Genomic DNA, 115,343 nt, shown 5'->3' with positions numbered 1-115,343 from the left:
CGGACCGGCTTCGGAGCGGGACGCTAGTCGGCCGGTGGGGCCCGCCGGGCCGAGAGTCACGGCGCTGAGCGGACTTCTGCGGAAGTGACCGTTCCGCTGAGAACTCCTGATCAGAACGCTGTCGAACTGGTCGCGAACCGGTCGGGCCCCGGAGCGGTGGGATCGCACCCGGGGTTGTCGGCGCCGGGTCATAGACTCGAAGGGCCATGACTAGCCTCTTTGACGACCTCCCGCTCCCCGGTTTCGAGGCCCCTGCCGCCGGGTCGAAGCCGACCGCCGCCGAGCCGCCGCACGGCACCGATGAGCCGTACGAGCCCTACGAGCCGTACGACGAGGCGCCGTACGAGGGCGCCTCGTACGACGAGGCCCCGTACGAGGAGGCGCTCCCCGACGGGCTGTTCCAGACCGACTACGCAGCCGCCACCGAGCGTGACGCCTGGCACCGCAACGGCGCCGCCCGGACCGTGGTCGACCCGGCGCAGCTGCTGGAGGGGATGAACGACCCGCAGCGCGAGGCCGTGCTGCACGCGGGCTCCCCGCTGCTGATCGTGGCCGGCGCCGGCTCCGGCAAGACCCGGGTGCTGACCCACCGGATCGCCCACCTGCTGGGTGCGCGCGGGGTGCAGCCGGGCGAGATCCTGGCGATCACCTTCACCAACAAGGCGGCCGGCGAGATGCGCGAGCGCGTCGAGCAGCTGGTCGGCCCGCGCGCCCGCGCGATGTGGGTCTCCACCTTCCACAGTGCCTGTGTGCGGATCCTGCGCCGGGAGTCCAAGCTGCTGGGGTTCACCTCCAGCTTCTCCATCTACGACTCGGCCGACTCACAGCGGCTGATGTCCCTGGTCTGCCGCGACCTGGACCTGGACCCGAAGCAGTTCCCGCCGAAGTCCTTCACCTCGAAGATCAGCAACCTGAAGAACGAGCTGATCGACGAGGAGACCTACGCCGGCCAGGCCGCCAACCCGACGGAGCGGAAGCTGGCCGAGGCGTACACGCTCTACCAGCGGCGCCTGCGCGAGGCCAACGCGCTGGACTTCGACGACATCATCATGACCACGGTGAACCTGCTGCAGGCGTTCCCCGACGTCGCCGAGCACTACCGGCGCCGGTTCCGGCACATCCTGGTCGACGAGTACCAGGACACCAACCACGCCCAGTACATGCTGGTCCGCGAGCTCAGCGGCGGCGCGGTGGCCACCGCCCCCAAGCGGACCGTGGACGGCGACTGGGTCAACGAGGCCGCCGGGCGCCTGGCCCAGGTGCCGCCCGCCGAGCTCTGCGTGGTCGGTGACGCCGACCAGTCGATCTACGCCTTCCGCGGCGCCACGATCCGCAACATCCTCCAGTTCGAGGAGGACTACCCGAACGCCACCACCATCCTGCTGGAGCAGAACTACCGTTCCACGCAGACCATCCTCACCGCGGCCAACGCCGTCATCGAGCGCAACACCAACCGCCGCAAGAAGAACCTGTGGACGGCCGGCGAGGACGGCGAGAAGGTCGTCGGCTACGTCGCCGACGACGAGCACGGCGAGGCCCAGTTCATCGCCGACGAGATCGACCGGCTGACGGATGCGGACCACGCCCGCCCGGGCGATGTGGCGATCTTCTACCGCACCAACGCCCAGTCCCGCGTTTTCGAAGAGGTGTTCATCCGGGTCGGCCTGCCCTACAAGGTCGTCGGCGGAGTGCGCTTCTACGAGCGCAAGGAGGTCCGGGACGTCCTCGCCTACCTGCGGGTGCTGGCCAACCCCGAGGACACCGTGCCGCTGCGCCGGATCCTCAACGTGCCCAAGCGCGGCATCGGCGACCGCGCCGAGGCCATGATCGACGCACTGGCCGCACGCGAGCGGATCAGCTTCGCCCAGGCGCTGGTGCGGGTCGACGAGGCGTACGGGATGGCCGCGCGCTCGGCCAACGCGGTGAAGAAGTTCAACACGCTGATGGCCGGGCTGCGCCAGGTCGTCGAGTCAGGCGCCGGCCCGGCCGCCGTGCTGGAGGCGGTCCTGGAGGAGACCGGCTACCTGGCCGAGCTCCAGGCGTCCACCGACCCGCAGGACGAGACCCGGGTGGAGAACCTGCAGGAGCTGGCCTCCGTCGCCCTCGAGTACGAGCAGGACCCGGGCGAGCGGCCGGACGCCGACGACGAGGGCGCACCGCCGGTCGGCTCGCTCGCCGACTTCCTGGAGCGGGTCGCCCTGGTCGCCGACTCCGACCAGATCCCGGACGACGAGGACGGCGCGGGCGTCATCACGATGATGACCCTGCACACCGCCAAGGGCCTGGAGTTCCCGGTCGTCTTCCTGACCGGCATGGAGGACGGGATCTTCCCGCACATGCGCGCGCTCAACCAGGTCAAGGAGCTGGAGGAGGAGCGCCGGCTGGCGTACGTCGGACTGACCCGCGCCCGCCGACGCCTCTACCTCACCCGCTCGGTGCTGCGCAGCGCCTGGGGCCAGCCCTCGTACAACCCGGCCTCCCGCTTCCTGGAGGAGATCCCGGAGACGCTGGTGGAGTGGAAGCGGACGGGGGCGGCGTCGGCGCCGTCCTCGCGCGGCTTCTCGTCCTCCTCCCGGCCGTCGTCGTCCTCCTCGTCCTCGCGGTCGTCGTACGGTTCGTCGTCCTACGGTTCGTCGTCCTCGTCCTCGTCCTCGCGGACGGCCGCTGGTCCGAAGGCCGGTTGGGGGCAGTCGGCACGGCGGGTGGTCGAGCGCGAGGTGGTCGCGCTGGCGGTCGGTGACCGGGTCACCCACGACAGCTTCGGCCTCGGCACGGTGGTGGCCACCACGGGGCTGGGCGACAAGGCGCAGGCGACGATCGACTTCGGCGGTGCCGGACGCAAGCAACTGCTGCTGCGGTACGCGCCGGTGGAGAAGCTCTGACACCCTGATCCACCCCGGGGGCCGGCTCGCCCGGCCCCCGGCCTGTGGGGCCTCCGCGGCCTCTGCGGCCTGTGCGGTGAGGGCCGGCGCGGTGACGGTCCGGGTGGCGGCCCGCTCGCGGATGCGTGCCCGGGCACGGGCGGCGGCCCGGGAACCGGAACGGGGACCATCGGCTGTCATGGCTGCCGTGTGCCGTGGCTGCCTCGAAAGGTCGGAGGCCGGGTCGGAGGCCGGTGGATCGGAGACCGGTGGAACTGGGACCTGTGGATCTGGGGCCGGGGGAGAGCAGCCGAGACGGTAGTGCCTGCTGCACAGTGCGGACAGAACGCGCATCTCAGGAGGCGTGACGCCGGGTCGGGGGCTCCTCGGCTCCGGTGCCGCCCCGTTCCCCCGCCTCCAGCGCGAGCCGTACGGACTCGACCGCGCGCGGGTGCGAGGGCAGGCCGATGTGCCCGGTGCCCGCGATCAGCCGGTTGTCGGCGGCCAGGTCCGGGTGGCGCAGCCAGGCGTGCGGGCCGGGCAGGATCAGCTCGTCCAACTCGCCCCGGATGGCGGTGAATCGGGTGCGGCAGTCCGGGGCGGGCAGCCGCAGCTCGGACATCAGCGCACTGTTGGGCCGCAGTTGACGGGTGATCGGGAACGGGGTCGGGAGCAGGGCGGCGGTCGTCCCCTCGTGCGGGGTCGCCAGAGTGACCAGGGTGTCCACCAGGTCGTCCCCGCCGAGGCGTTGGACGTAGTACCTCGCGATCAGTCCGCCGAGGCTGTGACCGACCAGCGCGACCGGAGCGCCGCCGTGGGCCTGCCTGGCCCATTCGACGTGCCGGGCCAGCAGGACGGCGGCGGCGCGTACGTCCCTGGTCAGCGGGCTGTGGTTGAGGGCGTGCAGATGCGTCCAGCCGTGGCTGCCCAGGGCGCGGCGGAGCGGGGCGAAGACCGCGCGGTTGTCGATGAAACCGTGCAGCAGCAGGACCGGTCCGTGGTGCGCGGGCGCCGCCGCGTAGCGGCCGGGGCAGGGGCGTGGCCGCCGCTCCGGCGGAACGCCGGTCGGATAGCGGAGCAGGTGGCCGGCGAGGGCGGCGGCCTCCACGCCCGCACCACGGACGGTGTCGGCGGCCCGCTGGAACGGGATGGTCATTCGGCTCTCCCCGGCAGGGCTGCGCGGGTGCCCACGGGCCGGTCGGCGCCGGGGCGGGCGGTGCTCACACGGGCGGGTGCGACAGCGCCTGCCCGGGAGTCTGCAGTGCCCGGACGGCCGTGGGCAGTGCACATACGGGCGCGCGCAGTGCACACGGCGGCGCATGCGGTGCCGACCCGGGCGTGGACGGAGCACAACAGTGGGTACGCACCGCACGGAAGCGGGTATGTACGGGGGGACGGGTGGGTGGTGCTGTGATTTTCCCCTCCTCTTGACGGGCGAAACAGCCAACCGGCCCCGGTGGCGCTAACCTCCCCTCAGGTTCGTTATCGGTGGTTAACCGCGCGCGTCCGACCGTGTCGGCCGGTGTGGTGGACGACGTGGTCCAGGAGGCAGTGATGGGTGTGTCAGGGCCGATCCGTGTGGTGGTCGCCAAGCCGGGGCTGGACGGTCACGACCGCGGTGCCAAGGTCATCGCCCGGGCGCTGCGCGACGCCGGTATGGAGGTCATCTACACCGGCCTGCACCAGACACCGGAACAGGTCGTGGACACCGCGATCCAGGAGGACGCGGACGGCATCGGGCTGTCGATCCTCTCGGGCGCGCACATGACCCTGTGCGCGCGGGTCATCGAACTGCTCAAGGAGCGGGACGCCGCCGACATCAAGGTCTTCTGCGGCGGGATCATCCCGGACGACGACATCGCCGAGCTCAAGCGGATCGGCGTCGCCGACATCTTCACCCCGGGCACCCCGACCCGGGACGTGGTGGCCTGGGTCGAGGCCAACCTGCGCGCCGCCGGCTGAGGCGGACCGCAGCCATCGGGCACCGGGTGTTGTGGTGCCCGGTGCCCGGTGCCCGGTGCGTGGTGTGGTGGTGCGTGGTGCGTGGTGCGTGGTCGGGTGTCTCCGGGGCCGCCGCGGGTCGTGAGCCGGGCTGGTCCGGACCGCGGTTCGGACGTCATACGGTGAGTTCGGCCAGCATCGCCTCCCGGAAACGCAGTGTCGCGGCCAGCCGGTTGAAGGTGTCGGCCCAGGTGCTGTCCGGGGCGGTGCCGGACGCCAACGCCTCGACGGCCGGGGCGGTTTCGGGAGCGAGCGCGCGCTCGGTCATGCCCAGTACCCCGCTGTGGCTCCACGGGTAGGCCCCGGATCGGGCGGCGTGCTCAAGTGCCGCCACCACGGCGGTGCTCAGCGGCGGCGTCCACGGGGTGGCACAGGCGCCCAACAGCTGGAACGCCTCGCCGAGACCGTGGCTCTCGATGAACGCGGCCGTCCAGGCGGCCCGTTCGGCGGTCGGCAGGACGGCGAGCAGCTTGGCCGGTGCACCCGCCGCGCCACCCGCCCGGCCTGGCTGTGGAACTGGTCCGAGCAGGGCCCGCGCCCAGTCGGCGTGGTGCTGGCGGACGGCGGCCCGTGCCCACCCCTCGCGGAGGTCCTCGGCCCAACTGCCGACCTGAGTCGGGTAGTTGCTGCTTCCATCGGCGACGTTGGCGCCAGTTCCGGTGTCCGCTGCGCCGCCCGCTTCGGTGCCCGGCTCGGTGCCGCCCGGGGCGGCGTCGACGACGGGCAGCCGGAGCAGCTCCTCGGGGGTGAGGCCGGCGTCGGAGGTCCACAGGTCGAGCGGGGCCGCCGCGATGATCTCGCCGAACCACCAGGCCCGTTGGCCCCGCCCGGTGGGCGACTTGGGAGGTATGCCGTCCCGCTGCATCGCCGCGTCGCACTCGGCCGGGGGGCTGATGGCGAGCCGGAGGCAGTCGGTGCCGGCCGCCGGGCGGACCAGGCGCACGGCGACGCGGGCGCGCTCCGCCATCCGGGCGGCGAGTGCCGACCGGGGCAGGGTGGAGAGCAGTTCGGCGGCCGTGGCCCGGACGTTCTTGCTGCGGTCCGAGAGCGCGGCCTCCAGGAACGGTTCGTCGTGTGGCGAGAGGCCCTCCTGCAGGGCGTCCAGGAACAGCAGGCGGTCCTCGGCGCGCTCGGTGGACCAGGTGGAGCGCAGCAGGTCGAGGGCGGCGGCCGGGTCGCTGCGGCGGAGCCTGGTGAGGTGGGTGACCCGCTCGGCGAACAGGCCCTCCTGCCACAGCCGTTCCCCCGGATCGTCGGTGCTGCCCCGGCCGGTGGTGTTGCCCGGGTCGGTGGTGTGGCCTGAGCCGGCGGTGTTGCCCGGGTCGGTGGTGTGGCCTGAGCCGGCGGTGTTGCCCGAGCCGGTCGGGCCTGCGCAGTTTCCGTTGCCCGGCTCCACCGCGGTGCGGGTGACGAACCGCCAGTCCGGGTTCCGCCCGGCGAGCCAGCGGCCGAGCGGGCCGGCCAGCGCGACCGCATCGGGCCGCAGCTCGCTGCGGGCCCGGGCCACGTCCAGCAGCGCGGGGACGAGGGCGGCGGGTGCCCGGTAGCCGTGCTCCCGGGCGGTGGCGAGCCACTGCGGCAGCAGCTCGCCGAGGTTGGCGACCATGCCCGCGCTGCTCCGGCCGCCGACCAGGACGGCGAGGCGCCGGGCCGCTGCCTCGGGCAGCTCGCGGCGCGGGTCGGACACGGCCGGTTCGGGCAGCGGGTCGGCCTCGGTGGCCACCGCCCCTGCCCTGCGCCGGACGGTCTCCAGTGCGGCCAGCTCCAGCAGTGCGGTGGCGGCGTCGGTGCGGTCCACGGAGCGTGCGGCCCCGGTGAGCGCGGGCGATCCGGTCAGCTCGGGCAGCGGGCGGCGGTCGGTGCCGAGCATGGCGGTGGTCCGGAGTTCTTCCCAGCTGTCGCTGGCGGTCGTGAGAGCGGTCACTGGTCTGCTCCTCTGCTCGGGCGGGCGGGTCGGTCCGCGGCTGTGCGTGTGCTGCCGGCCGGATCGGGGACGTGGCGCGGGCCCCGCACGCTCCTCGGGCCGGACGGGATCGGGCCGGGCGGGATCGGGCCGGGCGGGATCGGGCCGGGCGGGATCGGGACGTGGGCCGCGCGGGGTGGGCGAACTCGGGCGGGCGGTTCGGTTGGCCCGGCCGGCTCCTTCGCGCCGCGTACGGCGGAGCGCGCCGACAGCGGGCGCCGCATGGCCCGGTGGAGTCCGTCGAGCCCGTCGGGTCGGGGGCGCCCGCCGGGTCGGGGCAGCCGTTCGAGCCTGACCGGCCTTTCGGGCTCGCCGGGCAGGCCGTCGAGGTCGGCCCGGACTGCGCTGTTCCGGTGGGCAGTTGGCGACGGCGGGCGGAAGGTCACTGGGCCACCCCCGTCGGCCGGTGGTCGTGGCCCCAGGCGGTGACCGGGGCGAAGCCCGCGTGCCCGTACTCGCCGAAGAGGGTGATCGGGTGGCCTGCCGAGACCGCGGCCAGCCGCCAGAGTGCGGACTCCGGGACACTGCCGCGACGGACCGGGACGCTGTGCCGGCCGTCCGTCAGCTGCCAGCCGTCGGAGCCGAGGACGGGCACGATGCCGCTCAGGGTGGTCGGCCAGGACTCCAGCCACGGATCGTCCGCGACCGCCGCGCCGTACTCGGTGACCGCCTCGGTCACCGAGAGTCCGGCCGGCGCCTCGGCCGGGCCCGCCTCGGGCGCGCCGTACCGGGTGCCGAGCACGGCTCGCAGTGGTCGGACGCCAGGGTGGAAGGCCAGCTCGGCCTCCAGCAGCCGGCCGGTGGGAAGGGCCAGGTCGGGCGCCTGCCCGGGGCGGCCGAAGGCGAGCAGCAGGGCCGGGCGGCCGGTCTTGGCGCCGCGCAGCCAGAGCCGGCGGGTGGTCAGCCGCTCGTCCGAGGTGTCCCGGGCGCCGAGCACCAGCCAGCGGTCCCGCGTGGTCGGCCCGGCGAGCAGCTCGGCGGTCTCGGTGGTGAAGCCGACCCGTGCCCGGACGGTCGCGGCGAGCGGGTCGGGCAGCTGCCCGACCCGGCCGTACGCGCCGGCCAGCAGGTGCAGCAGCGCGTACTCGGCGAGCAGGCCCTGCTGCGGGGTGTCGTCCAACTCCCTGACACGGGAGGCCAGACCAGGGGCCTGGGCGTCGACCATCCGGGCCGCGACCTCGCCCCAGCCGCCGGTGGCGGCGGTGTGGTCGGCGAGCCCGTGCCGTACCCGGTCGGCCAGTCTCAGCCGCAGCTCCTGCGCGCCGGCCGCGACTCGGGCGGCCCGCCGGTCGGCCCGGCGCCGGGCCGCTGCCGGGTCGGCCGCCTCCGCCTCCGCCTTGGCCGTCCGCCGCTGGACCGCCTGTTCGCTGCGCTGCTGACGGCCGTTCAGCCACTCGGCGGCCCACTCGGGCGGCTCGGCGCCCTCGGCGACCGCCTCCGGGCTGCCGCTCCAGAGCAGCAGCAGCCCCAGCGCGTGCTTGCACGGGAACTTCCGGCTGGGGCAGGTGCACTTGTACGCGGGTGTGGCCAGCTCGACCACCGTCCGGTACGGCGTACTGCCGCTGCCCTTGCACTGCCCCCACAGTGCGCCCTGCCCCCAGCCGGTCTGCGACCAGGGGGCGGGCGCCGACAGCTTTCCGGCCGCCTTGCACGACGCCTGGTCGGGCGCGAGGGACAGGACGTGTTCGGTGCTCCAGCGTTCCTCCATGCCGACGACGCTAGGACGGGCCACTGACAGACGGGCCCGGCGAACTGACGTCCGGTCATCGGCTCGGCGTCCGTTGTCAGTGGGTGGGTGCATGGTTGTTCCCGTGAGCCGGGAACGTACGTACGACCCACCCGTTCTCGCACGTCAGAAGACATCTGCGCCGATGCTCCCCACTGATCCAAAACCGTCCGGGCGCCCTTGCGAAGGGGTTCGGCGGCCGACTCCGAGGAGCTTTTGATGACCACCCTTACGAGTGAATCCACCGCCCCGGCCGAGGTCCTGCGCCAGCACGCCGAGGACGCCTTCGCCGCCGAGCTGGCCGCCCTCGCCGAGCAGGACGACCGGCCGCGCCCGGAGCGCTGGCGGCTCTCGCCGTGGGCCGTCGCCACGTACCTGCTGGGCGGCGAGCTGCCCGACGGCACCGTGATCACCCCCAAGTACATCGGCCCGCGCCGGGTCGTCGAGGTCGCCGTCACGACACTGGCCACCGACCGTGCGCTGCTGCTGCTCGGTGTCCCGGGCACCGCGAAGACCTGGGTCTCCGAGCACCTCGCCGCGGCGATCAGCGGCGACTCCACGCTGCTCGTCCAGGGCACCGCGGGCACCCCGGAGGAGGCCGTCCGCTACGGGTGGAACTACGCCCAGCTGCTGGCCCAGGGGCCGAGCCGCGAGGCCCTGGTGCCCTCGCCGGTGATGCGGGCGATGGCGGACGGCATGATCGCCCGGGTCGAGGAGCTGACCCGTATCCCGGCGGACGTCCAGGACGGCCTGATCACCATCCTGTCCGAGAAGACGCTGCCGGTACCCGAGCTCGGCACCGAGGTCCAGGCCGTCCGCGGCTTCAACCTGATCGCCACCGCCAACGACCGCGACCGCGGCGTCAACGACCTCTCCAGCGCGCTCCGCCGCCGGTTCAACACCGTGGTGCTCCCGCTGCCCGGCACGCTGGAGGAGGAGGTCGACATCGTCACCCGCAGGGTCAACCAGCTCGGCCGCTCGCTCGACCTGCCCGAGCTGCCCGGCGGTGCCGAGGAGATCCGACGGGTCGTCACCGTCTTCCGTGAGCTGCGCGACGGCATCACCGCCGATGGCCGCACCAAGGTCAAGATACCCAGCGGCACCCTCTCCACGGCCGAGGCGATCTCGGTCGTCACCAACGGCCTCGCCCTGGCCGCCCACTTCGGCGACGGCGTGCTGCGCGCGGCCGACGTCACCACCGGCATCGCCGGGGCCGTGGTCCGCGACCCGGTCGCCGACCAGGCGGTCTGGCGCGAGTACGTCGAGGGCGTGATCCGCGAGCGCGACGGCTGGAAGGACTTCTACCGCGCCGCCCGCGAGAACTCCCGCTGATCCACCGGACTTGTTGAGAGGGGAGGACACCATGAGCACCGACGTCACCCTGCTGGGCGTACGGCACCACGGGCCCGGCTCGGCCCGCGCGGTGGCCGCCGCGCTGGAGCAGCTGCGGCCGGACGCCGTCCTGATCGAGGGCCCGCCCGAGGCCGATCAGATCATCACGCTGGCGGGTGAGAAGGACATGGTGCCGCCCGTCGCCCTGCTCGCCCACGCCGTCGACGACCCGGCCAAGGCCGCGTTCTGGCCCTTCGCGGCCTTCTCGCCCGAATGGGTCGCCATCCGGCACGCGATCGAGCACGAGATCCCGGTCAGGTTCATCGATCTGCCCGCCGCCCAGACCTTCGCCCTGGCGGAGGGCACCGGGGGAGTGCCGGGGGGCACTTCCCCGGCACCGACGGCGACCGATCCGGAGGACGGGCGGGCAGCCGAGGCGAAGCCCGGATCCGAGGCCGGGCCGGCGGCAGGCACGGAGGGCGGTGCGGAGGCCGGTTCCGAGGCCGGCCCGGTGGGCGAGCAGCCGGTCGCATGCGACCCGATCGGCGCCCTCGCAGAGGCCGCCGGGCACGACGACCCCGAGCGCTGGTGGGAGGACGTGATCGAGCACCGCGTACCCGGCGCCGACGCCCTCGCCCCCTTCGCCGCCGTCGCCGAGGCGATGACCGCCCTGCGCGAGCCGCGCCCCGCCGCCGACCCGGACGACGGTGCCGCCGCCGGCCCGGGTCCCGCCACGGCCGTGGCCGTCGGCCGTCGGGACGAGCTGCGCGAGGCCCACATGCGCCAGCAGATCCGTGCCGCCCGCCGCGCCGGGCACACCCGGATCGCCGTGGTCTGCGGCGCCTGGCACGTCCCCGCCCTGCAGACCATGCCGACCGTCGCCCACGACCGGGCCCTGCTCTCCGGCCTGCCCAAGAAGGTGAAGACCGACATCACCTGGGTGCCCTGGACCCACCGCAGGCTCTCCCAGCACACCGGCTACGGTGCCGGGATCGACTCGCCCGGTTGGTACCAGCACCTCTTCACCGCCGGGTCCGAGCCGGTGGTCCGCTGGATGACCAAGGTCGCCGAGCTGCTCAGGGCGGAGGACCACCCGGTCTCCTCGGCCCACGTCATCGAGGCCGTCCGCCTCGCCGACACGCTCGCCGTGATGCGCGGCCGTCCGCTCGCGGGGCTCACCGAGACGCTCGACGCCGTACGGTCCGTCATGTGCGACGGCTCCGACGTCGCGCTCGCTCTGGTGCACGACCGGCTGGTGGTCGGCGACGCCCTCGGTGAGGTCCCCGACGCGGCGCCCGCCGTCCCGCTCCAGCGTGACCTCGCCCGGCTCCAGCGCAGCCTCCGGCTCAAGCCGGAGCCCGGGGAGCGTCTGCTCGACCTCGACCTGCGCAAGGAGCTGGACGCCGCTCGCTCCCAACTCCTCCACCGCCTGCGGCTGCTCGGCCTCGACTGGGGCACTCCCAGCCGATCCGCCGTCAACTCCACCGGCACCTTCCGGGAGAGCTGGCGACTGCGCTGGGAGCCGGAGTTCGCGGTACGCGTCGTCGAAGCCGCCCAGTGGGGCACGACGGTCGAGGACGCCGCGACCGGAAAGGCCGTCGAGAGTGCCGTCGGCACGACCGAACTCGCCGGACTCACCGGCCTCGCCGAGCACTGCCTGCTCGCCGGGCTGCCCGCCGCACTGCCCGCCGTGATGCGGATCCTCGCCGACCGGGCCGCACTGGACACCGATGTCGCGCACCTCGCCGACGCCCTCCCCGCACTGGTCCGGGCGCTGCGCTACGGCGACGTCCGGGGCACCGACGGCAGCGCCCTGAACGGCGTCGCCCGTGGTCTCGCCGACCGGATCTGCATCGGTCTCCCGGCAGCCTGCACCGGCCTCGACGCGGACGGCGCGACCGCCATGCGCAGCCGCCTCGACGCCGTGCACACGGCCGTCGGCCTCCTGGCACCGGCGGCGCCTGCGCCGCAGTCGGCGCGGCCCGGCGCGGTGGCGGGCAGTACTCCGGGCCGGTCGGGGGCGACGCCGGAGGGCGAATCCGAGAGCGGTGCGGAGCCCGAGGCGTCGGCCGTCGCGCCGGGAACCGGACACCAGGGCTCGCACGGCGCCCCTTCAGCCGCGCCTGCCGTGCTCACCGAGTCCACCTCGCCCACCGAGTCCGACTCGCCTGCCGAGCGGTGGGCCGGGACGCTGCGCTCGCTCGCCCGCCGGGAGCCCTCGGCGGGCCCGGCCACCGGAGTGCCCGGCCTGCTGCGGGGTCGGGCCGTCCGGTTGCTGCTGGACGACGGACGGCTCGACTCGGCGGAGGCCGGACGCCGGATGGGCCTGGTCCTCTCGATGGCCAACGCCCCTGCGGACGCGGCCGGTTGGGTCGAGGGATTCCTCTCCGGGGGCGGGGCGCTGCTGCTGCACGACACCCGGCTGCTCGGGCTGCTCGACGAGTGGCTGAGCGGCGTACCCGGCGAGGTCTTCATCGACGTACTGCCGCTGCTCAGGCGGACGTTCTCCGAACTGGAGAGCGGTGTCCGGCGGACGGTCGGCGAGCGCGTCGCCGCCGGTCCGCTCGGTGCCCGCACGCCCGCGACGACCGCTCCCACCGTCCTGATCGACCGGACCAGGGCCGACGCCGTACTTCCCACCCTCGCCCTGCTGCTCGGCCTCCCGGTCCCCGGCCAGGAGTCGGGCGAGCCCCGGATCCCCCGTCAGACCGACCGCCGCGCGTCCTGACCGGAAGTCACCGCACCAGCCCGCCGAGGCCGAGACCCCGAGCCCTGGTTGTGCACGCGTGCCCGGTCGGCCGTGCAAGGCCTCACGGGCGCGGAGGAACCGTACGACGACGAGCCGGACAGCGCCCGCAGCCTGCGGGAGCTGCCCGTCCGCCGTCCGCCGTCCGCCGTCCGCAGGGAGCCGTCGGCGAGCCGCACCTGTCAGTCCCGTCGGGGAAGCTGATGCTGCACCGGCCGAATCCTGCGGGCTCGGTGAATCCCAACAGGTGAGGCCACGACAGAACCCGGGCGCAGGGCCCGCCCCCAGCGCCGCGACAGAGCGCCGTCCCGCAGTCACCGTCCAGAGCGCCGGCCCACAGAGCGGTACTCACAGCTCGCCAGCCCACAGAGCACCACCCACAGAGCACCACCCGTAGAGCCCCCGCGCCCGTACCCGAGAGCTCCCCAGACGAGGAGATCGAGATGCCCACCGCCACCGACCCCGCCCCCTCCGGCACCACTCTCCCGGATCCGGCCGCAGAGCGGCTGCGCCGCTGGCGGCTCGTCCTCGGCGGCGAGTCGGACGGCACGGGCTGCCGGCTCACCGGCCGGGACACCGCGATCGACGGTGCGCTCGCCGCGCTCTACCGGGGACCGGCCGACCCGGCCGGCGCCGGCCGGCGGCAGGGTTCCCGCAGCGCGGGTCTCGGCGGGTCGGCACCGCAGGTGGCGCGCTGGCTGGGGGACATCCGGGAGTACTTCCCGACCTCGGTGGTCCGGCTGATGCAGCAGGACGCCATCACCCGGCTCGGCCTCGACCGGCTGCTGCTGGAGCCGGAGATGCTGGAGGCGGTCGAGCCGGACGTGCACCTGGTCGGCACGCTGCTCTCGTTGAAGCACGCCCTGCCCGCCACCACCCGGGAGACGGCGCGGATGGTGGTCGGCAAGGTGGTGGCCGAGCTGGAGCGCCGCCTCGCGGACCGGACGAGGGCGACGCTCGGCGGCGCCCTGGACCGCAGTGCCCGGGTCAACCGCCCGCGCCACCGCGACATCGACTGGGACCGCACCATCCGCGCCAACCTCAAGAACTACCTGCCCGAGGCCGGTCCGGGCGGCCGGGGCACGGTGGTCCCCGAGCGCCTGATCGGGTACGCCAGGGCCCAGCGGGCGGTGAAGAAGGACGTCATCCTCTGCATCGACCAGTCGGGGTCGATGGCCGCGTCGGTGGTGCACTCGGCGGTGTTCGGTGCGGTGCTCGCCTCGATGAAGAGCCTGGACACCAGGCTGGTCGTCTTCGACACCTCGGTGGTCGACCTGACGGAGCAGCTGACCGACCCGGTGGACGTGCTGTTCGCCACCCAGCTCGGCGGCGGTACGGACATCAACCGCGCCCTCGCCTACTGCCAGTCGAAGATCACCCGTCCGTCCGAGACCATCGTGGTCCTGATCAGCGATCTGTACGAGGGCGGCATCCGCAACGAGATGCTCAAGCGGGTGGCCGCGATGAAGGCGGCGGGAGTCCAGTTCATCGCCCTGCTCGCGCTCTCGGACGAGGGCGCCCCGGCGTACGACCACGCGCACGCCGCCGCGCTGGCCGAGCTCGGCGCCCCGGCCTTCGCCTGCACGCCGGACGTCTTCCCGGAGATCATGGCCGCCGCGATCGAGAAGCGGCCCCTGCCGATCCCCAGGAAGGAGTGAGCCGGGGCAGCGGCGGCAGCGAAGGCCGTTCGGCCGAACGGTCGAACGCCGACCGCCGAGGGACCGGCCGCCGGGGCCGCTCGGCGAGGAGCCGGGGCCGGAGGCCGGAGGACCGCGGGCCGGTGGAGCGAGAAGCCGCGGAACGGACCGTTGTAGTGACGGAATCAGTGCCGGTTTTCACTCGCAGGTGCGACCTCCGAAGGGGGCGTCACCCGGTCGGCGCACCCGGTGTGAGCTGGGCGCACGACACGCTCGGATACGTCCGTTGTGACGGTTCTCACCAAACCGGAGCGGGCCCGGGGCGAAACACGACCGTCGTACGGGGATAACCTGCCAGACGGACGTGACGCGCGTGTTGATTGACGGTGCGCCCGAGGCTCCGCAGGCCGCAAGGCCGTACATCTGTGTACCTGCCCAGCCCCGACGACCCGCAGCGAAGATCCTGCCGTGGCACGCTCGTAGAGACACAATCCGCGACCACGAACAAGGACGAACACACGTGGACCTGTTCGAGTACCAGGCGAGGGACCTCTTCGCCAAGCACGGTGTACCCGTGCTTGACGGCGATGTCATCGAGACCCCCGAAGCTGCCCGCGCGATCGCGGAGCGCTTCGGCGGCCGCGCCGTCGTCAAGGCTCAGGTGAAGGTCGGTGGCCGAGGCAAGGCCGGTGGCGTCAAGCTCGCCTCCGACCCGGCGGACGCCGTCGCCAAGGCCGAGGCGATCCTCGGTATGGACATCAAGGGCCACACCGTTCACAAGGTGATGCTGGCCCAGACCGCGGACATCAAGGACGAGTACTACGTCTCGTTCCTGCTGGACCGCACCAACCGCACCTTCCTGGCCATGGCCAGCGTCGAGGGCGGCGTGGAGATCGAGGTCGTCGCCGAGGAGAACCCGGACGCGCTCGCCAAGATCCCGGTCGACGCCAACGAGGGCTGCACCCCGGAGAAGGCCGCCGAGATCGTCGCCGCCGCGAAGTTCCCGGCCGAGGTCGCCGACCAGGTCGCCGACGTCCTGCAGAAGCTGTGGAAGGTCTTCATCGCCGAGGACGCCCTCCTCGTCGAGGTCAACCCGCTGATCAAGTCCGGCGACGGCAAGATCATCGCGCTTGACGGCAAGGTCTCCCTGGACGAGAACGCCGAGTTCCGTCAGCCGGAGCACGAGGCGCTCGAGGACAAGGCCGCCGCCAACCCGCTGGAGGCCGCTGCCAAGGCCAAGGGCCTCAACTACGTCAAGCTCGACGGTGAGGTCGGCATCATCGGCAACGGCGCGGGTCTCGTCATGAGCACCCTGGACGTCGTCGCCTACGCCGGTGAGAAGCACGGCAACGTCAAGCCCGCCAACTTCCTCGACATCGGTGGCGGCGCCTCCGCCGAGGTCATGGCGAACGGCCTGGAGATCATCCTGGGCGACGCCGACGTCAAGTCGGTCTTCGTCAACGTCTTCGGTGGCATCACCGCCTGTGACGCGGTCGCCAACGGCATCGTGCAGGCCCTGGCCCTCCTCGAGGAGAAGGGCGAGGCCGTCACCAAGCCGCTCGTCGTCCGCCTGGACGGCAACAACGCCGAGCTGGGTCGCAAGATCCTGACCGACGCCAACCACCCGCTGGTCGAGCAGGTGGACACCATGGACGGTGCGGCCGACCGCGCCGCCGAGCTCGCGAACGCCAAGTAAGGAAGGGGACAGAAACCATGGCTATCTTCCTTACCAAGGACAGCAAGGTCATCGTCCAGGGCATGACCGGCTCCGAGGGTATGAAGCACACCCGCCGCATGCTCGCCTCGGGCACCCAGATCGTCGGTGGCGTGAACCCGCGCAAGGCCGGCACCACGGTTGACGTCGACGGCACCGAGGTGCCCGTCTTCGGCTCCGTCGCCGAGGCCATCGAGAAGACCGGTGCCGACGTCACCGTCATCTTCGTGCCGCCGAAGTTCACCAAGGACGCCGTCGTCGAGGCGATCGACGCCGAGATCGGCCTCGCGGTCGTCATCACCGAGGGTGTGCCGGTCCACGACTCGGCCGCCTTCTGGGCGTACGCCGGTGCCAAGGGCAACAAGACCCAGATCATCGGCCCGAACTGCCCCGGCCTGATCTCCCCCGGACAGTCCAACGCGGGCATCATCCCGGCGGACATCACCAAGGCCGGCAAGATCGGCCTGGTCTCCAAGTCCGGCACGCTGACCTACCAGCTCATGTACGAGCTGCGGGACATCGGCTTCTCCTCCGCTGTGGGCATCGGCGGTGACCCGGTCATCGGCACCACCCACATCGACGCCCTCAAGGCGTTCCAGGAGGACCCGGAGACCGAGCTCATCGTCATGATCGGTGAGATCGGTGGCGACGCCGAGGAGCGTGCCGCGGCCTACATCGCCGAGCACGTCACCAAGCCGGTCGTCGGCTACGTCGCGGGCTTCACCGCCCCCGAGGGCAAGACCATGGGCCACGCCGGCGCCATCGTCTCCGGCTCCTCCGGCACCGCCCAGGCCAAGAAGGAGGCCCTCGAGGCCGCCGGTGTCAAGGTCGGCAAGACGCCGTCCGAGACCGCCCGCCTGGCTCGCGAGCTCTTCGCCGCCAAGTGAGCCGCGCGACTCGGCGGTGACCGCTGAGTCGTAGCCGAGCACGCACAGAGGCGCCCCCGCCCACCGGGCAGGGGCGCCTCTGGCGTTCCCGCAGTCTTCTCCCGCTGTCCTTACCCCGCGGTCCTTTCCTGCGGTCCGTTCCGGCTCCCGGAACCAGCTGCCGGATCCGGTCGCCGGTTCCGACGGCCGGCTCCGGGGGTCACTGCTCCCAGGCGGTGGGCCAGATCGGCAGGGGAAGGTTGGAGGGAACGGACGACGGGCAGAGTCGCAGTTGCCCGCACTGCCTGGCCGGCACGCGGACCGGAAGTGCGGACTGCGGGTGCTGCACCTGCTCGGCGCTCGACGGGTTCTGCTTGCCCGCTGTTCCTCCCGAGCCTCCCGCCGCTCCCGCCGTGGTGCGTGAGGGGCGGCCCGGCGGTTGCAGCCCCACGGGCGGGACCTTGGGCGGCCGTACCCGCAGCGGGGGCGGCGCGACCAGCGGCACCGGGTGGCCCGGCGTCGGGCCGCACCACACGGTGCGCAGACCGGGCTCGCCGCCCGGGAGGAGCGGTCCCGCGCTGCCGCTGCCGGGCCCCGTGCACAGCGGCGGTGGCACCGGAGCGGGCGGCTGCATCAGCCGCGACGGGCTGTAGCCGCTCCCCACCAGCACGATCGCCGTGCCCACGACCGAGACCACCAGCCCGGCGGAGGCCGCCTGGAGACCGTTGCGCAGCCTGCCCTGCACCTTCAGCCGCAGCGGCGAGGGGTGACGCGGCGCCGGGCAGCCGTGCACCGCCGCCTGGTGCAGCAGGGTGGCCAACTGTTCGCCGAACCCCGGTGCGGACGCGTCCCTCCCCACCAGGGCGGGCACGGACCGGATCAGCGCCGCCCGGGCCGCGCGTACCCGGGCCTCGGCCGCCGCCGTACTCGACTCCACCTCCACCGCGACCTCGGGAGCGGGCAGCCCGAGCGAGTCGTGCAGCACCAGCGCTCGGCGCTGCGGGCGGGAGAGCCGCCGGAGCGCCTTGAGCAGCGCCCGGTCACGGGCCGTCAGCCGGTCCTGGTCGGGGTGCGGCGACTGGTCCTCGCGGGCCGGACGGACCTTGATCCGAGGACGCGGCAGCTGCCAGAGGCGCCGGGTGCGCCGGGGGCCACCCCGACGCCAGGGGGAGAGCGCGGTCTCGAAGGCGTACGTGCGCACCCAGCGCTCCGGATCCGGCAGCTGTGACACCTCGCGCCACCGGCGTCCCGCGACGCCGAGCGCCAGGTGCACGACGTGTACGGCGCGGTGGCGGCAGCCGGTGAGCAGGAAGGTCTGCTGGACCAGCCGGGTGTGCGCGACGGTGCACAGCGCGTCGAAGTCGGCGAAGACGAGGCGCGGGCGGGCCTGCAGGCCGTCGATCGGGTCGAACAGGATGCCGTTCGCGTCCTTCAGTGCTTCGGCGGCTCCGGCGGTTGCGGTGGGCTCGGCGGCCGAAGGACCCTCCGGTGCCCGCGGACCGTCCTTCGGGCCGTCCCCTGCCTCCGGACCTTCTCCTTCGGCGCCTTCCCCCTCCGGGGCGTCGGCCTCCCGGCCCTCCTCCTCCGGCCCGTACGCAGGGCCCGTCGCGGCGGCAGCCGAGCCGGACGCCACCGGTTCGGGCTGCACCGGCCCGGCCGTCGCCGCATCGGGTGCCACGGCTTCGGGAGCCGCCGCACCGGGTGCCACGGTTTCGGCTGTCGTCGCGCCGGCTGTCGTCGCGCCTGGGGACGGCGGGACCGGAGACACGGGGACGGGGGAAGCGAGCACGGCGGCCAGCGCGAGGGCCTCCTCCCTGGTGCGCAGGCCCAGCTTCCGCATCGCCCGGTTCAGGTGGCTGCGCGCCGTGGTGGGGGCGATGCCGAGTTCCCCGGCGATCGCCTGGAGGTCCGTGCCGGTGGCGAGCATGGTCAGGACCTGGGCCTCACGCGGCGACAGCACCCGGAGGAGCGTGGCTGCCTCCGGGTGCTCGCGTGCCGTTGTGGGTGTCGTCGTCAACCGCATCACCTGGCGCCGGCATGCGTGATGAATTGGCACATAACAGAATAATCCGGGACACGGCGAGATTTTGCCGCTTGACGGGGCGCAAAGGGGTCGAGTTGGGACCATGAGGCCCATGACGCAGCTGATGGGCCGTCCGATTCTGGACGTGCCGGGTGAATTGGGTGCCCATCCGGTCCTCGCCGACCTGCTCGCCGGTGTGCGGGCGGGACTGCTCACCCTGGCCGCGATCGGTGTCCCCGTGCTCGGGCTGTGGGTCTTCACCCCGTACGCGGACGACACGGCCTCCGGCGCGGGGCGGCTGGTCTGTGCGCTCTGGCTGCTCGGCCACGGCGGGCCGCTGACCGGCAGCGACCGGACCACGCCGGTGACGCTCACTCCGCTGCTGCCGACCCTGTTCACCGTGGTGCTGCTCTACCGGACCGGAGTGGGCGTCGGACGGCGCGAGCCGGTCCGGTGGCGCGCACCGCTGGTGGTGTGCGCCGGGTACCTGGGGGTCGCGGCGGCCGTGGTGGCCGGGTGCGCGGGCGAAGGGCCGTTCCGGGCCCGCCCGCTGCTCGACCTGGTCGCGGTCGCCGGAGTGGCCGCCGCCGCGCTGCTGGGTGGAACGGCCGCCGAAGCGGCGCACCCCGAGCGGCGGTGGTGGCCGCGGTGGCTGGTGCGCTGCGGCGTACGCCTGCGGACCTGGTTGCCGGACTGGGCCGTCCCGGCCGGCGGCGGACCCGGGGTCCGGAGGGCCGCCGCAGCCGGTGGCTTCGGCCTCGTGGCGGCGGGCGGACTGGTCCTGGTCGCCGCGCTGCTGGTCGGCCTCGGCGCGACCGGACGGTCCGCCCGGACCGTCGACGGGAGCGTGGCCGGGTACGTGGGCCTGCTCGTCGCCTGTCTGCTGCTGCTTCCCAACGCGGTGCTGTGGGCCGCCTCGTACGCCCTCGGACCAGGCTTCGCGGTGGGCGCCGACACGATCGTCGCGCCGACCGGCACCCGGCTCGGGCCGCTGCCGGACTTCCCGCTCCTCGCCCTGCTGCCGGACGGCGGTGGGCCGGGGTGGCGGCTGGCCGCGTGCGCGCTGCCGCTGCTCGCGGGGGTGGTGCCGGCGGTGCTGATCGGCCGTGCGGCAGCCGAGAACCGGGACTGGACTCCGAAGGCGGGCGGGACGGCCAGGGAGGAGGGAGACGAGCTCGACGACGAGCCGGTGGCGGAGCCGGCCGGCGGCCGGCCCTGGCACCCGGTGGCCACCGTGTTCGCCGCGCTCGGTGGTGCCCTGCTGGCCGGGGGTGGAGCCGCGCTCTGTGCCTGGTTCGCGGGTGGTGCGCTCGCGGGCGGGCGGATGTCCGAACTCGGACCGGTCCCGTGGTTGGCCGGACCGGCCGCCGCAGGCTGGCTGGCCGCGGTCATGCTCCCCGGCGCGCTGGTCACCCGCTGGTGGCTCACCCGTGGCTCCGGGCCGAGCCGGTGGGAGCGGTGCACCACCCTGGCCTACCGCCGCGCCGCCCTGACCCGCGTGGCCCTCCACGGCGCGCTGACCCGGGTCGCGGACCTGCTGCCGCCCCGGCGCTGACCGGGCGCGGACCTGGGGCGCTGACCTGCTGCCACCTCGGCGCCGGCCGGAGGGCCGGGGTGCTGCTCCGTCAGTTGCCCGTGCGGACGACCCCGCAGCACCGTGGTGCTCCGCAGACCTGCGGCCCGATCGACCACGCACGGCCCCGGGTGCGAGCGACCGGGCGCCGCCCCAGGGCACGTTCGGGCGGCTCCCAGTGCCTTCCTGGCACCCTCGTCGCCCTCGCGCCGCCCGGCCGCCGACAGGGCCGGTCACCCCCGCTACTGGTTGGCGCTGTCGTAGAGGTCGACCAGGATCTTCGGGCCGAGGGGGCTGCAGCCCTGCTGGGCCTCCGCCGTGAGGGAGTCGCTCACACAGGTCACGTAGTCGTGGTAGTACAGGTTGACGCCGAGGAAGCCGAGCACGAAGAGCACCGCGACACCCCCCGTCACCAGGCCGCCCACCGCCGCCGGGGTCTGCGGTCGGACCGGCTGCGGGCCGATCGGCGGCACACCACCGATACCAGCCGCACCACCGGTACCAGCTGCACCATTGGCACCGGCAGCCCCCTCGGCCGCGGCCGCAGCGGCCTGCCGGGGGGCCCGCAGTGCGCTGACGCCCCAGTACAGGGCGAGCGCACCGAGCAGCAGGGCCACGTAGGCGATGCCGGTGACCACGCAGAACAGCGCCCCCATGCCCGCACTGAGGGCGTACCTGGAGCGGCGCTGGAGCGGGTCGTTCGGGTCGAACTTCGGCGCCTGCGGCGGCTGAGGGGCGGACCAGCGGCCCTGGTAGTGCGGGCTCCACGGGTGCGGCGGCGGTACGGCGGGGCGCTCGTCCTCGTCCTCGGGTGCGGCCGGGGGCTGCTGCGGGGTGCGCGGCTGCCACGGCTGATCGGGGGTACCCGCCGGCGGGGGCGCGAAGGGGTTGCGCTCGCCGGTGTCGTCGCCGCTGCTCATCGGGTCAGCCATTCCTTCTCGTCGGTTCGATCGGTTCGATCGGTGCGGTTGTCGGTACCCGATCGGTGCGGGCCGAAGCGCCGTCGGGCACGGGTCGGTGCGGGGCCGCGCAACCAATGATCCCGCAGCCCGCCGCGGGCCGTACGCCGCCCTGCCGACCTGCGTCCCCGGGCGGCCGCGCGGTCGACCGCCTCCGCTCCTCCGGGTACCCGTCGGACGGGTGCCGCGAGATCCCCGTCTCAACTACGCGCGTAGCGCCGCCGAATGCGTACGGAGGGCCTGCGACCAGCCGTTATCGTGGTGACGGTCAGCAGCTCGGAAGGGTTCCCGGGGTCCCGCAGCGCAGCGCATCTCCCGGCGCCCGGAGAACCGCCTTTGACATGTTCGCCGCCAGTAGTGGCCCCACCGTCGGTGGATGTACCAGCTGGGGGCACCTCCCGGCCGAGGGCTGGGGGCGTAACGACGTACGGAGAATTGCGCAGTGGCCGCTGTTTCCGCCCAAGTCTTTCCGCCGCGTACGCCGGGACCGGCCCGTCTGGTGGTCCTGGTCTCCGGGTCCGGCACCAATCTGCAGGCGCTGATCGACGCCGCGGCCGACCCCGCGTTCGGAGCCGAGATCGTCGCCGTCGGCGCGGACCGGACCGGCATCGCGGGGCTCAAGCGCGCCGAGCAGGCGGGCATCCCCACCTTCGTGCACCGGCTGGGCGACCACCCCGAGCGCGCCGACTGGGACCGTGCGCTGACCGCCTCGGTCGCCGGGTACGAACCGGACCTGGTGGTCTCGGCCGGATTCATGAAGATCCTCGGCGCCGGGTTCCTCGCGGCCTTCGCCGGACGGATCGTCAACACCCACCCCGCCCTGCTGCCCTCCTTCCCCGGCGCCCACGGCGTCACCGACGCGCTCGCGTACGGGGTGAAGGTCACCGGCTGCACCGTCCACCTGGTCGACGCCGGGGTGGACACCGGGCCGATCATCGCGCAGGGCGTCGTCGAGATCGAGGACGCCGACCACGCCGATGGCGGCGAAGCGCTGCACGAACGCATCAAGACCGTCGAGCGCACCCTGCTCGTCGACATCGTGGGCCGCCTGGCCCGCGAGGGTCACCGCATCGAGGACCGAAAGGTATGGATCCCGGCATGAGTGCCAGCTCCACCACGCCCCCCGTCTCCGAGAACGTCCGGCCGATCCGTCGCGCGCTGATCAGCGTGTACGACAAGACCGGTCTGGAGGAGCTGGCCCAGGGCCTGCACGCCGCCGGGGTCACCATCGTCTCCACCGGCTCCACCGCCGGGCGGATCGCCGCCGCCGGTGTCCCGGTGACCGAGGTCTCCGAGCTGACCGGCTTCCCGGAGTGCCTGGACGGGCGGGTGAAGACGCTGCACCCGCGCGTGCACGCCGGCGTGCTCGCCGACCTGCGCCTGGAGTCGCACCGGGCCCAGCTCGCCGAGCTGGAGGTCGAGCCCTTCGACCTGGTCGTGGTGAACCTGTACCCGTTCAAGGCCACCGTCGCCTCCGGCGCCACTCCGGACGAGTGCGTCGAGCAGATCGACATCGGCGGCCCGTCGATGGTCCGCGCCGCCGCCAAGAACCACCCCTCGGTCGCCGTGGTCGTCGACCCGGCCCGCTACGGCGACGTGCTGAAGGCGGCCGGCGAGGGCGGCTTCGACCTGCTGACCCGCAAGCGCCTGGCGGCCGCCGCCTTCGCGCACACCGCCGCGTACGACGTGGCCGTGGCCAACTGGTTCGAGACCTCGGGCTACACCGAGACCGAGGACGCCTTCCCGGCCTTCCTCGGCGCGAGCTACGAGCGCCAGAACGTGCTCCGCTACGGCGAGAACCCGCACCAGGGCGCCGCGCTGTACAGCGACGGCACCGGCGGGCTGGCCGGCGCCGAGCAGCTGCACGGCAAGGAGATGTCCTACAACAACTACGTGGACACCGACGCCGCCCGCCGGGCCGCGTACGACCACGCCGGGCCGGCCGTCGCGATCATCAAGCACGCCAACCCGTGCGGCATCGCCACCGGCCGGGACGTCGTGGAGGCGCACGCCAAGGCGCACGCCTGCGACCCGCTCTCCGCGTTCGGCGGCGTGATCGCGGTCAACCGTCCGGTCACCGTCGAGCTGGCCGAGCAGATCGCCCCGATCTTCACCGAGGTCGTCGTCGCCCCGGCGTACGAGGACGGCGCGGTCGAGGTGCTGGCCCGCAAGAAGAACATCCGGGTGCTGCGCGCCCCCGAGGCCCCCGGCAGCCGCGAGGAGGCCCGTCCGATCTCCGGCGGCGTGCTGCTGCAGGAGACCGACCGGATCCACGCCGAGGGCGACGACCCGGCGAACTGGACGCTGGCCACCGGTGACGCCCTCTCCGAGGCCGAGCTGGCCGAACTGGCCTTCGCCTGGCGGGCCTGCCGGGCCGTCAAGTCCAACGCCATCCTGCTGGCCAAGGACGGCGCCTCGGTCGGCGTCGGCATGGGCCAGGTCAACCGGGTGGACTCCGCCAAGCTGGCGGTCAACCGCGCCGGTGAGCGTGCGCAGGGCTCGTACGCCGCCTCCGACGCGTTCTTCCCGTTCCCGGACGGCCTGCAGGTGCTGGTCGACGGCGGCGTCAAGGCCGTGGTGCAGCCGGGTGGTTCGGTCCGCGACGACGAGGTGATCGCGGCCGCCGCGGCCGCCGGGGTGACGATGTACCTGACCGGAACCCGGCACTTCTTCCACTGATCCGGTGACCCGGTGACCCACTGATCCACTGATCCGGTGACCCGGTGACCCGACGCCGAGGGCCCGTACTTCCGCAGGGAAGTACGGGCCCTCGGGCGTGGTGCGTCCGACTGCGGCTTACTGCGCCTTGACGACCACGGTGCTCATGATCTTGTCGGAGAAGGTCTGCTTCTTCGCGTCCCACAGCGGCCACAGGTAGCCGACGCAGCAGCTGAACGTGTCGAGCAGGTGCAGCGCCTCACGGGCGAAGGCCGCGCCGAAGCTCAGCGGCTGGCCGGTCGCCTCGTTCACCATGCGGATGTTGACGGCCTTCTGGCCCAGCGACTGGCCCATCGAGCTCTTCATGAGGGCGAGGACCGCCCAGATGATGATGCTCACGGCACCCGACAGCACGTTGTAGAGGGCCGGGCTGACGCCGCCGGTGGTGGAGGTCACGCAGTGGCCGCCCTGCCCGATCGCCGAGCAGTCCACGGTGGTCTTGCCCCGGATCATGAACAGGATGATGCCGGGGATGATGCCGATCACGACCATGTCGATGATGCGGGCGACCACGCGGCTGCCCCAGCCCGCGTAGAAGTTCTGCACCATGCCGGCGCCGCCGTACGGGCCCTGCTGCTGCGGGATGCCGTAACCGGGCTGCGGGGCACCGTAACCCGGCTGCGGGGCGCCGTAGCCGGGGGCCGGGGGCTGCTGCGGGTAGCCGTAGCCCGGAGCGGGCGGCGGGGCCTGCTGCGGGTAGCCGTAGCCGGGGGCCGGGGGCTGCTGGCCGTACGGGTTGTTCGGGTCGGGCGGGTAGCTCATTGATGCCTCCGAGCGGGATGGGACATGGGACGGGTGGACAGGGAAGACCCTCGGACGGACGGGCAGTTGAGCGTTCCGACCGGGTGGGACACTAGCGGAACCGCCTGACAGCGAGACAGGGGTTTCCGGCGGCGGGGATCCGTGGGGTTCAGGGGTGGATGATGCCGAACCGGCACAACTCCCAGACCCAGGCGACCGTCAGGGCGGTGCCGATCAGGAGGTTGCGCTTCCGGTCGGGCAGCTGCCACCACCAGCGCCCCGGTCCGAGCGGTGCGACCAGGAGACCGAGGGCGACCACCACGGTGACCGGGTTCGCGGCCAGTGCGGCCGACCAGTGCCCGTGACCGGCCTCGATGAAGACCGTGGTGCTGCCGCAGCCGGGGCACGGGATCCCGGTGAACCGGCGCAGCATGCAGAGCGAACCGGGGTCGTGCACGTCGTGCAGCCGGGCCACCACCAGCGCCGCCGCGCCGCCGCCGCCGAGGCGCAGCGCGACCCGCAGCAGGCCGCCCGAGAGCCGGTCGGCCGACCGGCGCCAGCGGTCGGTGAGACCGCTCACGAGGTTCGTCGTGCTCATACCTGGCGCGGCCACGGCTATTTGGCGAGGACCAGGTAGAAGACGACCAGTGCCACGGAGATCAGCACCGCCAGGGTGTTGAGCACGATCCCGCCGATCGCCGGGGTCCGGCCGACTCCGGTGGTGTTGGAGCGGTTCAGCCCGGCGATGCCGACACCCAGGCCGATCAGGCCCAGGAAGCCGCCGTAGACACAGGAGGCCAGCACGGCGATGAAGCCGAGCGCGATCGAGGCGGTGGCCATCGAGTTGGGCTGCGGCGCGGCGGGCGGTGCCGCGAACTGCTGCGGCTGCGGCTGGGGTTGCTGCGGGTAGCCGTAACCGGCCTGCGGCGGCTGCTGGTACTGCGGTGCGCCGTAAGACTGTTGCGGCTGCGGTGGCCCGTAGCCGCCGTACGGATCGGGCGGCGGTGTCTGGTACGGATTGCTCACTTGTGCTTCTCTTCCCCCGGGATCTCCCCGTCGTCTCCTACGGCCCGTCAACGGGCGTAGCGGGCGACGGCTGAGATGACAAGGCCCCTATCGTCAACCGGTCCGCGCGGCGGTGTCCAGCCGAGGCCCGGCCGAGCACCCAACTGTGGCGCAACCGCAACCCGAAGCCCACGCTCCGTCCTTCGGATCGGCACTTTCTGCACGGCCGGGGTGGTGACGCGGGCATCCCGGCCGATCCAGGAGAATGGGGCCATGACTGCCCAGATTCTCGATGGCAAGGCCACCGCCGCCGCGATCAAGTCCGAACTGGCCGTGCGCGTCGCGGCCCTCAAGGAGCGGGGCATCGTCCCCGGTCTCGGTACCGTCCTGGTCGGCGACGACCCGGGCAGCCGCTGGTACGTGAACGGCAAGCACAAGGACTGCGCGGAGGTCGGCATCGCCTCCATCCAGCGCGAGCTGCCCGCGACCGCCACCCAGGAGGACGTGGAGAACGTCGTCCGCGAGCTCAACGCCGACCCGGCGTGCACCGGCTACATCGTCCAGCTCCCGCTGCCCAGGGGCCTGGACCAGAACCCGGTCCTGGAGCTGATGGACCCGGACAAGGACGCCGACGGCCTGCACCCCACCTCGCTGGGCCGGCTGGCGCTCGGCATCGAGGGCCCGCTGCCGTGCACCCCGCTCGGCATCGTGGAGCTGCTGCGCCGCCACAAGGTCGAGATCAACGGCGCCGAGGTGGTCGTGCTCGGCCGCGGTGTCACCGTCGGCCGCTCGATCGGCCTGCTGCTCACCCGCAAGAGCGAGAACGCGACCGTCACGCTCTGCCACACCGGCACCCGTGACCTGGCCTACCACCTGCGCAAGGCCGACATCATCGTGGCCGCCGCCGGTGTCCCGCACCTGGTCAAGCCCGAGGACGTCAAGCCGGGCGCGGCGGTGCTGGACGTGGGCGTCAGCCGCAACGGCGAGGGCAAGATCGTCGGCGACGTGGACCCGGGCGTGGCCGAGGTGGCCGCCTGGATCTCCCCGAACCCCGGCGGGGTCGGTCCGATGACCCGCGCGATGCTGCTGAACAACATCGTCGAGGCGGCCGAGCGCCGCGCCGGTCGCTGAGTCGGATGGACCTCAAGGTGAGCCGGTCGCGCCGTCGGCCGGTGAAGACCACGGGCACGCTGCCCCCGGAGGGCTCGGGAACGGCGCTGCACCACAGCCACCCGCTGCCGGTCCGGCAGTGGCCGATAACCCTGGTCCTGGCGGTGGCCTGCGTCGGGCTCGCCATCGCCTGGTTCGGCGACTCCCGGGCCGGGCTGCTGACGAAGGTCGGACTGCTGACGGTCGGCGGTTCGCTGCTGCTGGCGGCCGTGCTGCGGCTGGTGCTGCCGGAGGTCGGCATGCTGGCGGTCCGCAGCCGGTTCACCGACGTCACCGTGCTGAGCTTCCTCGGCGCGGTGATCATGCTGCTGACCCTGGTCACGCAGCCGGACCCGTGGCTCCATCTGTCGGTGCTGGACAACATCGGCCAGCTGATCGGCCGCCAGCGGCACTGAGGCCGGCGTCCCCGGCACACCGGCGGCGGGCACGTCCCCGCCGCCGGTGGCGCCCGGCCGCCACCGCCGTCGACGACGGCCCCGCGAGCGGCCCGCCACGGGCTCCGGGAGGCGTCGGGCCCCGTCCGCCGCCGCGGACGGGGCCCTGTGCGTTTGTGACGTAATAACCAGGCCCTTGAACGCTCCGGGAGGTCGCCTTGCGATAACCTGGCGGCGGTTCTCTCGATGTCGAGAGATCATCCTCGGCTCCAGCGCGCCGACGTGCCTGGGGCACTGGCGATTTGCTGGAGAAGGTAGAAATGACTCGCACCCCCGTCAACGTCACCGTCACCGGAGCGGCCGGCCAGATCGGCTACGCGCTGCTCTTCCGCATCGCCTCGGGCCACCTGCTCGGCGCTGACGTGCCGGTGAACCTCCGTCTGCTGGAGATCCCGCAGGGCGTCAAGGCCGCCGAGGGCACCGCGATGGAGCTGGACGACTGCGCGTTCCCGCTGCTGCGCGACATCACCATCACCGACAACGCCAACGTCGCCTTCGACGGTGCCAACGTCGCGCTGCTGGTCGGTGCCCGCCCGCGGACCGCCGGCATGGAGCGCGGCGACCTGCTGCAGGCCAACGGTGGCATCTTCGGCCCGCAGGGCAAGGCCATCAACGACAACGCCGCGGACGACATCAAGGTCCTGGTGGTCGGCAACCCGGCCAACACCAACGCCCTGATCGCCCAGCGCAACGCCCCGGACGTCCCGGCCGACCGCTTCACCGCGATGACCCGCCTGGACCACAACCGCGCGGTCGCCCAGCTCGCCAAGAAGCTCGGCGTCACCGTCAACGAGGTCAAGCGCCTGACCATCTGGGGCAACCACTCGGCCACCCAGTACCCGGACATCTTCCACGCCGAGGTCGCGGGCAAGAACGCCGCCGAGGCCGTCAACGACGAGAAGTGGCTGGCCGAGGACTTCATCCCGACCGTCGCCAAGCGCGGCGCCGCCATCATCGAGGCCCGTGGCGCGTCCTCCGCCGCCTCGGCCGCCAACGCCGCCATCGACCACGTCCACACCTGGGTCAACGGCACCGCCGAGGGCGACTGGACCTCGATGGGCATCGTCTCCGACGGCTCCTACGGCGTGGAGGCGGGCATCATCTCCTCCTTCCCGGTCACCTGCAAGGACGGCAAGTACGAGATCGTCCAGGGTCTGGAGATCAACGAGTTCTCCCGCAAGCGCATCGACGCCTCGGTCGCCGAGCTGGTCGAGGAGCGCGACGCGGTCAAGGCCCTCAACCTGATCTGAGCCTGATCCGGCTCCGGGCGGAGCCGAACGCGAACCGAGCCGCGGCCGGATGTCTCCAGGGGCGTCCGGCCGCAGCCGTACACTGACCCACCGTGAGTGAAACCCTGCAGGACGCCGCCCTCGTCCTGGTCTTCATCATGCTGGGCGGCCTGTTCAACGTCGCCGAGATCTCGCTGATCTCGCTGCGCGAGGGCCAGATCAGGGAGCTGGAGGCCAGGGGCACCCGGGGCGCCGTCCGGGCCGCGCACCTCGCCGCCGACCCCAACCGGTTCCTGGCCGCCGTCCAGGTCGGGGTCACCTGCATGGGTTTCCTGTCCGCCGCCTTCGGCGCGGACACGCTGGCCGGGAAGGCCGCCCCCTACGTCGCCCGGCTGGGCCTGTCCGGCGGGGTCTCGGACGCCGTCGCGCTGGTCGGGCTGACCCTGGTGATCAGCTACGCCTCGCTGGTGCTCGGCGAGTTGACCCCCAAGCGGATCGGACTGCAGCGGGCCGACTCGATCGCGGTGCTCGCCGCGCCCGTGGTCGACGTGATGTCCGTGGTGCTGCGGCCGGTGATCTGGCTGCTCGGGGTCTCCACCAACGTGATGGTCCGGCTGTTCGGCGGCGACCCCAAGGCCGGGCGCGGCAGCATGAGTTCGGAGGAACTGCGCGGCCTGGTCGCGGCCAACACCGAACTCGGCAGCGACGAGCGGGCGTTGATCGCCGACGTGTTCGCCGCCGGCGAGCGCCAGCTGCGCGAGGTGATGGTGCCGCGCACCGAGGTCACCTTCCTGGACGCCGACCGGGTCCTCGCCGAGGTCCGCGAGGAGACCAACTCCTCCCCGCACTCCCGCTACCCCGTGGTCGAGGGCTCGTACGACGCGGTGGTCGGCTTCGTGCACGTCCGCGACCTGTACGGGGCCAAGGGCGGGCGTGCGGTGCGGATCCGCGACATCGCCCGTCCGGTCAAGCTGCTGCCCGCCACCAAACGGGTGCTCGAGGCGATGAGCGAGATGCGCCGCGAGGGCCACCACCTGGCCATCGTGGTGGACGAGTACGGCGGCACGGCCGGGATCGTCACCCTGGAGGACCTGGTCGAGGAGGTGATCGGCGAGATCCGCGACGAGTACGACGCCCAGGACACCACGGCCACCCGCCGGCTGGCCGGCGGCGGCATGGAGCTGGACGGCCTGCTCAACCTCGCCGACTTCGCCGAGGAGACCGGCGTCACCCTCCCCGAGGGCCCGTACGAGACCGTGGCCGGATACCTGGTGAGCGCGTTGGGACGGCTGCCGAGGGCGGGTGACCAGACGGTCACCGAGGACGGCGTCCGGCTCACCGTGGCCAAGCTCGACGGCCGCCGGATCGAGCGCATCAAGGTGAGTGCCGTCACACTGTCGGATGCTCCGAGCGCAGACGTTTCCTGACTGGTCGGTGGAGCTGGAACAATGGCGCTCATGGTCAACGCAGCGGTCACTGGTCCGGTGAAGGACCGTCCCCGGGTTCTCTCCGGCATCCAGCCCACCTCGGGCTCCTTCCACCTGGGCAACTACCTCGGCGCGGTGCGCCAGTGGGTCTCCCTCCAGGAGGAGAACGACGCCTTCTACATGGTGGTCGACCTGCACGCGATCACCGTCGAGCAGGATCCGGCGACCCTGCGGGAGAACACCCGGATCTCCGCCGCCCAGCTGCTCGGCGCCGGGCTCGACCCCGAGCGCTGCACCCTCTTCGTGCAGTCGCACGTCCCCGAGCACGCACAGCTCGGCTGGGTGATGAACTGCCTCACCGGCTTCGGCGAGGCGTCCCGGATGACCCAGTTCAAGGACAAGTCCGCCAAGCAGGGCAGCGACCGCACCTCGGTCGGCCTGTTCACCTACCCGATCCTGCAGATCGCCGACATCCTGCTCTACCAGGCCGACGCCGTCCCGGTCGGCGAGGACCAGCGCCAGCACCTGGAGCTCACCCGCGACCTCGCGGAGCGCTTCAACACCCGCTACGCGCCGACCTTCACCATCCCGAAGGCGTACATCCTCAAGGAGACGGCCAAGATCCTGGACCTCCAGGACCCGACCGCCAAGATGAGCAAGTCGGCCGCCTCGCCCAAGGGCCTGGTCAACCTGCTGGACGAGGCCAAGGTCAGCGCGAAGAAGTTCAAGAGCGCCGTCACCGACACCGGCACCGTGGTCTCCTACGACGAGGAGAACAAGGCCGGCGTCTCCAACCTGCTGCGGATCCACTCCGCGCTCAGCGGCCAGTCGATCGAGCAGCTGGTCGAGCACTTCGAGGGCAGGATGTACGGCGCCCTGAAGACCGAGCTGGCCGAGCTGTTCACCGAGTGGGTCACCCCGTTCCAGGCCCGCACCAAGAGCTACCTGGACGACCCGGCCGAGCTGGACCGGGTGCTCGGCCTCGGTGCCGAGAAGGCCCGCGAGGTCGCCGCCGAGACCCTGGCCACGGTCTACGACCGCATCGGCTTCCTGGCGCCGAAGCGCTGACGCGCTGATGCCCTCGCGCTCACTCCCCGATGGCGGCGACCTCCCGGAGGTCGTCACCATCGGGGTGTCCATAACCGTCCCGGAACCGTACGGCAGTGCCATCCAGGACGCCCGCGACGGCCACGGCGACCCGCTCGCCCGTTCGATACCCACCCACGTCACCCTGCTGCCGCCGACCGAGGTCCCCCGCGACCGGCTGCCCGACATCGAGAAGCACCTGAGCACGGTCGCCGCCGGGCACGCGGCCTTCCGGATGCTGCTCCAGGGCAGCGGCACCTTCCGGCCGGTCTCTCCGGTGGTCTTCGTCCGGGTCGAGGAGGGCGCCCAGGAGTGCCGGGTGCTGGAGGCCGCCGTGCGCTCCGGGCCGCTCGCCCGCGAACTCGCCTTCCCCTACCACCCGCACGTCACGGTCGCCCACGGCCTCGCCGACGAGGTCCTCGACCTGGCGTACGAGAAGGCCCGCGCCTTCCACGCCGCCTTCGCGGTACCGGGCTTCTGCCTCTCCCGCTTCGACGCGGACGGGGTCTGGCGGCCCTGGCACGGCTACACCTTCGGCCGCGGCTGAGCCACCCCGCCCGTTCGCGGTCCGGAACGGGTGGTGGAACTTCCCCGGCGTCGCCGGGACCGCGGACAGCCGTCCGTCTGCCGTCGGCCCGGGCGCTCCCGCGCCGACGCCGGTCAGCCGCCGCACCGCCCGGAGCCGCCACGTCCGCTGCCCGCCGGGTTCTTCGGGGTCTCGTCCGCTGCCCGCCGGGTCGTCGCGGCGGCCGGGCCCGCCCCGCACCGCGACCCCCGCCCCGCACCGCGACCGGTGCCACCGCTGCCCGACCTGCGTGCGGCGTACCACGCCCACGAGGAACGGCCGGCCGGTCTGCCGCCCGAGCTGGCCCGCCGTCGAGGACGGCTCGCGGAGGTCCGCGACGACCTGGCCGAGCGCTCCTCGGACACCTTCTGCCTGAACGACGGCCGGCAGGACGCGGTCCTCGCGGTGGAACAGGACCGCCGGGTGGTCGGCTTCCTCCGGGCGTACTTCCCCGTCCCCGGCCCGCTCCGGAGCAGCCGGGGGCGGACGGAGGCGCTACCGGCGCTCCAGTAGCGCGTCCACCACCCGGGACGCGGCCCGGCCGTCGTCCAGGTGGCAGTAGCGCTCGCGGAACGCCGCGTACCGGTCGGCGTGTTCGGCGGCCACCGCCTCCACCCGGCCGAGTGCCGAGACGAGCTGGGCCGAGGTTTCCAGCAGCGGCCCCGGGGCCTCGGCCTCGAAGTCGACGTAGAAGCCACGCAGGTCGTCCCGGTAGTGCGCGAGGTCGTGGGTGAAGAAGAGCATCGGGCGGCCGGTGACGGCGAAGTCGAACATCACCGAGGAGTAGTCGGTGACCAGCACGTCGGTGATCAGCAGCAGTTCGGCCGTGTCGGGGTAGTCGCCGACGTCGTACAGGAAGCCGTCGCCGCAGCCGGGCGGACGTTGGAGCACGTGCGCGTGCGGGCGCACCAGCAGCACGTGGTCACCGCCCAGCGCGGCCCGCGCGGCGCCGGTGTCGAGCCGCAGGTCGAGCCGGTAGCCGTCGCCGCGGCGGGCGTCCTCGCGCCAGGTGGGCGCATAGAGGACGACCCGCTTGCCGTCGGGGATGCCGAGGCGGCGCCGGACGGCCGCGGCCGCCCCGGCGCCGGGGCGGGCGAGCAGGTCGTTGCGCGGGTAGCCGCTCTCCAGGATCTCGCCCCGGTAGCGGAAGGCCCGGCGCAGGATCGGGGTGCTGAAGGAGTTGGGGGACAGCAGCAGGCTCCACTGCGGCACCTCGCGCGCGAGGCGCTCCAGGTAGCCGTCGTCGTCGAGCCAGCCGGTGTCGACGTCGTGGGCGATCCGCTTCAGCGGGGTGCCGTGCCAGGTCTGGAGGACGACCTGCCCGTCCCGGCGCTCGACGAACTCCGGGAAGTGGGTGTTGCCGACCAGGTAGCGGCTGGTGGCGAGGGCGTCGTACCACTCGGGGCTCCAGACGGTCACCGGCTCGACGCCCTCGGGCAGTTCGGCCTGGGCGTCCTCCACGGTCCACAGGTGGCGCAACCCGGGCGCGCGCCGGGTCAGTTCGGCGTGGATCGCGCGCGGGGAGTCGGCGTACCCGCGACCGCCGAAGACGTCGTACAGCACGGCCTCGTGCAGCGGGCGGCGCCGGGCGGCCGGGTAGCGCCGGGCGCGCAGCTGGAGTTGGCGGTGGGCGCTGCGTTCGGCGGCGGGCAGGACGGGGGTGGAGTCCAGGATCAGGGTGTCGTGCCAGCGCCGTTGCAGCAGGATGCGCTTGCCGTGGGTCTCGGCCGGGAGCGGCAGGACGCGCAGGACGTCCGGGGCGAGGACCACCTGCTGTTCGTTCCCGGGATCGCCCGCAGGCCGGATCAGCACGTCCCAGACGCCCTTGCGCAGCGGCAGCCGCCCGCCGTACGAGGTGGGGACGGTGAGCGGCACCCGTACGTGGAACCGGTCGTCGGGCAGCGGTTCGAGTGCGAGGTGCTGCTCCCCGCAGCCGCCGCCGTGCCGCAGTACCAGTTCGTGCGCGGCGGCCCCGGGCCGCGGGAAGTGGCCGGTGAGCAGGAATCCGCCGGCGGTCGAGGCGAGGGTGTCCACCACCGGGACGCAGTCCTGTTCGCACAGTTGCAGGCGGCTGTCGGCGAGGTGCTTGAGGCGGAGCGTCCGGCCGGGGGCCGGGAGCGCGAACTGGGCGGGCAGGGCGCCGGGGCGGTGGTCGAGGACGAGGGGCTCGGCCCGCCCGTCCGGGTAGTGCAGCACCGGGTCCCAGTGGGCGGTACCGGCCGGGTCGGGCGCGGGCCGGCCGCTGCGCTCGAAGGCGCCGAGCGGGATCCGGACGGTGAGGCTGCCTCCCGGCCCCGGCAGGACGGGCAGCGCGATGACGGCCGGGGACTGGCGGTGGCTGAGCCGGACCGTCGCGCCCTCGGCCCGCCGGCTGCTCAGACAGGCCAGCTCGACGCTGTCGCCGACGGTACGGGAGGCGCTGACCCGGGCGCGGGCGGTCTCGACCCGCAGGTACAGCTGGTCGCCCCGGAAGTACGGGATGGCCTGCACGCCCTCGGCCACCCAGGCGGCGGGCGGGTACTCGCCGGAGCCGCACCAGTGGGCGGTGAAGCCGCCCGGCCGGGGCCGCAGGCCGTTCAGCAGCAGGCCGCCGATCCGCCAGACGCCGTCCTCCCAGTGCCCGCCGCGCCGCAGCACCGCCGGGTCGATGCGGACCGCGAACCCGGCCCAGTCGAGGTTGAGTCCGGGTTCGGCGAGGTCGTCGGTGACCTCGGGGAGGTAGCGGGGGGTGGTGCGCAGCACGGTGAGGCGGCGCTGGCCGGGGCGGTGCAGGGTGATCAGGGTGCGGACGGCGCCGAGGTGGTCGGCGCTGCGGCCCGGGGTGTGGGCGTGGCCGACGAGTTCGAGCAGTCCGCCGACCCAGGCGGCGGAGCGGATCCCTATCCGGGGGGCCCGGTCGGGCGGGGCCGCGGGTGCCGTCCGGCGGGGGAGCGGGACGGAGAATCCGAGGGATCTGGCAAAGGAAGGTCGAGGCACCGGAATGCCCTCCGCGCTGCGGGAGTCGAGAACCCTGCTGGGTTTTCGCTATTGGACACCACAGCCGTCCGGCGGGTCAATTTCCGAATCAGGGCGACGATATGACGGCCGGTAATTCACAAGAATTCCCGACCGTCATGTCGTCAGTTCTTCAACAGTGCATCCACCACCCGGGACGCGGCCTGGCCGTCGTCCAGATCGCAGTAGCGCTCGCGGAACGCCGCGTACCGGTCGGCGTGTTCGGCGGCCACCGCCTCCACCCGGCCGAGTGCCGAGACGAGCTGGGCCGAGGTTTCCAGCAGCGGGCCCGGGGCCTCGGCCTCGAAGTCGAAGGTGAAGCCGCGCAGGTTGTCGCGGTAGTGGGCGAGGTCGTGGGTGAAGAAGAGCATCGGGCGGCCGGTGACGGCGAAGTCGAACATCACCGAGGAGTAGTCGGTGACCAGCACGTCGGCGACCAGCAGCAGTTCGGCCATGTCCGGGTAGGTGCCGACGTCCCAGAGGTAGCCGTTCCCGGCGCCCGGGATCTGGCCGCACATCAGCTCGTGGCTGCGGATCAGCAGCACCTGGTCCTCGCCCAGCGCGGCCTGCGCGGCGGCCAGGTCGAGTCGCAGGTCCAGCTGGTAGCCGTCCTGCGGACGCCGCCGGTCCTCGCGGAAGGTCGGTGCGTACAGCACCACCTTCCTGCCCTCGGGCAGGCCGAGCCGCTCGCGGACCCGCTCGGCGGTCTTCTCCCGGTCGCTCGCGAAGAGCAGGTCGTTGCGCGGGTAGCCGCTCTCCAGGATCTCGCCCCGGTAGCGCAGGGCCCGCCGCAGCACCGGCGTCGACCAGCGGTTGGCGGCGGCCAGCAGGCTCCACTGCGGCACCTCGTGGTCCAGGTGCCTGAGGTACTGGGCGTCGGTGAACCAGACCTTCTCGAAGTCGTGCCCGATCCGCTTCAGCGGGGTGCCGTGCCAGGTCTGCAGGACCACCTGGCCGGGGCGGCGCTCGAAGAAGTCGGGCAGATGGGTGCTGGTGACCACGTACCTGGCGGTGGCCAGCGCCTCGAACCACTCGGTGGACCACTGCCGGATCGGCTCGGCGGTCTGCGGCAGGTCGGCCTGCCGGTCGTCGGTGGTCCACAGGTGGCGCACCGGCGTGTCGCGGCGCACCAGTTCCTCGTGCACGGCGCGCGGAGAGCCGGCGTACTGGCCGCCGGAGGCGACGGCGTAGAGCACGGTGTCGGTCAGCGGACGGCGCTGCAGGGCGGGGAACTCGGCGCGCAGCTGCCGCTGCCGGTAGCCGCTGCGCTCCTCCGGCAGCAGGTCGGAGTGCGACTCCAGCGAGAGGGCGTCGTAGCGGCGGCGCTCCAGGGTGATCCGCTTGCCCCGGGCCTCGACCTCCAGCGGCAGCGAGCCGTGGCAGGACGGCGCCAGCAGGACCTGCGGCCAGGTGCTGTCGGCGGCGGCGCCGACGGGCCGGAAGAAGACCTCCCAGGTGCCCCGGCGCAGCGGCACCTGCCCGGCGAAGGAGGCCGTGGGCACGGCGGGCAGCGCGGCCCGGAACCGGCCCCCGGTGATCTCCACCGGGTAACTGTGCTCCTCCTCCAGCCAGTTGTGCCGGATCACCAGCTCGTACCGGTGCGTGCCCGGCAGCGGGAAGCTGCCGCTGAGCAGGAAGCCGTCGGCGTCCCTGGCGGCCGTGATCTCCTCGACCACCGGCTGCAGGACCTGGTCGCCGAACTGGAGGTACCCGCTGGGGGAGGGCTTGGAGTAGAGCGCCCGCGGCCCGCCGCGCGCGGTGCCGGGCGCGCCCTCGCCCGGCAGGCCCTCGATCGGCACGTCCAGCTGGGCCGGTGCCCGGCGGTCGTCTATCACCACGGGCACGGTGGAGCCGTCGGTCAGCTGGAGCTCGGTGTCCCAGCGGTCGCGCAGCCGGTCGGCGGAGGACGGGTCGAGCGCGTCCCAGGTCGCCCGGACGGCGGACAGTTCGGCGATCGGGAAGCTCGCGGTGAACGGCACGTGCGGCCCGGCGGGGGTGCCGAGCTCCAGCGGGAAGAGCAGGTCGCGGTCGGACTCGACGTGCTTGAGCCGCAGCCTGGCCCCCGCCAGGTCGGCGCCGGACCGCACCGACCCGGTCACCCGTACCTCGCCGGCCGCCGAATCCACCTGCACCGCACGGGCCCTGACCAGCTCGACCCGCAGGTAGACGTGGTTGTCCCGGAGCCAGGGCACGATCCGCACGTCGTCCTCGACCCAGTGCACCGGCGGGTACTCCGCGGTGTCGCTCCAGCCGCCGGAGATCCGGCCCTTGTAGACGCCGCCCTTGCCGACCCCGGCGATCAGCACCCGCCAGGAGCCGTCGCGCCAACGGCCGCGGTGCTTCAGGCGCTTGGGGTCGATGACGGCGCTGAACCCGGCCCAGTCGCAGCTGTACAGGTCGTGCGGGGAGCTGGCGGTGGCCTCCGGGCTGTACATCGTCCTGGTCTGCACGGCCAGCACCCGGTGGCCCTTGGCCTCGCGCAGCACCAGCACCTTGACCATGTCGTGCTTGTGCTCGGCCCCCAGGTGCTCGGGGAAGGCGTGCCCGGTGATCCGCAGCCGGCCGTCCTCCCAGCCGGACTCGTACAGCCGGCTGCGCATCACCAGCGCGTTGTCCAGCCGCAGCACGTCGGCGGGCACGCTCCTGCGGCCGCCGCGCAGGAACGGGTAGTCGGCGTACGGACGGAGCAGGCCGCGTGCCGGGGCGGCGCCGTTGCTGTCCTTCTCGAAGCGCATCTGCTCGACGAGCTCGTCCATCCGCCCCTGCAGGGTCAGGTGGTACTTGAGCCGCAACGGTGCGCGCAGCCGGCGGACCTGCTCGGGGCCGATCGCGCGGAGCAGCCGGCTGACGTTCTCCCGGTAGGCGTCTCGGTAGTCCTGGTCGCCCTCCAGCACCGACCAGAAGAACATCGGGATCTCCTCGACGAGGTTGTTCTCGTCGTAGGAGCGCAGATGGCGGCGGAACCCGGGTCCTGGCTGCTCCAGCAGCCAGGACCGGACCAGCTCCATCGACTTCACCCGGTCGATCAGGCCCTTGGGGTTGGTCCGCATCTGAGTGATCGACATCTCGCCGACCTCGCGCTCGCGCCAGTGGTAGATCGGCTCGGAGAGCACGTCCACGCTGCGGGCCAGGTAGTGGTGCGGCACGCTGACCGGCGCGTCCTCGTACAGGATGCCCTCGGGGTAGAGCACCCCCGCGGCGTCGAAGAACGCGCGGCGGTACACCTTGTTCCACGCGGTGCGGTCGGTGACCAGCGAGGGGATCTCGGTGATGTGGGTCCGCAGCCTGGTCTCCTTGAACGGCTTGCGGTGCCCGCCGGACTGGTAGTACCCGACGGCGCGGAAGCGCAGCACGTTGCCGGTGGCGAAGTCCGACCCGGTCTCGTCCAGGGTGCCGATCATCAGCTCGTACGCGCTGGGCGGCAGCGTGTCGTCGCTGTCCACGAAGGCCAGGAACTCGGTGCCCTCGCCGATGTGCCGGTAGCCGGTGTTGCGGGCGGCGCCGAGGCCCTTGTTCTCCTGGCGCACCAGCCGGAACCGCGCGTCCCTGGCGGCGTACGCCTCGGCGATGGCCGCACTGCCGTCCAGGGAGCCGTCGTCCACCATGACGCACTCGAAATCGGCGAAGGTCTGAGCCGCGATCGAGTCCAGACACTCTTCCAGGTAGCGCTCGACGTTGTAGATCGGGACGACGACGGAGAGGCGGGGTGCCATCGGCTGCGCGGGCCTTTCATCGGGGGCTTGGCGACCGGTCCGGAGCCGACCGGGGAAGGTCCGGGGTCGGCACACGGGCGGATAGTACCGCCCGAAAGTGACCGATTCGGGGAGACCGGGCGAGGCCGCCGGTCACGGGAGGCGGGCCACCAGGACGTACTCGTTGTACTTGAACACCCGCCCCGCGGCCTCGGGGAACGGGAAGGAGTAACTGCGCAGCACCGTCAGCCCGGCGTTCTCGGCGTGCTCCCGGAGGCCGTCGAAGTCCACCAGGCGGACGTGCGTCGGATCCGAGCGGTACCCGGCGGGCTGGGGGGTGATCAGGACCACCCGGCCCCCCCGGCGCACGCTCGGCAGGTAGCCCTTCAGCAACTGCGCCCCCGTCGCCGCGTCCAGGTGCTCCAGCACGTGCGCGACCAGCATGCTGTCGAAGGCGCCCGGTCGGCCGAGCTCGGGGTCGCTCTCGAACTCGGCCGCGGTGCAGGCCCGCAGGCCGCGGGCCCGCGCGGTGGCCACCGAGGTCTCGTTGTGGTCCACGCCGACGCTGCCCGGCGCGCAGTGCTGCAGGTTCCGGCCGACCCCGCAGCCGACGTCCAGCACCCGGCCGAGCCGCAGCCGGCGCAGGTTCCAGCGGTACGGAGCCTGGGTCGGCAGCAGCCGCTTGATCCCCGACTGCTCCAGGGTGACCAGCCGCTCGGTGTACGAGGCGCCGGCGGTGGCCTCCCCCGCGACGGAACCGGGGGCGGGGGAGCCGGGCTGCTGCGGCTCGTGGACTTCGGACATGGCGGTGGCCTCCCGGGGCTGCCGGCACGCTCTTTCTCAGGCGCGACGGGTTGATACGAGATCGAGCTGTGACGGAGAGTAGAGGCGCGGCGAAGCCGCCGCCCGCGCGATTCACTCGAAGGTACGACGCCGGTAACCGAGATTCCGCCAACTCGTTACGCGCTTGGTGGGAGAGTCGGTCGAGGCCGCTCGGGGGTGCGGACCAGGCCCTGACCGGGCCGTTCCGTGACCGGTCTCCCCAGGCCGCAATCCGGCCTGCGTCCGTCGGCGGACCGGTGATCTCCGGCGGCCCTCGTGTCCCCGTGGGAAAGAGTCCAATGCCCCGTTTCAGCGTGATCGTCCCGGTGTACCAGGTTGAGGAATACCTGACCGAATGCCTCGACTCGGTCCTCACCCAGTCCTGCGCGGACTTCGAGCTGATCGCGGTCGACGACCGCTCACCGGACGGCAGCGGCGCCGTCCTGGACCGGGCCGCCGAAGGGGACGAGCGGGTCCGGGTCCTGCACCTCGCGGAGAACGTCGGACTCGGCCGCGCCCGCAACGCCGGGCTCGGCATCGCCACCGGCGACTACGTGATCTTCCTCGACAGCGACGACACCCTCACCCCCGGACTGCTCCAGGCGGTCGAGGAACGGCTGAAGTCCTGCGACGACCCGGAGATCCTGGTCTACGACTACGCCCGCTCCTACTGGGACGGCCGGGTCGTCCGCAGCAGCTCCGCCCCCGTCTTCGCCCGCTCGGGACCCGAGGTCTTCACCCTCGACGACCGGCCCGACCTGCTCGAACTGCTGATGGTGGTCTGGAACAAGGCGTACCGCCGCAGCTACGTCGAGGAGCAGGGCCTGACCTTCCCGGCCGGCTACTACGAGGACACCCCCTGGACCTTCCCCGCGCTCCTCGCCGCCCGCCGGATCACCATGCTCGACCGGGTCGGCGTCCACTACCGCCAGCGCGAGGGCGGCGGGAACATACTCGCCACCGCGACCCGCAGGCACTTCGACGTCTTCGACCAGTACGACCGGGTGTTCGCCTTCCTCGACGGCCGGCCGGACCTCGCCCGCTGGCGCGCCGTGGTCTACGGCCGGATGCTGCACCACCTCAACACCGTGGTCAGCAAGCCCGGCCGGATCCCGACGGGTGACCGCCGGGAGTACTTCCGCCGGGCCGCCCGCCACTGCGCCCGGCTGCGCCCCGCCGACTACCGGCCCGCCCCGGACGGCGGGCGCGTCCGCATCGAACTCCTCAGCCGGGGGCGTTACTTGACCTACCAGGCGATCCGCGCCCTGGCCCGCAGTCGGCACGCGGCGACCCGCGCCGCGCGGCGCATCCTCTAGCGGATCCCCCGGGGAAGGCGGGCGTACCCGCCGTCCGGGAACCGCACGCATGGAGGGGTGCCGCCGCCCGTCTGCCCCTGTCTGCCGCAGTCGGCCCCGACCTCCCCGGCTGCCCGGTCCACACAGCTGCTCGACGCGGCTGCGCCGCGCCCCCGGGCGGTGCACCGCGGGTCGCCGGGTGGTGATCTCGCCCATGCGGGTGGTCGTCGCGCGCAGGGCGCGGACGGTGGTGGAGGGGAGGTCCCGACTGTGCCAACCTCGGTGCCCAGGGGCCTTTCCGCAGGTGGAGCGCCGGTCCGCGCGCCACCGCTGCCGCCCCGCCCCCGACGACCCGACGGAAGCGGATCACCATGCCCGACGCGGCGACCCAGGCGCCCGAGGACTCCGAGGGGGCAGGGCTCCGCCCGGCGGCCCGTCCCGGTCGGCTGGCCCCGTCCGCACTGCTCCCGTCCGCCGTCCTGCTCCTCGCACCCCCGCTGCTCCACCTGCTCCGCGCCGATCTGCTGACCCTCGTCCTGCTCTGGGTCGCCACCGCGGCCCGGTTCCGCTCCCGGCTCAGCGCCCTCGACCGGCTGGTCCTGGCCGCCGGACTGCTGACCGGCTGGTGCTGCCTGCTCGGCGTCCTCGCCTCGCTCTGGCCCTGGGGCCTGCACCCGGTCGCCCTCGCCGAGGCCACCGCCCTGCCGCTGGCCGTCGCCGTGCCGGCCCGGCCGGCACGCCTCTTCCGCCGGAGCTTTCGGGTCCCGCTCGCCGACCGCCTGCTGCTGCTCGCGATGGCGGCCGTCGGCTGGTGCTACCTCCGCCCGCTGCTGGCCGAGGACGCCACCGGACGGCTGGCCGCCCTGTTCCACGGAGAGGACCTGGCCCGGCACTTCGCGCTGTACGACGCCGTGCTGAGGCTCGGCGGCTATCTCGTCTTCCACCCCGAGCAGGCCGCCGTCGCACTCCAGGAGGGTTTCCAGAGCTACCCGCAGGGCAGCCACCTGGTCCTGGCCGTGCTCACCGGCTTCGTCCGCAGCGGCACCGGGGCGCCGGAGTCCCTGGCCTCCCTCGGCGCCTTCACCCTGCTCGCCGGAGCCGTCCTCACCGCCTGCGTGGCGGCCGTCCTCTGGGCGGCCTGCCGGGTGGCCGGGCCGGCGCTCGGCGGCTGGGCGGTGCTACCGCTGTGCGCGCTGACCGGCGGCTACCTGGTGCTGGCCGAGGCGACGCCGCTGCTGCTCGCGGGCTTCGAGAGCGAGCTCTTCGGCCTGGGACTGTTCGCCCTGCTCACCGCGCTGGCGCTGCGCCCGGTCGGCAGGCCGGGCGAACAGCTGCTGCTGCTCGGCTCGTTGACCGTCTCACTGGCCTTCGCCTACTACCTGCTGCTGGTCCCCGCGGTGCCGGTGCTGCTGATCTGGGCGGTGGTGCACCGGCGGCGCCTGCGGCCGGTGCGGCGGACGGCTTCGGCCGCCGCCGTCCTCACCGGCGCGGCGGCCGCCCTGCCCGTCCTGGCCAACTGGAGCCAGGCCGACTCGCCCGCCGTGCTGGCCATGCCCGGCGCCGTCCAGCCGGTGGTGCGGCACCTGCTGCTGCCGCTGCTCGCCCTGACCGTGCTCGGCCTGCTCACCCGGGCGGCCCGGCGCAACGCCGTCCGGCGGGCCGCGCTCGGTGCCGTCCTGGCGGTGGCCGGGATCGTGCTCGTCCTGCGGCAGTACCAGCTCGCCAGTACCGGGCACACCGAGTACTACTACGAGAAGCTGCTGCACCAGCTGGTCGTGGTCGGCATGGCCGCGCTCGGCGCCGCCGTCGTCCCGCTGTTCGGACCGCCCGGGCGGCGCGGCCGCGCGGAGACCGGTGCCGACCGCCGTACGGCTCCGCTCGCCCGGGCCGCCTGGTCCGGGGCCGCCGCCCTCGCGGTGCTGGCCGCGCTGGTCCTCAACTCCCAGCCGGACGAGCGGATCACCCGCAGCGGCTGGCAGGACAGCCGGGCCGCCGGCTACCTGCACGGCGCCGACGCGGCCCCGTTCAGTGCCGCCCTGGTCACTGCGGCGCACGCCTCCCGGCCGGTGCCCGATCCCAGGATCGGCGTCCTGCTCACCGAGCCGAGGCAGGGTGAGGACCCGCGGTTCTACGAGGGCAATCTCTGGCTCGGCGTGCTCGCCCGCGACAACGGCCGCTCCTGGCGGGCCTGGATCTGGGGCCGCTGGCGCCACACCCCGCAGGAGATCGTCGACTTCGCCGACGGCTCCCCGGTCCCGATGCGGGTCTACCTCGACGATCCGGTGCTCGCGGCCGACACCGAGCGGCTGGCCGGCCCCGGGCGCCGGGACCGCCTTGAGGTCGCGCTGGTCAGCTACGCCGAGAACGGCCGGCCGATCGTCCCCCGGGCTTACTGATGAAGCATCAGCCGCCCCTCCCGTGTGCCCCGTTCGGGCTCATGCGACCCCGCATCGATGCCCCGCCCGGGTCGCGCCTCGTTGCGCCCGGGGCAGTGCCGGAGGACTGCCCGGCGCCGCCCGACGGTGCGACCGGGCCACCCGCACTCCTCGCCCCCTCCCCGACGGAAGCGAAGCAGCATGCCCGATGTGGCCATTGAGGTACCCGACGACCCGCAGCTCGCCCCGCCCGACCCGCAGGCGTCCGCCGCCACGCCCGGGAGGCACCCCCGGGCCCGTCGGCTGCCCGCCGCCACGGCCGAGGCGGCCCTCGCCCTCGCGCTCGCCGTCGGCTTCATGGTCTGGGCCCGCAACATCCATGTGAACCCGCTGATCAGGGTCGGGCAGGTCAGCGGGCTGGCCAGACTCCAGTTCCGCGCCGCCCTGCTGGCGATCCCGCTGCTGGCCGCCGTCCTGTGGGCCGCCCACCGTGCCGGGGGCCCCCGCTGGCACCTGGCGCTCCGACTCGGGTGCGCCGCCGTCGCCGGGCTCGGCACCGGGATCGTCGCGGGCGGCATCGCCGTCGCCCTGCGCGGCACCCCCTGGGGCCTCGGCGGCCAGGACGGCGACCCGGGCACCCTCCAGGGCTACGCCGCCTCCTTCCTGCGCGGCGAGGGACTGCCCGACGTCTACCCGCCCGGCTTCATCGTGCTGCTCGCCGAATGGGCCAGGTACCTGCGCGGCGGTCACGTCGGCTACGCCCTGAAGGACCTCCAGCTCCTGCTCAGCGCGGTCTTCGGTCCGCTCTGCTACCTCGCCTGGCGCACCCTGCTCCGCCCCGCCTGGGCGCTGGCCGTCGCCCTGCCCGCCGCCATCCTCTTCCTCGACCCGATCCGGCCGTACAGCCATCTGGTGATGGTGGTGCTGCTTCCGCTGATCGGCCGCCTGCTCACCGAACTCACCCGCGTCGCCGAGCTGTCCGCCCGCGCCGCCCTGCTGCGCGGTGCGCTGCTCGGCGCCGTGTTCGGGCTGCTCTTCCTGGTGTACTCGGGCTGGTTCGTCTGGTCCGCGCCCGGCGTCCTGGTGGCCGTCCTGCTGCTCGTACCGTGGCGCCGGGGCAGGGCCGCCCTGACCCGGGCGGCCGGACTGCTCGGCGCCACCGCGGTCACCGCCGCCGCCGTCGGCTCGCCGCTGCTGCTCAGACTCGCCGCGCACGGCGCCGGGACGGTCGACCGCTACGCCTACTTCGACGTCTACATCGACCCGGCCTACGTCCTCGGCTGGCGCTCCGACCGCTCCGGCTGGCCCGCCGCCTGGGCCTGGCCGCCGCCCGGGGAGCTGGCCGGGCAGACCACCTTCTCGCTGCTGGTCCTGGCCGGCCTCGGCCTCGCCCTGGCCCTCGGCCTGCGCCGGCCCCCGGTGATCGCCGCGCTGAGCTGCCTGGCCAGTGCCTGGGTCCTGCGCTTCTGGTTCGCCGGCCACATGCAGCGCGACCAGGCCGTCATGCTCTACCCGCGCACCACCTGGCTGATCCTGTACGCGCTGATCGCCCTCACCGTGCTCGCCGCCCTGCTGCTCTCCGGCGGCGTCCGCGCGGCGTGGCTGCGCCTGACCGCCGGACGGCAGGTGCGGCTGCCGCGCTTCCTCGGCCGCAGGCTGGCAGCGGGCTCGCTCTGCGGGCTGGCGGTGTTCGGAGCGATGGCCGCGTCCTGGTCCGCCAACCGGTACATGCCGCAGGACCCGCAGAGCGGCACCATGGGCATCGACGCCTACCGCTCGCACACGCTCCAACGGGCGGACGGCAGCTGCCCGTTGTACGCTCCCGGGCACACCTGTGCGGCACCGCGCGAGGACTGGCGGCCGCAGGACAGCAAGGACACCAGGCTCTGGTGCGGCAACGTCTCCCCCGAGAACTGGCCCTTCTACTGCGGCGGTCGGGCGCCGTCGCCGGACCGGTCCGGGTGAGCCTCCGACGCTGACCCGCCCCCGGAGTGCCGCCCCCGTCCCGCCGGTCTGTCGGGATATACAGGGTTTTGCTCGGATTCACCCTTTCTGTCCCCTCTCAACTGCCCCGGCGGGGCGGGAGTGTGCCGATGGACTTCCTGACCCGACTGCCGGTGATCGGCCCGCTGGCCGCCCGAGTGCTGCGCAGCCGCCCCTACCTGGCCCTCGAACACTTCAACGACCTCAAGGGGCACCGCCTTGCCGGGGCCGTCACCTTCTTCGGCTTCCTCGCGCTGTTCCCGCTGCTCACCGTGGCGCTGGCGATCGCCGCCGCGACGCTCTCGCACGCGCGCGTGCAGCAGCTCCAGAACGACATCGGCAAGCAGATCCCCGGCCTCTCCAACGCGATCGACCTGAACGAGGTGGTCGCCAACGCCGGGACGATCGGCGTGATCAGCGGCGTGGTGCTGCTGCTCTCCGGCCTCGGCTGGGTGAACACCATGCGCGGCTCGATCCGCGAGATCTGGCAACTCCCTGAGGAGGGCGGCAACTTCGTCCTGCGCAAGAGCTGGGACTGCGTGGTCCTGCTCGGCCTCGGCCTGGTCACCGCCGTCTCCCTGGGGGCCTCCGCCCTCGGCAGCACGCTGGCCCAGCACGTCGCCCACGCGATCGGCCTGGCCGGCGACGGCCCCGGCCGCTACCTGCTGGCCGTCGTCGGCTTCGTGATCGCGGTCGCCTGCGACGTGCTCCTGTTCGCCTACCTGCTCAGCTTCTTCCCCCGGATCGGCGGGCAGCGCCGCCGTACCGTGCTGATCGGCGCGCTGATCGGCGCGGTCGGCTTCGAGGTGCTCAAGGTGCTGCTCGCCTCCTACCTCAGCAAGGTGGCCGGGCGCAGCATCTACGGCGCCTTCGGCGTCCCGATCGCCCTGCTGCTCTGGATCAACTTCGTCTCCCGGCTGCTCATGTACTGCGTCTCCTGGACCGCCCTGGACGACCCCGAGGCAGCCCGCGAGCGGGCCATCGCACAGGCCAGGGCCGCCCTCGCCGCCAACGGGGCCTGACCGGCCGCCGCCCCCTCCACCACCCGAGACCCTCCACCACCCGCTCCCTTTCACCACCCGCCCCGTCCACCACTCACTCCGCCCGCCCCCGCCTGGAGGCACTCGTGATCAGCGCCGAACCCGCCCTCGTCCCCGCCCCCGACGCCGCACCCCGCACCCCGGACGACGTGCCCGGCTGGTTCTGGAGGACCGACCAGCAGGTCTTCGGCTGGTTGCTGGACCGGCAGACCGCCGCCGGGACCAGCGGCGACATCCTGGAACTCGGCACCTACCTCGGCCGCAGCGCCATCCTGCTCGGCAACCACCTCCAGCCCGGCGAGACCCTCACCGTCTGCGACCTCTTCGACTCCGACGCGCCCGACGACGACAACTCCGCCGAGATGGCGATGTCGTACCGCGGGTCCCTCACCCGCCGCGCCTTCGAGGCCAACTACCTGGCCTTCCACCGCCACCTGCCCACGGTGATCCAGGCCCCGACCTCCGCCCTCGCCGACGGCCGCGTCCGGGCCGGGAGCTGCCGCTTCGTCCACGTGGACGCCTCGCACCTGTACGAGCACGTCACCACCGACATCCAGGTGGCCAGAGCGGCCCTCGGCCAGGACGGCGTGATCGCCCTGGACGACTACCGCTCCGAGCACACCCCGGGCGTGGCGGCGGCGGTCTGGGAGGCGGTCTTCGACCACGGGCTGCGACCCGTCTGCCTGACCCCCGAGAAGTTCTACGGCACCTGGGGCGACGCCGAGGCCGTCGGACGGGAGCTGCGCGCGCGTGACTGGCGGGGCGAGGGCTACCGCATGGACGAGGACACCATCGCCGACCACAGGGTCCACCGCCTCGCCTGGGACGGACCCGCCAGGAACGCCCTCGAACGGCCCCGCCGCTCCACCGTCCGGCGCCTCGCCCTCGACCTGCTCCCCCCGGTCGCCACCCGGGCCATCCGCCGCCGGTCGGCCCGCCGCCGCAGCTGACGTGCCGCCCGGCGGCTTCGGCCGCGACGGCCGGGCACCCGGCGCGCGGGGAGCCTCGCGAGACCGGCGGCGACGCTGCCGCGCCCTGTTCCGTGCTGCGCGTGCCCCCGGCCGGTCGGGCAGCTGCCAGGCGCTGCCCGACCGGCCGGGGGCGGCCCGTCAGTCGGGGCGGGCGGCGGTCGCGCCCACCGGCTCGGTCGTGCCGTCCGGTTCGGTGGCGGAGGCGCTCCGGAGCTGTTCGGCCCGGTTCCGGCGGCGTCGCGCCAGCAGGCCGAGCAGCGCGACCGCCCCGGCCGCCGCGCACAGCCCGGCGGCGATCCACCCGCCCGCGCCGACCTCGTCCCGCCGGACCGGCACGGCGTTCGGCGAGTCCCCGCCCTGTGTCCCCGACCCCTGCGAGTTCGCCTTCGCCAGCCCGTCCGGCTTGCCCGCCGACTCGTCCACGAGCCGCCCCACAGGGGCGACCTTCCCCGCCGCCGCGAAGCCCCAGTCGAGCAGCGCCGCCGTCTCGTCGTAGACCTTCATGTACGACTCGGGGTGCATCACCGCGACCAGCAGCGTGCGCCCGTCGCGCTCGGCGGCGCCGACGAAGGTGGCGCCCGCGTTGGTGGTGTAGCCGTTCTTGACGCCGATGAGGCCGGGGTAGCGGCCCAGCAGCCGGTCGGTGTTGGCGATGCCGAAGCTGGTGCGCCGGCCGGTGGCCTTGTCGTAGGCCCCGGGGAAGGTGGCCGTCTTGGTCGAGCAGTACGACCGGAAGTCCGCGTTGCGCAGTCCGGCCCGGGCGAACAGCGTCAGGTCGTACGCCGAGGAGAGCTGGCCGTCCGCGTCGTAGCCGTCGGGGGAGACCACATGGGTGTCGTGCGCGCCCATCGCGTCCGCCTGGGACTGCATCTGGGCGATGGTCCGGTCGACGCCGCCGTTCATGTGGGCGAGGACGTGCACCGCGTCGTTGCCCGAGCTCAGGAAGACCCCGCGCCACAGGTCCTCGACCTGGTAGTCGAGGTCCTCCTTCACCCCGACCAGGCTGCTGCCCTCGCCGAGGTTCAGCAGGTCCTCGTGGGTGACCCGGTGGACCGTCGAGCGCGGCAGCTTCGGCAGCACGGTGTCGGCGAACAACATCTTCAGCGTGCTGGCCGGGGGCAGCCGCCAGTGCGCGTTCTGGGCCGCCAGCACCTCGCCGCTCCCGGCGTCCGCCACCAGCCAGGACCGGCCGGTCAGGTCAGCGGGGAGGGCGGGGGCCCCGGCCTTGGGCGACACCTGGACCCCGGACAGCGCGAGCCGGGGGCCACCGGTCGTCGACATGCCCGGCGGGGGCTGCTCCTCCCGCGGCGGCGCCGCGGCGGCGCAGAGTGAGACGGCGGCGGCGACCACCGCGCAACGGTACGTGAGGTGACTGGCTGAGAGCACGGAGTGACCGTACCCAGGGCGTGGCCGGGCCGGTCGCCGCGCCGCGCGCGTCCCCCCGACGAGTGCCGGTCGCTGGGCCGTGTGGCCGACTCCTCATACTGGACTGCGACCCGACCTCCCCGCCCGCAAGGACGCCCCATGAAGCTCAGCCGCCGCACCTCCTGGTTCCTCGCCGCCTTCGGCGTCTGGTCCCTCATCATCTGGACCACCTTCGTGAAGAACCTCTGGAAGGACTCCGGTGGCCAGGCCTTCACCAACGGCGACCACTCGCAGCCCACCGCCTTCTTCTGGATCCACCTGCTGCTCGCCATCACCTCCCTGATCCTCGGCCTCCTGGTCGGCAGCATCGGCGTGCGCGGCCTGCGCGCGGACAAGAAGGCCTGAAACCGGGTTCCCCGGCCGGGGAACGGCTGAGGCCCCGTCCGTCGGACGGGGCCTCAGCCGTTGGTGCGCAGGGGATCAGAAGCGGCGGGTCACCAGGGCCCGCTTCACTTCCTGGATCGCCTTGGTGACCTCGATGCCACGGGGGCAGGCCTCGGAGCAGTTGAAGGTGGTCCGGCAGCGCCAGACGCCCTCGCGGTCGTTGAGGATCTCCAGGCGCTGCTCGGCACCCTCGTCACGCGAGTCGAAGATGAAGCGGTGCGCGTTGACGATGGCGGCCGGGCCGAAGTACTGGCCGTCGTTCCAGAAGACCGGGCAGGACGACGTGCACGCGGCGCACAGGATGCACTTGGTGGTGTCGTCGAACCGCTCACGGTCCTCCTGGGACTGCAGGCGCTCGCGGGTCGGGTCGTTCCCCTTGGTGATGAGGAACGGCATGACGTCCTTGTACGCCTGGAAGAACGGGTCCATGTCCACGATCAGGTCCTTGAGGACCGTGAGGCCCTTGATGGCCTCGACCGTGATCGGCTTCTCCGGGTTGACGTCCTTGATCAGGGTCTTGCACGCCAGCCGGTTGCGGCCGTTGATGCGCATGGCGTCGGAGCCGCAGATGCCGTGCGCGCAGGAGCGACGGTAGGTGAGGGTGCCGTCCTGCTCCCACTTGACCTTGTTGAGGGCGTCCAGGACGCGCTCCTTCGGGTCCATCTCCAGCTGGTAGTCGACCCACACCGGGTCCGGGTGCTCCTCCGGGTTGAACCGGCGGATCCGGAGGGTGAAGGTGATCAGCTGGGTGCCGCCGGCCTCGGCCGCGTCCAGAGCGGCCGAGTGCTTCTCCACAGTCGGAGTGCTCATCAGTACTTACGCTCCATCGGCTGGTAGCGGGTCGTGACGACCGGCTTGTAGTCGAGGCGGATCGAGGTGGTGCCGTCCTCGGCAACCTCCTGGTACGCCATGGTGTGCTGCATGAACTTCTCGTCGTCGCGCTTCGGGAAGTCCTCGCGGTAGTGACCGCCGCGGGACTCCTGGCGAGCCAGCGCGGAGACGACCAGCACCTCGGCCAGGTCGAGCAGGTTGCCCAGCTCCACGGCCTCCAGGAGGTCCGTGTTGTAGCGCATGCCCTTGTCCTGGATGGCGACGTTCTTGTACCGCTCGCGCAGCGCCGCGATGTCCTCGACGGCCTGCTTGAGGGTGTCACCGGTGCGGTACACGGACGCGTTGGCGTCCATCGACTCCTGCAGCTCCTTGCGGAGCTGCGCGACCGACTCGGTGCCGGTGGACTCGCGCAGGCCGTCGACCAGGTCCTGGACCAGCTTGCCCGGGTCGGCCGGGAGCTCGACGTAGTCGTGGTTGTGGGCGTACTCGGCGGCGGCGATGCCCGCACGGCGGCCGAACACGTTGATGTCCAGCAGCGAGTTGGTGCCCAGGCGGTTGGCGCCGTGCACCGAGACGCACGCGACCTCGCCGGCCGCGTACAGGCCGGGGACGATGTCGGTGTTGTTGCGCAGCACCTCACCCTCGACGTTGGTCGGGATGCCGCCCATGCCGTAGTGCGCGGTGGGCTGGATCGGGATCGGGTCCGTGTAGGGCTCGATGCCGAGGTAGGTGCGGGCGAACTCGGTGATGTCCGGGAGCTTGGCGTCCAGCTGCTCCGGCGGCAGGTGGGTGAGGTCCAGGTAGACGTGGTCGCCGTCCGGACCGCAGCCGCGACCCTCGCGGATCTCGCTGTAGATGGCGCGCGAGCAGACGTCACGGGACGCGAGGTCCTTCATGACGGGGGCGTAGCGCTCCATGAAGCGCTCGCCGTCCTTGTTGCGCAGGATGCCGCCCTCGCCGCGCGCACCCTCGGTGAGGAGGATGCCCATGCGCCAGATGCCGGTCGGGTGGAACTGGAAGAACTCCATGTCCTCCAGCGGCAGACCGCGGCGGTACGCCACGGCCTGGCCGTCACCGGTCAGGGTGTGGGCGTTCGAGGTGACCTTGAACATCTTGCCGGTGCCGCCGGAGGCGAAGACGACGGCCTTGGCCTGGAAGACGTGGATCTCGCCGGTGGCCAGCTCGTAGGCGACCACGCCGGCGGTCTTGCCCTCGTTGATCAGCAGGTCGAGGACGTAGAACTCGTTGAAGAACTCGACACCGTGCTTGACGCAGTTCTGGAACAGCGTCTGGAGGATCATGTGGCCGGTGCGGTCCGCCGCGTAGCAGGACCGGCGGACGGGGGCCTCACCGTGGTTGCGGGAGTGCCCGCCGAAGCGGCGCTGGTCGATCCGGCCCTGGTCGGTCCGGGAGAAGGGGAGACCCATCTTCTCCAGGTCGAGGACGGCGTCGATGGCCTCCTTGCACATGATCTCGGCGGCGTCCTGGTCGACCAGGTAGTCACCACCTTTGACCGTGTCGAAGGTGTGCCACTCCCAGTTGTCCTCCTCGACGTTGGCGAGGGCGGCGCACATGCCGCCCTGAGCCGCGCCGGTGTGGGAGCGGGTGGGGTAGAGCTTGGTCAGCACCGCGGTGCGGCCGCGCTGCGTCGACTCGATGGCCGCGCGCATGCCGGCGCCGCCCGCGCCGACGATGACGGTGTCGTACTGGTGAATCTGCATGGGGGTTAGTCGCCTCGTCCGGGTCGCTTACCGAATTAGATGTTCGGGTCGAAGGTGAAGATCACCAGGGTGCCGAGCAGGACCGTGAAGACGGTCGCGGCACCGAGGAGGAGCTTCAGCCACAGGCGAGTGGAGTCCTTCTCCGCGTAGTCGTTGATGACCGTGCGCATGCCGTTGGAGCCGTGCAGCATGGCCAGCCACAGCATCAGCAGGTCCCAGCCCTGCCAGAACGGCGAGGCCCACTTGCCCGCCACGAAGGCGAAGCTGATCTTGGAGACGCCACCGTCGAGGACGATGTTGATCAGCAGGTGGCCCAGGATCAGGACGACCAGGACGACACCCGAGAGGCGCATGAAGAGCCAGGCGAGCATCTCGAAGTTGGTGCGCGTACGACGAGGGGTCTTCTTCGTACGGGCGCGGGCCGGTTCGACGACGAACGCGTCGGCCGGGTTGCCGGTCCCCAGGCCCTGGCCCGTGTGGGCCTGGGCGGAGGGGACGACGATCGTGTCGGAGATCTCAGTAGCCATCGGGATCAGCCCCCGAACCAGGTGCGAAGGGTGTGCTGCAGGATCGGGTAGAAGGCGCCGGCCATCAGGACGACCCAGACGCCGACCACGGTCCAGAGCATCTGCTTCTGGTACTTCGGGCCCTTGGCCCAGAAGTCGACCGCGACGACACGGAGGCCGTTGAGGGCGTGGAACAGGATGGCGGCGGTCAGGCCGTACTCCATCAGGTTCACGAGCGGCGTCTTGTACGTCTGAATGACGGAGTCGTACGCCTGCGGCGACACCCGCACCAACGCGGTGTCGAGGACATGTGCGAACAGGAAGAAGAAAATGAGGACGCCGGTGACTCGATGAGCCACCCAGCTCCACATGCCTTCCCGGCCGCGGTACAGCGTTCCAGCCGGCACGGAAAACCCTCCGGAAGCGGATTGGGGGCTCGGCCGGCTTCGGTGTCGGTCAGCCCGGCCGGGTACGGTCCACCGGCCGCGAGCATCCTATCGACGCCTCGTCGTCGACCGCCTCCGGGGGTGTCAGGTGTGATCAAAGCAGCACTCACGGGCTAACGAAACCGGGAACCGTGACGCTGCGTGCGCGTACGACTGCGCTACGGTGCGCGGAATCCGACCCGCCCCCGCCCCAGCCGAGGACCTCCCGTGCCGCACCACCCCTTCCGCGTCCTCTGCTGCGCGCTGCTCGCACTGGCGACCGGCTGCACCACCGTCACCCCGTCCGTGGACCGGGTGGCGGCGCAGCCGCTCACCGCCGACCGGCTGAAGGCCGCCGCCGTCACCGGCGCCGACCTCGGCCCCGGCTACACGGTCACCGTGATGGCCCCCGGCCGTGAGACCCGGCAGGGCTCCGACCGCCGGACCTCCGACGTGGCGGCCTGTCAGCCGGTGCTCGACGCGGTGGGGCCGGGCGACCCCGCCACCGGCCCGTTTGCCGAGACCGACCTGGACGTCGCGGTGGCCGCGGACCCCAGAACAGACCCCAAGGGGGCCAGGGGCAGCGTCTACACCGGCCTGCTGGCCTTCAAGCCCGGCCGGGCCGCCGACATCCAGACCGAGCTGGACCAGGTGCTGGCACGGTGCGGCAGCTTCACCTCGACCGGCCAGAGCGCCGGGGGGCCGGGGCGCAAGGGCGGTGTGGTCCGCGCCAGGCACCGGCTGGCCAGGCTCGACACGCCCACTCCCGAGGGAGCCGACGGTGCGACCGCCTTCACCCTGACGGATGAATCCGGTCCCGACCCGCTGGCCCAGCGCGCCCTGATGGCGCGGACCGGCACGGTGCTGGCGGTGTTCACCACCGTCGGAACGGGCAAGGACCCGGCGCCCGCGCCGGACGACAGGCTCGTCCGGACGCAGGTGGCCAAGCTGCACAGGGCGCAGCAGCCTTAGCCGCGGGCCGGTGCCGGACGGCGGGCCTACCGGGAGGGGCTGGCGGCGGCGTGTGTGGCGACCAGGTGTTCCAGCCTGGTCAGGGCGATCCGGCGGAGCTCGTCGGAGGCGGTCAGCCGCTCCTCGTCCGGGTCGTTCGCCAGTCGGGTGCGGATCGAGACCAGCACGGCGTCGAGCATCTCCTCGGGGGCGATGCCGTCCAGGCAGACCACGAAGACGTGGCCGAACCGCGCCTCGTAGGCGGCGTGCGCGGCGCGCAGGGCGGTGTGGGCGGCCTGGCTGCCGGGTGCGCGCATGCCGAGCAGCGGCTGCGGCATCCAGCTCTCGTCCGCCAGCGCCTCGGCCAAATCGGCCGGACGCAGGTCGTACGAGGCCTCGCTCGCGGCGGCGAGCAGGGACTCTATGTCGGGGTAGGGGCGGTGGGCGGCGAGCCGCAGGGCCCACCGGTGGCTTCCGCAGCAGGCCAGCAGGGCCTCCTCGGCTGCGCCGGGGTCGGCCTCGTTGAAGCGGTGAAGCCCGAGCAGGGACGGCGCCGACAGGGGTGTGAGCCGCTGCGGCGGGATGTCGCTGGTCAGCGGGTCCTCCTCGGGAGGGGAGCAGGCAGGGAGCGGGTGCGCTGACGAACGTACGTGCGGCGCGGTGGCGCGACGGACCGGTGGAGGGCGAGGCCGGGCCGGATGTCAGGAGGCCGGCCCGGCAGCGGGACCACGGTAGTTGACGGCTCATCAGTTGTGGAGTCGGCGCGCAGAATTCACCCGGCCGAGCTATCAAGTTGTGACGTTGACACTCACGGGTCAGGTCCAGGGGCGCACGGGTGACGCGTCGACCCCGGGGGCGCGGGGAACCGCACGGGCCGGCGGGAGCCGACGGGCGACCGGGCCCGGTGGGCCGGTTGCACCCGCGAAGCCCTGGTGGGGGCGGTGCGACCGGCCCGCCGGCCCCGGTGCGGACCTCGGCCTTCCCGGTCCGGGAGGGCTACAGCTCGCGGTGGACCTTGTGGTTGGCGGCCTGGGCGCGCGGCCGGACCACCAGCAGGTCGATGTTGACGTGGGACGGGCGGGTGACGGCCCAGGAGACGGTGTCCGCGATGTCCTCGGAGGTGAGCGGCTCGGCCACGCCCGCGTACACCGCGGCGGCCTTGGCCTCGTCCCCGCGGAAGCGGGTGACCGCGAAGCCCTCCGACCTGACCATGCCCGGGGCGATCTCGATCACCCGGATGGGCTCCCCGCACAGTTCGAGGCGGAGCGTCGCGGCGACGCTGTGCGCGGCGTGCTTGGCCGCGACGTACCCGCCGCCGCCCTCGTACGCGGCCAGCGCCGCGGTGGAGGAGAGCACCAGGACCGTACCGTCGCCGGTCGCCCGCAGGGCGGGGAGCAGGGCCTGGGTGACCTGCAGTACGCCGATCACGTTGACCTCGTACATGGCCCGCCAGTCGTCCGGGTCGCCCAGCTCCACGGACTCGGCGCCGATCGCCCCGCCCGCGTTGTTGACCAGGACGTCCACCCGGCCGACCTCGGCCGCGAAGGCGGCCACGGCGGCGCGGTCGGTGACGTCGAGGGTGAGGGCGCGGCCGCCGATCTCCTTGGCCAGCGCCTCGATCCGCTCGGTACGGCGTGCGGTGAGGACCACCTCGAAGCCGTCCGCGGCCAGCCGCCTGGCGGTCGCCGCGCCGATTCCGCTGCTCGCACCGGTGACCACGGCCACCTTCTGCTCGGTCATTGCCACTCCTGGGGAGAGTTCGGTCTGTACCCCCCATGATCTCAACCGGCCCGATGATCCCAATTTCCCCGGGTACACCTGTGGGCGAGGTCCCGGCCGTGGCGTCCGTCCGCTCCCCGGCGCGCCGCACTACATTGCGAATCCCCGGCCGAACCTCGGACGGCGTTCATGCCGAGCCCCGAACAGTGTTCACGACAGCACCGTCACCCCGCGGAGGAACCCCGATGGCAGCCGAGCCCCGCCGCACCGAACCGGGCCGCTTCACCGAGTCAGGCACTTCCATCGAGCCGCTGTACGGCCCCGAGGCCCTCGCCGGCTGGGATCCGGCGACCAGGCTCGGCCGGCCCGGCGAGTACCCCTTCACCCGGGGCGTCTATCCGACGATGTACACCGGCAGGCCGTGGACCATGCGCCAGTACGCCGGGTTCGGCACCGCCGCCGAGTCCAACGCCCGCTACCGGCAGCTCATCGCCAACGGCACCACGGGCCTGTCGGTCGCCTTCGACCTGCCGACCCAGATGGGGTACGACTCGGACGCCCCGATCGCGGCCGGCGAGGTCGGCAAGGTCGGGGTGGCGATCGACAGCGTCGAGGACATGGGCGTCCTGTTCGGCGGCATCCCGCTGGGCGGGGTCTCCACCTCGATGACCATCAACGCCCCCGGCAGCCTGCTCCTGCTGCTGTACCAACTGGTCGGCGAGGCGCAGGGGGTGGCCTCCGGCAGGCTCACCGGCACGATCCAGAACGACGTGCTGAAGGAGTACATCGCGCGCGGGACGTACATCTTCCCGCCGAAGCCGTCGCTGCGCCTGATCGCGGACGTCTTCCGGTACTGCCGTGCCGAGATCCCGAAGTGGAACACCATCTCGATCTCCGGCTACCACATGGCCGAGGCGGGGGCGGACCCCGCGCAGGAGATCGCCTTCACGCTGGCCAACGGCATCGAGTACGTCCGGACCGCGATCGCCGCCGGGATGGACGTGGACGACTTCGCGCCGCGCCTCTCCTTCTTCTTCGTCTCCCGCACCACGCTGTTGGAGGAGGTGGCCAAGTTCCGTGCGGCGCGCCGGATCTGGGCCAGGGTGATGCGCGAGGAGTTCGGCGCGAAGAACCCCAGGTCGCTGATGCTGCGCTTCCACACCCAGACTGCCGGTGTCCAACTCACCGCCCAGCAGCCGGAGGTGAACCTGGTCCGGGTCACGGTGCAGGCGCTCGCCGCGGTGCTCGGCGGCACCCAGTCGCTGCACACCAACAGCTTCGACGAGGCCATCGCGCTGCCAACCGAGAAGTCCGCCAGGCTCGCGCTGCGCACCCAGCAGGTGCTCGCCTACGAGACCGACGTCACCGCCACCGTGGACCCGTTCGCGGGCAGTTACGTGGTCGAGTCGATGACCGACGAGGTGGAGGACTCCGCGCTCGGACTCATGCGGAAGGTCGAGGAGATGGGCGGCGCGGTGGCCGCGATCGAGCGGGGCTACCAGAAGGGCGAGATCGAGCGCACCGCCTACCGGATCCAGCAGCAGACCGACTCCGGTGAGCGCACCGTGGTCGGCGTCAACCGCTTCCGGCTGGACGCCGAGGAGCCGTACGAGCCGCTCAGGGTGGACCCGGCGATCGAGGCGCAACAGGCCGCCCGGCTGGCCGCGCTCCGGGCGGAGCGCGACGGAGCGGCGGTGGGCCGGGCGCTGACCGCGCTGCGCCGGGCGGCCCGGGGCAGCGACAACGTGCTGTACCCGATGAAGGAGGCGCTGGCGGCCAGGGCGACCGTCGGCGAGGTCTGCGACGCGCTGCGTGAGGTCTGGGGGACGTACACCCCGGTCGACCGCTTCTGAGTCCCGGCCGGCTTCCGGCCGGCGACGCCGAGGGGCCCCGGGTCGGTTGCGACCCGGGGCCCCTCGCTCACGCGCTGGATCAGTGCTTCTTGGCCAGCTTGAAGGACGCGAAGTAGTCCGCGCCGTTCGGGGTGCCGACACCGGTCGCGGTGTCGTAGCCCTTCGACGTGTTCAGGCCGTAGTCGGCGCCGATCTTGTACAGGCGGACCTTGAGCTGCCCGCCGACCATGCCGAGGTCGACGACGTTGCCGAACGGGGTGTGCACGGCAGCGTTGTTGACGTCGTGGAACGCCTTGGTGCCGGCCCGGTCGTAGATGGCCGGGTTGGCGAAGCCGACGGCGCGGCCGCCGCGCTCCTGGATGGTGTCGGCCAGCACGGCCGCGTACTCCGGAGCGGCGACCGAGGTGCCGCCGTAGCCGCCCTCGCTGTAGGCGCCCTTGTCGGGGGTGTAGCCGACCAGGGTGGCCGCGACCAGGTCACCGCTCATCGCGACGTCCGGGGTGGCCCGCAGCGGGGTCAGCGACTTGGTGCCGTCCGCGGCCGTCATCGAGACGGACTTGGGCACGACGCCCTTCTGGTACCAGGGCTGCTGGAAGTCCTTGGAGACGCCGCCGCCGCCACCGAAGTAGAACGCGCCGGGCATCGGGGTCCAGGACTTGCCGTCGGCCGAGAGCACCGAGCGCTGGTCGCCCATGGAGACCTCGTGGCCGTACTTGCCGCTCTTGTCGGCGAGCTCCAGGGCGGTGCCGCCGACCGAGGTGACCCACGGGGACGCGGACGGCCAGTCGGCCTGCGCCTGGTTGGTGTCCTTCTCGCAGTTGACACCGGTCGCCGCGGCACCGGGCGAGCTGTCGCCGCAGTCACCGCTGGAGACGGTGAAGCTGATGCCCTCGACGGAGCCGAGCTCGAAGAGCTGGTTGTCGGCGGCTATGACCGCCGGGTCCAGGTCGCCGCTCTTGCCGTGCATGATCTCGCCCCACGAGTTGGAGACGATGTCGGCCAGGTGGCCGTCGACGACCTTGGCCAGCGCGGCGTTCAGGTCGCCGTCCAGGCAGGAGTCGGCGCCGACGTAGGTGACCTTGGCGTCGGGCGCGAGACCGTGCGCCATCTCGACGTCGAGGGCCTCCTCGCCGGACCAGTCACCGCAGTCGGACTGGTGGTTCCACTTGTCCTTGCTGACGACCTCGGTGTACTGGCCCTTGGCGAACGGCTTGTCGCCGTGCAGCTTCGCGAAGTGGTTCGCGTCCTGCTCCATGGTGCCGAGCGCGTAGGCGTCGATGATGGCGATCCGGGCCCCCTTGCCGGTCACCTTGGCATCGGTGATGCCGTACGCCTTGCGCAGCTGGGTCGGGGTGTACGAGCACGGCGCGAAGGGCTCGTTCTTCTCGTACCCGGCCGGGGCGCCCTTGGCCATCTTGGACGCGTAGCCGTTGTCCGCGCAGGTCGGAACGGTCGGCAGGGCGGCCGGCCGGGCGGCCTCGGGCGAGGCGAGGGCGGACCGGGCCTGGGCGCCCTGCTCGGCGTCCTTCACCGAGACGGCCTGCGAGACGGCCTTGTGGTGGGTGTCGGTCAGGTCCGCGACGCCCAGCACCGCGTCGGCGACGGAGGCCGGGACCACGGCGTCGCGGGCGGGGGCGCGGTGGGTGCCGTCAGCCGTCCGGTACGTGTGGATCGGGGCGCCGAACGCCTTGGTCAGCGCGCCGGTCGTACCGGAGACCTCGAGGTAGTGCGCGGTCTGGTCGGTGACCTTGAGGCCGGCCCCGGTCAGCCAGGCGGTGACCGCCTTGACCTGGGCCGGGGTGGCGCCGAACTTGGCCTTGGCGTCCTCGGCGGACAGGAACTTGCCGTAGTCGGGCGAGTTGACGTCCGAGACGGCCTTGGCCAGGGCGGCCAGGCCGGCCTGGTTCTGGCCGGCCAGGTAGACCCGGGCGGTGCTCTGGACGGAGTCGGCGACGGCGCCGGTGTCCGCCTGCGCGGTGGCCCACGCCGGGTGGCTGCCCGGGAGCTCCTTGGCGCTCTGCTCGTTGACCGGGGTGGCAGCTCCGGCGGGAGTCGCGACCGCGAGCGTCCCCAGGATCAGCGCGGCAACGGCCGGGGCCGCGACCGCCGTCCGGGTGCGCAGGGTTCGTGCTGCTGGCACGTAGGGTCCCCACTTCTTCTGTGAAGCTCCGTCAGGTCACCTTCGTGAGGGCATGGCGGAGGAAGCCACGAGCAGTTCACCTAGTCGTGGCAGGGAAGTTGACTGTGCGGTAGTTGTCTATTCGGACGCGTGTGCGCCGCTCAAGAGTGCATGCCAAAGCTTTGCCAGGGCATGACCCGCCGGTAGGGCGGCATGACGGGGCAATCCGGTCAGAGGGGTGTAATGCGGAAGGTGGCGGAGGGCGCCGTGTCCGTCCGGCCCGGGACTCGTTGCACAGGGCAGTGATCATCGGGAAGGCGGCTGAAACGGTATGTCATACCCATCTCCACGGCCGGTAAGCGTGACTTCGCCGGAAGTCAGGCCAAATCCCCGTCACCGGCCTACTCTTGTTGAGGTGAACCAACCTCAGGCCGTCGAGTCCGCACCCCAGCCCCCCGCCCACCCCGGTGCCCTCCGGGCGGGGTCCGACCTGCGCACCCGGGTGCGGGTGCACGAGGCCGAGCTGATCGCGTTCCGGCGGGACCTGCACCGGCACCCCGAGCTCGGCCGCCAGGAGTTCCGCACCACCCGGCTGCTGCGCGAGCGCCTGGTGGCGGCCGGCCTGACGCCCAGGGTGCTGCCCCACGGCACCGGGATGATCGTGGACATCGTCCCGCCGGGGACCAAGCCGGGAGCCCCGTTCCTCGCCTTCCGGGCGGACATCGACGCGCTGCCGATCGACGACGCCAAGACCGACGTCCCCTACCACTCCACCCTGCCGGGCCGGGCGCACGCCTGCGGACACGACGTGCACACCGCCGTCGTGCTCGGCACCGCACTGGTGCTGGTCCAGGCCGCGCAGACCGGCGAGCTGAAGCAGCCGGTCCGGCTGATCTTCCAGCCGGCCGAGGAGGTGATGCCGGGCGGTGCACTGGACGTGATCGAGGCGGGCGGCATGGAGGGGGTCGGCCGGATCTTCGCGCTGCACTGCGACCCGCGGGTGGCGGTCGGCCGGATCGGCCTGAAGATCGGCGCGATCACCTCGGCCTGCGACCGCCTGGTACTCCACCTGGACGGCCCCGGCGGCCACACCGCCCGCCCGCACCTGACCACGGACCTGGTGACGGCGGTGGCCAAGGTGGCCGCCGACCTGCCGGCCGCGCTGGGCCGCCGGATGGACCCGCGCTGGGGCGTCAGCCTGGTCTGGGGCCGGATCGCCTCGGGCTCGGCGCCGAACGTCATCCCGCAGCACGCCGAACTGGAGGGCACCGTCCGCTGCCTGGAGCTGGCCGGCTGGCGCGAGGCGCCCGAGGCCCTGCACGAGCTGATCGCCAGGATCGCCGAGACGTACCGGGCCAAGTGGACCCTCGACTACCACCGCGGCGTGCCGCCGGTGGTGAACGAGCACGAGTCGATCGCGCAGCTGGAGACCGCGATGACCGCCCGCTTCGCGCAGGACGGCGGCCCGGTGGTCGAGGACACCGAGCAGAGCCTCGGCGGCGAGGACTTCTCCTGGTACCTGGAGCAGGCTCCCGGTGCACTGGCCCGGCTCGGCGTCCGGGCGCCGCACGAGAAGGGCGCGCGCGACCTGCACCAGGGCGACTTCGACGTCGACGAGCGGGCGATCGGGATCGGCGTGGAGCTCTTCGCGGCGCTGGCGCTGGAGCACGGCCGGGTGTGAGCCGCCGCGCGGCCGGTGGCCGGTAACCGGCTACCGGCCGGCGGTTGGCGGGCAGCGGGAAGTGCTCGGCGGACGGCGGTTGGCGGGTGGGTGGCCGGCGGATGGAGGAAAGCGGACGGCGACGGGTGACGGCGGGCGGTTTCAAGGCGGGCACGGTATTGGCGTAGGGTGTTCAGACACTGGCACAGGGTGTTCGCACTACCACCGGGTACTGACAGTTCGGGGAGTACGAGGTGGCGGTTTTGTCCGGTTCGTCCGGACGTAGGACCACATTTTGGTAACAACCCGAATGCCCTTCCAGGCCGTAACCCAACCGTGTTCTACGCGCGTTACGGTGGCGCTCGACCACGCCAAACGGGTGTGTGAGAAGGAGAAACTCCCTTGCGCCGTTCAATGAAGCTCGCCGCGGTAGTGCTCTCGGGTTCCCTGGGCATCGCCTCGCTCGCCGCTTGCGGCGCAAAGAGCACCGACACCTCCGCCTCCTCCGGCTCGTCCGGCGGCTCCTCGCTCAAGGTCGGCATGGCCTACGACATCGGTGGCCGCGGCGACCAGTCGTTCAACGACTCCGCCGCCAAGGGCCTCGACGACGCCAAGACCCAGCTCGGCGTGAGCGTCACCGAGGCCGAGGCCAAGACCGGTGAGGCCGAGGCCGACAAGGAGACCCGTCTCAAGACGCTGGTCTCCAACGGCTACAACCCGGTCATCGCGGTCGGCTTCGTGTACCAGACCGCCGTCGAGAAGGTCGCCAAGGACAACCCGAACGTCAAGTTCGCGATCATCGACTCCTCCTCCAACACCCAGCCGAGCAACGTCACTTCGCTGACCTTCTCGGAGCAGGAGGGCTCGTACCTGGCCGGTGTCGCTGCCGCGCTGAAGAGCAAGGCCAAGCACGTCGGCTTCATCGGCGGTGTCCAGTCCGAGCTGATCAAGAAGTTCGAGGCCGGTTACAAGGCCGGTGTCGCCTCGGTCGACCCGAAGATCCAGGTCGAGACCACCTACCTCTCGACCCCGCCGGACTTCAGCGGCTTCAACGACCCGGGCAAGGGCAAGGAGGCTGCCCAGGGTCAGCTGGACAAGGGCGCGGACGTCATCTACACCGCCGCCGGCTCCTCCGGCTCGGGCGCCATCGAGGCCATCGCGCAGGCCGGCAAGTGGGCCATCGGCGTCGACGCCGACCAGGCCAAGCAGCCGGCGCTGTCCAAGTACAAGGACCACATCCTCACCTCGATGGTGAAGAACGTGAACGTCGCCGTGCTCGAGTACATCAAGTCGGCCAAGGACGGCAACCCGCTGACCGGCATCAAGAACTTCGACCTGAAGGGCAACGGTGTCTCGCTGGCCACCACCGGCGGCTTCATCGACGACATCAAGGGCAAGCTGGACGACGCCACCAAGGCGATCACCTCGGGTGCCACCAAGGTCCCGACCGCTCCGCAGAGCTGACACCAGCCTCACCTGCCGCTGTCGCCTGTCGGGCAGCGGGCATGATTGACGCACCATCAGGGAGGGGCCCGGCGGGTCGCGCATGACGCGCTCCACCGGGCCCCGTCCCGTCCCCCCAAATCCCCCCGTCTTGGCCCTCCAGCGCAACGACGCGCCTCCATACCACCAGGAGATCGCCATCACCGCTTCCGAACCCGCCCTCAGCAAGGGCGGCAACCCCAGCGCGGGGACGGCGACACCGGCCGTCGAACTGCGCGGCATCACCAAGCGCTTCCCCGGCGTCGTGGCCAACCACGACATCAACCTCACCGTGCAGCGCGGTACCGTCCACGCCCTGATGGGCGAGAACGGCGCCGGCAAGTCCACGCTGATGAAGATCCTCTACGGGATGCAGAAGCCCGACGAGGGCACCATCGCCATCAACGGCGAGCAGACCGAGTTCAACACCCCCGGCGACGCCATCGCGCGCGGTATCGGCATGGTGCACCAGCACTTCATGCTGGCCGACAACCTCACCGTGTGGGAGAACGTCGTCCTGGGCGGCGAGAAGCTGCACGGCATAGGAGCCAAGGCCAAGGCCAAGATCAAGGAGATCTCCGACCAGTACGGCCTGGGCGTCCGCCCGGACGCGCTGGTCGAGGACCTCGGCGTGGCCGACCGGCAGCGCGTCGAGATCCTCAAGGTGCTCTACCGCGGCGCCAAGATCCTGATCCTGGACGAGCCCACCGCCGTCCTGGTGCCGCAGGAGGTGGACGCGCTCTTCGGCAACCTCCGCGAGCTCAAGGCCGAGGGTGTCACCGTCATCTTCATCTCGCACAAGCTGCACGAGGTGCTCTCGGTGGCCGACGCGATCAGCGTCATCCGGCGCGGCACCACGGTCGGCGACGCAGACCCGGCCGACGTGACCGCCCGCCAGCTCGCCGAGATGATGGTCGGCGCGGAGCTGCCCTCCCCGGAGAGCCGCGAGTCCACCGTCACCGACGTGGAGATGCTCAAGGTCGACGGCCTGCGGATCGCCAAGGCGGACGCCGAGGGCATCGAGCGCGTCGTCCTGGACGACATCACGCTGCGGATCCGCAAGGGCGAGATCCTCGGCATCGCCGGTGTCGAGGGCAACGGCCAGGCCGAACTGGTCGAGGCCATCATGGGCATGCTCCCGCTGGACGCGGGCAGTGTGGTCCTGGACGGCAGCGACCTCTCCGACTCGCTCACCCGGGCCCGCCGCGAGGCCGGTATCGGCTACATCCCCGAGGACCGCCACAAGCACGGCCTGCTGCTGGAGGCCCCGCTCTGGGAGAACCGCATCCTCGGCCACGTCACCGAGGCCCCGAACTCCAAGGGCATGCTGCTCGACCCCGCCGCCGCCCGTACGGACACCCAGCGGATCGTCGAGGAGTTCGACGTCCGCACCCCCGGGATCGACGTCACCGCGGCCTCGCTCTCCGGCGGCAACCAGCAGAAGCTGATCATCGGCCGCGAGATGAGCCACAACCCCAAGCTGCTGATCGCGGCCCACCCCACCCGCGGTGTGGACGTCGGCGCGCAGGCGCAGATCTGGGAGCAGATCCGCAGCGCCCAGCGCGAAGGCCTGGCGGTGCTGCTGATCTCCGCCGACCTGGACGAGCTGATCGGCCTCTCCGACACCATCCGGGTCATCTACCGCGGCCGCCTGGTCGCCGACGCGGACCCGGCCACGGTCACCGCCGAGGACCTGGGCACCGCGATGACCGGTGCGGCCACCGGCCACATCGAGTCCGACCCGGAGGCCGTCGAGGAGGACAAGGCGATCGCCGCCGAGGGCACCGAGACCGAGGCCGAGCACCCGCACCACGGCGAGTCGCACGACGAGCCCACCGACACCGCCGACGGCACCACGCAGGCGGGGGAGTAACCCATGACCAGTAGTCCTGACACCGCCAAGCGCCCGGCGGCCAAGCGCTTCGACGGCGAGCGCATCCTGCTCGGCCTCGCCGCGCCGGTGCTGGCCGTGCTGCTCTCGGTCCTGCTGTGCGGCATCCTGCTCGGCATCTCCGGCAAGGACCCGTTCAACGCCTTCAACGTGATGCTCACGTACGGCACCAAGTCCGACGCCCAGGTGCTGACCCTCAACCGGGCCACCACCTACTACCTCGCGGGTGTCGCGGTCGCCTTCGGCTTCCGGATGAACCTGTTCAACATCGGCGCCGAGGGCCAGTACAAGGTGGCAGCGCTGTTCGCCGCCTTCATCGGCGCCCAGGTGAACCTGCCCTCGTTCATCCAGATCCCGCTGCTGCTGATCGTCGCCATGCTGGTCGGCGCCATCTGGGCCGGCATCGCCGGTGTCCTGAAGGTCACCCGGGGCGTCAGCGAGGTCATCTCGACCATCATGCTGAACGCCATCGCCACCGCCGTGGTCGGCCTGCTGCTCGTCCCCGGCGTCTTCGCGCCGAAGGCCAGCGGCACCAGCAACTCCATCCAGACCGACCCGGTCTCGGCCTCCAGCCACTTCTTCACGCTGAACACCCAGGGCGGCCCCCTCTGGGGCTTCATCTTCGTCGCCGTCCTGGTCGGCGTGGTCTTCCAGCTGGTGCTCACCCGCACCCGCTTCGGCTTCGACCTGCGTGCCACCGGCCGCTCGGAGAGCGCCGCCCACGCCTCGGGCGTCAACGTCAAGCGCATGGTGCTCACCAGCATGCTGGTCTCCGGTGCGCTGGCCGGTCTGATCGGTCTGCCCGACCTGCTGCAGAACTCGTACTTCTACGGTCAGAGCTTCCAGCCCGGTCTCGGCTTCCTCGGTATCGCCATCGCGCTGCTCGGCCGCAACTCGCCGATCGGCATCGCCTTCTCGGCGCTGCTGTTCGCCTTCCTGGACGTCACCGCGGTCCAGCTGCCGTTCGCCGGGTACCCGCAGGAGATCGTCACGGTCATGCAGGGTGTCATCGTCATCTGTGTCGTCGTCGCCTACGAGCTGGTGCGCCGCTTCGGTCTGAAGCGCCAGCAGCAGAAGGTCGGCGCGGAACTTGCCGCTCAGGCCGCCGCGGCCGCCAAGAAGGAGGTCTCGGCGTGAGTACCGCAACTGCCGCCCGGCCCAAGACCCCGGGCAGTGCGCCCGTCAAGAAGGCCAAGGTCACGGCCCCGGTCGTGCTGCTGCTGATCGCAGGCGTCATCATGCTGCTGTCGGTGGTCGGCATACTGACCGGCAACCACGGCCTGACCTCCTCCGGCCAGGTCGCCGCCGCCCTCGGCTCGGCCGTGCCGATCGCCCTCGCCGGCCTCGGCGGCCTGTGGTCCGAGCGGGCCGGTGTGGTCAACATCGGCCTCGAGGGCATGATGGTCGCCGGCACCTTCTGCGGTGCCTGGGGCGGCTACCTGGTCAACCCCTGGTTCGGTCTGCTCGCCGGTATGGCGGGTGGCGCGCTCGGCGGTCTGCTGCACGCGGTCATCACCGTCACCTTCGGCGTGGACCACATCGTCTCCGGTGTCGGTATCAACCTGCTGATCCCCGGTATCTGCGCGTACGTCAACAAGATCTACTACACCGACTACGTCTCCGCCGGTGCCGGTGCCAACCAGTCCCCGCCCGCCGATCCGCTGCCGTACCTCACGGTGCCGGGGCTGTCGCACTGGCTGGACACCATCGAGTCCCACCACTGGTTCCTGGTCTCGGACGTCGCGGGCATCCTGGGCGGGGTGACCACCAACCTCTCGGTGGTCATCCTCCTCGCCGCCGCGCTGATCGTGGCCAGCTACTTCGTGCTCTGGCGCACGGTCTTCGGGCTGCGCCTGCGCTCCTGCGGTGAGAACCCGACGGCCGCCGAGTCGCTGGGTGTCAACGTCTACAAGTACAAGTACCTCGCGGTCATCGCCTCCGGTGCCTTCGCGGGCCTCGCGGGTTCGTACCTCTCGCTGGTGGCGGCCCACTTCTACAAGGACGGCCAGACCCAGGGCCGCGGCTACATCGGTCTCGCCGCGATGATCTTCGGCAACTGGATGCCGGGCGGCCTGGCCGCCGGTGCCGGCCTGTTCGGCTTCACCGACAGCCTCCAGCTGCGCGACGCCGACTCGGTGCACGTCCTGCTGATCGTGGTCGCGGTCGTCATGGCGCTGATGGCGCTCTGGCAGCTGTACCGCCGCAAGATCACCGGTGCGGTCGTCAGCTTCGTGGTGGCGGGCGGTATGGCCGTCTGGTTCGTGGCCACCGACTCGGTGCCGCGCCCGCTGATCGTCGCCACGCCGTACGTGATCACCCTGGTGGTGCTCGCGCTGGCCTCGCAGCGGCTGCGTCCGCCGAAGGCCGACGGCCAGATCTACCGCAAGGGCCAGGGCAAGTGACCACGACCTGGGCTCCGGACTGGGAGCAGCTGCGGGCCGCCGCCCGGGACGCGATGTCGCGCGCGTACGCGCCGTACAGCAAGTTCCCGGTCGGGGCCGCGGCCCTGGTCGACGACGGCCGCACCGTCATCGGCTGCAACGTGGAGAACGCCTCGTACGGGCTCGGGCTGTGCGCCGAGTGCGGCCTGGTGTCCGCGCTGCACGCCTCCGGCGGCGGCCGGCTGGTGGCGTTCAGCTGCGTGGACGGCGCCGGGGAGCTGCTGATGCCGTGCGGCCGCTGCCGTCAGCTGCTGTACGAGCACGGCGGCTCCGAACTGCTGGTCGACCTGCCCACGGGCGTGAAGACCATGGCGGAGCTCCTGCCGGACGCATTCGGGCCCGAGCGGCTCTAGCAACGGTTCTTGTTACGCGCGTAGAGTGTCGCGAGAAGACTGAAACCCGGTCTTTTCGCGGCACTCTCCGTATTTCGACCCTCGGTATTTCGATTCTCGTTTCCCGCGGCAACTCCTCGCAGACGAGTCGCCGATCGCATGTGAGCATCTGACCCACCCTCTTGGAGATTCCATGTCCATGGACGCCCCCTCCGTCATCCGGACCAAGCGCGACCGCGGAGAGCTGACCGACGCCCAGATCGACTGGGTGATCGACGCCTACACCCGTGGCGAGGTCGCCGACGAGCAGATGTCCGCCCTGGCCATGGCCATCCTGCTGAACGGCATGAACCTCCGCGAGATCAGCCGCTGGACGGACGCGATGATCCGTTCCGGCGTCCGGATGGACTTCTCCGCGCTGGGCGTGCCGACCTCCGACAAGCACTCGACCGGCGGCGTCGGCGACAAGATCACGCTGCCGCTGGCCCCGCTGGTCGCCGCCTGCGGCGCGGCCGTCCCCCAGCTCTCCGGGCGCGGACTCGGCCACACCGGCGGCACCCTGGACAAGCTGGAGTCCATCCCGGGCTGGCGGGCGCTGCTCTCCAACGACGAGATGATGACCGTGCTGCGGGACACCGGCGCCGTCATCTGCGCGGCGGGCGACGGCCTCGCCCCCGCCGACAAGAAGCTGTACGCGCTGCGCGATGTCACCGGCACCGTCGAGGCGATCCCGCTGATCGCCTCCTCGATCATGTCCAAGAAGATCGCCGAGGGCACCGGCGCGCTGGTCCTGGACGTCAAGGTCGGCTCCGGCGCCTTCATGAAGAACCTCGCCGACGCCCAGGAGCTCGCCCGCACCATGGTCGGGCTGGGTACCAACGCCGGTGTGAACACGGTGGCCCTGCTCACCGACATGTCCACCCCGCTCGGGCTCACGGCCGGCAACGCGCTGGAGGTCCGCGAGTCCGTCGAGGTGCTGGCGGGCGGCGGCCCGGCCGACGTGGTCGAGCTGACCATCGCGCTGGCCCGGGAGATGCTCGCCGCGGCGGGCGTGCAGGGCAAGGACCCGGCGGACGCGCTGCGCGACGGTTCCGCGATGGACCACTGGCGCCGCATGATCACCGCCCAGGGCGGCGACGTCGACGCCCCGCTCCCGGTCGCCCGCGAGCAGCACGTCATCACGGCCCCCGCCTCCGGTGTGCTCACCGAGCTGGACGCCTACGCCGTGGGCGTCTGCGCCTGGCGCCTGGGTGCGGGCCGCGCCCGCAAGGAGGACCCGGTGCAGGCCGGTGCCGGTGTCGAGATGCACGCCAAGCCCGGTGACACGGTCACGGCGGGCCAGCCGCTGCTGACCCTGCACACCGACACCCCCGAGCGCTACGACTACGCGATCGAGGCCCTGAAGGACGGCATCGGGGTCTCCCCGGCCGGTACGGCCTTCACCCCGAACCCGATCGTGCTGGACCGCATCGCGTGATCCCTCGGTGTCCTGCCGACGTGCGCCGCGGTCAGGCGTACGTCAGCAGGACACCGGTGTCGATCGTCCACGGGCCGACGGCGACGGTGTCGCCGAACGCGAAGTCCCTGCGGGAGGCGTAGTTCGGCTGGTCGTGCACGATGCCCGTGCCCTTGCGCGGGTCGACCAGCAGGTAGAGCGGGATGCCCATGGCCGCGTAGTCGCGGACCTTGTTCTCGTAGTCGTTCCCGGGGTTGGACTTGGAGACGACCTCGACGACCAGCAGCACTTCGTGCGGCAGCAGAGCAGGCTGTTGCTCCTCCATCGCCTTCTCGGCGAAGACCATCAGGTCCGGGCAGCGGAGCCGGCCCAGCCCGACATCCTCGAGGTCGGCGCCCGGGTGTGCGACGTACCCGGGGTGGGTGCCCGGCAGCTGGGCGTTCAGCTGTCGGGCGATTCGGATCACTGCCAGTTCGTGCCGCCTGACCGGCGACATCATCATGACGATCTGGCCGTCGGCGATCTCCACCTTGCTGATCCCGGGGATCTGCGGCAGGTGTCCGGCGATCTCCCGCAGGCGGGCGTACACAGCCGGATCGGTGCTCATGCCCGGAGTGTATCGACGGCGGCCGCCCGCCGGACGGCGCTCGCCTGCCGGGTCGCGTACAGCGTGATGCCGACGGCTGCGGCCATGGCGGCGAGGCCGACGGCCGCTGCTCCGGTCCACCCGGTGGAGTGGTACTCGTCGGCGCCGATGGTGCCGCCGAGGCTGTTGCCGAGGTAGTAGGCGATCAGGTAGAGCGCGGAGGCCTGGGCGCGGCCGTGGGTGGCGGTGCGGCCGACCGAGGACGAGGCGGTGGCGTGGCCCGCGAAGAACCCGGCGGTGATCAGGACCAGGCCGAGCAGCGCGCAGACCAGCGAGTCGGCGAGGGAGAGCAGGAGCCCGGCGGTGGTGGTGCCGATCGCCGCGTACAGGGCGCCGCGTCGGCCGAGGCGTCCGGCGAGGCGTCCCGCCCCGGCCGAGGTGGCGGTGCCGACCAGGTACACCACGAAGATCGAGGCGGCCACCGACTCCGGCAGGTGGAAGGGCGCGGCGATGAGCCGGTAGCCGACGGTGTTGTAGACCGCGCCGAAGACGGCCATGAAGAGCAGCCCGAGCGCGTACAGCCGCAGCAGCAGCGGGTTGCGCAGATGGGCCGACACCGTACGGCCGAGCGCGCGCGGATCCACCGGGGAGCGGCGGAAGTTGCGGGCGGCCGGGATGAGCACGCGGAAGGCCAGGGTGGCGAGCAGGGCCAGCACGGCCGAGGCGGCGAGGCCCCAGCGCCAGCCCCAGGCGGCGGCCGCCCAGCCGGAGACCAGGCGTCCCCCCATGCCGCCGATGCTGTTCCCCGCCACGTACAGACCCATCGCGGAAGCCAGCGCACCCGGGTGGACCTCCTCGGCGAGGTAGGCCATCGCGGTCGCGGGCAGCCCGGCCAGCGCGGCGCCCTGGAGCACCCGCAGGACCACCAGGGTGGAGAGGTCCGGCGCGAACGGCAGCGCCAGGGCGAGGACGGACGCGGCCACGGTGGAGGCCGTCATCACGGCGGTGCGCCCGAAGCGGTCGGAGAGGGCACTGGCCGGGAGCAGGGCCAGGGCCAGTCCGAGGGTGGCTGCGGAGGCGGTCCAACTCGCCTGGCCCGGCGTGAGGTCGAGGTCGGCGGAGAGGACGGGCAGCAGGCCCTGGGTGGAGTACAGCAGGACGAAGGTGGCGATCCCGGCCGCGAACAGTGCCAGGTTGGCCCGGCGGAACCCGCGCTCGCCGGGGCGGTGGCGCAGGTCCTGGCCCCGGACCCGGTCCGGGGCGGCGGGGGCGGCGTGGGCGTCATGGGACCCGGGCGCGGCGGCGGCCGGCTCGGCGGGAACTGACTGGGGACGGGCACCCGGTCGTGCTGCTGCGGATGCCCCCGTACTGGCAGGCGACATGGTTCGAACGTAGGACCGCTCGCCTGATGCGTCCAATACATGAATGGCGCAGAATCGATGCCGTGACGCATGAGAGCAGTTCGCAGCCGTTGCGCCCCGCCGAACTCGGCCAGGACTCGGCCGTCGCCCCGCTGGCACCGCAGTTGGCCCAGTTCGCGGCGGTCGCCAGGCTGGAGCACGTGACCCAGGCGGCGCAGCTGCTGGGTATGCCGCAGCCGACGCTCTCCCGGGCGGTGGCCCGGCTGGAGGCCGAACTGGGCCTGGACCTGTTGGCCCGTCAGGGCCGTACGGTCCGGCTGACCAGGGCGGGCCGCTTGCTGCTCGGCTCGGTGGAGCGGGCGCTGAGCGAGCTGGAGCGCGGTGTCGAGCAGGCCCGCGCGGAGACGGACCCGGTGACCGGGCGGGTGGCGTTCGGCTTCCTGCACACCATGGGGACCGACGCGGTGCCGGCGCTGCTGCGCGGCTTCCGGGTGGAGCACCCGCAGGTGCGGTTCCAGCTGGTGCAGGACTACGTCGCGGCGATGCTGGAGCGACTGCGTGCGGGCGAGCTGGACCTGTGCCTGGTCGCGCCGCTGCCGAACGCGCCCGACCTCACGGCCTGCCCGCTGGACGAGCAGCGGCTGTACCTGGTGGTCCCGTCCGACCACCGGCTCGCCGGACGGCGCCGGATCCGGCTGGCCGAGGTGGCCGACGAACCGTTCGTCGCGGTGGAGGAGGGGTACGGGCTGCGCTCGATCACCGACGCGTTCTGTGCGGAGGCCGGGTTCTCGCCCCGGATCGCCTTCGAGGGGGAGGAGGCGGAGACGCTGCGCGGGCTGGTCGCCGCCGGGCTCGGGGTGGCACTGCTGCCGCCGGGGCTGGTGCCGCGCCCCGGCGTGGTCGAACTGGAGGTGACCGCGCCCCGGACCCGCCGGGCGATCGGCCTGGCCTGGGTGACCGGCCGCCCGCTGACGCCGCCGGTGGCGGCGTTCCTGGACTTCGTCCGCTCCCGGCGCGGGCGGCTGCTCGACCACGACTAGCCGGGCCGGTCGGCCGGGGGCGCGTGCCCGGTGCCCTGCGCCCGTGCACAGCTTCGCGCGCCCCCTGAGCACCCGTTCGCCCGCCCTGCGGATGTCGAAGGGTGATCCTCTTGCGCCGTCCGAGTGATCGGCATAGTAAATCTACGCGCGTAGGGGCTACACTCCCGCAATGGAGAAGCAGATCCCTGTCGCTGCGGGCACCACAGGCCCCCGCATTCCCACCGCCGACCAGATCGCCCGTGCCCCGAAGGTGCTCCTGCACGACCACCTCGACGGCGGGCTGCGTCCTCAGACCATCGTCGAGCTGGCAGCCGCCTGCGGCTACGAGGGGCTCCCGACCACCGACCCCGCCAAGCTCGGCGAGTGGTTCCGCGAGGCCGCCGACTCCGGCTCGCTGGTCCGCTACCTGGAGACCTTCGCCCACACTTGCGCCGTGATGCAGACCCGTGAGGCGCTGATCCGGGTCGCCGCGGACTGTGCCGAGGACCTGGCTGCCGACGGCGTCGTGTACGCCGAGGTCCGGTACGCCCCCGAGCAGCACCTGGAGGCCGGCCTCACCCTCGACGAGGTGGTCGAGGCGGTCAACGAGGGCTTCCGCCTCGGCGAGGCCAACGCCCGTGCCAACGGTCACCGGATCCGGGTCGGCGCCCTGCTCACCGCGATGCGCCACGCCGCCCGCTCGCAGGAGATCGCCGAGCTGGCCAACCGTTTCCGCGACCAGGGCGTGGTCGGCTTCGACATCGCCGGCGCCGAGGCCGGGTACCCCCCCACCCGCCACCAGGCCGCCTTCGACTACCTCAAGGGCGAGAACAACCACTTCACCATCCACGCCGGTGAGGCCTTCGGCCTGCCGTCGATCTGGGAGGCCCTGCAGTGCTGCGGCGCCGACCGGCTCGGCCACGGTGTGCGCATCATCGACGACATCACCGTCCACGACGACGGCCGGGTCGAGCTGGGCCGCCTGGCCGCGTACGTGCGGGACAAGCGCGTCCCGCTGGAGATGTGCCCGACCTCCAACCTGCAGACGGCTGCCGCGACCTCGTACGCCGAGCACCCGATCGGCCTGCTCAGCCGGCTGAAGTTCCGGGTCACCGTCAACACCGACAACCGGCTGATGAGCGGCACCAGCATGAGCCGCGAGTTCGGGCACCTGGTCGAGGCGTTCGGCTACACCCTGGGCGACCTGGAGTGGTTCACCGTGAACGCGATGAAGTCGGCCTTCCTGCCGTTCGACGAGCGGCTCGCGATGATCAGCGACGTGATCAAGCCCGGCTACGCCGAGCTCAAGTCCGAGTGGCTGTTCAGCACCGGCGTCTGACGGTGGACCGGCGCCCGGGAGGTCTCCCGGGGCGGCGTCGGGTGTTGACGCGGCCCCGGAGTGCCCGAAACGGCGTCTGACAGGCGGTCGGATGGGCGCGGGACCGTCGCCGGGGCCCCGCGTTCATCCGACTGGTCACTCCTGTGAGTTAACGGTCGTTGTACCTCCCGGAACCTTGTCACTACGGTGGGCCAGTCACTGCTGACGCGGTGTAGCGGTGAGTGCCCCCGGGCGCACCCGCGCACCGGCCACCGACGAGGACCGAGGACCAACTGATGAAGCAGGCCACTCTGAAGGCTGCCGGAACCGCGGCGCTCGGCGTCGCGCTCGCGGCGGCGGCCGCCGGTTCCGCCTCCGCCGCCACCGGCGGTGGGCTCGGGCTCCCGACCAGCGCGCTGAGCCACTCCGACGCGCTCACCGGTGCCGCCACCAGCGCGACCGGCAAGCTTCCGGCGGCTGCCCCGGTCACCGAGGCGGTCGGCAACCTCAACTCCGGTGTCGGCTCCTCGCTGGCCCCCGCGGCCCCTGCCGCCGACGCTGACCCGCAGGCCCCGGCCGCCGCCACCAAGGCGGCGACCCGTGCCGGCCTCCCGGTCCCGGGTGCGGAGGGTCTGAGCAAGCTGCCCGGTGTCGGCACCCTCACCGGCGCCCTGCCCGGCGGCATCCCCGGCTGACCCGGCCGGACCGCGCGAGCGCGGTTCCCCGGCGGTGCCCGCTGCGGCGCCGCGACCCCCGACCCGGGCACTCCGCACGCCCGAACGCCCCGAAGGGCCGCCTGGACAGGCGGCCCTTCGGGGCGTTGTGGTGCCGGGAGCGGTCCTGGTGGTGGCCGGTTCACGGCTCCTGCGGGAGCAGCAGCCACAGGGCCAGGTAGATCAGGAACTGCGGGCCGGGCAGCAGGCAGGAGACCAGGAAGATGGTGCGGACGGTCCACGGGGAGAGGCCGAAGCGGTCGGCGATCCCGGCGCAGACACCGGCGATGACGCGGTTGTGGCGAGGACGGGCAAGCACGCTCATGGAGCTCTCCGAAGTCTTTCGGCCCGGTCCCGGTCTCTCCGGCGGGCATGACTCAATCTTCGGATCTGCGGCTGTCCGGAGCGTCGGCCGCGATGCTGATCCGACCCCCTGAACTCTCACCGGGGCGGCCCGGCGGGGGCTCAGGGTCGGTTCAGGGGTGGCCCCTGAGAACCGGCCGGTGGGCGGCGCCCAGCGGGGTGGGGACCGTGGTCGGCTGCAGTGCCGGGGCGGTGCCGGGCGTCGGCGCGTTCGAGGGCCTCGGCGCGGCTGCTGCGGCCGGCGCCTCGGCGGCCCGTCGGCGCAGTACGGACCGGCCGGTCGGGACGAAGGCCAGGTGGGTGGCGGCGACGCCGAGCGTGCCCAGCAGGATGTTGTCGACGTTGAGGACGTGCCCCGGCGTCCAGCCCTTGAGGATCTCCAGTGCGGTGGCCAGCAGTGCCGCACCGCCCGAGGTGTGCAGGAAGGACGGCAGCCAGCCGGTCCGCAGCCGGCCGCCGGCGAGCGGGAGCAGGACGCCGAGCGGTGCGAGCGGCAGCAGTCCGGCGGCCAGCTGCCGGGCGCCGGCGAGTCCGCCGACGGCCAGCGCCTGCCCCACCGAGGCGAAGGGGGTCAGGTTGGCCGGGTAGGTCCACCCGGCCGTCACCGGTCGCAGGACGAGCCATCCGACCAGCACCAGGTAGGCGGCGAGCACGGTCAGGGAGATCCGCTGCGCCCGGGGGGAGACCCCGGGCCGGGGGTCCGGTCCCCGGGTGCCCGGGGGCCGCGGCTGGTCGGACGATCCGCCCGGCGGCGCGTCCTTCGGCTGTTGTGGGGGCGCGGACTGGGAGGACCCCGGCGTGTACGGCGGAGCGTACGCCCTGTCGGTGGGGCTGCTCCCGGCCCGTACGCCGGTCCCGCGCTCGTGGCGCGTGGTGGTGCCATCTCGCTGCACGCGGGGGAGGACGCCGGGGCCGTCGTCCGTGGTTCCGCGCCCCGGTGCGCTGGTTTCGGGTAACCCGTTCACGGGCAGTGCGACGCCTCGGGCGAGGGAATCGCGCTGAACACACTGCTGGGACCCTTCGCCGAGGTGCCCGCTGTGACGCTCGCCGTCGCACTCGCCGTCGCACTCGGTGCGCCGGCCGAAGGGACCCCGGCCGACGGGGAGGGCGATCCGGAGGCCGCCGCGGAGGGCAGCGGACCGGTGCTCGGTGTCGGCGCCAGCACCGCCGTCGGAATCGTGTACGGGTTGGGGCAGGCCGTCCGGCTGGCCGGGGCACCCGCGTCGACGGGCACGGCGGTCGGCCGGATGCCGCAGCCCGTCGCAGCCGCCAGGACGGCGGCCAGCAGTGCGGCCGCCGCCGCGGTCCTGCGTACGTTCACTGGGCACCTTCCTGATCGGCCGCCTTGGCCTGCTGCGCGGTCGGAGCCCCGTCCGCGGACGGGACCGGCACGGAGGCCGGGTCCTGCTCCGCGGCGCCGTCCAGCGGGCCGCCCGGGGTGAGCGGCAGGGTCAGCGTGAAGACCGCGCCGACCTCGCCGTTGGCGGCGGTGATGGTGCCGCCGTGGATCTGTGCGTTGGCCATCGCGATGGACAGCCCGAGCCCGCTGCCCTCGGAGCGGGCCCGGCCCTTGTCGGCCTTGTAGAAGCGGTCGAAGACGTGCGGCAGCACGTCCTGCGGAATGCCGGGGCCGCTGTCGGAGACCTCGACCACCACGGTCCGGCCGGCCTGGCGGACCTTCACCCGCACCGGCGAGCCGCCGTGCTTGAGGGCGTTGCCGATCAGGTTGGCGAAGACCACGTCCAGGCGGCGCGGGTCGACCACCGCGAGGATCCCGCGCGGGGCGTCCACCTCGACCGCGTCGTACCAGGCCCGGCCGTCGATGCAGGACATGATCAGGTCGGCGATGTCCATCTCGTCCGCGACCAGCTTGGCGGTGCCGGCGTCGAAGCGGGTCACCTCCATCAGGTTCTCGACCAGGTCGGAGAGCCGCCGGGTCTCGCTGACCACCAGGCGGACGGCCGGCTCGATCATCGGGTCGAGCAGCTCGGCCTCGTCCTCCAGGATGTCCGTCACGGCCGTCATCGCGGTCAGCGGTGTGCGCAGCTCGTGCGACATGTCGGCGACGAACCGCCGGCTCTGCGCCTCGCGTGCGCTCAACTCCTCGACCTGCTCGGCGAGCGACGCCGCTGCCAGGTTGAACGTTCTTGCCAGGTCGGCGAGTTCGTCGCCGCCCTCGACGTCGAGCCGGGTGTCCAGCTTGCCCTCGCCGAGCTGCCTGGCCGCCTCGCCGAGGCGCTTCACCGGCCGCAGCACCGTGGCCGAGGCGGCCTGCGCCAGCAGCGCGGAGCCGATCAGCGCGAGCAGGGTGGCGATCGCCAGCGACCAGCCCAGGGTGTTCAGGTCGGCCCGCTCGTTCTCCAGCGACTTGAACATGTACGCCGTCGGCCCGCTCGGCGCCACCCTCGTGCCGCCGACCACGTACGGCTTCCCGTCCAGGTTCACCCGCTGCCAGTACAGGTGGTACGCGTACGGGTTGCCCGGGCCGACCTCGCGCGGCTTGGCCACCGCGGTGCGCAGCGGCTGCGGCACCTGGGCGAGCGTGAAGTTGGCGGGAGCGGACGAGGCGGCGCAGTCGGGCTGGTTCTCGTCGACCACCACCACCTGGTAGTTGAGGCCGGAGGTGGCCACCAGGTTCGCCAGGTTGGTCAGTTGCGGGCAACTGGCGTTCAGCGGCAGCTCGGAGACGTTGCGGGTGAGGGAGACCCGGAAGTCGTTCAGCGCGGTGTCCTGGGCGCGCTTGAGCACCGCGTCGCGGTTGAGCCAGTACGCGATCCCGGAGGCCGAGACGGCGGTGCACAGCGCGACGACGGCGAACACCGCGATCAGCCGCACCCGCAGCGAACGCAACTGCCGCCATCGCCAGGGGCGCGGGCGGCGCGGGGTATGAGGGTCAACAGTCAACAGGGGTTCTCACCAATGGTCGCTCAGGGCCGGGCCGCCGACGGCCCGTCAGACAGTCTCGCGGACGCCCCTCAGGGCTGGTTCGGCGGGTCGAGACGGTAACCCACCCCGCGCACCGTGCGGATCAGGGTCGGCGCCGAAGGTACATCCTCCACCTTGGCCCGCAGCCGCTGCACGCAGGCGTCCACCAGCCGGGAGTCGCCCAGGTAGTCGTGCTCCCAGACCAGCCGCAGCAGTTGCTGGCGGGACAGCGCCTGGCCGGGGCGGCGGCTCAGTTCGAGCAGCAGCCGCAGCTCGGTGGGCGTGAGCTGGAGGTCCTGGCCGTCCTTGGTGACGGTCATCGCCGAGCGGTCGATCACCACGCTGCCGTACGCCGAGGAGTCCGAGTTCTCCCGTTCGCCGCGGCGCAGCACCGCGCGGATCCGGGCGTCCAGCACCCGGGGCTGCACCGGCTTCACCACGTAGTCGTCCGCGCCGGACTCCAGGCCGACCACGACGTCGATGTCGTCCGAGCGCGCGGTCAGCAGGATGATCGGCAGCTGGTCGGTGCGGCGGATCCGGCGGCAGACTTCGAAGCCGTCGATTCCGGGCAGCATCACGTCCAGCACGATCAGGTCCGGACGCTGCTCCTTGAAGAGCTTCAGGCCGTCCTCTCCGGAGGCGGCCGTCACCACGCGGTGACCCTGGCGGGTGAGGGCGAGTTCGAGGCCGGTCCGGATGGCGTCGTCGTCCTCGATCAGAAGGAGGTATGGCACGGGCTCATTCTGGCTCACTCGGCGCACCGAATCACCTGCCGTGTCACGGCCGCCGGGGATGGGAACCGGAACGTGACCCGTCGGCGTCCAGGCTGGTGCGGAGGATGTGTGGACCAAAGTCCCGCCCGCTGTGACAGCCCTGTGACAGTCGGCGGACAGCGCCATGACGACCGGCAGGCAGGATTTTCCATGTCGCCGCAGCAACGCCCCGGCCCGAACGGCCCGGAGCGCGGCGGTGGACAGCGAACCGCTCGTACCGATCATGGGGGTGTCACGATGAACGCCACGCTCAAGACCCGCAGCACCGCGGCCGTCCGAAACGCGCGTTCGTCGGCAGTCGCCGCCAGGACACGCTTCGAGGTGCGGACGGACGAGACTTCCGGTGCCGTGATCGTACGGGGGTGCGCACACAGCACCGGGACCCGCCGCATCGGCGGCGGGAACAGGTCGGGGGACCTGTTCGGGGTCGGCCACCGGGGGACTGCGGCCGACGCCGGTTCGACCCTCACGCTGCGGGGAGTCCTCCCCGTCCGCGTGACGGGTCAGGGGAGTGCAACGGGCAACGGCGTTGCGGCCGGTCTCGGTTCGGGGGAGCCGACCGGTCGCACCGCCGCCACCGGGGCCACGGTGCTCCGCCTCCCCACCGTGGAGAAGGTCCAGCCGGTCGCAGCGGTCGCCGCGCCGGCCACCGCGCCGGCCGACGAGGACCACATCACCGAGTTCACCGCGTACGTCCGCGAGCGCCGTGCCTCGCTGTACGCCACCGCGTACCACCTGACCGGTGACCGGCACGAGGCCGAGGACCTGCTGCAGAGCGCGCTCTTCAGCACCTACCGCGCCTGGGGCCGGATCACCGACAAGGCGGCGGTCGGCGGCTACCTCCGCCGCACCATGACCAACCTGCACATCTCCGCCTGGCGGCGCCGCAAGGTCAACGAGTACCCGACCGAGGAGCTGCCGGAGACGGTCGGCGACACCGACGCGATGGGCGGCACCGAGCTGCGCGCCGTGCTCTGGCAGGCGCTGGCCAAGCTGCCGGAGAACCAGCGGACCATGCTGGTGCTCCGCTACTACGAGGGCCGCACCGACCCGGAGATCGCCGACATCCTCGGCATCAGCGTCGGCACGGTGAAGAGCAGCATCTGGCGCGCACTGCGCCGGCTGCGGGACGACGAGCAGCTGAACCGCACGGGTGACACCGTGCTGGCGTTCGGGGAGCTCGTCGCCTGAGAGCGACTCCCGTCGGGGGACGGGTGGGCAGGTCAAGGGGCGCGGGCGCCGGCTCGGGGGAGCGGCGGCCGACGGGGGCTCCCGAGGTCTGACCCAGCGGAGGGCCCGGTGCCGGGGAGAGGCACCGGGCCCTCCGTCATGTCCGGGGGCGGGGACCGGGCGGGACGGGGCGGGGACGGGGACGGGGACGGGGCGTGCGGTCCGAGGGGGTCGGCGGGCGGTGCGGCCCGCTCCGCAGGAGCCGGTGCGGGCGGGGGCCGCCGGGACCGCCCGGTTCCCGGCGCTTCCCGCGGCCGTCCCGGCCGGGTCTACTGCCGCTGCTGGAGGCGCAGTTGGAGCCAGCAGGACAGCCGGTCGTCCGGGTGGTCCAAGTCGAGGCCGAAGAGCTCCCTGGCCCGCCGCAGCCGGTACTTGAGGGTGTTGGGGTGCACCGACAGCCGTTCGGCCGCCTGGGCGATGTTGCCGACGGCGTCCAGCCACGCGGTGGTGCTGGCCGCGTAGGCGGTGTGCTGGACGCGGTCGTGCTCGACCATCGCGGTCACACCGGGGTGGCGCAGCCGGGGGCGGCGGGCCAGCTCGTCGGCGAAGTGGGCCAGCAGGACCCGGGCGTGCACCTCGGTCAGATCGGCGGTCCCGGGCGCCTGCCGGTCGTACGTGGTGACCCGGAGGATGTCGTCGACTTCGGCGCGCAGCTCGGTCAGCTCGCCCAACTCCTCGGCGGGGCGGCTGATCGCGGCCCGCAGCGGGGTGTTGCCGGGTTCGCCGGGTGCCCTGACCAGGGAACGGCCGACGGTGCTCACGGCCTGCTCCGCCAGCCGCCGCACGGCGGTGGGGGCGAGCTCGGGCAGCAGCGCGTACACCGTGCTGCCGAGCGCGGTGACGGCGGCCTCGGCGTGGACGGCGGACCAGTGCCGGGCGGTGACCGCGGCCAGCCGGGTGAGCTCGGGCGGCTCGCGGTCGGGCAGGCGCAGCGGGGCCAGGCCGACCAGGGTCACCGGCCGGGTCCGCTCGGAGAAGCCGAGCCTGAACCTGACCTCGGCCGCCGACCAGTGCCCGCTGAGCGCGCCGCGCAGCGCCTCCCCACGGGCGTGCAGGTCGAGCTCGGCGGCGCTGCGGCGGCGCAGCATGTGCAGGGCGGCGAGCCGGGCGCCGTCCAGCAGCGCCCGCTCGCCGGACCGGTCGAGGCCGTCCGGGCCCTCGATCGCCCAGAGGGTGCCGAGCGGCAGGTCCCCGGCGCGGATCGCGGCGGCGGCGCGCGGCAGCTCGTCCTCGGCCAGCGGAGGGAGCCGGACCACTCCGGGGGCGGCCAGCACCTCGCGGTACTGGCGCTGCTGCGCGGGCCGCTCGGCGGTGTCCGGCACCTGGCGCTCCAGGATGCCCCGGCGGCGCAGCTCGTCCATCCGCTGGTCGGGCAGGGAGGAGTAGGCGAGCACCCGGCGGTCCAGGTCCTCGACGGACACCGGGCCGCCGACCACGGCGGCGACGGCGTTGGCGAGGGCGAACAGCTCCTCGCTGGTCCCGCCGAGCATTGGCGATTCCGTCGGTTCCATGCCCGAACCTTAGGCGATTTTGCCAGAGACCGGTGCCCCGGACCTCCCGCACCATGGCTGGCACGAGCGGACGACGGCCGGCAGGGACCCTCCGGACCCGGACGCACCACCGGCCCCGTCCAGGAGAGGAAGTCCGGCCATGACCCTCGGCGCCGTCACGCCAGCATCCGCCCAGAACCGGCTGCTGACCCTGTTCCCGCAGGGCACCGCAGTCGCCGAGGGCGGCGAGCTGCTCATCGGCGGCTGCCGGGTGACCGAGCTGGCGGAGCGGTACGGCACCCCGGCCCTGCTGGTGGACGAGACCGCGCTGCGCACCCGGGCCCGCCGTTACGCCGACGGGCTGGCGGCGCGCTGGCCGAACTCGCGGGTGACCTTCGCGTCCAAGGCCTTCCCCTGCAGCGCCGTGTACCGGCTGCTGGCCCAGGAGGGCCTGGGCATGGACGTCGCCGGTGGCGGCGAGCTGACCCTGGCGCTGGCCGCCGGGGCCGACCCGGCCGGGCTGGTGGTCCACGGCAACGCCAAGACCGAGGAGGAGCTGCGGCTGGCGGTGTCGGCGGGGGCCGGGCTGATCGTGATCGACAACTTCGACGACATCGACCGGCTGGAGAAGATCGCCGTCGAGCACCCGGGCCGGGCGCAGGGCGTCCTGGTCAGGGTCACCCCCGACATCCGGCCCGACACCCACGCGGCGGTCTCCACCGGCCAGGCGGGCTCGAAGTTCGGCCTGTCGCCGGCCCGCGCCCGGGAGGCGATCGCGCGGCTGCGCGGCAGCGACCGGCTGCGGCTGGACGGCCTCCACGTGCACGTCGGTTCGCAGATCCTGCGGACCGAGCCGTTCACCCGGGCCGTCGAGGCGGTCGCGGAGCTGGGCGAGTTCGCGGTGTACGACCTCGGCGGCGGCCTCGGCTCCCGCTACACCTACCAGGACCGGCCGCCGAGCATCGAGCAGTACCTGGACGTCCTGGTCGCCGCCGCCCGCCGGGTGCTGCCCGTCGGGGCCCGCATCCTGATCGAGCCCGGCCGCTCGCTGGTCGCCGAGACCGGTGTCTCGCTCTACCGGGCGGTCACGGTCAAGGACGGCGAGCAGCCGATCGTCGCGGTGGACGGCGGTATGGGCGACAACCTCGAAGTCTCGCTGTACGCCCAGCGGTTCGAGGCCACCGTCGCCACCCGGGTCGGCGGCGGCGAGCCGTGCCGGCTGGTCGGGCGGCACTGCGAGTCCGGCGACACGCTCAGCGACGGCGTCCTGCTGCGCGACCCGCGCCCCGGGGACCTGATCGCCGTACCGGCCACCGGTGCCTACACCTACGCGCTCAGCAACAACTACAACGGAGCCCGCCGGCCGCCGGTGGTGTTCTGCGGCGAGGGGCGTTCGCGGGCGGTGGTGCGGCGGGAGACGTACGAGGACCTGATGCGGCGGGACCTGGCGTGAGGGGGCTCCTCGCGCCGGGTCGGCTCGCCGCCCTCAGCCGGGCGGGCGGGCGGCGGCGCCGGGCCGGTGCTGCCCGGCTTGCGGTGTCTCAGGCCCCGACCGCCGCAGGCGTCCGCGCGGCCACCGTCCGCACCCGGCGCTCGGCCTCCGGTCCGGCGCAGGCGTACGCGCCGAGGCCGACCTGCCGGGACACGATGCCGTGCTCGGCACGCATCAGCCGCCACCCGCGCCGCAGCAGCACCGGCAGCGACTTGCGCCCCTCGCGGACGTCCCGCCGCAGGCGCCGCCAGGCGGTGGTGAGCGGGTGGTTGCGCAGGCAGAGCGCGTCGCCGAGCAGCTCCTCGGCCGCGCACTGTTCGGCGATCTCGGCGGCGAAGATCCCCTCGGCGATGAACGCCGGGGCGCCGTCGAGGTGCAGGGTACGGGTGCCGATCCGGCCGTTGTCCGGGATCGAGTACACCGGCACCTCGGCCCGGCCGCTCTCCGCCAGCTGCCGGATCGCCGCCACCGCCTGCTCGCGGTGCCAGGCGAGCGGCGAGTCCCAGTCCACCCCGCCGTCCGGGAGCAGGGGGAGCGTCGGGTCGTCGCCGTCCTTGTAGAAGTCGTCCAGCTGGAGCACCGGCAGCCCGGCTCTGGCGGCGAGTGAGGACTTGCCCGAACCGGAGGGCCCGGAGAGCAGTACCACGTGGGCACGGGGTATCGACGGCTGGTTCAGCGGGGAGTCACTCACGGGACACCAGTCTGACGCATCAGGCACCGATGCCGAAACCGGGCGTACGTCACCTCTTGGTCTCCGGCGTACGGCTCAGCCGTTGCCCAGCGCCAGCCGGACGGAGCCCAGGTAGCGGGTGTGCACCTGGATGTTCACGGCGGCCCCGGCACCGGGCGGCTGGTAGACGGTGGCGGCCCAGTCGTGGTCGTACCAGGTGTCCGGTTCGGGGTCGAAGAACTCGCCGCCGGGCTCGAACTCCAGGTACGGGTACCGCCGCGAGCCGAAGGCAGCGGTGGCCCTGGCCGGGGTGAACAGCAGACTGCCGCCGGTGTACTGGGGCGGCCAGCCGGGGCGCTCGGAGCGGACGGAGCACGGGATGCGGACCGGGAGTCCGGCCGCCAACCGCCGCTGCGCCCGGCGGGCCCGCAGCGCCCGCAGCGGCCCGTCCCCCATCAGCACGGCAAGGTCGGCCAGGATCTCCCACACAGCTGCTCTCCCCACGGTCGCGGACTTCTGTGAGGGAGGACCGCCGGTGCGCGGTCCTGGTTGCCCGCCGATCGGCGGGTTCCACCCCGGCGGGCGGCGGGCGCACCCGGCGGTCGGCCGGGCCCACAAGACGACGGACCCGCACCAGGGGGGGAGAGGTGCGGGTCCGTCTACGGCTCGTCCGGGCCCCTGGGGGGAGTGGGGCGCTGGGGACGGCCGGTCCGTGGTGCGGTCAGATACCCATCGGGTGCCAGACCGTCTTGGTCTCCAGGAACGAGAGTAGCCGCTCGGTTCCGGGCGCGTTGGTCCAGTCCAGGGCGGTCGGGTCGACCGCCGGGCGGAGCACCCGCTTGAGGGTCTCGGCGGCCGCGGCCTCCAGCTCGGTGGCGGAGCCCGGGCCTTCGGCGGCGATCGCGCCGGAGAGGTCGAGCCCGTTCACGTCCTGGTGCGAGGCGAGGGTGGGCGCGATGTCGGCGGTACGGCCGGAGATCACGTTGACCACGCCGCCCGGCAGGTCGGAGGTGGCCAGCACCTCGCCCAGCGAGAGCGCCGGCAGCGGGGCGTCGGCGGCGGCGGCCACCACGACCGTGTTGCCGGTGGCGATCACCGGGGCGATCGCCGAGACCAGGCCGAGGAACGAGAACCCGTACCCGGACTGCGGCGCCACGACGCCGACCACACCGGTCGGTTCGGGGGTGGACAGGTTGAAGTACGGACCGGCGACCGGGTTGGCCCCGCCCGCGATCTGCGCCACCTTGTCCGTCCAGCCCGCGTACCAGACCCAGCGGTCGATCGCGGCGTCCACCAGGGCGGCGGCCTTCTTGCTGCCGATGCCCTCGGCGGTGGCCACCTCGGCGGCGAACTGCTCGCGGCGGCCCTGCAGCATCTCGGCGACGCGGTAGAGGACCTGGCCGCGGTTGTACGCGGTGGTGCCCGACCAGCCCTTGACCGCCGCGCGGGCGGCGAGGACGGCGTCCCGGGTGTCCTTGCGGGTGCCGAGCGGGGCGTTGGCGAGCCACTGGCCCTTGCTGTCCGTCACCTCGTACACCCGCCCGCTCTCGGAGCGCGGGAACTTCCCGCCGACGTACAGCTTGTAGGTCTTGAAGACGTCAAGTCGCGTGCTGAGCTCAGACATCGAGGTAGGCCTCCAGACCGTGGCGGCCACCCTCGCGGCCGTAGCCCGACTCCTTGTAGCCGCCGAACGGCGAGGTCGGGTCGAACTTGTTGAAGGTGTTCGCCCACACCACACCGGCCTTGAGCTGGTTCGCCATCCACAGGATGCGCGAGCCCTTCTCGGTCCAGATACCGGCGGAGAGGCCGAACTGGGTGTTGTTGGCCTTCTCCACGGCCTCGGTGGGCGTGCGGAAGGTCAGCACCGAGAGCACCGGGCCGAAGACCTCCTCGCGGGCGATCCGGTGCGCCTGGCTGACCCCGGTGAACAGGGTCGGGCGGAACCAGTAGCCGGCGGAGGGGAGTTCGCAGTCCGGGGCCCAGCGCTCGGCGCCCTCGGCCTCGCCGATGGCGGACAGCTCGGTGATCCGGGCCAGCTGGGCGGCCGAGTTGATCGCGCCGATGTCGGTGTTCTTGTCCAGCGGGTCGCCGACCCGCAGGGTGGCCATCCGGCGCTTCAGGGCGTCCAGCAGCTCGTCCTGGATGGATTCCTGGACCAGCAGCCGGCTGCCGGCGCAGCAGACGTGGCCCTGGTTGAAGAAGATGCCGTTGACGATGCCCTCGACGGCCTGGTCGAGCGGCGCGTCCTCGAAGACGATGTTCGCGGCCTTGCCGCCGAGTTCGAGGGAGAGCTTCTTGCGGGTGCCGGCCACCTGCTTGGCGATCGCCCGGCCGACCGGGGTCGAGCCGGTGAAGGCGACCTTGTTGACGTCCGGGTGGGAGGTCAGCGCGGCGCCGGTGCGGCCGTCACCGGTGACGATGTTGACGACGCCCTTGGGCAGACCGGCCTGACGGCAGATCTCGGCGAAGCGCAGTGCGGTCAGCGGGGTGGTCTCGGCGGGCTTGAGGACCACGGTGTTGCCGGTGGCGAGCGCGGGAGCGATCTTCCACGCCAGCATCATCAGCGGGAAGTTCCACGGGATGACCTGGCCGGCCACGCCCAGAGGCCGCGGGTTGGCGCCGTAGCCGGCGAAGTCCAGCTTGTCGGCCCAGCCCGCGTAGTAGAAGAAGTGCGCGGCGACCATCGGGAGGTCGAAGTCGCGGGTCTCGCGGATCGGCTTGCCGTTGTCGATCGACTCCAGCACGGCCAGCTCGCGCGAACGCTCCTGGATGATCCGGGCGATCCGGAACAGGTACTTGGCGCGCTCGCTGCCCGGCAGTGCCGACCAGTCGGTGAACGCCTTGCGGGCGGCGGCGACCGCGCGGTCGACGTCCTCGTCCGTACCCTGCGCGAACTCGGCCAGGACCTGCTCGGTGGCCGGGTTGACGGTCTTCAGCGCCTCGCTGCCGCTGGAGTCCACGAACTCGCCGCCGATGAAGTGGCCGTACGAGGTCGCGATGTCGCCCGCGGCGGCGGGGGACTCGGGGGCGGGGGCGTACTCGAAGAGGCGGCCCTTGGGGCTCACGGTCTCTTCCGCCTTCTTGTTGTTCTTGGCCATGGTCTCAGTCCACCGTCACGTAGTCGGGACCGGAGTACCGGCCGGTGGTCAGCTTCTGACGCTGCATCAGCAGGTCGTTCAGCAGGCTGGAGGCGCCGAAGCGGAACCAGTGCGGGGTCAGCCAGTCGTCACCCAGGGTCTCGTTGACCATCACCAGGTACTTCATGGCGTCCTTGGTGGTCTTGATGCCACCAGCGGGCTTCACGCCGACCTGGATGCCGGTCAGCGCCTTGAAGTCGCGGACGGCTTCGAGCATCAGCAGCGTCACCGGGGGAGTGGCGTTGACCGCGACCTTGCCGGTGGAGGTCTTGATGAAGTCGGCCCCGGCCAGCATGGCCAGCCAGGAGGCGCGGCGCACGTTGTCGTACGTCTGCAGCTCACCGGTCTCGAAGATCACCTTGAGGTGGGCGGAGGTGCCGTCCGGGCGCTTGCACGCCTCCTTGACGGCGACGATCTCGTTGTAGACGTCGAGGTAGCGGCCGGAGAGGAAGGCGCCACGGTCGATCACCATGTCGATCTCGTCGGCACCGGCCGCGACCGCGTCGGCGGTGTCGGCCAGCTTGACCGGGAGCGCGGCGCGCCCGGCCGGGAACGCGGTGGCGACGGAGGCGACCTGGATGTCGGTCCCCTTCAGCGCGGCCTTCGCGGTGGCGACCATGTCCGGGTAGACACAGATCGCGGCGACGCGGGGAGCGGTCGGATCGCTCGGGTCGGGGTTCCGGCCCTTGGTGCACAGCGCGCGCACCTTGCCGACCGTGTCCGCGCCTTCCAGCGTGGTCAGGTCGATCATCGAGATGGCCAGGTCGATGGCGTACGCCTTGGCCGTGGTCTTGATCGAACGGGTACCGAGGGAGGCGGCGCGGGCTTCCAGGCCGACGGCGTCGACGCCGGGCAGGCCGTGCAGGAAGCGACGGAGCGAGGCCTCGGACGCCGCAACGTCCTGAAGGCCGCCGCCCGCAGCGCCGAGGGCGTTGGCTGCAACAGTGGACATGGTCACAAGGGCAGCATATCTACGCGCGTAGTCACGTGCTAGGGAGGGCCCCTTATCGATGCGGGACCGAGACCTGCGGCGGCCGCCGGGCGCTTCTGGGGCGGGTGCGGGGCGGCTTCGGAGCGACTTCGGAGCGACTTCGGAGCGACTTCGGAGCGACTTCGGAGCGACTCTGCGGCGGCCCTGGGGGCGCGAGGGCAGTGCGTGGGGCGTGCGAGGGTCGGCAGGCCGCCGGCCGCCGACTGTCAGCGCTGTCGGTGTCGGCATCGGTGGTGCCGTCGGTGCTCCCGGGGCCGGCAGGGCGGTCGGCGGCTCGTCCGTGCAGGCCGGTGCGGGTGTGAGAGCGTCCGCATTTCGTGATGTCAGGCCCATGGGGAACCCGGTTCCCATGGGGCAGAATCGTCCCCATGACCGAATCCGACGGCACGCCCGACCCGGGCAGCGCCGCACCCGAGGAGAAGTACGCCGACCGCGTCTACCGCTCCGTCCCCGGCGTCATCTCCGGCGTACTGCTGCTCGCCGTCGCCGGGTGGCTGATCGTCGACGCCATCGTGACCGGCACCGGCCGCACCCCGTGGATCGCGCTCGCCGCCGCCCCGGTCTTCGCCCTTCCGGTGATCGCGTACACACTGCGTCCCGTCGTGTACGCGAACGAACGGCGGCTGCTCGTCCGCAACCCGCTGCGGACCGTGGAGGCGCCGTGGGCTTCGGTCGACGCGCTGCGGGCCGGGTACTCGGTGGAGCTGCTGGCCGCCGGGAAGAAGTACCAGGTCTGGGCCGTCCCGGTGTCGCTCCGCCAGCGCAAGCGGGCCAACCGGGCGGCGAACAGGGCGGCCGGCGCCGCCGCCGAGGCGTTCTCGGACCGGACGCGCACCTTCGGTCAGCCCGCCCAGTCGCGGCGCGGGCTGCGGCAGGGCGACTCGGACCCGACCCGTGCGTGGTCGGACCAGGTGGTCGACACCCTGCAGGAGATCGCCGAGCGCAATGCGGGCCGCCCCGACGCGGTCGGCCCGGTCGCGGTCCGCTGGTGCTGGTGGATCATCGCGCCCACGCTGGTCGGCCTGGTCGCCTTCGTCACGCTGATCGCCGTGACCTGAGCGCCTGCCGGACCTGAACGCCTGCCGGACCTGAACGCCTGCTGTGCCCCGGGCTCGGCCGTGACCCCGGGCTGGGGTCGGCCCTGACCCGGGAACCGAGTCCGCGCCCCCCGGGGCCGAGCCCGAGCCGTCGGCTCGCCGTGATCCGGCAGCGGGCCGTGACCTGGCGGTGGCCGCTCGGGACCGGCCTCCGGGCCCCCGTGACGCGAACGGGCCCGGTGCTCCGATCGAGGAGATCGGAGCACCGGGCCCGTTCGCCTGCCGCACACCGGCCGCACACCGATCGGTGTCTGACGCCGGTTCGGTGCGGTCGGTCGATCAGATGCCGGCGGCTGCGGCGAGGTCGCGCTTGATGGCGTCCAGGACGGCGGCGGCCCGCTCGCGGGCCCCGCCGAGTTCGGTGGCGGTGGCGACCGGCAGGACGACCTCCAGGTAGCACTTCAGCTTGGGCTCGGTGCCGGACGGGCGGACGACGATCCGGGCCGACCGCACGCCCTCGCCGGCCAGGTAGTAGCGCAGGCCGTCGGTGGGCGGCAGGTCGGCGGAGCCGGCGGTCAGGTCGTCGGCCCGGGTGACCTGCAGCCCGGCCAGGACGGTCGGCGGCTGCTCGCGCAGGCGCTGCATCGCGTTGGCGATCAGCGACAGGTCCTGCACCCGGACCGAGAGCTGGTCGGTGGCGTGCAGGCCGTGTGCCAGCGCCAGGTCGTCCAGCAGGTCGCTGAGGGTGCGGCCGGACTGCTTGAGGGTTGCGGCGAGCTCGGCGACCAGCAGGGCGGCGGTGATGCCGTCCTTGTCCCGGACGCCCGACGGGTCGACGCAGTACCCGAGCGCCTCCTCGTAGCCGTAGCGCAGACCGTCGGCGCGGGCGATCCACTTGAAGCCGGTCAGCGTCTCGGCGTAGTCCAGCCCGGCTGCGGCGGCGATCCGGCCCAGCAGGGTGGAGGAGACGATGGTGGTGGCGAAGGTGCCGACGGCCTTCTTGGCGACCAGGGCCTCGCCGAGCAGCACGCCCACCTCGTCGCCGCGCAGCATCCGCCAGCCGCCGTTGGCACCGTTGCCGCGGTCCGGGACGGCCACGGCGCAGCGGTCGGCGTCCGGGTCGTTGGCGATGATGATGTCCGGGCCGACCGCGGCGGCGGTGCGGAACGCGAGGTCCATCGCGCCCGGCTCCTCCGGGTTGGGGAAGGCCACGGTCGGGAAGTCGGGGTCCGGCTCGGCCTGTTCGGCGACCACGGTGGGCGCGGGGAACCCGGCCTTGGCGAAGGCGGACAGCAGGACGTCCCGGCCGACGCCGTGCAGCGGGGTGTAGACGACGTCCAGGTCGCGGGCGCCGTCGGCGTCGACGGTGGTGACGGCGCGGTCGAGGTACGCCTCGATGACGTCCTCGCCGAGCACCTCCCAGCCGCTCTCGGCGCGCGGGACGTCGGTGAGCGAGGCGATGGCGTCGATCTCGTCGGCGATACCGGCGTCGGCGGGCGGGACGATCTGCGAGCCGTCGCCCAGGTAGACCTTGTAGCCGTTGTCCTGCGGCGGGTTGTGGCTGGCGGTGACGGTGACACCGGCGGCGGCGCCGAGGTGGCGGATCGCGAAGGCCAGGACCGGGGTGGGCAGTGGGCGCGGCAGCAGGGCGGCGCGCAGTCCGGCGCCCACCATCACGGCGGCGGTGTCGCGGGCGAAGTCGTACGACTTGTGGCGGGCGTCGTAGCCGATCACCACGAGGTCGCCGAGCTGCTGCTTCTTGACGTAGGCGGCGAGGCCGGCGGCGGCGCGGATCACCACGGCGCGGTTCATCCGCATGGGACCGGCGCCGAGTTCACCGCGCAGGCCCGCGGTGCCGAACTGGAGACGGCCGTCGAAGCGTTCGGCCAGCCTGGACCAGGCGATGCGCTCCTCGCTCTCGGCGTCGGGGCCTTCGGCGGCGGCCAGCAGGGCGGTCAGTTCCTCGCGGGTCTGCGGGTCGGGGTCCTCGGCGAGCCAGGTCCGTGCCCGGGCGAGGAGGTCGGTGGTGGATGCCTGCGCCATAGCTCTGCCAGCTCCATCTGAGGGTCGGTGGGGTCCGGGACGCTGCGGGGCCCAGGACCGGGGCGGGGTCGGAGGGAGATCCGGGTGGAGGTGAGGTCCCGGCCGGAGGTCCGGTTGGGGCTCCGGTTGGAGATCCGGGTCGGACGGGATCCGGGTGGAGGGAGTTCAGGATCGGTCGACACAAGGCCGTCGGACCGATGGCGGACAACAGGTGACAGATTCTGAAATCCGTCATCGGTCATCCGTCGTCGCTCCGACGGCCCCTGTCTACTGATTCTGCGTCAGCTCGGGCTCAGATCCGCTCAAGGACCTTGGCCAGCAGCGCGCCCATCCGCTCGGCGCTGGCCTTGCCGGCCTCCAGCACCTCGGCGTGGTTGAGCGGCTCGCCGGTCATGCCGGCGGCCAGGTTGGTGACCAGGGAGATGCCGAGCACCTCGGCGCCGGCCTCGCGGGCGGCGATGGCCTCCAGGGTGGTGGACATGCCGACCAGCTCGCCGCCGAGCACCCGGGCCATGTTGACCTCGGCCGGGGTCTCGTAGTGCGGGCCGCGGAACTGGACGTAGACGGCCTCGTCCAGCGACGGGTCCACCTCGCGGCAGAGCTCGCGCAGGCGCGGCGAGTACAGGTCCGTCAGGTCGACGAAGTTGGCGCCGACGATCGGGGAGTCCGCGGTCAGGTTGATGTGGTCGCTGATCAGGACCGGCTGGCCGGGCGTCCAGCCCTGGCGGAGACCGCCGCAGCCGTTGGTCAGCACGATGACCTCGCAGCCCGCGGCGGCCGCGGTGCGGACGCCGTGGACCACGGTGGCCACGCCGTAGCCCTCGTAGTAGTGGTTGCGGCCGAGGAAGATCAGGGCGCGCTTGTCGCCGATCTTGACGGACCGGATGTTGCCGGAGTGCCCCGCGACCTTGGGAGCCGGGAAGCCGGGGAGCTCGGTGATGGGGAACTCGAAGTTGCCCGGAGCCGACGGGTCACCCAGCGCGTCGGCGGCCGGCACCCAGCCGGAGCCCATCACCAGGGCGAAGTCGTGGCGCTCGGCACCGGTCAGCTCGCGCAGGCGCGCAGCGGCGGCCTGGGCGGCGGCGTAGGGGTCGGCGGAGACGACCGACTGAGGAGTTGCGTTCACATCGCCGAGGATAGACAAAGATTCGCCTACGCGCGTAGACAGTCGGCCCAAGCCATGCCGGATTGTTACCCGGTTGACCCGAAACGACAGGCCGGGGCCGGTTTCCGGCCCCGGCGGCTGTCGGAAGGTCCGAACGCCCGGGGTCCCGGGCGCCCCCTGGGCCCCGGAAGTCGGCCCCCGGGGGGCGTCAGGGGACTCGGACGCCCCCGGGCGCCGGGCCGGGCCGGCCCGGTGCTCAGCAGGGTCGGCGCCGCAGGTCCAGCACGTAGTCGTCGGGAGCGCCGGCGCTCTCCGCCGCGTCCGCGATGAGCCCGAGGTAGCGCGCGGCGGGCAGGCCGCCCTCGTAGTCGTTGAGGACGTACGTCCAGACCGGGATGTCCCCGTCCAGGGTGTGGGCGCGCAGCCGGATCTTGCGGTAGATGCCGAGCTGGAGGCCCTCCCAGCGGTCGAGGCCGTCCTCGTCCATCGGGGCGACGTCGTACAGGGAGACGAAGACCTGGTGCTTCTCGTCCTCGACGACGGTGGCCAACGAGCCCTCCCAGCCGAGGTGTTCGCCGCCGAAGGTCAGTCGCCAGCCGTCCAGCCAGCCGGTGCCGCGCAGCGGGGAGTGGGGCGCGCGGCGGCTCATCTGCCGGGCGTCGAGGTTGGTGGCGTACGCGGCGTAGAGGGGCATGGGCGTCAGCCTACGGGAGGCCCGGGCGCCGACAGGGGGCGGGGAGTGTTCATCGTCACATCGGCTTGGAGGTGAGCACATAGCAACGCCCCCGGCGTGGCTTTGGTTCCGGCGTGCGGGACAATGGTGGACGTGACTCGGATCGTGATCATCGGTGGCGGACCCGGCGGATACGAGGCGGCCCTGGTGGCCGCCCAACTCGGCGCGGAGGTGACCGTCGTCGACCGCGACGGTCTGGGTGGATCGGCGGTGCTGACGGACTGCGTGCCGTCCAAGACCCTCATCGCGACCGCCGAGGTGATGACCACCTTCGACAGCTCCTACGAGGAGCTGGGCATCACCGTCGCCGACGACACCCCGCCGCTGGAGCGGCCGGCCCGGGTGGTCGGCGTGGACCTCGGCAAGGTCAACCGACGGGTCAAGCGGCTGGCGATCGCCCAGTCCCACGACATCACCCAGTCCGTGACCCGGGCGGGCGTGACGGTCCTGCGCGGCAAGGGCAGCCTCGCCCCCGGCGGCCAGCACGTGGACGGCTCGCGCGACGTGGTGGTCGAGCGCGAGGACGGCAGCACCGAGTCGCTGCGTGCCGACGCCGTGCTCATCGCCACCGGCGCGCACCCCCGCGAGCTCCCCGACTCCCGGCCGGACGGCGAGCGCATCCTCACCTGGACCCAGGTCTACGACCTGGAGGAGCTGCCGCGCGAGCTGATCGTGGTCGGCTCCGGCGTCACCGGCGCCGAGTTCGCCGGCGCCTACCAGGCGCTCGGCTCCGAGGTCACCCTGGTCTCCTCCCGCGACCGCGTGCTGCCCGGTGAGGACCCGGACGCCGCCGAGGTGCTGGAGGAGGTCTTCCGGCGCCGCGGCATGAACGTGATGAGCCGCTCCCGCGCCGAGACCGTCAAGCGCGTCGGCGACCACGTCGAGGTCACCCTGGCGGACGGCAAGGTCATCCGGGGCACCCACTGCCTGATGGCGGTCGGCTCGATCCCGAACACCGCCGACATGGGCCTGGAGGAGGCCGGGGTCAAGCTCAACGACTGGGGCCAGGTCCAGGTCGACCGGGTCTCCCGCACCACCGCCCCCGGTGTGTACGCGGCTGGTGACTGCACCGGCGTCTTCATGCTCGCCTCGGTCGCCGCGATGCAGGGCCGGATCGCCATGTACCACGCGCTGGGCGACGCGGTGCAGCCGCTCAACCTCAAGACCGTGGCCTCCAACGTCTTCACCGACCCGGAGATCGCCACCGTCGGCTACACCGCCGCCGACGTCTCCTGCGGCAAGATGGACGCCGTCGAGGTCAAGCTCCCGCTGCGCGGCAACCCCCGGGCGAAGATGCAGGGCATCCGGGACGGCTTCGTGAAGCTGTTCTGCCGCCCCGGCACCGGCATCGTGGTCGGCGGCGTCGTGGTCGCCCCCAGGGCCAGCGAACTCATCCACTCGATCTCGCTCGCCGTGGACAACAACTTGACGGTCGAACAGGTGGCCAGTGCGTTCACGGTCTACCCGTCCGTCTCCGGCTCCACCGCCGAGGCCGCGCGGCAGCTGCACATCCGCAAGCGGGAGAGCTCGGACTCCTGAGCTGTGAAAGCGAGTTGAGGCGGCCGCCGCGGCGGCCGCCTCTGCCGTCCCCGGCGGGGCTCACCCGTGCGGCGGAGCGCTCAACGGCCTTGCTGACGGCGCGTATTGTACGGTCGCGCGCTGCTCCGACGTGAGCATTTCCCGTTACCAGGAGCAAACGCCTGAAAGCAGACGGTCATTCAGGTTACCGTCGGTTCTGTGTTTGCAGCAGAACGTCGCCAGTTGATCCTCGAAATGGTGCGGGCCAACGGAGCCGTGTCGCTCCGTGAGCTGGCCCGCGTCGTCCAGACCTCCGAAGTCACCGTACGCCGAGACGTCCGGGCCCTGGAGGCCGAAGGGCTGCTCGACCGCCGGCACGGCGGCGCGGTGCTCCCCGGCGGTTTCACCAGGGAGCCCGGCTACCCGCAGAAGACCCACCTCGCCGCGGCCGAGAAGAGCGCCATCGCCGACCTCGCGGCAAGCCTGGTCGAGGAGGGCGACGCCGTGGTGGTCGGTGCCGGCACCACGACCCAGGAGCTGGCCCGCCGTCTGGCCCGGGTCCCCGGGCTGACGGTGGTCACCAACTCGCTGCTCGTCGCCCAGGCCCTGGCGCACGCCAACCGGGTCGAGGTGGTGATGACGGGCGGCACCCTGCGCGGCTCCAACTACGCGCTGGTGGGCAGTGGGGCCGAGCAGTCGCTGCACGGCCTGCGGGTCTCCAAGGCCTTCATCTCCGGCAGTGGGTTGACGGCCGACCGCGGCCTGTCGACCACCAACATGCTCTCCGCGAGCGTGGACCGGGCGTTGGTGCAGTCGGCCGCCGAGGTCATCGTCCTCGCCGACCACACCAAGCTCGGCGCGGACACCATGTTCCAGACCGTGCCCACCGAGGCGATCACCCGTCTGGTCACGGACGAGCACGCCGCCGCGGAGGACCCGACCGCCAGGGAGCTGGACGCGCTGGCCGACTGCGGCGTGCAGATCGCCGTCGCGCCGCTCGGCCTGACCGCGGAGCCGCCCGTGCACCAGTCCGTGCCCGCCGTCGCCGTCGCCCCGCGCCGCACCGCTCCGCCGCCCGGCCCCGCCCCCCTGCCCGGCCAGCGCCGACCCGGTGCGCACGGCGGCCCCCCCACCCAACTTCCCTCGCGCCTCGCAGAGTTGGGTGCCCCTCGCGGCCGCTAGCCGTAGCGGAACGTTCAACCCGGCCGTGTGGGCCCCCGGGAGCGGGGGTCCAGGGGTGCGGAGAGGTGCGTGGAGCCGCAGGGAGCGCATGTACGGCCGGGTCGCGTGCTGCTGAGGCGTGATCGGCCGGGTCGCGTTCGACTGGGCCGTGTGCTGCTGAGGCGTGACCGGCTGGGTCGCGTGCGGGTGTCGCAGGTTCTCCGGGTTCCGTCCCCCCGGGGGGCCCGCCCGGTCCTGAGGGGCCGCTCTCGTTCCCGAGGACCCACTCCCGCTGTCGGGGCGGCTCGGCCGCACCGGAAACGCGACCGGTCCGCACACCCGGAGGTGTACGGACCGGTCCACGGGTCGTGCCGTGGTGTCAGTCCTTGATCTCGCAGAGGGCCGCACCGCTGCTGACGCTGGCGCCGACCTCGGCCTTGAGGCCGACGATGGTGCCCGCCTTGTGGGCGTTCAGCGGCTGCTCCATCTTCATCGCCTCCAGCACCACGATCAGCTCACCCTCGGCGACGGTCTGGCCTTCCTCGACCGCGACCTTGACGATGGTGCCCTGCATCGGCGAGGCCAGCGTGTCACCGCTGACCGCCGAGCCGGCCTTCTTCGTGCCGACCCGGCGCTTGGCCGCGGCCTTGCCGGTCGCCGCGCCCGCGGCCGGAGCCGAGGCGACGCCGAGCGAGGACGGCAGCGAGACCTCGATCCGCTTGCCGCCGACCTCGACCACCACGGTCTCGCGGCCCTCGGGCTCCTCGCCGTCGCCGCCCGCGCCGGTGAAGGCGGGGATGGTGTTGTTGAAGTCGGTCTCGATCCAGCGGGTGAAGACCGTGAACGGCTCTTCGCTGCCGGTGAGTTCGGGAGCGAACGCGGGGTCGGTGACCACGGCCTGGTGGAACGGGATCGCGGTGGCCATGCCCTCGACCTTGAACTCGGCCAGCGCCCGCGCGGCCCGCTGCAGCGCCTGCTTGCGGGTCGCGCCCGTGACGATCAGCTTGGCCAGCAGCGAGTCCCACGCCGGGCCGATCACCGAACCGCTCTCCACGCCCGCGTCCAGCCGGACACCCGGACCGGACGGCGGTGCGAACAGCGTCACCGTGCCCGGGGCGGGGAGGAAGTTGCGCCCCGGGTCCTCGCCGTTGATCCGGAACTCGAACGAGTGGCCGCGGACCTCGGGGTCGTCGTAGCCGAGCTCCTCGCCGTCGGCGATCCGGAACATCTCGCGGACCAGGTCGATCCCGGTGACCTCCTCGGAGACCGGGTGCTCGACCTGCAGACGGGTGTTGACCTCCAGGAAGGAGATCAGGCCGTCCTGCGCGACCAGGAACTCACAGGTGCCGGCGCCGACGTAGCCCGCCTCGCGGAGGATCGCCTTGGACGCCCGGTACAGCTCGGCGTTCTGCTCGTCCGTCAGGAACGGTGCCGGAGCCTCCTCCACCAGCTTCTGGTGGCGGCGCTGCAGGGAGCAGTCACGGGTGGAGACGACGACCACGTTGCCGTGGCTGTCCGCCAGGCACTGGGTCTCGACGTGCCGGGGGTTGTCCAGGTAACGCTCGACGAAGCACTCGCCGCGCCCGAACGCGGCCACGGCCTCGCGGACCGCGGAGTCGTACAGCTCCGGGATCTCCTCCAGCGTGCGGGCCACCTTCAGGCCGCGCCCGCCGCCGCCGAAGGCGGCCTTGATGGCCACCGGCAGACCGTGCTCGGTCGCGAACGCCACGACCTCGTCCGCGCCCGACACCGGGTCCGGCGTGCCGGCGACCAGCGGCGCACCCGCGCGCTGCGCGACATGCCGGGCGGTCACCTTGTCACCGAGGTCGCGGATGGCCTGCGGCGGCGGGCCGATCCAGGTCAGGCCCGCGTCCAGCACGGCCTGGGCGAACTCGGCGTTCTCCGACAGGAAGCCGTACCCCGGGTGGACGGCGTCCGCACCCGAGTCGGCGGCTGCCTGGAGGACCTTGGCGATGTCCAGGTAGCTGGTGGCGGGGGTGTCGCCGCCGAGCGCGTAGGCCTCGTCGGCCGCGCGGACGTGCAGCGCGTCCCGGTCCGGTTCGGCGTACACGGCGACGCTGGCAATACCGGAATCCCGGCAGGCCCGGGCGACGCGGACGGCGATTTCCCCGCGATTGGCGATGAGCACCTTGCGCACTGTGGCTCCCTTCTTGAACCTCGTTGAGTCTAGGGATTGCCGGGTCGTACCGGCGAGTAGCCCCAGGTGGTGAGCTTGCCCACACGGAGCGTGACACTGATTCGTGATCGGTTGAGCACGGAGCGGGACGCTTTGCAGGTGGCGGAGGCTGTGTGGGGTGGTCGTCGGCGGTCTACGGGAGTCCGCGGCGCCCTGCCGGGTGCCGTGGCCTTCGCCACAGTCGCTCGACGGCAGCGGCGCCAGCCTATCGGCCGCTCTGTTCGGCGGGAGTGGGCCGGAGCGACAGATGTGAGGGCCTGGATCTGTCAGGATCCGCAGCACGGTTCCGAAATGGACCCGAATGGTCCGGTGTGCCGGAAATCCGGCAGTCGGACGGGTCGGGCGCGGCCGGCTCGTCGACGGGCGTGGTTGTCGGCCGAGGCCGGGAGCGGCCGTCCGGGCGCGTCTGTCCCGGGGGCGGCTGTCCGGGCGCGTCGAGGTTTCGTCGGGCTCGGCAGGGCCCGAACGGCGGGAAGCCGTCCCGGCGGGTTCGGCCGACCGCTTCGGGGCGCCTCGACCGCGTCGGAGTGTCCCACCGAGGGCGAGCCCGGCCCGCCAGGTGCGGCCGTCCCTCGCGGGCACCGGTGCCCGCCCGAGCCGACACCCCCTCAGGAGCCTTCGGCGGCCCGGTTCCCTGGTGGCCGATCAGCTCCAGAGATCGGTCAGCCGGACGTCCAGGTCGGCCAGCAGGCGGCGCAGCAGCGGCAGCGAGAGGCCGATGACGTTGCCGGGGTCGCCGTCGATGCCGTCGATGAACGGGGCCGAGCGGCCGTCCAGGGTGAACGCCCCGGCCACGTGCAGCGGTTCGCCCGATGCGATGTACGCGGCCACCTCGGCGTCGTCCGGGTTGCCGAAGCGGACGGTGGTGGAGGCGGTCGCCGAGGACTGCTTGCCGGTGGCGGTGTCGATGACGCAGTGCCCGGTCTGCAGCACGCCGTCCCGGCCGCGCATGGACTGCCAGCGGGCCAGCGCCTCGGCGGCGTCGGCGGGCTTGCCGAGGGCCTGGCCGTCCAGTTCCAGGACGGAGTCGCAGCCGATCACCAGCTGGCCGTCGGCGAGCTGGGAGGCGACCGCGCTGGCCTTGGCCTCGGCCAGGACCAGCGCCAGCTCGCCGGGGGTCGGTGCGCTCAGCGCGTCCTCGTCCACACCGCTGACGATCACCTGCGGGTCCAGGCCGGCCTGGCGCAGCAGCCCGAGCCGGGCGGGGGAGGCGGAGGCGAGGACGAGGGTGCGGTTGGTCATGCGGCCAAGCCTATGCGGTCCGGCCGTGGAGCCGGCCCGGTATGCGCATCGGGGGCGTGCGCATCGGGGCGTACGCGTCGAGCGGCGTGCGCACCGTGGGACGGCCGGGGAGCGGTCGGACCGCCCGGGGGTGCACCCGGATCAGAACAGCATCAGTGCGACGGCGGCCACCAGCAGGAGGGTGGCGAGGATCGGACCGGCTCGGCGCAGGCGCTCCTGCACCTGCCGGGTTTCGGGCGAGGGCTCGTCCCGGGGGTCTGACCAGAGCACCCGTCCAGCCTGCGCCGGAGGGTGTGCCGGGCGCTTGAGTATCCGTACTCAGTTCATCCGCATTTCTGGTGCGCACATGACACTCTGGGTGGTGACCGGTTCACTGCCCGTCGAACGCCGGGATCCACCGGAGGCCGGGTGACCGCTCGCTCCCCGCGGGTCCACGGGGAGCGAGCGGTCACGGCCGGAGCTACCCGGCCCAGCCGGAGGTGCGCCAGGCATGGGCGCCGTGTTGCGGGACGCGGCGCATGCGCCTGGCCCGGTCGTTCCATGCGGAGGCCGGGCCGCCCGCCCGTCCGGCCGCCTCGGCGGCGGCCTGTGCGGCGGCGGCCCGGGCTTGGACCACCGCCAGGACGGTGGCCAGCTCCTCGGGGGTCGGCTGCCCGTGCAGCACCTGAATCGGAGGCATGCTCACATCCTCTTCCTGTTCGGACCGGTGCGAAAGTGTGCGAAGGGTCCGGCTACAGCGGGATGTTGCCGTGCTTCTTGGGCGGCAGTACCTCGCGCTTGCCGCGCAGCGCCCGCAGCCCGCGCACGATGTGCCGACGGGTCTCGCTCGGGGCGATCACGGCGTCCACGTAGCCGCGTTCGGCGGCCAGGTAGGGGTTGAGCAGGGTGTCCTCGTAGGAGGCGAGCAGTTCGGCGCGCTTGGCGTCGGCGGTCCCGGCGGCGTCCGCCTCGGCGATCTCGCGCCGGTGCAGGATGTTGACCGCGCCCTGGGCGCCCATCACGGCGATCTGCGCGGTCGGCCAGGCGAGGTTGAGGTCGGCGCCCAGGTGCTTGGAGCCCATGACGTCGTACGCGCCGCCGAAGGCCTTGCGGGTGATCACGGTGATCAGCGGGACGGTGGCCTCGGCGTAGGCGAAGATCAGCTTGGCGCCGCGGCGGATGATGCCGTCCCACTCCTGGCCGGTGCCGGGCAGGAAGCCGGGGACGTCCACGAACGTGAGCACCGGGATGTTGAAGGCGTCGCAGGTCCGCACGAAGCGCGCGGCCTTCTCGCTGGCGGCGATGTCCAGGCAGCCGGCCAGGTCCATCGGCTGGTTGCCGACCACGCCCACCGGGTGCCCCTCGACCCGCCCGAAGCCGGTGATGATGTTCCCCGCGTACAGCGGCTGGGTCTCCAGGAACTCGCCGTCGTCCAGGATGTGTTCGATCACCGTGTGCATGTCGTACGGCTGGTTCGCCGAGTCCGGCACGATGGTGTCGAGTTCCAGGTCCTCGTCCGTCACCGAGAGGTCGGCCTGCTCCGGGTAGACCGGCGGGTCGGAGAGGTTGTTGGACGGCAGGTACGAGAGCAGGTTCTTGACGTACTCCACCGCCTCCTTCTCGTCGGCGGCCAGGTAGTGCGCGTTTCCGGACTTGGTGTTGTGGGTGCGCGCGCCGCCCAGCTCCTCCATGCCGACGTCCTCACCGGTGACCGTCTTGATGACGTCGGGGCCGGTGATGAACATGTGCGAGGTCTGGTCGGCCATCACCACGAAGTCGGTGACGGCGGGGGAGTAGACCGCGCCGCCCGCGCACGGGCCCATGATCAGCGAGATCTGCGGGATGACACCGGAGGCGTGCACGTTGCGGCGGAAGATCTCGCCGTACAGGCCGAGCGAGACCACGCCCTCCTGGATCCGGGCGCCGCCGGAGTCGTTGATGCCGATGATCGGGCAGCCGGTCTTCAGGGCGAAGTCCATCACCTTGACGATCTTCTCGCCGAAGACCTCGCCCAGCGAGCCGCCGAAGACGGTGAAGTCCTGGGCGAAGACGGCCACCTGACGGCCGTCGACCGTGCCGTAGCCGGTGACCACTCCGTCGCCGTACGGCCGGTTCTTCTCCTGGCCGAAGTTGGTGGAGCGGTGGCGGGCGAACTCGTCGAACTCCACGAAGGAGTCTTCGTCCAGCAGTTCGGCCACCCGCTCACGGGCGGTCAGCTTGCCCTTGGCGTGCTGCTTCTCGACTGCGGCCGAGGAGCCGGAGTGCACCGCCTCGTCGAGCCTGCGCCGCAGGTCGGCGAGCTTTCCGGCGGTGGTGTGCGGGTCGTGCGGCGCCTCGGTCATCCGGTGGCTCTCCCTGGTCCATGTGCCGCGACCTGTTCGGTTCTGCGCGTGAGGGCGCGTGCGGGCAGGGCGGCGCTGCGAACTACCGTTGGGTAGCGTAGCCAGCGCGGGCGGCTTCCGGTTATGGCCAGCGACACAGTGTGTTCATCGGAGTTTCTGCGGGACGATAGGGCGGCCTACGGCCATCTGCCGCTCCTACCGGGGCCCGAGGTTCCAGGAGCCCCCGACTGCCCCCGTGCCGCTACCCGCTCCCCGGCCCTCCGGAGCCCCCGCTGCTTCCCCGCGCCGCTGCCCGGCCCCCGGCGGCTTCTTCCCGCCCCCCGGAACGCCCTTCCCGCCCCCGGAGGACTCCGCCGCGCCCTGATGCGCCGCCCGGCGGGCCGTCAGGCTTCGCCGTCGGTACGCTGGCCCGGTGACCGACCCCTCCCGCCCCCGCCGTAGCGGCCTGCGTGGCTTCGGCCACGACGGCCCCTCCCCCTGGACCGACCTGGAGCGCCCGCCGCTGGACGGCGCCCGGCTGCGCCGCGACCTCGTCCGCCCGGACGGGTTCTGGACCGCCGTGGACGTGGTCACCGAGACCGGCTCCACCAACACCGACCTCGCCGCCCGCGCCAAGGAGGGCGAGCCCGAGGGCGCCGTCCTGGTCGCCGAGTCGCAGAACGCGGGGCGCGGCCGGCTCGAACGTCAGTGGAGCGCCCCCGCCCGCTCCGGCCTCTTCCTCTCCGTGCTGCTGCGGCCGACCGGGGTGCCCGTCGAGCGGTACGGCTGGCTGCCGATCCTGGTCGGTGTCGCGGCGGCGACCACGCTCGGACGGGTGGCGGAGCTCGAGGTCGGCCTGAAGTGGCCCAACGACCTGCTGGTCACCGTGGACGGCGCCGAGCGCAAGCTGGGCGGCATCCTCACCGAGCTCAGCGGCGGCGCGGTGATCGCCGGACTCGGTGTCAACGTCTCGCTGCGCGAGTCCGAACTGCCCGTCCCCAATGCCGCTTCGCTGACCCTGGCCGGGGCCGAGGTGGCCGACCGGGAGACCCTGCTGCGTGCACTGCTGCGGGAGTTCGCCGAGCTGTACGGGGAGTGGGTGGCGGCGGCCGGCGACCCGCACGCCAGCGGACTGCTGCCCGCCTACGCGGCGCGCTGCACCACGCTGGGCCGACCGGTCCGGGTCCAACTCCCCGGCGGGCGCGAACTGGTCGGCGAGGCGGTGGCCGTGGACGGCGACGGCCGCCTGGTGGTCCGCACCCCGGACGGCCAGCGCCAGGCGGTGGCCGCCGGGGACGTCGTACACGTACGGCCGGAGCAGGCGTGAGTGCGGGTGCGCCGGGCGGCGCGGCGGGGTCCTGACGGGGTCCTGATACGGCCTTGTCCCGGCCGGATGCCCCGGATTACGTGATTCCGTGCGAACATTCCACCTGGCAGCGGTGTGAGGCGCGCCACTACCCGAGCGGTGGTCGGGGCGCCCCTGGGACAGGGCAGGACGAGAGGCAAGTGCGGCAACCGCACGGGGATGGACCGGTGGTAGGCGAAAACGTCGGCGGCAACGGCGACACGACGGATCCGGACGGTCAGACGGTCGCGCTGGACCTGGAACGGCTGATCCTCGACGCACCGCGCCGGTACACGCCGTACCAGGCCGCCCGCGCCGCCGACGTGCCGATGGAGATGGCCACCCGCTTCTGGCGGGCGATGGGCTTCCCGGACATCGGCCAGTCCAGAGCTCTCACCGACGGCGACGTGATCGCGCTGCGGCGGCTCGCCGGGCTGGTGGAGTCCGGGCTGATCAGCGAGCCGATGGCGATCCAGGTGGCCCGCTCCACCGGCCAGACCACCGCGCGGCTGGCGGGCTGGCAGATGGACACCTTCCTGGAGAACCTCACCCAGTCCATCGAGCCCGGTATGACCAGGGCCGACGTCGCCTACCCGCTGGTCGAACTGCTGCTGCCGGAGCTGGAGCAGTTCCTGGTGTACGTCTGGCGGCGCCAACTGGCCGCCGTCACCGGCCGGGTGGTGCAGGCCGCCGAAGACACCGAGATCACCAGCGGCCGGCTCGCCGTCGGCTTCGCCGACCTGGTCGGCTTCACCCGCCTCTCCCGCCGGCTGGAGGAGGAGGAACTGGGCACGCTGGTCGAGAGCTTCGAGAACACCTGCTCCGACCTGATCGCCGGATTCGGCGGCCGGGTGATCAAGACCCTGGGTGACGAGATCCTCTACGTCACCGAGGACCCCGCCACCGCCGCCGAGATCGCGCTCAGCCTGGTCGAGGCGCTCGCCAAGGAGGACACCATCCCCGCGCTGCGGGTCGGTATGGCCTTCGGCACCGTCACCTCGCGGATGGGCGACGTCTTCGGCACCACGGTGAACCTGGCCAGCCGGCTGACCTCGATCGCGCCCAAGGACGCGGTGCTGGTGGACGGCGAGTTCGCCGCCGCGCTGGAGCTGAACGGCGGCGTCGTGCCGCCGTCGATCTCCGCCTCGGTGGACGGAATGGCGGAGCACCACGTGGCCGACGCCTCCGAGCACCGGTTCCACCTGCAGCCGATGTGGCGCCGTCCGGTGCGCGGGCTCGGCCTGGTGGAGCCCTGGCTGCTCACCCGGCACGTCCACGACCTCTGAACCGGGCCTCACCGGATTCGCACACATTCGCTCAGACAAATAGGGCAAAGTCCCAGCAATGGGCCATAGCCTTGGTCCAGGATGGCAGTCCTGGAGCGTTCCGGGACACTCCGGGCAGGCCCGGGGCATCAGGGATGAGGCGGAGCCGGTGAGCGAGGCGACCATGACGGAACCCGTGCACGTGTCCGTACCTCCGGCCCTCGACCCGCGCCTGCAGGCCGTCGTCGAGCTGGCCCAGGACATGACGGCCGCGCTCACCCCGCTGGACGCCGTCCGTGCCGCAGCCGTCCGCGCCACCACCGCGCTCGGCGCGACCATGGCCGCCGTCTCCGTCTGGGACCGGGAGTCGGGCCGGCTGCGGGTGCTGGTCAACCACGGCGATCTGGCCCCCGGGGAGGAGGAGCTGCCGGCGGACGAGTCCTACCCGGTCGCGGACTTCCCCGAGATCGTCACCTATCTGGAGGAGCACTGGACCACCGGCCGCCTCCCGCGCGCCTGGGTGCAGACCGCCGAGAACATCGAGGCCCCGCACTCCGTGCACGCGCACCCGGGCGCCGGCGCGTTCTGCCAGCAGCGCGCCGTCGGACTGCGCCGGCGCGGGCGGGAGTGCTGCCTGGTCGCACCGATCGTGCTGCACGGCCAGGCCTGGGGCGAGCTCTACCTGGCCAGGACGGTCGGCCTGCCGGTCTTCACCGACGCGGACGCCGACTACGCGACCCTGCTGGCCGCCCAGATCTCCGCCGGGCTCGCCCAGACCGAGCGCCTCGCCGATCTGCGCCGGCTCGCCTTCACCGACCCGCTCACCGGCCTCGCCAACCGCCGGGCCGTGGACGCCCGGCTGGAGAGCGCACTCCAGGCCCACAACCGTGACAACACCGTGGTCAGCCTGGTGGTCTGCGACGTCAACGGGCTCAAGCGGGTGAACGACCAGCTCGGCCACGAGGTCGGCGACCGGCTGCTCGAACGGTTCGCCCACCAGCTCTCGCTGGCCGCCGCCAAACTCCCCGGCAGCCTGGCAGCCCGGCTCGGCGGCGACGAGTTCTGCCTGCTCGTCGAGGGCCAGAAGGCTGACGAAGTCGTCGTGGTGGCGGAGGAGTTGTGCGCCCGTGCGCTGGCCCTGGCGGACGGCGAGGGCGTTGCCTGCGGGGTGGCCTCCACCGGTGACTCGATCGGTCCGGTGACCACCTCCGACCGGCTGTTCCGGCTCGCCGACGCCGCGCAGTACCGGGCCAAGGCCGCCCGTGCGGCCCACCCCGTGGTCGCCGGACGGAGCCACGGCCCCGGCTTCACCCCCGACCCGACCGTCCTGCTGGCCGACTCCGCGGACCCGCACCACCGCGCGGACGGCCGCCGCCCGGGCCAGGGCCGCGCCCATTTCGGCGACCGCCGGCGGTTCCGCGGTGCCGCGCACAGTGCCGACCCCGGACAGCTGCTGGCCGTCGTCCTCGCCTCCCTCGACCAGCACGGCGCGGTCCGCGTCCACCACCCCGCCGACACCCTCAGCCGGCTGGTCACCGTCGCGGAGACCGCCGCCCGCCTGCTGGACGCGGTCGGCTGGTGGGTCAGTTACGTGCCGCCGGGCTCGCAGCTGATGCGTACCGCCCAGCACGCCGTCTACCGGATGACCAGCGGGCCGACGAGCAGCGGTGCCGAGACCCAGCGGGCCCAGATCGAGGCCCCCGACGCGGTCTTCGACCTCGGCTACTACCCGCTCACCCGGCGGGCGGTACGCGGGGGGGCCTTCGCGCTGCGCTCCGGTGCCGCCGGGAACGACCCGGCGGAGGAGGCGATGATGGTGGTCAGCGGCTACAAGGGCATGCTCGCGGCGGGCGGCGGCAACGCGGCGGGCGGCTGGCTGGTGGAGCTGTTCGCGGACGAGTCCACCCTGCCGTTCGGTCAGGTCGCCGCCGCACTCCGGGCGCTGGTCGCGGTCGCCCTCTCCGGACCGACCTCGCCACCGCCCTGAGTCGCCCTGCCCCGGGTCGAGCCGCCCCGCTCGCCCTGAGCCGATCCGAGCCGATCCGAGCCGATCCGAGCCGAGCCGGGGCGGCCGCGCACGCGTGGCCGGTTCGGGCCGGTGGGGCGGGCTAGTTGACGTCCGGGGTGATCCGGTCCGGGCGGGTGTAGACGTTGGCGCCCCGGCCGCGCAGGAAGCCGACCAGGGTGAGGCCCAGTTCCTCGGCCAGGTCCACCGCGAGCGAGGACGGCGCCGAGACGGCGGCCAGCAGCGGTATCCCCGCCAGGGCCGCCTTCTGGGTCAGTTCGAACGAGGCGCGGCCGCTGACCAGCAGCAGATGCTCCGTCAGCGGCAGCCGGCCCTCGCGCAGGGCCCAGCCGATCACCTTGTCCACCGCGTTGTGGCGGCCCACGTCCTCGCGCGCGCAGAGCAGTTCACCGCTCCGGGTGAACAGGCCCGCGGCGTGCAGTCCGCCGGTGGACTCGAAAGTCCGCTGTGCTGCGCGCAGTTGGTCCGGCAGACGGTACAGCAGCTCGGGGGAGACCGTCAGCGGGTCGAGGTCGAGCGGGTGGCGCACGTGCATCCGGACCGCGTCGACGGTGTCCCGGCCGCAGAGGCCGCAGGCGCTGGTGGTCAGCAGATTGCGGTGGCTGGAGAGGGCGGTGGCGGCGCCGCGCACGGTCGCGTCCACCACGTTGTAGGTGTTGGCGCCGTCGGCGTCCGTCCCGGCGCAGTAGCGGAGCGCGGACAGTTGCTCGCCGCTGTCCACCAGCCCTTCGCCGACCAGGAACCCGGCCACCAGGTCGAAGTCGTGCCCGGGGGTCCGCATGGTCACCGTCAGCGCCTCCCCGCCGACCCGGATCTCCAGCGGCTCCTCCGCCGCCAGCGCATCCGGCCGTGCCGCCTGCTCGTCCCCGCGCAGCCGCACCACCCGCCGCCGCACCGTTGCCCGTGCCATCAGACCTCCGCCTCCCTGGCCTCGTCCTGCCCAGCCTGCGGCATCCGGCCGCCCGCACGGAAATCCGGCAGGTGGCCCGCCGCCGTCCGCCGGGAGATGCTGGTGTCCGCCGCCGCTGTTCCGGGTCGGCAGATTCCTCCCGGAACGACGGTTGTCATATCTTCATTCACCTGCTGTGATTATGTATATGGATATGCACAGTGCTGTGGCCCCCGACGCGTCGCTCGTGCTGGTCGGCAAGGCCGACGTCAGCGCCGAGGACGTGATCGCCGTCGCGCGGGGCAATGCCCGGGTCGAGATCGGACCGGACGCGCTCGCCGAGATGGCGGGTGCGCGGGCCAGGATCGATGCTCTCGCGGCGGAGCCGCGTCCCGTCTACGGCGTCTCCACCGGTTTCGGTGCGCTCGCCGTCCGCCACATCAGCCCCGAGCTGCGGGCGCAGCTCCAGCGGTCGCTGGTCCGCTCGCACGCCGCCGGCATGGGCCCGGTGGTGGAGCGCGAGGTGGTCAGGGCTCTGATGTTCCTGCGGATGAAGACGCTGGCCTCCGGCCGCACGGGCGTCCGCCCGCTGGTCGCGCAGACCATGGCCGCCATCCTCAACGCGGGCATCACCCCGGTCGTCCGGGAGTTCGGCTCGCTCGGTTGTTCCGGTGACCTGGCGCCGCTCTCGCACTGCGCGCTGGTCCTGATGGGCGAGGGCGAGGCGTACGGTCCGGCCGGCGAGCTGCGTTTGGCCGGTGAGCTGCTGGAGCAGGCCGGGATCGAACCGGTCGAGCTGCTGGAGAAGGAGGGCCTGGCCCTCATCAACGGCACCGACGGCATGCTCGGCATGCTGGTGATGGCGCTCGCCGACCTGTCCCGCCTGTTCACCACGGCCGACATCACCGCCGCGATGAGCCTGGAGGCGCTGCTCGGCAGCGACAAGGTGCTCGCCCCCGAGCTGCACGGCCCGATCCGCCCGCACCCGGGCCAGGCGCTCAGCGCGGCCAACATGCTCGCCGTCCTCCAGGGCTCCGGCCTGACCGGGCACCACCAGGACGACGCGCCGCGGGTCCAGGACGCGTACTCGATCCGCTGCGCCCCGCAGGTGGCCGGTGCCGGCCGCGACACCCTCGCCCACGCCCAGCTGGTCGCCTCCCGCGAGCTGGCCGCCTCGGTCGACAACCCGGTGGTGCTGCCCGACGGCCGGGTCGAGTCGAACGGCAACTTCCACGGCGCCCCGGTCGCGTACGTGCTGGACTTCCTCGCCATCGCCGCCGCGGACCTGGGGTCGATCTCCGAGCGCCGTACCGACCGGCTGCTCGACAAGGCCCGTTCGCACGGTCTGCCGGCCTTCCTGGCCGACGACCCGGGCGTGGACTCCGGTCTGATGATCGCCCAGTACACCCAGGCCGCCCTGGTCAGTGAGAACAAGCGCCTCGCCGTCCCGGCCTCGGTGGACTCCATCCCGTCCTCCGCGATGCAGGAGGACCACGTCTCGATGGGCTGGTCCGCCGCCCGCAAGCTGCGCCAGGCCGTGGACAACCTCGGCCGGATCCTCGCGGTCGAGCTGACCGCCGCCGCCCGCGCGCTGGAGATCCGCACCGACAACGGCAGCGGGCCGACCGCGCCCGCCACCGCCGCCGCCGTGGCCGCCGCCCGTGCGGCCGGTGTCGGCGGCCCCGGCCGGGACCGCTTCCTCTCGCCCGACCTGGAGGCCGCCGCCGCGCTGGTCGCCTCGGGCGAGCTGGTGCACGCCGTCGAGCAGGTCACCGGGCCGCTGGCCTGACGGACCCGGGTGGTGGGGCGGCCCCGGGCGCAGGGCCGCCCCGGGGGGTAGGGGACCGCGTGAAACCGGAGGGTTGACGGGGTGCGGCCGCGGCCCGGTGGGCAGGCTGCACCCCGTCACCTACCGGTGAGGCGGTGCGGCATGCCCGACACGGGAGCGGTTCGGCTCCGGTACCTTCCGATTCGCGCTCCCCACGCCCCCGCGGGCCCGCCCGGCCGCGCCCGGGCCGTCGGGCGCGGCGGTGGCCGTCCCGCTGTTCGATACGTCGTTGCCCACCCGGCAGGACTGCGCCACAGTCGTCCCAGCCGCCGTGACCCACCCGATGGCCAACGGCGCGCGCTGCAACCGAGCTCGGAGGTACCGCTGATGACCGCCATGGACGAGACCGGCACGGCCGGGCCCTCCGCCCGTCTGCTCCAGCTCTTCGAAGGCCATCGGCTCACCCCGACCCAGCGGCGGATCGCGCACTCGCTGGTCCGGCACGCGGCCGAGGCGCCGTTCCTCTCCAGCGTCGAGGTGGCCGAACTCGCCGGGGTCAGCCAGCCCTCGGTCACCCGCTTCGCCGTCGCACTCGGCTTCGACGGCTACCCGGCGCTGCGCAGGCAGCTTCGCGAACTCGGCGCGGGTGAGCCCGCCGCCCCCGAGACGCCCGCCGACGCGGTCCGCAACGAGCACCAGCAGGCGGTGCTCGCCGAGATCGAGCACCTGCGGCACCTGGCCGAGCTGCTCGCCGACCCCGAACCGATCGTCCGGGCCGCCCGGCTGCTGGCCGCCTCCCGTCCGCTGCCGGTGCTCGGTCTGCGCGCCGCCTCGGCCCAGGCCAGGGGCTTCGCGTACTTCGCGGCCAAGGTGCACCCGGACATCCGGCTGCTGGACGAGGGCGGCAGCATGCTCGCCGACCGGCTGGAACAGATCTCCGCCGCCGGGGCCACCGCGCTGCTCTGCTTCGCCCTGCCGCGCTACCCGCGCGAGCTGATGGACGCCCTCGCGGTCGCCCGGGACTGCGGGCTGACCGTCCTCACCGTGGCGGACAGCTCCTTCGCGCCGGTCGCCAAGCTCTCCGACCTCCTCCTCCCGGCGGCCGTCGGCACCGGTCTGGTCTTCGACACCGCCTGTGCGCCGATGATGCTCGGCCGGGTCCTGCTGCAGACCATGTGTGACGAAATCCCCGGTGCCGAGGCCAGGTTGGAGGCCATCGAGCACTCGGCGGCGGCGCGCGGCCTCTTCCTGGACTGAGCAGGTCGCGGCGGACGGGCTGGTCGGCGTCCGGTCCGCACGTCTGACGCCGGGCCGTCCTTGGCCCAACACGCCTGATGCACAAGGCGCCTGACGCCGATCGGCCCGGCACCTGACAAGTCCCGACCCCGGACGCGTCCCGGCGCCGTGCGCTCGCGTCCCTCCGGGGCGCGGTTCAGGCGTGCTCCGGTTCCACGTTCGGCACACCCGTACGACTCCGGACGGTTGCCGACGGTCCATTGGCGGGCATTCCATCAACAGGCCCCGGTGCAGGGGCCGGACGGGGGTGCCAGCCATGCGTCCGATCCACCAGATGAGACTGACCGGCCGGCTCGCGTCAGGGGCCGACGAGTGGTCCTGCCCCACCTGCGGGCGGCGCATCGCGCTGCGGCGTCCGCCCGACCCCGAGTTGGTGGTCCTGGAGACCGGCGACGAGTCCGCCGTCCACGTCGGCCTGATCGAGCCGGACGAGGCCGAGGCGGCGGCCGCGGCCGCCGCCGAGAAGTACGGCCTGGGCCCGATCCAGGAGATCCCCCGTCCGCCCGGATCCGGCGCGCCCCAGGCCGCTCAGCCCGGTGCCGCTCAGCCCGGTGTCGCCACGCCCGATGCCGAGGACCGCGCCTGGCTGGCCGAGATCGGCATCGACTGGGACGGTGGTGCTGCGGCCTGAGGTGTGCTGCACGAGGTCCACCGGGCCCTGGGCGGGTGCGGATCATGCTTGGGGCCGGGGGTCGGCCGGGCCCGTTCACAGGACGGCTCCGGGGGTCTGGTCGTAGCCGGTCTGTTTGGATATATTCAGTCGAGTCATCGCTGAATGAATCCATCCGCAAGGAGGTCGGGAGCATGGTGGAGCAGACGAGTGGTCCGCGTGAGGTGCGTGCGGCGCGTGGGACGCAGCTGACCGCGCAGGGCTGGCAGCAGGAAGCCGCGATGCGGATGCTGATGAACAACCTCGACCCCGAGGTCGCCGAGCACCCGTCCAAGCTGGTCGTCTACGGCGGCACCGGCAAGGCCGCCCGCGACTGGCGCTCGTACGACGCGATGGTCCGTACCCTGCAGACGCTCAAGCAGGACGAGACCATGCTGGTCCAGTCGGGCCGCCCGGTCGGCGTGATGCAGACCCACGAGTGGGCGCCGCGGGTCCTGATCGCCAACTCCAACCTGGTCGGCGACTGGGCGAACTGGGAGGAGTTCCGCCGTCTGGAGAGCCTCGGGCTCACCATGTACGGCCAGATGACCGCGGGTTCCTGGATCTACATCGGCACCCAGGGCATCCTCCAGGGCACCTACGAGACCTTCGGCGCCGTCGCGGCCAAGAAGTTCAACAACACGCTCGAGGGCACCATCACCCTCACCGCCGGCCTCGGCGGCATGGGCGGCGCCCAGCCGCTGGCCGTCACCATGAACGGCGGCGTGGCGATCTGCATCGACTGCGACCCGTCCCGCATCTCCCGCCGGATCGAGCACCGCTACCTGGACGTCGAGGCCAAGAACCTGGCCCACGCGCTGGAGCTGGCCACCGAGGCCCGGGACAAGAAGCAGCCGCTCTCCATCGGCCTGCTGGGCAACGCCGCCGAGCTGTTCCCGCAGCTGCTGGCGATGGACGCCCCGATCGACATCGTCACCGACCAGACCAGCGCCCACGACCCGCTGAGCTACCTGCCGATCGGCGTCGACTTCGACGACATGGCCGACTACGCGGCCGCCAAGCCCGCCGAGTTCACCCAGCGCTCGCGCGAGTCGATGGCCAAGCACGTCGAGGCGATGGTCGGCTTCCAGGACCGCGGCGCCGAGGTCTTCGACTACGGCAACTCGATCCGCGGTGAGGCGCAGCTGGCCGGCTACGACCGTGCCTTCGCCTTCCCCGGCTTCGTCCCGGCGTACATCCGGCCGCTGTTCTGCGAGGGCAAGGGCCCGTTCCGCTGGGCCGCGCTCTCCGGTGACGCGCAGGACATCTACAAGACCGACAAGGCCGTGCTCGACCTCTTCCCGGAGAACGAGTCGCTGCACCGCTGGATCAAGATGGCCCAGGAGAAGGTGCACTTCCAGGGTCTCCCGGCACGCATCTGCTGGCTCGGCTACGGCGAGCGCGACAAGGCCGGTGAGCGCTTCAACGACATGGTGGCGTCCGGCGAGCTGTCCGCCCCGATCGTGATCGGCCGCGACCACCTCGACTGCGGCTCGGTCGCCTCCCCGTACCGCGAGACCGAGGCGATGCTGGACGGCTCGGACGCCATCGCCGACTGGCCGCTGCTCAACGCCATGGTCAACGTCGCCTCCGGCGCCTCCTGGGTCTCCATCCACCACGGTGGCGGCGTCGGCATCGGCCGCTCGATCCACGCCGGTCAGGTCACCGTCGCCGACGGCACGGCGCTCGCCGGCGAGAAGATCCGCCGGGTGCTCACCAACGACCCGGGCATGGGCGTCATCCGGCACGTGGACGCCGGGTACGACCGCGCGGTCGAGGTCGCCGACGAGCGCGGCGTGCGCGTCCCGATGGGTGAGCTGTGACCGCTCTGCCGTCCGGGGACAGCTTCGGTCGGATGTGGGCGGAGCTGCTCCCCGTGGGCCGCTCCGCCTCCTCCGGCGGTTACCGCCGGTTCGCCTGGAACTCCGCGGACGCCGAGTGCCGCGCCTGGTTCGAGGAGCAGGCCCGCTCGCGCGGCCTGACCTACGAACTGGACCGCAACGGCAACCAGTGGGCCTGGCTGGGTGACCCGCAGGCCGAGGGGGCCGTCGTCACCGGCTCGCACCTGGACTCCGTCCCGGACGGCGGCGCCTTCGACGGCCCGCTCGGCGTGGTCTCCTCCTTCGCGGCCCTGGACGAACTCCGGGCGCGCGGAGCCGAGTTCGACAAGCCGCTGGCGATCGTCAACTTCGGCGACGAGGAGGGCGCCCGGTTCGGCGTCGCCTGCATCGGCTCCCGGCTCACCGCCGGGGTGCTGGGCCGCGAGCAGGCGTACGAGCTGCGTGACGCCGACGGCGTCCGGCTGCCCGACGCGATGGAGCGGGCGGGCTACGACCCGACCGCGATCGGCGCGGACGGCGACCGCCTGGCCCGGATCGGCGCCTTCGTCGAGCTGCACGTCGAGCAGGGCCGCCACCTGACGGAGCGCACGCCGGTCGGGGTGGCCAGCGCGATCTGGCCGCACGGCCGCTGGCGCTTCGACTTCCACGGTGAGGCCAACCACGCCGGTACCACCCGCATCGAGGACCGCCGCGACCCGATGCTCACCTACGCCAACACCGTGCTCTCCGCACGCAAGAAGGCGAAGCTGGCCGGTGCGCTGGCCACCTTCGGCAAGGTCGCGGTGGAGCCCAACGGCACCAACGCCATCGCCTCGCTGGTCCGGGGCTGGCTGGACTCCCGGGCGGCCGACGAGCGGACGCTGGACGCGCTGGTCGAGGAGATCCGGCAGGCGGCGGACGAGCGCGGCGGGCGGGACGGCGTCCGGGTCGAGCTGACCCGCGAGTCGTACACGCCGGTCGTCGACTTCGACGGTCCGCTGCGCGACCGTCTCGCGAAGGTGCTGGGCGGCGTGCCCGTCCTGCCCACCGGGGCGGGACACGACGCCGGAATCCTGGCATCGGCGATCCCGACCGCCATGCTGTTCGTGCGGAACCCGAGCGGAGTGTCGCACTCCCCGGCCGAGCACGCCGAGGAGGCGGACTGCCTCGCCGGTGTGGCCGCCCTCGCCGACGTACTGGAGGACCTCGCATGCCAGCCGTGACGACGACGTACTGGGCGGAGTACGCCTGGCTGCCGCACGTCAACGGTCCTGTGGTCGAACAGGACGTGCTGATCACCGTCGGCGTCGGCGGGAAGATCCTCAGGGTCGCCCCGGACAGCGGGCCCTGCCCGGCGGACGCCGTCCGGCTCACCGGGCTGACCCTGCCGGGCCAGGCGAACGCCCACTCGCACGCCTTCCACCGCGCCCTGCGAGGCAACGTCCAGGTCGGCTTCGGCACCTTCTGGACCTGGCGGGACACCATGTACCGGTTCGCCGGGGCGCTCGACCCGGACAGCTACCTGGCGCTGGCCACCGCGGTGTACGCCGAGATGGCGCTCGCCGGGATCACCGCCGTCGGTGAGTTCCACTACCTGCACCACGGCCCCGGCGGCACCCGCTACGACGACCCGAACGCCATGGGCCACGTGCTGATCGAGGCGGCGGCCAGGGCCGGGATCCGGATCACCCTGCTCGACACCTGCTACCTCTCGGCCGGCTTCGGCGCCGAGCCGACCAAGCCGCAGCTGCGGTTCAGCGACGGGGACGCCGACGCCTGGGCGGCCCGGGCCGCCGAGCTCAAGGAGAGCGAGCACGTCAGGATCGGGGCGGCGGTCCATTCGGTCCGGGCGGTGCCGGCCGAGCAGCTGAGCACCGTCGCGCACTGGGCGGCGATGCGCAAGGCGCCGCTGCACGTCCACCTCTCCGAGCAGACCGCCGAGAACGACGCCTGCCTCACCGCCCACGGGGTCACCCCGACCCGGCTGCTCGCCGACCACGGCGTCCTCGGACCCCGTACCTCGGCCGTGCACGCCACCCACCTCACGGACGAGGACATCCGGTTGCTCACCGACTCCTCGACCAACATCTGCATGTGCCCGACCACCGAACGCGACCTCGCCGACGGCATCGGCCCGGCCCGCCGGCTGGCCAGCGGCGGCTGCCCGATCACCCTGGGCAGTGACAGCCACGCCGTCGTCGACCCGTTCGAGGAGGCGCGGGCCCTGGAGCTGAACGAGCGCCTGCACACCCGCACCCGGGGTCACTGGACGGCGAACGCCCTGCTGCGGGCCGGCACCGAGGACGGTCACGCCTCGCTCGGCTGGTCCGAGGCGGGCCGGATCGAGGCCGGTTCGCTGGCGGACTTCACGGTGGTCGCGCTCGACTCCGTGCGCACGGCCGGGCCCGCGCCCGCGCTCGGCGCGGAGACGGCGGTCTTCGCTGCCTCGGCCGCGGACGTCCGGCACGTGGTGGTGGGCGGTCGCCTGATCGTCCGCGACGGCGTGCACCAGCTGGTCGCGGACGTTCCGACGGCCCTGCGCGACTCCATCGCGACCCTGCAGTCCTGACCCGCTCCCGCCCGCGCCCCCGTCGGCGTCCGCTTCTACGAAAGGTCCCCGTTGAGCTCGCTTCTGATCACCGACATCGGCAGCCTGGTCACCAACGACCCCGCACTCGGCGCCGGCCCGCTCGGCCTGCTGGAGGACGCGGCCGTGCTGGTCGAGGCCGGGCGGGTGGCGTGGGTCGGCCCGGCCGCCTCGGCGCCGGCCGCCGACGAGCGGTACGAGGCCGGCGGTCGGGCGCTGCTGCCCGGGTTCGTCGACTCGCACGCGCACCTGGTCTTCGCGGGCGACCGCACGGCCGAGTTCAACGCCCGGATGTCCGGGCAGTCCTACAGCGCGGGCGGCATCCGCACCACGGTCGCCGCGACCCGTGCCGCCAGCGACGAGGAGCTGGACGCCAACCTGGTCCGCTTCCTGAACGAGGCGCTCCGCCAGGGCACCACCACCGTCGAGTGCAAGTCCGGCTACGGTCTGACCGTCGCCGACGAGGCGCGGGCGCTGCGGATCGCCGCCTCGCACACCTCCGAGACCACCTACCTCGGCGCCCACGTGGTCGCGCCCGAGTTCGCCGACGATCCCGCGGCCTACGTCGACCTGGTCACCGGCGAGATGCTGGACGCCTGTGCCCCGCACGCCCGCTGGGTGGACGTCTTCTGCGAGCAGGGCGCCTTCGACGGCGACCAGGCCCGTGCCGTTCTCAAGGCCGGGCAGGAGCGAGGGCTGATCCCCCGGGTGCACGCCAACCAGCTCTCGTACGGTCCCGGAGTGCAGCTCGCGGTCGAGCTCGGCGCGGCCTCGGCCGACCACTGCACCCATCTCACCGACGCCGACGTGGCCGCCCTCGCGGGTTCCGACACGGTCGCCACCCTGCTGCCGGGCGCGGAGTTCTCCACCCGCGCGAAGTACCCCGACGCGCGCCGGCTGCTCGATGCGGGCGCCACCGTCGCGCTCTCCACCGACTGCAACCCGGGCTCCAGCTTCACCAGCTCGATGGCCTTCTGCATCGCGGTCGCCGTCCGCGAGATGGGGATGACCCCCGACGAGGCCGTGCACGCGGCCACCGCCGGTGGTGCGCGCGCGCTGCGGCGTCCGGACGTCGGCAGCGTGACCGTGGGCGCGCGGGCCGACCTGCAGCTGCTGGACGCCCCCTCGCACGTCCACCTGGCCTACCGGCCGGGTGTGCCGCTCACGGCGGCGGTCTGGCACGCGGGCGTCCGGGCGGTCTGAGCGGGCACCCGGACAGACGCCGAAGGGCCGGTACCCGTCACGGGTACCGGCCCTTCGCTCACGGGTGCGTCAGTGCACGTCGCCCATGAGCTTGACGACCTTCTTGCGGTACATCGCCAGTGCGACACCGGCGATCAGCGCCATCACGCCCTGGACCGCGAAGTACCAGGTGCTGCCGACCACGTCGTCGCCCAGGACCAGCTGGAAGATGGCGGCGACACAGTCACCGGCGGTGACGGCGAGGAACCAGACACCCATCATCTGGCTGGCGTACTTGGTGGGAGCCAGCTTGGTGGTGACGGAGAGGCCGACCGGCGAGAGGGTCAGCTCACCGACGGTCTGGATCAGGTAGACCATGGCCAGCCACAGCGGGGTGACCTTGACGCCACCGGCGGCGGCGCCCATCGCCAGCATCATCACCAGGAAGGAGGCGCCGATCATCAGCAGACCGATGGCGAACTTCATGGTGGTGGTCGGGTTCTTGCCGCGCTTGGCCAGCCAGACCCAGAGCCAGGCGCAGACCGGGGCCAGCGCCATGATGTACAGCGGGTTCAGCGACTGGAACCAGCTGGACGGGAAGTTCATGCCGAACAGCTCCGAGGAGGTGTTCTTGTCGGCGAAGACGTTCAGCGTCGAGCCGGACTGGTCGTAGATCATCCAGAACACGGCGGCGGCCACGAAGAACCAGATGTAGCCGCTCATCTTGGACTGCTCGTCCGAGCTGAGGTCCTTGTCCTTCTTCACCTTGGCGAAGACGAGCACCGGGATCGCGATACCCGCGATCGACAGCGGCCAGATCGCCCAGTCGATGCTGAAGTTGCCGGTCGCCGCGACGATCGCGTAGAAGACCACGGCGAGCGCCAGCCACAGGCCGGCCTTCTTGAAGATCGCGCTCTTCTCCTCGGCCGAGATCGGCGAGGTGACCACGTCGCTCTTGGCGCTGAGGT

Annotated in this window: 91 protein-coding genes and 1 pseudogene (1 of these 92 only partly in view); 50 read left to right on the top strand and 42 right to left on the bottom strand. The window is 72.7% G+C overall.

The window, feature by feature from the left end:
* Window positions 1–206 precede the first annotated feature (206 nt).
* Entirely contained in the window at window positions 207–2,882 is a 2,676-nt protein-coding gene (pcrA, locus tag ACFC1R_RS00685) for a DNA helicase PcrA (protein WP_375930510.1), read from the top strand.
* 334 nt (window positions 2,883–3,216) lie between these two features.
* Here pcrA and ACFC1R_RS00680 read toward each other — a convergent pair whose 3' ends face one another.
* On the bottom strand, window positions 3,217–4,017 hold the full coding sequence (locus ACFC1R_RS00680) for an esterase/lipase family protein (protein WP_375930507.1): 801 nt from the start codon (window positions 4,015–4,017) through the stop codon (window positions 3,217–3,219).
* 398 nt (window positions 4,018–4,415) lie between these two features.
* On the opposite strand from ACFC1R_RS00680, the gene ACFC1R_RS00675 reads away from it, so the two are divergent.
* Complete coding sequence (locus ACFC1R_RS00675) at window positions 4,416–4,823, top strand: cobalamin B12-binding domain-containing protein (protein ID WP_045301369.1); 408 nt, start codon at window positions 4,416–4,418, stop codon at window positions 4,821–4,823.
* A gap of 154 nt (window positions 4,824–4,977) precedes the next feature.
* On the opposite strand, the gene ACFC1R_RS00670 is transcribed toward ACFC1R_RS00675, so the two are convergent.
* Window positions 4,978–6,786, bottom strand: a complete 1,809-nt coding sequence (locus tag ACFC1R_RS00670) for a DUF5691 domain-containing protein (RefSeq protein ID WP_375930504.1) — start codon at window positions 6,784–6,786, stop codon at window positions 4,978–4,980.
* Between the two features lie 421 nt (window positions 6,787–7,207).
* Entirely contained in the window at window positions 7,208–8,533 is a 1,326-nt protein-coding gene (locus ACFC1R_RS00665; protein WP_375930501.1) for an SWIM zinc finger family protein, read from the bottom strand.
* Between the two features lie 237 nt (window positions 8,534–8,770).
* Here ACFC1R_RS00665 and ACFC1R_RS00660 point away from each other — a divergent pair, with 237 nt between their 5' ends.
* From ACFC1R_RS00660 to sucD, 5 genes are all read left to right on the top strand, one after another.
* A complete protein-coding gene (locus tag ACFC1R_RS00660) occupies window positions 8,771–9,883 on the top strand; it encodes an AAA family ATPase (RefSeq protein WP_375930498.1) in 1,113 nt (370 codons plus the stop codon).
* Window positions 9,884–9,914: 31 nt separating this feature from the next.
* Window positions 9,915–12,611, top strand: a complete 2,697-nt coding sequence (locus ACFC1R_RS00655) for a DUF5682 family protein (RefSeq protein ID WP_375930495.1) — start codon at window positions 9,915–9,917, stop codon at window positions 12,609–12,611.
* A 461-nt stretch (window positions 12,612–13,072) separates the two neighbouring features.
* Window positions 13,073–14,287: a VWA domain-containing protein gene (locus ACFC1R_RS00650; protein ID WP_375930492.1), complete on the top strand. Its 1,215-nt coding sequence runs from the start codon at window positions 13,073–13,075 to the stop codon at window positions 14,285–14,287.
* Window positions 14,288–14,786: 499 nt separating this feature from the next.
* Window positions 14,787–15,962, top strand: coding sequence for an ADP-forming succinate--CoA ligase subunit beta (gene sucC / locus ACFC1R_RS00645; RefSeq protein ID WP_375930489.1), 1,176 nt, complete (start codon window positions 14,787–14,789; stop codon window positions 15,960–15,962).
* 17 nt (window positions 15,963–15,979) lie between these two features.
* Window positions 15,980–16,867, top strand: coding sequence for a succinate--CoA ligase subunit alpha (gene sucD, locus ACFC1R_RS00640; RefSeq protein ID WP_375930486.1), 888 nt, complete (start codon window positions 15,980–15,982; stop codon window positions 16,865–16,867).
* A 199-nt stretch (window positions 16,868–17,066) separates the two neighbouring features.
* Here sucD and ACFC1R_RS00635 read toward each other — a convergent pair whose 3' ends face one another.
* Entirely contained in the window at window positions 17,067–18,806 is a 1,740-nt protein-coding gene (locus ACFC1R_RS00635) for a sigma factor-like helix-turn-helix DNA-binding protein (protein ID WP_375930483.1), read from the bottom strand.
* A gap of 175 nt (window positions 18,807–18,981) precedes the next feature.
* On the opposite strand from ACFC1R_RS00635, the gene ACFC1R_RS00630 reads away from it, so the two are divergent.
* Window positions 18,982–20,424, top strand: a complete 1,443-nt coding sequence (locus ACFC1R_RS00630) for a DUF6350 family protein (protein WP_375930480.1) — start codon at window positions 18,982–18,984, stop codon at window positions 20,422–20,424.
* 260 nt (window positions 20,425–20,684) lie between these two features.
* Here ACFC1R_RS00630 and ACFC1R_RS00625 read toward each other — a convergent pair whose 3' ends face one another.
* A complete protein-coding gene (locus tag ACFC1R_RS00625; RefSeq protein ID WP_375930477.1) occupies window positions 20,685–21,362 on the bottom strand; it encodes a hypothetical protein in 678 nt (225 codons plus the stop codon).
* A 481-nt stretch (window positions 21,363–21,843) separates the two neighbouring features.
* On the opposite strand from ACFC1R_RS00625, the gene purN reads away from it, so the two are divergent.
* Together purN and purH are read left to right on the top strand one after the other, a co-directional pair.
* A complete protein-coding gene (gene purN, locus ACFC1R_RS00620; protein ID WP_375930474.1) occupies window positions 21,844–22,503 on the top strand; it encodes a phosphoribosylglycinamide formyltransferase in 660 nt (219 codons plus the stop codon).
* A complete protein-coding gene (gene purH / locus ACFC1R_RS00615; protein WP_375930471.1) occupies window positions 22,500–24,080 on the top strand; it encodes a bifunctional phosphoribosylaminoimidazolecarboxamide formyltransferase/IMP cyclohydrolase in 1,581 nt (526 codons plus the stop codon). Before purN ends, purH begins: the two co-directional genes overlap by 4 nt.
* Window positions 24,081–24,197: 117 nt before the next feature.
* On the opposite strand, the gene ACFC1R_RS00610 is transcribed toward purH, so the two are convergent.
* From ACFC1R_RS00610 to ACFC1R_RS00600, 3 genes are all read right to left on the bottom strand, one after another.
* Window positions 24,198–24,881, bottom strand: a complete 684-nt coding sequence (locus ACFC1R_RS00610) for an RDD family protein (RefSeq protein WP_375930468.1) — start codon at window positions 24,879–24,881, stop codon at window positions 24,198–24,200.
* Between the two features lie 148 nt (window positions 24,882–25,029).
* Window positions 25,030–25,440, bottom strand: coding sequence for a DUF2752 domain-containing protein (locus tag ACFC1R_RS00605; protein ID WP_375930465.1), 411 nt, complete (start codon window positions 25,438–25,440; stop codon window positions 25,030–25,032).
* Window positions 25,441–25,475: 35 nt separating this feature from the next.
* A complete protein-coding gene (locus ACFC1R_RS00600; RefSeq protein ID WP_375930462.1) occupies window positions 25,476–25,886 on the bottom strand; it encodes a hypothetical protein in 411 nt (136 codons plus the stop codon).
* A gap of 252 nt (window positions 25,887–26,138) precedes the next feature.
* On the opposite strand from ACFC1R_RS00600, the gene ACFC1R_RS00595 reads away from it, so the two are divergent.
* The 7 genes from ACFC1R_RS00595 to ACFC1R_RS00565 all read left to right on the top strand — a co-directional run bounded on the left by ACFC1R_RS00595 (window position 26,139) and on the right by ACFC1R_RS00565 (window position 32,289).
* Window positions 26,139–26,996 (top strand): bifunctional methylenetetrahydrofolate dehydrogenase/methenyltetrahydrofolate cyclohydrolase, encoded by an 858-nt coding sequence (locus tag ACFC1R_RS00595; RefSeq protein WP_375930459.1) that lies wholly within the window; start codon window positions 26,139–26,141, stop codon window positions 26,994–26,996.
* Between the two features lie 5 nt (window positions 26,997–27,001).
* Window positions 27,002–27,430 carry a DUF3017 domain-containing protein gene (locus ACFC1R_RS00590; RefSeq protein ID WP_045301399.1) on the top strand — a complete coding sequence of 143 codons (429 nt, stop codon included), beginning with the start codon at window positions 27,002–27,004 and terminating at the stop codon, window positions 27,428–27,430.
* A gap of 299 nt (window positions 27,431–27,729) precedes the next feature.
* Window positions 27,730–28,719 (top strand): malate dehydrogenase, encoded by a 990-nt coding sequence (locus ACFC1R_RS00585; RefSeq protein WP_375930456.1) that lies wholly within the window; start codon window positions 27,730–27,732, stop codon window positions 28,717–28,719.
* A 92-nt stretch (window positions 28,720–28,811) separates the two neighbouring features.
* The gene (locus ACFC1R_RS00580) at window positions 28,812–30,125 is read left to right on the top strand and encodes a hemolysin family protein (RefSeq protein WP_375930453.1); all 1,314 of its coding nucleotides are present in this window, start codon (window positions 28,812–28,814) and stop codon (window positions 30,123–30,125) included.
* 30 nt (window positions 30,126–30,155) lie between these two features.
* Complete coding sequence (trpS, locus tag ACFC1R_RS00575) at window positions 30,156–31,193, top strand: tryptophan--tRNA ligase (RefSeq protein ID WP_375930450.1); 1,038 nt, start codon at window positions 30,156–30,158, stop codon at window positions 31,191–31,193.
* Between the two features lie 7 nt (window positions 31,194–31,200).
* Entirely contained in the window at window positions 31,201–31,758 is a 558-nt protein-coding gene (locus ACFC1R_RS00570; RefSeq protein WP_375930447.1) for a 2'-5' RNA ligase family protein, read from the top strand.
* Window positions 31,759–31,791: 33 nt separating this feature from the next.
* Window positions 31,792–32,289 (top strand): hypothetical protein, encoded by a 498-nt coding sequence (locus ACFC1R_RS00565; protein ID WP_375930444.1) that lies wholly within the window; start codon window positions 31,792–31,794, stop codon window positions 32,287–32,289.
* Here the strand turns inward: ACFC1R_RS00565 and ACFC1R_RS00560 are convergent.
* The 3 genes from ACFC1R_RS00560 to ACFC1R_RS00550 form a co-directional block, all read right to left on the bottom strand.
* Entirely contained in the window at window positions 32,272–34,752 is a 2,481-nt protein-coding gene (locus ACFC1R_RS00560; protein ID WP_375930441.1) for a CDP-glycerol glycerophosphotransferase family protein, read from the bottom strand. The two genes, ACFC1R_RS00565 and ACFC1R_RS00560, sit on opposite strands and share 18 nt — an antisense overlap.
* A 143-nt stretch (window positions 34,753–34,895) precedes the next feature.
* The gene (locus tag ACFC1R_RS00555) at window positions 34,896–38,483 is read right to left on the bottom strand and encodes a CDP-glycerol glycerophosphotransferase family protein (protein WP_375930438.1); all 3,588 of its coding nucleotides are present in this window, start codon (window positions 38,481–38,483) and stop codon (window positions 34,896–34,898) included.
* 132 nt (window positions 38,484–38,615) lie between these two features.
* Window positions 38,616–39,266: a class I SAM-dependent methyltransferase gene (locus tag ACFC1R_RS00550; RefSeq protein ID WP_375930435.1), complete on the bottom strand. Its 651-nt coding sequence runs from the start codon at window positions 39,264–39,266 to the stop codon at window positions 38,616–38,618.
* Window positions 39,267–39,583: 317 nt separating this feature from the next.
* Between ACFC1R_RS00550 and ACFC1R_RS00545 the strand changes: the two genes are divergently transcribed.
* From ACFC1R_RS00545 to ACFC1R_RS00525, 5 genes are all read left to right on the top strand, one after another.
* The gene (locus tag ACFC1R_RS00545) at window positions 39,584–40,600 is read left to right on the top strand and encodes a glycosyltransferase family 2 protein (RefSeq protein ID WP_375930432.1); all 1,017 of its coding nucleotides are present in this window, start codon (window positions 39,584–39,586) and stop codon (window positions 40,598–40,600) included.
* Between the two features lie 350 nt (window positions 40,601–40,950).
* On the top strand, window positions 40,951–42,975 hold the full coding sequence (locus ACFC1R_RS00540) for a hypothetical protein (protein ID WP_375930429.1): 2,025 nt from the start codon (window positions 40,951–40,953) through the stop codon (window positions 42,973–42,975).
* Between the two features lie 189 nt (window positions 42,976–43,164).
* Window positions 43,165–44,919: a hypothetical protein gene (locus tag ACFC1R_RS00535; protein WP_375930426.1), complete on the top strand. Its 1,755-nt coding sequence runs from the start codon at window positions 43,165–43,167 to the stop codon at window positions 44,917–44,919.
* 128 nt (window positions 44,920–45,047) lie between these two features.
* Window positions 45,048–45,959 (top strand): YihY/virulence factor BrkB family protein, encoded by a 912-nt coding sequence (locus ACFC1R_RS00530; protein ID WP_375930423.1) that lies wholly within the window; start codon window positions 45,048–45,050, stop codon window positions 45,957–45,959.
* A 104-nt stretch (window positions 45,960–46,063) separates the two neighbouring features.
* Window positions 46,064–46,927: a class I SAM-dependent methyltransferase gene (locus ACFC1R_RS00525; protein WP_375930421.1), complete on the top strand. Its 864-nt coding sequence runs from the start codon at window positions 46,064–46,066 to the stop codon at window positions 46,925–46,927.
* 159 nt (window positions 46,928–47,086) lie between these two features.
* Here the strand turns inward: ACFC1R_RS00525 and ACFC1R_RS00520 are convergent, their stop codons facing one another.
* The gene (locus ACFC1R_RS00520) at window positions 47,087–48,334 is read right to left on the bottom strand and encodes a D-alanyl-D-alanine carboxypeptidase family protein (RefSeq protein ID WP_375930418.1); all 1,248 of its coding nucleotides are present in this window, start codon (window positions 48,332–48,334) and stop codon (window positions 47,087–47,089) included.
* Window positions 48,335–48,472: 138 nt separating this feature from the next.
* On the opposite strand from ACFC1R_RS00520, the gene ACFC1R_RS00515 reads away from it, so the two are divergent.
* Window positions 48,473–48,718 carry an SCO4848 family membrane protein gene (locus tag ACFC1R_RS00515; protein WP_375930415.1) on the top strand — a complete coding sequence of 82 codons (246 nt, stop codon included), beginning with the start codon at window positions 48,473–48,475 and terminating at the stop codon, window positions 48,716–48,718.
* A 75-nt stretch (window positions 48,719–48,793) separates the two neighbouring features.
* On the opposite strand, the gene ACFC1R_RS00510 is transcribed toward ACFC1R_RS00515, so the two are convergent.
* From ACFC1R_RS00510 to sdhC, 4 genes are read right to left on the bottom strand one after another with little or no spacing between them, the layout of a single operon-like run.
* Window positions 48,794–49,567, bottom strand: coding sequence for a succinate dehydrogenase iron-sulfur subunit (locus tag ACFC1R_RS00510; RefSeq protein WP_045305389.1), 774 nt, complete (start codon window positions 49,565–49,567; stop codon window positions 48,794–48,796).
* Window positions 49,567–51,309 carry a succinate dehydrogenase flavoprotein subunit gene (sdhA, locus tag ACFC1R_RS00505; RefSeq protein ID WP_375930412.1) on the bottom strand — a complete coding sequence of 581 codons (1,743 nt, stop codon included), beginning with the start codon at window positions 51,307–51,309 and terminating at the stop codon, window positions 49,567–49,569. Before sdhA ends, ACFC1R_RS00510 begins: the two co-directional genes overlap by 1 nt.
* A gap of 35 nt (window positions 51,310–51,344) precedes the next feature.
* Window positions 51,345–51,836 carry a succinate dehydrogenase hydrophobic membrane anchor subunit gene (locus ACFC1R_RS00500; protein WP_375930409.1) on the bottom strand — a complete coding sequence of 164 codons (492 nt, stop codon included), beginning with the start codon at window positions 51,834–51,836 and terminating at the stop codon, window positions 51,345–51,347.
* 5 nt (window positions 51,837–51,841) lie between these two features.
* Entirely contained in the window at window positions 51,842–52,222 is a 381-nt protein-coding gene (gene sdhC, locus ACFC1R_RS00495; RefSeq protein WP_045305386.1) for a succinate dehydrogenase, cytochrome b556 subunit, read from the bottom strand.
* Window positions 52,223–52,468: 246 nt separating this feature from the next.
* On the opposite strand from sdhC, the gene ACFC1R_RS00490 reads away from it, so the two are divergent.
* Window positions 52,469–53,212, top strand: a complete 744-nt coding sequence (locus tag ACFC1R_RS00490) for a hypothetical protein (RefSeq protein WP_375930406.1) — start codon at window positions 52,469–52,471, stop codon at window positions 53,210–53,212.
* A 26-nt stretch (window positions 53,213–53,238) separates the two neighbouring features.
* Here ACFC1R_RS00490 and ACFC1R_RS00485 read toward each other — a convergent pair whose 3' ends face one another.
* Window positions 53,239–53,679, bottom strand: a complete 441-nt coding sequence (locus ACFC1R_RS00485) for a 2-oxo-4-hydroxy-4-carboxy-5-ureidoimidazoline decarboxylase (protein ID WP_375930891.1) — start codon at window positions 53,677–53,679, stop codon at window positions 53,239–53,241.
* Window positions 53,680–54,187: 508 nt separating this feature from the next.
* Complete coding sequence (locus tag ACFC1R_RS00480; RefSeq protein WP_375930403.1) at window positions 54,188–54,931, bottom strand: SDR family oxidoreductase; 744 nt, start codon at window positions 54,929–54,931, stop codon at window positions 54,188–54,190.
* Window positions 54,932–55,155: 224 nt separating this feature from the next.
* On the opposite strand from ACFC1R_RS00480, the gene ACFC1R_RS00475 reads away from it, so the two are divergent.
* Complete coding sequence (locus ACFC1R_RS00475; protein ID WP_375930400.1) at window positions 55,156–56,763, top strand: methylmalonyl-CoA mutase; 1,608 nt, start codon at window positions 55,156–55,158, stop codon at window positions 56,761–56,763.
* 79 nt (window positions 56,764–56,842) lie between these two features.
* Here the strand turns inward: ACFC1R_RS00475 and ACFC1R_RS00470 are convergent, their stop codons facing one another.
* Entirely contained in the window at window positions 56,843–58,903 is a 2,061-nt protein-coding gene (locus ACFC1R_RS00470) for a protease pro-enzyme activation domain-containing protein (RefSeq protein ID WP_375930397.1), read from the bottom strand.
* A gap of 394 nt (window positions 58,904–59,297) precedes the next feature.
* Here ACFC1R_RS00470 and ACFC1R_RS00465 point away from each other — a divergent pair, with 394 nt between their 5' ends.
* From ACFC1R_RS00465 to ACFC1R_RS00435, 7 genes are all read left to right on the top strand, one after another.
* Window positions 59,298–60,563 carry an amidohydrolase gene (locus ACFC1R_RS00465; RefSeq protein WP_375930394.1) on the top strand — a complete coding sequence of 422 codons (1,266 nt, stop codon included), beginning with the start codon at window positions 59,298–59,300 and terminating at the stop codon, window positions 60,561–60,563.
* Window positions 60,564–60,944: 381 nt separating this feature from the next.
* Complete coding sequence (locus ACFC1R_RS00460) at window positions 60,945–62,006, top strand: BMP family protein (RefSeq protein ID WP_375930391.1); 1,062 nt, start codon at window positions 60,945–60,947, stop codon at window positions 62,004–62,006.
* Between the two features lie 82 nt (window positions 62,007–62,088).
* The gene (locus ACFC1R_RS00455; RefSeq protein WP_375930388.1) at window positions 62,089–63,897 is read left to right on the top strand and encodes an ABC transporter ATP-binding protein; all 1,809 of its coding nucleotides are present in this window, start codon (window positions 62,089–62,091) and stop codon (window positions 63,895–63,897) included.
* Between the two features lie 3 nt (window positions 63,898–63,900).
* The gene (locus ACFC1R_RS00450) at window positions 63,901–65,052 is read left to right on the top strand and encodes an ABC transporter permease (protein WP_375930385.1); all 1,152 of its coding nucleotides are present in this window, start codon (window positions 63,901–63,903) and stop codon (window positions 65,050–65,052) included.
* Window positions 65,049–66,317 carry an ABC transporter permease gene (locus tag ACFC1R_RS00445; RefSeq protein ID WP_375930382.1) on the top strand — a complete coding sequence of 423 codons (1,269 nt, stop codon included), beginning with the start codon at window positions 65,049–65,051 and terminating at the stop codon, window positions 66,315–66,317. The genes ACFC1R_RS00450 and ACFC1R_RS00445 overlap by 4 nt, the downstream gene beginning before the upstream one ends.
* Window positions 66,314–66,709: a cytidine deaminase gene (locus ACFC1R_RS00440; protein WP_375930379.1), complete on the top strand. Its 396-nt coding sequence runs from the start codon at window positions 66,314–66,316 to the stop codon at window positions 66,707–66,709. The genes ACFC1R_RS00445 and ACFC1R_RS00440 overlap by 4 nt, the downstream gene beginning before the upstream one ends.
* A 172-nt stretch (window positions 66,710–66,881) precedes the next feature.
* Window positions 66,882–68,165: a thymidine phosphorylase gene (locus ACFC1R_RS00435; protein ID WP_375930376.1), complete on the top strand. Its 1,284-nt coding sequence runs from the start codon at window positions 66,882–66,884 to the stop codon at window positions 68,163–68,165.
* 31 nt (window positions 68,166–68,196) lie between these two features.
* Here the strand turns inward: ACFC1R_RS00435 and ACFC1R_RS00430 are convergent, their stop codons facing one another.
* The gene (locus ACFC1R_RS00430; RefSeq protein WP_375930373.1) at window positions 68,197–68,751 is read right to left on the bottom strand and encodes a Uma2 family endonuclease; all 555 of its coding nucleotides are present in this window, start codon (window positions 68,749–68,751) and stop codon (window positions 68,197–68,199) included.
* Window positions 68,748–70,112, bottom strand: coding sequence for an MFS transporter (locus tag ACFC1R_RS00425; RefSeq protein WP_375930370.1), 1,365 nt, complete (start codon window positions 70,110–70,112; stop codon window positions 68,748–68,750). The genes ACFC1R_RS00430 and ACFC1R_RS00425 overlap by 4 nt, the downstream gene beginning before the upstream one ends.
* 62 nt (window positions 70,113–70,174) lie before the next feature.
* Between ACFC1R_RS00425 and ACFC1R_RS00420 the strand changes: the two genes are divergently transcribed.
* The 3 genes from ACFC1R_RS00420 (at window position 70,175) to ACFC1R_RS00410 (ending at window position 73,123) form a co-directional block, all read left to right on the top strand.
* A complete protein-coding gene (locus ACFC1R_RS00420; protein ID WP_375930367.1) occupies window positions 70,175–71,131 on the top strand; it encodes a LysR family transcriptional regulator in 957 nt (318 codons plus the stop codon).
* A gap of 169 nt (window positions 71,132–71,300) precedes the next feature.
* Window positions 71,301–72,449 carry an adenosine deaminase gene (locus ACFC1R_RS00415; RefSeq protein WP_375930364.1) on the top strand — a complete coding sequence of 383 codons (1,149 nt, stop codon included), beginning with the start codon at window positions 71,301–71,303 and terminating at the stop codon, window positions 72,447–72,449.
* Between the two features lie 275 nt (window positions 72,450–72,724).
* A complete protein-coding gene (locus tag ACFC1R_RS00410) occupies window positions 72,725–73,123 on the top strand; it encodes a hypothetical protein (protein WP_375930362.1) in 399 nt (132 codons plus the stop codon).
* A gap of 160 nt (window positions 73,124–73,283) precedes the next feature.
* Here the strand turns inward: ACFC1R_RS00410 and ACFC1R_RS00405 are convergent, their stop codons facing one another.
* From ACFC1R_RS00405 to ACFC1R_RS00385, 5 genes are all read right to left on the bottom strand, one after another.
* A complete protein-coding gene (locus ACFC1R_RS00405) occupies window positions 73,284–73,466 on the bottom strand; it encodes a PspC domain-containing protein (protein ID WP_375930359.1) in 183 nt (60 codons plus the stop codon).
* A 151-nt stretch (window positions 73,467–73,617) separates the two neighbouring features.
* On the bottom strand, window positions 73,618–74,157 hold the full coding sequence (locus tag ACFC1R_RS00400; protein ID WP_375930356.1) for a VanZ family protein: 540 nt from the start codon (window positions 74,155–74,157) through the stop codon (window positions 73,618–73,620).
* A 308-nt stretch (window positions 74,158–74,465) separates the two neighbouring features.
* Window positions 74,466–74,825 carry a hypothetical protein gene (locus tag ACFC1R_RS00395; RefSeq protein WP_375930353.1) on the bottom strand — a complete coding sequence of 120 codons (360 nt, stop codon included), beginning with the start codon at window positions 74,823–74,825 and terminating at the stop codon, window positions 74,466–74,468.
* The gene (locus tag ACFC1R_RS00390; protein WP_375930350.1) at window positions 74,822–76,408 is read right to left on the bottom strand and encodes an ATP-binding protein; all 1,587 of its coding nucleotides are present in this window, start codon (window positions 76,406–76,408) and stop codon (window positions 74,822–74,824) included. Before ACFC1R_RS00390 ends, ACFC1R_RS00395 begins: the two co-directional genes overlap by 4 nt.
* Window positions 76,409–76,479: 71 nt before the next feature.
* Window positions 76,480–77,163, bottom strand: coding sequence for a response regulator transcription factor (locus ACFC1R_RS00385; protein WP_045305896.1), 684 nt, complete (start codon window positions 77,161–77,163; stop codon window positions 76,480–76,482).
* 276 nt (window positions 77,164–77,439) lie between these two features.
* Here ACFC1R_RS00385 and ACFC1R_RS00380 point away from each other — a divergent pair, with 276 nt between their 5' ends.
* The gene (locus ACFC1R_RS00380) at window positions 77,440–78,393 is read left to right on the top strand and encodes a SigE family RNA polymerase sigma factor (protein WP_375930347.1); all 954 of its coding nucleotides are present in this window, start codon (window positions 77,440–77,442) and stop codon (window positions 78,391–78,393) included.
* Window positions 78,394–78,701: 308 nt separating this feature from the next.
* On the opposite strand, the gene ACFC1R_RS00375 is transcribed toward ACFC1R_RS00380, so the two are convergent.
* Window positions 78,702–79,943 (bottom strand): PucR family transcriptional regulator, encoded by a 1,242-nt coding sequence (locus ACFC1R_RS00375; RefSeq protein ID WP_375930344.1) that lies wholly within the window; start codon window positions 79,941–79,943, stop codon window positions 78,702–78,704.
* A 139-nt stretch (window positions 79,944–80,082) separates the two neighbouring features.
* Here ACFC1R_RS00375 and lysA point away from each other — a divergent pair, with 139 nt between their 5' ends.
* Window positions 80,083–81,375 (top strand): diaminopimelate decarboxylase, encoded by a 1,293-nt coding sequence (gene lysA / locus ACFC1R_RS00370; protein WP_375930341.1) that lies wholly within the window; start codon window positions 80,083–80,085, stop codon window positions 81,373–81,375.
* Window positions 81,376–81,463: 88 nt separating this feature from the next.
* Here the strand turns inward: lysA and ACFC1R_RS00365 are convergent, their stop codons facing one another.
* The 5 genes from ACFC1R_RS00365 to deoC all read right to left on the bottom strand — a co-directional run bounded on the left by ACFC1R_RS00365 (window position 81,464) and on the right by deoC (window position 86,173).
* Complete coding sequence (locus ACFC1R_RS00365; RefSeq protein ID WP_375930338.1) at window positions 81,464–82,105, bottom strand: ATP-binding protein; 642 nt, start codon at window positions 82,103–82,105, stop codon at window positions 81,464–81,466.
* Window positions 82,106–82,180: 75 nt separating this feature from the next.
* Complete coding sequence (locus ACFC1R_RS00360) at window positions 82,181–82,573, bottom strand: hypothetical protein (protein ID WP_375930336.1); 393 nt, start codon at window positions 82,571–82,573, stop codon at window positions 82,181–82,183.
* Window positions 82,574–82,805: 232 nt separating this feature from the next.
* Window positions 82,806–83,708: an aldehyde dehydrogenase family protein gene (locus ACFC1R_RS00355; protein ID WP_375930333.1), complete on the bottom strand. Its 903-nt coding sequence runs from the start codon at window positions 83,706–83,708 to the stop codon at window positions 82,806–82,808.
* Window positions 83,701–85,182: an aldehyde dehydrogenase family protein gene (locus ACFC1R_RS00350; protein ID WP_375930331.1), complete on the bottom strand. Its 1,482-nt coding sequence runs from the start codon at window positions 85,180–85,182 to the stop codon at window positions 83,701–83,703. The genes ACFC1R_RS00355 and ACFC1R_RS00350 overlap by 8 nt, the downstream gene beginning before the upstream one ends.
* A gap of 4 nt (window positions 85,183–85,186) precedes the next feature.
* Window positions 85,187–86,173 carry a deoxyribose-phosphate aldolase gene (deoC, locus tag ACFC1R_RS00345; RefSeq protein WP_375930328.1) on the bottom strand — a complete coding sequence of 329 codons (987 nt, stop codon included), beginning with the start codon at window positions 86,171–86,173 and terminating at the stop codon, window positions 85,187–85,189.
* Between the two features lie 407 nt (window positions 86,174–86,580).
* On the opposite strand from deoC, the gene ACFC1R_RS00340 reads away from it, so the two are divergent.
* A complete protein-coding gene (locus tag ACFC1R_RS00340) occupies window positions 86,581–87,270 on the top strand; it encodes a PH domain-containing protein (protein ID WP_375930325.1) in 690 nt (229 codons plus the stop codon).
* 318 nt (window positions 87,271–87,588) lie between these two features.
* Here the strand turns inward: ACFC1R_RS00340 and ACFC1R_RS00335 are convergent, their stop codons facing one another.
* The 3 genes from ACFC1R_RS00335 to ACFC1R_RS00325 all read right to left on the bottom strand — a co-directional run bounded on the left by ACFC1R_RS00335 (window position 87,589) and on the right by ACFC1R_RS00325 (window position 91,091).
* The gene (locus ACFC1R_RS00335; protein ID WP_375930322.1) at window positions 87,589–89,292 is read right to left on the bottom strand and encodes a phospho-sugar mutase; all 1,704 of its coding nucleotides are present in this window, start codon (window positions 89,290–89,292) and stop codon (window positions 87,589–87,591) included.
* 292 nt (window positions 89,293–89,584) lie between these two features.
* Window positions 89,585–90,418 carry a purine-nucleoside phosphorylase gene (locus ACFC1R_RS00330; protein WP_375930319.1) on the bottom strand — a complete coding sequence of 278 codons (834 nt, stop codon included), beginning with the start codon at window positions 90,416–90,418 and terminating at the stop codon, window positions 89,585–89,587.
* 235 nt (window positions 90,419–90,653) lie between these two features.
* Window positions 90,654–91,091, bottom strand: a complete 438-nt coding sequence (locus ACFC1R_RS00325) for a gamma-glutamylcyclotransferase (RefSeq protein ID WP_375930316.1) — start codon at window positions 91,089–91,091, stop codon at window positions 90,654–90,656.
* 123 nt (window positions 91,092–91,214) lie between these two features.
* Here ACFC1R_RS00325 and ACFC1R_RS00320 point away from each other — a divergent pair, with 123 nt between their 5' ends.
* Together ACFC1R_RS00320 and ACFC1R_RS00315 are read left to right on the top strand one after the other, a co-directional pair.
* Window positions 91,215–92,669, top strand: a complete 1,455-nt coding sequence (locus ACFC1R_RS00320) for an NAD(P)H-quinone dehydrogenase (RefSeq protein ID WP_375930313.1) — start codon at window positions 91,215–91,217, stop codon at window positions 92,667–92,669.
* A 234-nt stretch (window positions 92,670–92,903) separates the two neighbouring features.
* Window positions 92,904–93,830: a DeoR/GlpR family DNA-binding transcription regulator gene (locus ACFC1R_RS00315; protein WP_375930888.1), complete on the top strand. Its 927-nt coding sequence runs from the start codon at window positions 92,904–92,906 to the stop codon at window positions 93,828–93,830.
* A 358-nt stretch (window positions 93,831–94,188) separates the two neighbouring features.
* Here the strand turns inward: ACFC1R_RS00315 and ACFC1R_RS00310 are convergent, their stop codons facing one another.
* The 5 genes from ACFC1R_RS00310 to ACFC1R_RS00290 all read right to left on the bottom strand — a co-directional run bounded on the left by ACFC1R_RS00310 (window position 94,189) and on the right by ACFC1R_RS00290 (window position 99,569).
* Window positions 94,189–95,967 carry an acetyl/propionyl/methylcrotonyl-CoA carboxylase subunit alpha gene (locus ACFC1R_RS00310; protein ID WP_375930310.1) on the bottom strand — a complete coding sequence of 593 codons (1,779 nt, stop codon included), beginning with the start codon at window positions 95,965–95,967 and terminating at the stop codon, window positions 94,189–94,191.
* Between the two features lie 684 nt (window positions 95,968–96,651).
* Window positions 96,652–97,248, bottom strand: coding sequence for a nucleoside triphosphate pyrophosphatase (locus tag ACFC1R_RS00305; protein ID WP_375930307.1), 597 nt, complete (start codon window positions 97,246–97,248; stop codon window positions 96,652–96,654).
* A gap of 141 nt (window positions 97,249–97,389) precedes the next feature.
* On the bottom strand, window positions 97,390–97,518 hold the full coding sequence (gene mmpB / locus ACFC1R_RS00300) for a morphogenic membrane protein MmpB (protein ID WP_269432054.1): 129 nt from the start codon (window positions 97,516–97,518) through the stop codon (window positions 97,390–97,392).
* A gap of 190 nt (window positions 97,519–97,708) precedes the next feature.
* Complete coding sequence (locus ACFC1R_RS00295) at window positions 97,709–97,927, bottom strand: acyl-CoA carboxylase subunit epsilon (RefSeq protein ID WP_375930302.1); 219 nt, start codon at window positions 97,925–97,927, stop codon at window positions 97,709–97,711.
* Window positions 97,928–97,979: 52 nt separating this feature from the next.
* Window positions 97,980–99,569, bottom strand: coding sequence for an acyl-CoA carboxylase subunit beta (locus ACFC1R_RS00290; RefSeq protein WP_375930300.1), 1,590 nt, complete (start codon window positions 99,567–99,569; stop codon window positions 97,980–97,982).
* A gap of 445 nt (window positions 99,570–100,014) precedes the next feature.
* Here ACFC1R_RS00290 and ACFC1R_RS00285 point away from each other — a divergent pair, with 445 nt between their 5' ends.
* The 3 genes and pseudogenes from ACFC1R_RS00285 to ACFC1R_RS00275 all read left to right on the top strand — a co-directional run.
* Window positions 100,015–100,875: a biotin--[acetyl-CoA-carboxylase] ligase gene (locus tag ACFC1R_RS00285; RefSeq protein WP_375930885.1), complete on the top strand. Its 861-nt coding sequence runs from the start codon at window positions 100,015–100,017 to the stop codon at window positions 100,873–100,875.
* A 206-nt stretch (window positions 100,876–101,081) separates the two neighbouring features.
* Window positions 101,082–102,179 carry an adenylate/guanylate cyclase domain-containing protein gene (locus tag ACFC1R_RS00280; protein ID WP_375930297.1) on the top strand — a complete coding sequence of 366 codons (1,098 nt, stop codon included), beginning with the start codon at window positions 101,082–101,084 and terminating at the stop codon, window positions 102,177–102,179.
* Window positions 102,180–102,420: 241 nt separating this feature from the next.
* A pseudogene (locus tag ACFC1R_RS00275) lies at window positions 102,421–103,551 on the top strand (diguanylate cyclase domain-containing protein); the annotation flags it as partial.
* A 715-nt stretch (window positions 103,552–104,266) separates the two neighbouring features.
* Here the strand turns inward: ACFC1R_RS00275 and fdhD are convergent.
* Window positions 104,267–105,094, bottom strand: coding sequence for a formate dehydrogenase accessory sulfurtransferase FdhD (fdhD, locus tag ACFC1R_RS00270; RefSeq protein ID WP_375930294.1), 828 nt, complete (start codon window positions 105,092–105,094; stop codon window positions 104,267–104,269).
* Between the two features lie 193 nt (window positions 105,095–105,287).
* Between fdhD and hutH the strand changes: the two genes are divergently transcribed.
* From hutH to hutI, 7 genes are all read left to right on the top strand, one after another.
* Entirely contained in the window at window positions 105,288–106,862 is a 1,575-nt protein-coding gene (gene hutH, locus ACFC1R_RS00265; protein WP_375930882.1) for a histidine ammonia-lyase, read from the top strand.
* Between the two features lie 366 nt (window positions 106,863–107,228).
* On the top strand, window positions 107,229–108,098 hold the full coding sequence (locus ACFC1R_RS00260) for a MurR/RpiR family transcriptional regulator (RefSeq protein WP_375930291.1): 870 nt from the start codon (window positions 107,229–107,231) through the stop codon (window positions 108,096–108,098).
* Window positions 108,099–108,411: 313 nt separating this feature from the next.
* Window positions 108,412–108,768, top strand: a complete 357-nt coding sequence (locus ACFC1R_RS00255; protein WP_375930288.1) for a hypothetical protein — start codon at window positions 108,412–108,414, stop codon at window positions 108,766–108,768.
* A gap of 173 nt (window positions 108,769–108,941) precedes the next feature.
* Complete coding sequence (gene hutU / locus ACFC1R_RS00250; protein ID WP_375930285.1) at window positions 108,942–110,609, top strand: urocanate hydratase; 1,668 nt, start codon at window positions 108,942–108,944, stop codon at window positions 110,607–110,609.
* A 32-nt stretch (window positions 110,610–110,641) separates the two neighbouring features.
* Entirely contained in the window at window positions 110,642–111,829 is a 1,188-nt protein-coding gene (locus ACFC1R_RS00245; protein WP_375930879.1) for an allantoate amidohydrolase, read from the top strand.
* Complete coding sequence (locus ACFC1R_RS00240) at window positions 111,817–113,175, top strand: formimidoylglutamate deiminase (protein WP_375930282.1); 1,359 nt, start codon at window positions 111,817–111,819, stop codon at window positions 113,173–113,175. Before ACFC1R_RS00245 ends, ACFC1R_RS00240 begins: the two co-directional genes overlap by 13 nt.
* Window positions 113,176–113,226: 51 nt before the next feature.
* Window positions 113,227–114,396 (top strand): imidazolonepropionase, encoded by a 1,170-nt coding sequence (gene hutI, locus ACFC1R_RS00235; RefSeq protein ID WP_375930279.1) that lies wholly within the window; start codon window positions 113,227–113,229, stop codon window positions 114,394–114,396.
* A gap of 69 nt (window positions 114,397–114,465) precedes the next feature.
* Here the strand turns inward: hutI and ACFC1R_RS00230 are convergent, their stop codons facing one another.
* Window positions 114,466–115,343: the 3' portion of a peptide MFS transporter gene (locus ACFC1R_RS00230; protein ID WP_375930276.1), read on the bottom strand. It continues 634 nt past the right edge of the window; the window shows 878 of its 1,512 coding nt (coding positions 635–1,512); its start codon lies beyond the right edge, outside the window; the stop codon is at window positions 114,466–114,468.

This window comes from Kitasatospora sp. NPDC056138 (assembly GCF_042264695.1).
GTDB lineage: Bacteria > Actinomycetota > Actinomycetes > Streptomycetales > Streptomycetaceae > Kitasatospora.
Note: the sequence above shows the minus strand (reverse complement) of the source record. Positions and strands in the feature narration are given on the sequence as shown.

Coding starts and splice junctions, on each gene's coding strand:
- pcrA (WP_375930510.1), top strand. CDS start 207: ATGACTAGCCTCTTTGACGACCTCCCGCTCCCCGGTTTCGAGGCCCCT.
- ACFC1R_RS00680 (WP_375930507.1), bottom strand. CDS start 4,017: ATGACCATCCCGTTCCAGCGGGCCGCCGACACCGTCCGTGGTGCGGGC.
- ACFC1R_RS00675 (WP_045301369.1), top strand. CDS start 4,416: ATGGGTGTGTCAGGGCCGATCCGTGTGGTGGTCGCCAAGCCGGGGCTG.
- ACFC1R_RS00665 (WP_375930501.1), bottom strand. CDS start 8,533: ATGGAGGAACGCTGGAGCACCGAACACGTCCTGTCCCTCGCGCCCGAC.
- ACFC1R_RS00660 (WP_375930498.1), top strand. CDS start 8,771: ATGACCACCCTTACGAGTGAATCCACCGCCCCGGCCGAGGTCCTGCGC.
- ACFC1R_RS00655 (WP_375930495.1), top strand. CDS start 9,915: ATGAGCACCGACGTCACCCTGCTGGGCGTACGGCACCACGGGCCCGGC.
- ACFC1R_RS00650 (WP_375930492.1), top strand. CDS start 13,073: ATGCCCACCGCCACCGACCCCGCCCCCTCCGGCACCACTCTCCCGGAT.
- sucD (WP_375930486.1), top strand. CDS start 15,980: ATGGCTATCTTCCTTACCAAGGACAGCAAGGTCATCGTCCAGGGCATG.
- ACFC1R_RS00630 (WP_375930480.1), top strand. CDS start 18,982: ATGACGCAGCTGATGGGCCGTCCGATTCTGGACGTGCCGGGTGAATTG.
- ACFC1R_RS00625 (WP_375930477.1), bottom strand. CDS start 21,362: ATGAGCAGCGGCGACGACACCGGCGAGCGCAACCCCTTCGCGCCCCCG.
- purH (WP_375930471.1), top strand. CDS start 22,500: ATGAGTGCCAGCTCCACCACGCCCCCCGTCTCCGAGAACGTCCGGCCG.
- ACFC1R_RS00610 (WP_375930468.1), bottom strand. CDS start 24,881: ATGAGCTACCCGCCCGACCCGAACAACCCGTACGGCCAGCAGCCCCCG.
- ACFC1R_RS00595 (WP_375930459.1), top strand. CDS start 26,139: ATGACTGCCCAGATTCTCGATGGCAAGGCCACCGCCGCCGCGATCAAG.
- ACFC1R_RS00590 (WP_045301399.1), top strand. CDS start 27,002: ATGGACCTCAAGGTGAGCCGGTCGCGCCGTCGGCCGGTGAAGACCACG.
- ACFC1R_RS00585 (WP_375930456.1), top strand. CDS start 27,730: ATGACTCGCACCCCCGTCAACGTCACCGTCACCGGAGCGGCCGGCCAG.
- trpS (WP_375930450.1), top strand. CDS start 30,156: ATGGTCAACGCAGCGGTCACTGGTCCGGTGAAGGACCGTCCCCGGGTT.
- ACFC1R_RS00570 (WP_375930447.1), top strand. CDS start 31,201: ATGCCCTCGCGCTCACTCCCCGATGGCGGCGACCTCCCGGAGGTCGTC.
- ACFC1R_RS00555 (WP_375930438.1), bottom strand. CDS start 38,483: ATGGCACCCCGCCTCTCCGTCGTCGTCCCGATCTACAACGTCGAGCGC.
- ACFC1R_RS00550 (WP_375930435.1), bottom strand. CDS start 39,266: ATGTCCGAAGTCCACGAGCCGCAGCAGCCCGGCTCCCCCGCCCCCGGT.
- ACFC1R_RS00545 (WP_375930432.1), top strand. CDS start 39,584: ATGCCCCGTTTCAGCGTGATCGTCCCGGTGTACCAGGTTGAGGAATAC.
- ACFC1R_RS00540 (WP_375930429.1), top strand. CDS start 40,951: ATGCCCGACGCGGCGACCCAGGCGCCCGAGGACTCCGAGGGGGCAGGG.
- ACFC1R_RS00530 (WP_375930423.1), top strand. CDS start 45,048: ATGGACTTCCTGACCCGACTGCCGGTGATCGGCCCGCTGGCCGCCCGA.
- ACFC1R_RS00515 (WP_375930415.1), top strand. CDS start 48,473: ATGAAGCTCAGCCGCCGCACCTCCTGGTTCCTCGCCGCCTTCGGCGTC.
- ACFC1R_RS00510 (WP_045305389.1), bottom strand. CDS start 49,567: ATGAGCACTCCGACTGTGGAGAAGCACTCGGCCGCTCTGGACGCGGCC.
- sdhA (WP_375930412.1), bottom strand. CDS start 51,309: ATGCAGATTCACCAGTACGACACCGTCATCGTCGGCGCGGGCGGCGCC.
- ACFC1R_RS00500 (WP_375930409.1), bottom strand. CDS start 51,836: ATGGCTACTGAGATCTCCGACACGATCGTCGTCCCCTCCGCCCAGGCC.
- ACFC1R_RS00480 (WP_375930403.1), bottom strand. CDS start 54,931: ATGACCGAGCAGAAGGTGGCCGTGGTCACCGGTGCGAGCAGCGGAATC.
- ACFC1R_RS00475 (WP_375930400.1), top strand. CDS start 55,156: ATGGCAGCCGAGCCCCGCCGCACCGAACCGGGCCGCTTCACCGAGTCA.
- ACFC1R_RS00455 (WP_375930388.1), top strand. CDS start 62,089: ATGACGCGCTCCACCGGGCCCCGTCCCGTCCCCCCAAATCCCCCCGTC.
- ACFC1R_RS00450 (WP_375930385.1), top strand. CDS start 63,901: ATGACCAGTAGTCCTGACACCGCCAAGCGCCCGGCGGCCAAGCGCTTC.
- ACFC1R_RS00435 (WP_375930376.1), top strand. CDS start 66,882: ATGTCCATGGACGCCCCCTCCGTCATCCGGACCAAGCGCGACCGCGGA.
- ACFC1R_RS00430 (WP_375930373.1), bottom strand. CDS start 68,751: ATGAGCACCGATCCGGCTGTGTACGCCCGCCTGCGGGAGATCGCCGGA.
- ACFC1R_RS00425 (WP_375930370.1), bottom strand. CDS start 70,112: ATGTCGCCTGCCAGTACGGGGGCATCCGCAGCAGCACGACCGGGTGCC.
- ACFC1R_RS00415 (WP_375930364.1), top strand. CDS start 71,301: ATGGAGAAGCAGATCCCTGTCGCTGCGGGCACCACAGGCCCCCGCATT.
- ACFC1R_RS00410 (WP_375930362.1), top strand. CDS start 72,725: ATGAAGCAGGCCACTCTGAAGGCTGCCGGAACCGCGGCGCTCGGCGTC.
- ACFC1R_RS00405 (WP_375930359.1), bottom strand. CDS start 73,466: ATGAGCGTGCTTGCCCGTCCTCGCCACAACCGCGTCATCGCCGGTGTC.
- ACFC1R_RS00380 (WP_375930347.1), top strand. CDS start 77,440: ATGAACGCCACGCTCAAGACCCGCAGCACCGCGGCCGTCCGAAACGCG.
- ACFC1R_RS00375 (WP_375930344.1), bottom strand. CDS start 79,943: ATGGAACCGACGGAATCGCCAATGCTCGGCGGGACCAGCGAGGAGCTG.
- lysA (WP_375930341.1), top strand. CDS start 80,083: ATGACCCTCGGCGCCGTCACGCCAGCATCCGCCCAGAACCGGCTGCTG.
- ACFC1R_RS00355 (WP_375930333.1), bottom strand. CDS start 83,708: ATGTCTGAGCTCAGCACGCGACTTGACGTCTTCAAGACCTACAAGCTG.
- ACFC1R_RS00350 (WP_375930331.1), bottom strand. CDS start 85,182: ATGGCCAAGAACAACAAGAAGGCGGAAGAGACCGTGAGCCCCAAGGGC.
- deoC (WP_375930328.1), bottom strand. CDS start 86,173: ATGTCCACTGTTGCAGCCAACGCCCTCGGCGCTGCGGGCGGCGGCCTT.
- ACFC1R_RS00340 (WP_375930325.1), top strand. CDS start 86,581: ATGACCGAATCCGACGGCACGCCCGACCCGGGCAGCGCCGCACCCGAG.
- ACFC1R_RS00335 (WP_375930322.1), bottom strand. CDS start 89,292: ATGGCGCAGGCATCCACCACCGACCTCCTCGCCCGGGCACGGACCTGG.
- ACFC1R_RS00325 (WP_375930316.1), bottom strand. CDS start 91,091: ATGCCCCTCTACGCCGCGTACGCCACCAACCTCGACGCCCGGCAGATG.
- ACFC1R_RS00320 (WP_375930313.1), top strand. CDS start 91,215: ATGGTGGACGTGACTCGGATCGTGATCATCGGTGGCGGACCCGGCGGA.
- ACFC1R_RS00315 (WP_375930888.1), top strand. CDS start 92,904: ATGGTGCGGGCCAACGGAGCCGTGTCGCTCCGTGAGCTGGCCCGCGTC.
- ACFC1R_RS00305 (WP_375930307.1), bottom strand. CDS start 97,248: ATGACCAACCGCACCCTCGTCCTCGCCTCCGCCTCCCCCGCCCGGCTC.
- ACFC1R_RS00295 (WP_375930302.1), bottom strand. CDS start 97,927: ATGCCTCCGATTCAGGTGCTGCACGGGCAGCCGACCCCCGAGGAGCTG.
- ACFC1R_RS00290 (WP_375930300.1), bottom strand. CDS start 99,569: ATGACCGAGGCGCCGCACGACCCGCACACCACCGCCGGAAAGCTCGCC.
- fdhD (WP_375930294.1), bottom strand. CDS start 105,094: ATGGCACGGGCAACGGTGCGGCGGCGGGTGGTGCGGCTGCGCGGGGAC.
- hutH (WP_375930882.1), top strand. CDS start 105,288: ATGCACAGTGCTGTGGCCCCCGACGCGTCGCTCGTGCTGGTCGGCAAG.
- ACFC1R_RS00260 (WP_375930291.1), top strand. CDS start 107,229: ATGACCGCCATGGACGAGACCGGCACGGCCGGGCCCTCCGCCCGTCTG.
- ACFC1R_RS00255 (WP_375930288.1), top strand. CDS start 108,412: ATGAGACTGACCGGCCGGCTCGCGTCAGGGGCCGACGAGTGGTCCTGC.
- hutU (WP_375930285.1), top strand. CDS start 108,942: ATGGTGGAGCAGACGAGTGGTCCGCGTGAGGTGCGTGCGGCGCGTGGG.
- ACFC1R_RS00245 (WP_375930879.1), top strand. CDS start 110,642: ATGTGGGCGGAGCTGCTCCCCGTGGGCCGCTCCGCCTCCTCCGGCGGT.
- ACFC1R_RS00240 (WP_375930282.1), top strand. CDS start 111,817: ATGCCAGCCGTGACGACGACGTACTGGGCGGAGTACGCCTGGCTGCCG.